The 111,842-nt window shown below is 61.6% G+C and carries 106 protein-coding genes, 2 tRNA genes and 5 pseudogenes (2 of these 113 cut by a window edge); 55 read left to right on the forward strand and 58 right to left on the reverse strand.

Annotated elements, in window-relative coordinates; translation table 11 throughout:
- Positions 1-302: the 5' portion of a phasin family protein gene (locus AC3Z8Y_RS22965; RefSeq protein ID WP_490087698.1), read on the reverse strand. The gene continues 133 nt to the left of window position 1, outside the view; 302 of the gene's 435 nt are visible here — the first part of the coding sequence; it begins with the start codon at positions 300-302; its stop codon lies beyond the left edge, outside the window.
- Positions 303-436: 134 nt separating this feature from the next.
- The gene (locus AC3Z8Y_RS22970) at positions 437-712 is read right to left on the reverse strand and encodes a polyhydroxyalkanoic acid system family protein (RefSeq protein WP_181110909.1); all 276 of its coding nucleotides are present in this window, start codon (positions 710-712) and stop codon (positions 437-439) included.
- 123 nt (positions 713-835) lie between these two features.
- Between AC3Z8Y_RS22970 and ubiE the strand changes: the two genes are divergently transcribed.
- From ubiE to AC3Z8Y_RS23015, 9 genes are read left to right on the forward strand one after another with little or no spacing between them, the layout of a single operon-like run.
- Entirely contained in the window at positions 836-1,606 is a 771-nt protein-coding gene (ubiE, locus tag AC3Z8Y_RS22975) for a bifunctional demethylmenaquinone methyltransferase/2-methoxy-6-polyprenyl-1,4-benzoquinol methylase UbiE (protein ID WP_490087699.1), read from the forward strand.
- Complete coding sequence (locus AC3Z8Y_RS22980) at positions 1,606-2,229, forward strand: ubiquinone biosynthesis accessory factor UbiJ (RefSeq protein ID WP_490087700.1); 624 nt, start codon at positions 1,606-1,608, stop codon at positions 2,227-2,229. The genes ubiE and AC3Z8Y_RS22980 overlap by 1 nt, the downstream gene beginning before the upstream one ends.
- Positions 2,226-3,836 carry a ubiquinone biosynthesis regulatory protein kinase UbiB gene (ubiB, locus tag AC3Z8Y_RS22985; RefSeq protein ID WP_490087701.1) on the forward strand — a complete coding sequence of 537 codons (1,611 nt, stop codon included), beginning with the start codon at positions 2,226-2,228 and terminating at the stop codon, positions 3,834-3,836. Before AC3Z8Y_RS22980 ends, ubiB begins: the two co-directional genes overlap by 4 nt.
- A gap of 51 nt (positions 3,837-3,887) precedes the next feature.
- Positions 3,888-4,286 carry a phosphoribosyl-AMP cyclohydrolase gene (gene hisI / locus AC3Z8Y_RS22990; RefSeq protein ID WP_490087702.1) on the forward strand — a complete coding sequence of 133 codons (399 nt, stop codon included), beginning with the start codon at positions 3,888-3,890 and terminating at the stop codon, positions 4,284-4,286.
- Positions 4,279-4,614, forward strand: coding sequence for a phosphoribosyl-ATP diphosphatase (locus AC3Z8Y_RS22995; RefSeq protein WP_121782595.1), 336 nt, complete (start codon positions 4,279-4,281; stop codon positions 4,612-4,614). The genes hisI and AC3Z8Y_RS22995 overlap by 8 nt, the downstream gene beginning before the upstream one ends.
- A 25-nt stretch (positions 4,615-4,639) precedes the next feature.
- Positions 4,640-4,909: a twin-arginine translocase TatA/TatE family subunit gene (locus tag AC3Z8Y_RS23000; protein ID WP_181110914.1), complete on the forward strand. Its 270-nt coding sequence runs from the start codon at positions 4,640-4,642 to the stop codon at positions 4,907-4,909.
- Between the two features lie 3 nt (positions 4,910-4,912).
- The gene (gene tatB / locus AC3Z8Y_RS23005) at positions 4,913-5,362 is read left to right on the forward strand and encodes a Sec-independent protein translocase protein TatB (protein ID WP_490087703.1); all 450 of its coding nucleotides are present in this window, start codon (positions 4,913-4,915) and stop codon (positions 5,360-5,362) included.
- On the forward strand, positions 5,359-6,147 hold the full coding sequence (gene tatC / locus AC3Z8Y_RS23010; protein WP_181110916.1) for a twin-arginine translocase subunit TatC: 789 nt from the start codon (positions 5,359-5,361) through the stop codon (positions 6,145-6,147). Before tatB ends, tatC begins: the two co-directional genes overlap by 4 nt.
- A complete protein-coding gene (locus AC3Z8Y_RS23015) occupies positions 6,144-6,851 on the forward strand; it encodes a 16S rRNA (uracil(1498)-N(3))-methyltransferase (protein ID WP_490087704.1) in 708 nt (235 codons plus the stop codon). The genes tatC and AC3Z8Y_RS23015 overlap by 4 nt, the downstream gene beginning before the upstream one ends.
- 186 nt (positions 6,852-7,037) lie before the next feature.
- On the opposite strand, the gene mdoH is transcribed toward AC3Z8Y_RS23015, so the two are convergent.
- From mdoH to hutC, 12 genes are all read right to left on the reverse strand, one after another.
- Complete coding sequence (gene mdoH, locus AC3Z8Y_RS23020) at positions 7,038-9,605, reverse strand: glucans biosynthesis glucosyltransferase MdoH (RefSeq protein WP_490087705.1); 2,568 nt, start codon at positions 9,603-9,605, stop codon at positions 7,038-7,040.
- Positions 9,598-11,337: a glucan biosynthesis protein G gene (locus AC3Z8Y_RS23025; RefSeq protein WP_490087706.1), complete on the reverse strand. Its 1,740-nt coding sequence runs from the start codon at positions 11,335-11,337 to the stop codon at positions 9,598-9,600. The genes mdoH and AC3Z8Y_RS23025 overlap by 8 nt, the downstream gene beginning before the upstream one ends.
- Positions 11,338-11,612: 275 nt before the next feature.
- On the reverse strand, positions 11,613-12,050 hold the full coding sequence (gene dtd / locus AC3Z8Y_RS23030; RefSeq protein WP_490087707.1) for a D-aminoacyl-tRNA deacylase: 438 nt from the start codon (positions 12,048-12,050) through the stop codon (positions 11,613-11,615).
- On the reverse strand, positions 12,047-13,018 hold the full coding sequence (pip, locus tag AC3Z8Y_RS23035; protein ID WP_490087708.1) for a prolyl aminopeptidase: 972 nt from the start codon (positions 13,016-13,018) through the stop codon (positions 12,047-12,049). The genes dtd and pip overlap by 4 nt, the downstream gene beginning before the upstream one ends.
- 107 nt (positions 13,019-13,125) lie before the next feature.
- Positions 13,126-13,944 carry an N-formylglutamate deformylase gene (gene hutG / locus AC3Z8Y_RS23040; RefSeq protein WP_490087709.1) on the reverse strand — a complete coding sequence of 273 codons (819 nt, stop codon included), beginning with the start codon at positions 13,942-13,944 and terminating at the stop codon, positions 13,126-13,128.
- The gene (hutI, locus tag AC3Z8Y_RS23045; RefSeq protein ID WP_490087710.1) at positions 13,941-15,161 is read right to left on the reverse strand and encodes an imidazolonepropionase; all 1,221 of its coding nucleotides are present in this window, start codon (positions 15,159-15,161) and stop codon (positions 13,941-13,943) included. Before hutI ends, hutG begins: the two co-directional genes overlap by 4 nt.
- A gap of 1 nt (position 15,162) precedes the next feature.
- Positions 15,163-15,984: a quaternary amine ABC transporter ATP-binding protein gene (locus AC3Z8Y_RS23050; protein ID WP_490087711.1), complete on the reverse strand. Its 822-nt coding sequence runs from the start codon at positions 15,982-15,984 to the stop codon at positions 15,163-15,165.
- Entirely contained in the window at positions 15,981-16,832 is an 852-nt protein-coding gene (locus AC3Z8Y_RS23055; RefSeq protein WP_490087712.1) for an ABC transporter permease, read from the reverse strand. The genes AC3Z8Y_RS23050 and AC3Z8Y_RS23055 overlap by 4 nt, the downstream gene beginning before the upstream one ends.
- Before the next feature lie 58 nt (positions 16,833-16,890).
- On the reverse strand, positions 16,891-18,351 hold the full coding sequence (locus tag AC3Z8Y_RS23060) for a purine-cytosine permease family protein (protein WP_490087713.1): 1,461 nt from the start codon (positions 18,349-18,351) through the stop codon (positions 16,891-16,893).
- Between the two features lie 39 nt (positions 18,352-18,390).
- Entirely contained in the window at positions 18,391-20,058 is a 1,668-nt protein-coding gene (hutU, locus tag AC3Z8Y_RS23065; protein ID WP_490087714.1) for a urocanate hydratase, read from the reverse strand.
- A gap of 200 nt (positions 20,059-20,258) precedes the next feature.
- On the reverse strand, positions 20,259-20,816 hold the full coding sequence (locus AC3Z8Y_RS23070; RefSeq protein WP_490087715.1) for a HutD/Ves family protein: 558 nt from the start codon (positions 20,814-20,816) through the stop codon (positions 20,259-20,261).
- Positions 20,813-21,556, reverse strand: a complete 744-nt coding sequence (gene hutC / locus AC3Z8Y_RS23075) for a histidine utilization transcriptional repressor HutC (RefSeq protein WP_490090074.1) — start codon at positions 21,554-21,556, stop codon at positions 20,813-20,815. The genes AC3Z8Y_RS23070 and hutC overlap by 4 nt, the downstream gene beginning before the upstream one ends.
- A gap of 108 nt (positions 21,557-21,664) precedes the next feature.
- On the opposite strand from hutC, the gene AC3Z8Y_RS23080 reads away from it, so the two are divergent.
- A complete protein-coding gene (locus AC3Z8Y_RS23080; protein ID WP_490087716.1) occupies positions 21,665-23,029 on the forward strand; it encodes a formimidoylglutamate deiminase in 1,365 nt (454 codons plus the stop codon).
- Positions 23,030-23,032: 3 nt separating this feature from the next.
- Here the strand turns inward: AC3Z8Y_RS23080 and AC3Z8Y_RS23085 are convergent, their stop codons facing one another.
- Complete coding sequence (locus tag AC3Z8Y_RS23085; protein ID WP_490087717.1) at positions 23,033-23,614, reverse strand: lipocalin family protein; 582 nt, start codon at positions 23,612-23,614, stop codon at positions 23,033-23,035.
- A gap of 26 nt (positions 23,615-23,640) precedes the next feature.
- Positions 23,641-23,859, reverse strand: a complete 219-nt coding sequence (locus AC3Z8Y_RS23090; protein ID WP_490087718.1) for a hypothetical protein — start codon at positions 23,857-23,859, stop codon at positions 23,641-23,643.
- 233 nt (positions 23,860-24,092) lie between these two features.
- Between AC3Z8Y_RS23090 and AC3Z8Y_RS23095 the strand changes: the two are divergent.
- Together AC3Z8Y_RS23095 and AC3Z8Y_RS23100 are read left to right on the forward strand one after the other, a co-directional pair.
- Positions 24,093-25,118: pseudogene (locus AC3Z8Y_RS23095) on the forward strand (HAMP domain-containing protein); the annotation flags it as partial.
- Positions 25,119-25,208: 90 nt separating this feature from the next.
- Positions 25,209-25,973: a methyl-accepting chemotaxis protein gene (locus tag AC3Z8Y_RS23100; protein ID WP_490090075.1), complete on the forward strand. Its 765-nt coding sequence runs from the start codon at positions 25,209-25,211 to the stop codon at positions 25,971-25,973.
- A 42-nt stretch (positions 25,974-26,015) separates the two neighbouring features.
- On the opposite strand, the gene AC3Z8Y_RS23105 is transcribed toward AC3Z8Y_RS23100, so the two are convergent.
- On the reverse strand, positions 26,016-27,023 hold the full coding sequence (locus AC3Z8Y_RS23105) for a class 1 fructose-bisphosphatase (RefSeq protein ID WP_181110932.1): 1,008 nt from the start codon (positions 27,021-27,023) through the stop codon (positions 26,016-26,018).
- A gap of 292 nt (positions 27,024-27,315) precedes the next feature.
- Between AC3Z8Y_RS23105 and AC3Z8Y_RS23110 the strand changes: the two genes are divergently transcribed.
- Positions 27,316-28,703 (forward strand): IS3 family transposase gene (locus AC3Z8Y_RS23110; protein ID WP_490086846.1). Its coding sequence is split into 2 segments (ribosomal slippage): positions 27,316-27,832 and positions 27,832-28,703, totalling 1,389 coding nucleotides; the frame shifts between segments, so codons are not numbered across the junction.
- Between the two features lie 132 nt (positions 28,704-28,835).
- Here AC3Z8Y_RS23110 and AC3Z8Y_RS23115 read toward each other — a convergent pair.
- The gene (locus tag AC3Z8Y_RS23115; protein WP_490087719.1) at positions 28,836-31,289 is read right to left on the reverse strand and encodes a glycogen/starch/alpha-glucan phosphorylase; all 2,454 of its coding nucleotides are present in this window, start codon (positions 31,287-31,289) and stop codon (positions 28,836-28,838) included.
- A 172-nt stretch (positions 31,290-31,461) separates the two neighbouring features.
- Here AC3Z8Y_RS23115 and AC3Z8Y_RS23120 point away from each other — a divergent pair, with 172 nt between their 5' ends.
- The 3 genes from AC3Z8Y_RS23120 to AC3Z8Y_RS23130 all read left to right on the forward strand — a co-directional run bounded on the left by AC3Z8Y_RS23120 (position 31,462) and on the right by AC3Z8Y_RS23130 (position 33,293).
- On the forward strand, positions 31,462-31,866 hold the full coding sequence (locus AC3Z8Y_RS23120) for a YkgJ family cysteine cluster protein (protein ID WP_225775958.1): 405 nt from the start codon (positions 31,462-31,464) through the stop codon (positions 31,864-31,866).
- Positions 31,867-31,957: 91 nt separating this feature from the next.
- Positions 31,958-32,407 carry an NfeD family protein gene (locus AC3Z8Y_RS23125; RefSeq protein WP_490087720.1) on the forward strand — a complete coding sequence of 150 codons (450 nt, stop codon included), beginning with the start codon at positions 31,958-31,960 and terminating at the stop codon, positions 32,405-32,407.
- 28 nt (positions 32,408-32,435) lie between these two features.
- Positions 32,436-33,293, forward strand: a complete 858-nt coding sequence (locus tag AC3Z8Y_RS23130) for an SPFH domain-containing protein (RefSeq protein ID WP_181110936.1) — start codon at positions 32,436-32,438, stop codon at positions 33,291-33,293.
- A gap of 131 nt (positions 33,294-33,424) precedes the next feature.
- Here the strand turns inward: AC3Z8Y_RS23130 and typA are convergent, their stop codons facing one another.
- The gene (gene typA / locus AC3Z8Y_RS23135; RefSeq protein ID WP_181110937.1) at positions 33,425-35,233 is read right to left on the reverse strand and encodes a translational GTPase TypA; all 1,809 of its coding nucleotides are present in this window, start codon (positions 35,231-35,233) and stop codon (positions 33,425-33,427) included.
- Positions 35,234-35,350: 117 nt separating this feature from the next.
- On the reverse strand, positions 35,351-36,805 hold the full coding sequence (gene thiI, locus AC3Z8Y_RS23140) for a tRNA uracil 4-sulfurtransferase ThiI (RefSeq protein ID WP_490087721.1): 1,455 nt from the start codon (positions 36,803-36,805) through the stop codon (positions 35,351-35,353).
- A 320-nt stretch (positions 36,806-37,125) separates the two neighbouring features.
- Here thiI and glnA point away from each other — a divergent pair, with 320 nt between their 5' ends.
- From glnA to ntrC, 6 genes are all read left to right on the forward strand, one after another.
- Complete coding sequence (glnA, locus tag AC3Z8Y_RS23145; RefSeq protein ID WP_490087722.1) at positions 37,126-38,532, forward strand: glutamate--ammonia ligase; 1,407 nt, start codon at positions 37,126-37,128, stop codon at positions 38,530-38,532.
- A 158-nt stretch (positions 38,533-38,690) separates the two neighbouring features.
- Positions 38,691-39,248: a chorismate mutase gene (locus AC3Z8Y_RS23150; RefSeq protein WP_490087723.1), complete on the forward strand. Its 558-nt coding sequence runs from the start codon at positions 38,691-38,693 to the stop codon at positions 39,246-39,248.
- A 66-nt stretch (positions 39,249-39,314) separates the two neighbouring features.
- Positions 39,315-39,830, forward strand: coding sequence for a DUF4124 domain-containing protein (locus tag AC3Z8Y_RS23155; protein WP_490087724.1), 516 nt, complete (start codon positions 39,315-39,317; stop codon positions 39,828-39,830).
- Positions 39,827-40,456, forward strand: coding sequence for a DUF4124 domain-containing protein (locus AC3Z8Y_RS23160; protein ID WP_490087725.1), 630 nt, complete (start codon positions 39,827-39,829; stop codon positions 40,454-40,456). Before AC3Z8Y_RS23155 ends, AC3Z8Y_RS23160 begins: the two co-directional genes overlap by 4 nt.
- A gap of 263 nt (positions 40,457-40,719) precedes the next feature.
- Positions 40,720-41,805, forward strand: a complete 1,086-nt coding sequence (gene glnL / locus AC3Z8Y_RS23165; RefSeq protein ID WP_490087726.1) for a nitrogen regulation protein NR(II) — start codon at positions 40,720-40,722, stop codon at positions 41,803-41,805.
- Positions 41,802-43,238 carry a nitrogen regulation protein NR(I) gene (gene ntrC / locus AC3Z8Y_RS23170; RefSeq protein WP_181110944.1) on the forward strand — a complete coding sequence of 479 codons (1,437 nt, stop codon included), beginning with the start codon at positions 41,802-41,804 and terminating at the stop codon, positions 43,236-43,238. Before glnL ends, ntrC begins: the two co-directional genes overlap by 4 nt.
- A 450-nt stretch (positions 43,239-43,688) precedes the next feature.
- Here the strand turns inward: ntrC and AC3Z8Y_RS23175 are convergent, their stop codons facing one another.
- Positions 43,689-44,135 carry a hypothetical protein gene (locus AC3Z8Y_RS23175; RefSeq protein WP_490087727.1) on the reverse strand — a complete coding sequence of 149 codons (447 nt, stop codon included), beginning with the start codon at positions 44,133-44,135 and terminating at the stop codon, positions 43,689-43,691.
- On the opposite strand from AC3Z8Y_RS23175, the gene AC3Z8Y_RS23180 reads away from it, so the two are divergent.
- A complete protein-coding gene (locus AC3Z8Y_RS23180; protein WP_490087728.1) occupies positions 44,134-44,595 on the forward strand; it encodes a tRNA (cytidine(34)-2'-O)-methyltransferase in 462 nt (153 codons plus the stop codon). The genes AC3Z8Y_RS23175 and AC3Z8Y_RS23180 overlap by 2 nt on opposite strands.
- Positions 44,596-44,758: 163 nt before the next feature.
- Here the strand turns inward: AC3Z8Y_RS23180 and secB are convergent, their stop codons facing one another.
- The 3 genes from secB to AC3Z8Y_RS23195 are packed head-to-tail and all read right to left on the reverse strand — an operon-like array spanning position 44,759 to position 45,947.
- Positions 44,759-45,244: a protein-export chaperone SecB gene (gene secB / locus AC3Z8Y_RS23185; RefSeq protein WP_181110947.1), complete on the reverse strand. Its 486-nt coding sequence runs from the start codon at positions 45,242-45,244 to the stop codon at positions 44,759-44,761.
- A gap of 36 nt (positions 45,245-45,280) precedes the next feature.
- Positions 45,281-45,532 carry a glutaredoxin 3 gene (grxC, locus tag AC3Z8Y_RS23190; RefSeq protein WP_181121664.1) on the reverse strand — a complete coding sequence of 84 codons (252 nt, stop codon included), beginning with the start codon at positions 45,530-45,532 and terminating at the stop codon, positions 45,281-45,283.
- Between the two features lies 1 nt (position 45,533).
- Complete coding sequence (locus AC3Z8Y_RS23195; protein WP_181110949.1) at positions 45,534-45,947, reverse strand: rhodanese-like domain-containing protein; 414 nt, start codon at positions 45,945-45,947, stop codon at positions 45,534-45,536.
- A gap of 192 nt (positions 45,948-46,139) precedes the next feature.
- Here AC3Z8Y_RS23195 and gpmI point away from each other — a divergent pair, with 192 nt between their 5' ends.
- The 4 genes from gpmI (at position 46,140) to AC3Z8Y_RS23215 (ending at position 51,142) form a co-directional block, all read left to right on the forward strand.
- Positions 46,140-47,675: a 2,3-bisphosphoglycerate-independent phosphoglycerate mutase gene (gene gpmI, locus AC3Z8Y_RS23200; RefSeq protein ID WP_490087729.1), complete on the forward strand. Its 1,536-nt coding sequence runs from the start codon at positions 46,140-46,142 to the stop codon at positions 47,673-47,675.
- 93 nt (positions 47,676-47,768) lie between these two features.
- The gene (locus AC3Z8Y_RS23205) at positions 47,769-49,037 is read left to right on the forward strand and encodes a murein hydrolase activator EnvC family protein (RefSeq protein WP_490087730.1); all 1,269 of its coding nucleotides are present in this window, start codon (positions 47,769-47,771) and stop codon (positions 49,035-49,037) included.
- A 37-nt stretch (positions 49,038-49,074) separates the two neighbouring features.
- Positions 49,075-50,397, forward strand: a complete 1,323-nt coding sequence (locus AC3Z8Y_RS23210; protein ID WP_490087731.1) for a S41 family peptidase — start codon at positions 49,075-49,077, stop codon at positions 50,395-50,397.
- A 4-nt stretch (positions 50,398-50,401) separates the two neighbouring features.
- Entirely contained in the window at positions 50,402-51,142 is a 741-nt protein-coding gene (locus AC3Z8Y_RS23215) for a divergent polysaccharide deacetylase family protein (protein WP_490087732.1), read from the forward strand.
- Between the two features lie 207 nt (positions 51,143-51,349).
- On the opposite strand, the pseudogene AC3Z8Y_RS23220 reads toward AC3Z8Y_RS23215, so the two are convergent.
- Positions 51,350-51,604 (reverse strand): annotated as a pseudogene (locus tag AC3Z8Y_RS23220) (HisA/HisF-related TIM barrel protein); the annotation flags it as partial.
- 105 nt (positions 51,605-51,709) lie between these two features.
- On the opposite strand from AC3Z8Y_RS23220, the gene AC3Z8Y_RS23225 reads away from it, so the two are divergent.
- A protein-coding gene (locus AC3Z8Y_RS23225) for an IS3 family transposase (protein ID WP_490086846.1) occupies positions 51,710-53,097 on the forward strand; the annotation gives its coding sequence in 2 pieces (ribosomal slippage) (positions 51,710-52,226 and positions 52,226-53,097; 1,389 coding nt in all).
- Positions 53,098-53,208: 111 nt separating this feature from the next.
- Here AC3Z8Y_RS23225 and AC3Z8Y_RS23230 read toward each other — a convergent pair.
- The 7 genes and pseudogenes from AC3Z8Y_RS23230 to AC3Z8Y_RS23260 form a co-directional block, all read right to left on the reverse strand.
- Positions 53,209-53,463, reverse strand: a pseudogene (locus AC3Z8Y_RS23230) (HisA/HisF-related TIM barrel protein); the annotation flags it as partial.
- 132 nt (positions 53,464-53,595) lie between these two features.
- Positions 53,596-53,850 (reverse strand): annotated as a pseudogene (locus AC3Z8Y_RS23235) (HisA/HisF-related TIM barrel protein); the annotation flags it as partial.
- Positions 53,851-53,982: 132 nt separating this feature from the next.
- Positions 53,983-54,753 (reverse strand): imidazole glycerol phosphate synthase subunit HisF, encoded by a 771-nt coding sequence (gene hisF, locus AC3Z8Y_RS23240; protein ID WP_490087733.1) that lies wholly within the window; start codon positions 54,751-54,753, stop codon positions 53,983-53,985.
- 105 nt (positions 54,754-54,858) lie between these two features.
- Positions 54,859-55,605: a 1-(5-phosphoribosyl)-5-[(5-phosphoribosylamino)methylideneamino]imidazole-4-carboxamide isomerase gene (gene hisA / locus AC3Z8Y_RS23245; protein WP_490087734.1), complete on the reverse strand. Its 747-nt coding sequence runs from the start codon at positions 55,603-55,605 to the stop codon at positions 54,859-54,861.
- Positions 55,606-55,728: 123 nt separating this feature from the next.
- Complete coding sequence (hisH, locus tag AC3Z8Y_RS23250; protein ID WP_181110956.1) at positions 55,729-56,367, reverse strand: imidazole glycerol phosphate synthase subunit HisH; 639 nt, start codon at positions 56,365-56,367, stop codon at positions 55,729-55,731.
- Complete coding sequence (gene hisB / locus AC3Z8Y_RS23255; protein WP_490087735.1) at positions 56,367-56,960, reverse strand: imidazoleglycerol-phosphate dehydratase HisB; 594 nt, start codon at positions 56,958-56,960, stop codon at positions 56,367-56,369. The genes hisH and hisB overlap by 1 nt, the downstream gene beginning before the upstream one ends.
- 147 nt (positions 56,961-57,107) lie before the next feature.
- Positions 57,108-58,766 (reverse strand): OFA family MFS transporter, encoded by a 1,659-nt coding sequence (locus AC3Z8Y_RS23260; RefSeq protein WP_490087736.1) that lies wholly within the window; start codon positions 58,764-58,766, stop codon positions 57,108-57,110.
- 358 nt (positions 58,767-59,124) lie between these two features.
- Here AC3Z8Y_RS23260 and AC3Z8Y_RS23265 point away from each other — a divergent pair, with 358 nt between their 5' ends.
- From AC3Z8Y_RS23265 to AC3Z8Y_RS23290, 6 genes are all read left to right on the forward strand, one after another.
- Positions 59,125-61,341, forward strand: a complete 2,217-nt coding sequence (locus tag AC3Z8Y_RS23265; RefSeq protein WP_490087737.1) for an AsmA family protein — start codon at positions 59,125-59,127, stop codon at positions 61,339-61,341.
- Positions 61,338-62,405, forward strand: coding sequence for an A/G-specific adenine glycosylase (mutY, locus tag AC3Z8Y_RS23270; RefSeq protein ID WP_490087738.1), 1,068 nt, complete (start codon positions 61,338-61,340; stop codon positions 62,403-62,405). The genes AC3Z8Y_RS23265 and mutY overlap by 4 nt, the downstream gene beginning before the upstream one ends.
- Positions 62,402-62,674, forward strand: a complete 273-nt coding sequence (locus tag AC3Z8Y_RS23275) for an oxidative damage protection protein (RefSeq protein ID WP_490087739.1) — start codon at positions 62,402-62,404, stop codon at positions 62,672-62,674. Before mutY ends, AC3Z8Y_RS23275 begins: the two co-directional genes overlap by 4 nt.
- Before the next feature lie 90 nt (positions 62,675-62,764).
- A tRNA-Phe gene (locus AC3Z8Y_RS23280) sits at positions 62,765-62,840 on the forward strand.
- A gap of 161 nt (positions 62,841-63,001) precedes the next feature.
- Entirely contained in the window at positions 63,002-63,451 is a 450-nt protein-coding gene (locus tag AC3Z8Y_RS23285) for a hypothetical protein (RefSeq protein WP_490087740.1), read from the forward strand.
- A 192-nt stretch (positions 63,452-63,643) separates the two neighbouring features.
- On the forward strand, positions 63,644-63,973 hold the full coding sequence (locus tag AC3Z8Y_RS23290; protein WP_490087741.1) for a hypothetical protein: 330 nt from the start codon (positions 63,644-63,646) through the stop codon (positions 63,971-63,973).
- 71 nt (positions 63,974-64,044) lie between these two features.
- Here AC3Z8Y_RS23290 and gabP read toward each other — a convergent pair whose 3' ends face one another.
- Entirely contained in the window at positions 64,045-65,439 is a 1,395-nt protein-coding gene (gene gabP / locus AC3Z8Y_RS23295) for a GABA permease (RefSeq protein WP_490087742.1), read from the reverse strand.
- Between the two features lie 455 nt (positions 65,440-65,894).
- On the opposite strand from gabP, the gene AC3Z8Y_RS23300 reads away from it, so the two are divergent.
- Together AC3Z8Y_RS23300 and AC3Z8Y_RS23305 are read left to right on the forward strand one after the other, a co-directional pair.
- Positions 65,895-66,647 carry a transporter substrate-binding domain-containing protein gene (locus tag AC3Z8Y_RS23300; protein ID WP_490087743.1) on the forward strand — a complete coding sequence of 251 codons (753 nt, stop codon included), beginning with the start codon at positions 65,895-65,897 and terminating at the stop codon, positions 66,645-66,647.
- Between the two features lies 1 nt (position 66,648).
- Positions 66,649-67,854: a methyltransferase gene (locus AC3Z8Y_RS23305; RefSeq protein ID WP_490087744.1), complete on the forward strand. Its 1,206-nt coding sequence runs from the start codon at positions 66,649-66,651 to the stop codon at positions 67,852-67,854.
- Positions 67,855-67,882: 28 nt separating this feature from the next.
- Here the strand turns inward: AC3Z8Y_RS23305 and AC3Z8Y_RS23310 are convergent, their stop codons facing one another.
- The 7 genes from AC3Z8Y_RS23310 to AC3Z8Y_RS23340 all read right to left on the reverse strand — a co-directional run bounded on the left by AC3Z8Y_RS23310 (position 67,883) and on the right by AC3Z8Y_RS23340 (position 75,689).
- A complete protein-coding gene (locus AC3Z8Y_RS23310) occupies positions 67,883-68,509 on the reverse strand; it encodes a response regulator (RefSeq protein WP_490087745.1) in 627 nt (208 codons plus the stop codon).
- A gap of 40 nt (positions 68,510-68,549) precedes the next feature.
- The gene (locus tag AC3Z8Y_RS23315; protein WP_490087746.1) at positions 68,550-69,314 is read right to left on the reverse strand and encodes a fimbrial biogenesis chaperone; all 765 of its coding nucleotides are present in this window, start codon (positions 69,312-69,314) and stop codon (positions 68,550-68,552) included.
- 11 nt (positions 69,315-69,325) lie between these two features.
- Positions 69,326-70,504, reverse strand: a complete 1,179-nt coding sequence (locus AC3Z8Y_RS23320) for a hypothetical protein (RefSeq protein WP_490087747.1) — start codon at positions 70,502-70,504, stop codon at positions 69,326-69,328.
- 125 nt (positions 70,505-70,629) lie between these two features.
- Entirely contained in the window at positions 70,630-71,859 is a 1,230-nt protein-coding gene (locus AC3Z8Y_RS23325) for a hypothetical protein (protein WP_490087748.1), read from the reverse strand.
- Positions 71,852-74,209 carry a TcfC E-set like domain-containing protein gene (locus AC3Z8Y_RS23330; protein WP_490087749.1) on the reverse strand — a complete coding sequence of 786 codons (2,358 nt, stop codon included), beginning with the start codon at positions 74,207-74,209 and terminating at the stop codon, positions 71,852-71,854. Before AC3Z8Y_RS23330 ends, AC3Z8Y_RS23325 begins: the two co-directional genes overlap by 8 nt.
- 231 nt (positions 74,210-74,440) lie before the next feature.
- On the reverse strand, positions 74,441-74,908 hold the full coding sequence (locus tag AC3Z8Y_RS23335; RefSeq protein ID WP_490087750.1) for a CS1 type fimbrial major subunit: 468 nt from the start codon (positions 74,906-74,908) through the stop codon (positions 74,441-74,443).
- A gap of 43 nt (positions 74,909-74,951) precedes the next feature.
- On the reverse strand, positions 74,952-75,689 hold the full coding sequence (locus AC3Z8Y_RS23340) for a fimbrial biogenesis chaperone (protein WP_490087751.1): 738 nt from the start codon (positions 75,687-75,689) through the stop codon (positions 74,952-74,954).
- A gap of 226 nt (positions 75,690-75,915) precedes the next feature.
- On the opposite strand from AC3Z8Y_RS23340, the gene AC3Z8Y_RS23345 reads away from it, so the two are divergent.
- The 4 genes from AC3Z8Y_RS23345 (at position 75,916) to AC3Z8Y_RS23360 (ending at position 79,623) form a co-directional block, all read left to right on the forward strand.
- Positions 75,916-75,991 (forward strand) — tRNA-Thr (locus AC3Z8Y_RS23345).
- Positions 75,992-76,626: 635 nt separating this feature from the next.
- Positions 76,627-76,926, forward strand: coding sequence for a DUF1484 family protein (locus AC3Z8Y_RS23350; protein WP_490087752.1), 300 nt, complete (start codon positions 76,627-76,629; stop codon positions 76,924-76,926).
- A 1,321-nt stretch (positions 76,927-78,247) separates the two neighbouring features.
- Positions 78,248-78,748 (forward strand): TIR domain-containing protein, encoded by a 501-nt coding sequence (locus AC3Z8Y_RS23355; RefSeq protein WP_490087753.1) that lies wholly within the window; start codon positions 78,248-78,250, stop codon positions 78,746-78,748.
- Positions 78,745-79,623, forward strand: a complete 879-nt coding sequence (locus tag AC3Z8Y_RS23360; protein ID WP_490087754.1) for a macro domain-containing protein — start codon at positions 78,745-78,747, stop codon at positions 79,621-79,623. The genes AC3Z8Y_RS23355 and AC3Z8Y_RS23360 overlap by 4 nt, the downstream gene beginning before the upstream one ends.
- A 163-nt stretch (positions 79,624-79,786) precedes the next feature.
- On the opposite strand, the pseudogene AC3Z8Y_RS23365 reads toward AC3Z8Y_RS23360, so the two are convergent.
- The 11 genes and pseudogenes from AC3Z8Y_RS23365 to AC3Z8Y_RS23415 all read right to left on the reverse strand — a co-directional run.
- Positions 79,787-80,071, reverse strand: a pseudogene (locus AC3Z8Y_RS23365) (type II toxin-antitoxin system RelE family toxin); the annotation flags it as partial.
- Positions 80,061-80,300 carry a type II toxin-antitoxin system RelB/DinJ family antitoxin gene (locus AC3Z8Y_RS23370; RefSeq protein ID WP_225775878.1) on the reverse strand — a complete coding sequence of 80 codons (240 nt, stop codon included), beginning with the start codon at positions 80,298-80,300 and terminating at the stop codon, positions 80,061-80,063. The pseudogene AC3Z8Y_RS23365 and the gene AC3Z8Y_RS23370, both read right to left, overlap by 11 nt.
- Positions 80,301-80,488: 188 nt before the next feature.
- The gene (locus AC3Z8Y_RS23375) at positions 80,489-80,752 is read right to left on the reverse strand and encodes a DUF2442 domain-containing protein (RefSeq protein ID WP_490087755.1); all 264 of its coding nucleotides are present in this window, start codon (positions 80,750-80,752) and stop codon (positions 80,489-80,491) included.
- Positions 80,753-80,985: 233 nt separating this feature from the next.
- Complete coding sequence (locus AC3Z8Y_RS23380; protein WP_490087756.1) at positions 80,986-81,360, reverse strand: avidin-fold protein; 375 nt, start codon at positions 81,358-81,360, stop codon at positions 80,986-80,988.
- Positions 81,344-81,574, reverse strand: a complete 231-nt coding sequence (locus tag AC3Z8Y_RS23385; RefSeq protein ID WP_490087757.1) for a hypothetical protein — start codon at positions 81,572-81,574, stop codon at positions 81,344-81,346. Before AC3Z8Y_RS23385 ends, AC3Z8Y_RS23380 begins: the two co-directional genes overlap by 17 nt.
- Positions 81,575-81,653: 79 nt before the next feature.
- Positions 81,654-82,073, reverse strand: a complete 420-nt coding sequence (locus AC3Z8Y_RS23390; protein WP_490087758.1) for a hypothetical protein — start codon at positions 82,071-82,073, stop codon at positions 81,654-81,656.
- Between the two features lie 26 nt (positions 82,074-82,099).
- Positions 82,100-82,726 (reverse strand): glutathione S-transferase family protein, encoded by a 627-nt coding sequence (locus AC3Z8Y_RS23395; protein WP_490087759.1) that lies wholly within the window; start codon positions 82,724-82,726, stop codon positions 82,100-82,102.
- Positions 82,727-82,794: 68 nt separating this feature from the next.
- Positions 82,795-84,072 carry an OprD family porin gene (locus AC3Z8Y_RS23400; protein WP_490087760.1) on the reverse strand — a complete coding sequence of 426 codons (1,278 nt, stop codon included), beginning with the start codon at positions 84,070-84,072 and terminating at the stop codon, positions 82,795-82,797.
- 569 nt (positions 84,073-84,641) lie between these two features.
- Positions 84,642-85,748, reverse strand: a complete 1,107-nt coding sequence (gene aguA / locus AC3Z8Y_RS23405; protein WP_490087761.1) for an agmatine deiminase — start codon at positions 85,746-85,748, stop codon at positions 84,642-84,644.
- Between the two features lie 5 nt (positions 85,749-85,753).
- Positions 85,754-86,632 (reverse strand): N-carbamoylputrescine amidase, encoded by an 879-nt coding sequence (gene aguB / locus AC3Z8Y_RS23410; RefSeq protein ID WP_490087762.1) that lies wholly within the window; start codon positions 86,630-86,632, stop codon positions 85,754-85,756.
- 156 nt (positions 86,633-86,788) lie between these two features.
- Positions 86,789-89,695, reverse strand: coding sequence for an aminotransferase (locus AC3Z8Y_RS23415; protein ID WP_490090076.1), 2,907 nt, complete (start codon positions 89,693-89,695; stop codon positions 86,789-86,791).
- 203 nt (positions 89,696-89,898) lie between these two features.
- Between AC3Z8Y_RS23415 and rfbB the strand changes: the two genes are divergently transcribed.
- The 6 genes from rfbB to AC3Z8Y_RS23445 are packed head-to-tail and all read left to right on the forward strand — an operon-like array spanning position 89,899 to position 96,493.
- Positions 89,899-90,981: a dTDP-glucose 4,6-dehydratase gene (gene rfbB / locus AC3Z8Y_RS23420; protein WP_490087763.1), complete on the forward strand. Its 1,083-nt coding sequence runs from the start codon at positions 89,899-89,901 to the stop codon at positions 90,979-90,981.
- Positions 90,978-91,850 carry a glucose-1-phosphate thymidylyltransferase RfbA gene (gene rfbA, locus AC3Z8Y_RS23425; RefSeq protein ID WP_181110984.1) on the forward strand — a complete coding sequence of 291 codons (873 nt, stop codon included), beginning with the start codon at positions 90,978-90,980 and terminating at the stop codon, positions 91,848-91,850. Before rfbB ends, rfbA begins: the two co-directional genes overlap by 4 nt.
- The gene (rfbC, locus tag AC3Z8Y_RS23430) at positions 91,847-92,395 is read left to right on the forward strand and encodes a dTDP-4-dehydrorhamnose 3,5-epimerase (protein WP_490087764.1); all 549 of its coding nucleotides are present in this window, start codon (positions 91,847-91,849) and stop codon (positions 92,393-92,395) included. Before rfbA ends, rfbC begins: the two co-directional genes overlap by 4 nt.
- Positions 92,392-93,270, forward strand: coding sequence for a dTDP-4-dehydrorhamnose reductase (rfbD, locus tag AC3Z8Y_RS23435; protein WP_490087765.1), 879 nt, complete (start codon positions 92,392-92,394; stop codon positions 93,268-93,270). Before rfbC ends, rfbD begins: the two co-directional genes overlap by 4 nt.
- 35 nt (positions 93,271-93,305) lie before the next feature.
- On the forward strand, positions 93,306-95,111 hold the full coding sequence (locus tag AC3Z8Y_RS23440) for an ATP-binding protein (protein WP_490090077.1): 1,806 nt from the start codon (positions 93,306-93,308) through the stop codon (positions 95,109-95,111).
- Positions 95,108-96,493: a sigma-54-dependent transcriptional regulator gene (locus AC3Z8Y_RS23445; protein WP_490087766.1), complete on the forward strand. Its 1,386-nt coding sequence runs from the start codon at positions 95,108-95,110 to the stop codon at positions 96,491-96,493. Before AC3Z8Y_RS23440 ends, AC3Z8Y_RS23445 begins: the two co-directional genes overlap by 4 nt.
- Positions 96,494-96,569: 76 nt before the next feature.
- Here AC3Z8Y_RS23445 and cysQ read toward each other — a convergent pair whose 3' ends face one another.
- Both cysQ and nudE read right to left on the reverse strand, forming a co-directional pair.
- Positions 96,570-97,397 (reverse strand): 3'(2'),5'-bisphosphate nucleotidase CysQ, encoded by an 828-nt coding sequence (cysQ, locus tag AC3Z8Y_RS23450; protein WP_490087767.1) that lies wholly within the window; start codon positions 97,395-97,397, stop codon positions 96,570-96,572.
- Complete coding sequence (gene nudE / locus AC3Z8Y_RS23455; protein ID WP_181110990.1) at positions 97,394-97,960, reverse strand: ADP compounds hydrolase NudE; 567 nt, start codon at positions 97,958-97,960, stop codon at positions 97,394-97,396. Before nudE ends, cysQ begins: the two co-directional genes overlap by 4 nt.
- Positions 97,961-98,046: 86 nt before the next feature.
- On the opposite strand from nudE, the gene yrfG reads away from it, so the two are divergent.
- The 6 genes from yrfG to AC3Z8Y_RS23485 all read left to right on the forward strand — a co-directional run bounded on the left by yrfG (position 98,047) and on the right by AC3Z8Y_RS23485 (position 104,447).
- Entirely contained in the window at positions 98,047-98,736 is a 690-nt protein-coding gene (gene yrfG / locus AC3Z8Y_RS23460) for a GMP/IMP nucleotidase (RefSeq protein ID WP_490087768.1), read from the forward strand.
- A complete protein-coding gene (locus AC3Z8Y_RS23465) occupies positions 98,737-99,624 on the forward strand; it encodes a LysR family transcriptional regulator (RefSeq protein WP_490087769.1) in 888 nt (295 codons plus the stop codon).
- 92 nt (positions 99,625-99,716) lie between these two features.
- Positions 99,717-100,550 carry a formate dehydrogenase accessory sulfurtransferase FdhD gene (gene fdhD / locus AC3Z8Y_RS23470; protein WP_490087770.1) on the forward strand — a complete coding sequence of 278 codons (834 nt, stop codon included), beginning with the start codon at positions 99,717-99,719 and terminating at the stop codon, positions 100,548-100,550.
- Positions 100,547-102,889, forward strand: a complete 2,343-nt coding sequence (locus AC3Z8Y_RS23475) for an FdhF/YdeP family oxidoreductase (protein WP_490087771.1) — start codon at positions 100,547-100,549, stop codon at positions 102,887-102,889. Before fdhD ends, AC3Z8Y_RS23475 begins: the two co-directional genes overlap by 4 nt.
- 176 nt (positions 102,890-103,065) lie before the next feature.
- On the forward strand, positions 103,066-103,530 hold the full coding sequence (locus AC3Z8Y_RS23480; RefSeq protein ID WP_490087772.1) for a glycine zipper domain-containing protein: 465 nt from the start codon (positions 103,066-103,068) through the stop codon (positions 103,528-103,530).
- A 179-nt stretch (positions 103,531-103,709) separates the two neighbouring features.
- Positions 103,710-104,447, forward strand: coding sequence for a hypothetical protein (locus tag AC3Z8Y_RS23485; protein WP_490087773.1), 738 nt, complete (start codon positions 103,710-103,712; stop codon positions 104,445-104,447).
- An 88-nt stretch (positions 104,448-104,535) separates the two neighbouring features.
- Here the strand turns inward: AC3Z8Y_RS23485 and AC3Z8Y_RS23490 are convergent, their stop codons facing one another.
- Both AC3Z8Y_RS23490 and hslO read right to left on the reverse strand, forming a co-directional pair.
- Complete coding sequence (locus AC3Z8Y_RS23490; RefSeq protein ID WP_490087774.1) at positions 104,536-106,080, reverse strand: phosphoenolpyruvate carboxykinase; 1,545 nt, start codon at positions 106,078-106,080, stop codon at positions 104,536-104,538.
- A 176-nt stretch (positions 106,081-106,256) separates the two neighbouring features.
- A complete protein-coding gene (gene hslO / locus AC3Z8Y_RS23495; protein WP_490087775.1) occupies positions 106,257-107,159 on the reverse strand; it encodes an Hsp33 family molecular chaperone HslO in 903 nt (300 codons plus the stop codon).
- A 109-nt stretch (positions 107,160-107,268) separates the two neighbouring features.
- Between hslO and AC3Z8Y_RS23500 the strand changes: the two genes are divergently transcribed.
- The gene (locus AC3Z8Y_RS23500; RefSeq protein WP_490087776.1) at positions 107,269-108,066 is read left to right on the forward strand and encodes a phosphatase PAP2 family protein; all 798 of its coding nucleotides are present in this window, start codon (positions 107,269-107,271) and stop codon (positions 108,064-108,066) included.
- On the opposite strand, the gene AC3Z8Y_RS23505 is transcribed toward AC3Z8Y_RS23500, so the two are convergent.
- The gene (locus AC3Z8Y_RS23505; protein WP_490087777.1) at positions 108,063-108,461 is read right to left on the reverse strand and encodes an RNA-binding S4 domain-containing protein; all 399 of its coding nucleotides are present in this window, start codon (positions 108,459-108,461) and stop codon (positions 108,063-108,065) included. The genes AC3Z8Y_RS23500 and AC3Z8Y_RS23505 overlap by 4 nt on opposite strands.
- A gap of 203 nt (positions 108,462-108,664) precedes the next feature.
- On the opposite strand from AC3Z8Y_RS23505, the gene rimB reads away from it, so the two are divergent.
- Together rimB and rimK are read left to right on the forward strand one after the other, a co-directional pair.
- Positions 108,665-109,147, forward strand: coding sequence for a retropepsin-like aspartic endopeptidase RimB (gene rimB / locus AC3Z8Y_RS23510; protein ID WP_490087778.1), 483 nt, complete (start codon positions 108,665-108,667; stop codon positions 109,145-109,147).
- Positions 109,144-110,049: a 30S ribosomal protein S6--L-glutamate ligase gene (rimK, locus tag AC3Z8Y_RS23515; RefSeq protein WP_181111001.1), complete on the forward strand. Its 906-nt coding sequence runs from the start codon at positions 109,144-109,146 to the stop codon at positions 110,047-110,049. Before rimB ends, rimK begins: the two co-directional genes overlap by 4 nt.
- A gap of 25 nt (positions 110,050-110,074) precedes the next feature.
- On the opposite strand, the gene AC3Z8Y_RS23520 is transcribed toward rimK, so the two are convergent.
- Both AC3Z8Y_RS23520 and ompR read right to left on the reverse strand, forming a co-directional pair.
- Positions 110,075-111,385 (reverse strand): ATP-binding protein, encoded by a 1,311-nt coding sequence (locus AC3Z8Y_RS23520; RefSeq protein ID WP_490087779.1) that lies wholly within the window; start codon positions 111,383-111,385, stop codon positions 110,075-110,077.
- Positions 111,386-111,484: 99 nt separating this feature from the next.
- A protein-coding gene (gene ompR, locus AC3Z8Y_RS23525) for an osmolarity response regulator transcription factor OmpR (protein WP_490087780.1) crosses the window boundary here: on the reverse strand, positions 111,485-111,842 show its final stretch. The gene runs 383 nt beyond the window's last position; only the last 358 of its 741 coding nucleotides appear in the window; its start codon lies beyond the right edge, outside the window — the gene reads right to left on this strand; its stop codon occupies positions 111,485-111,487.

Below are 111,842 nucleotides of genomic sequence, written 5' to 3' on the forward strand. Positions count from 1 at the left end.
TCCAGACGGCTTGCCTGATGTTCCAGCCGATTGCCGGCTTCGAACAATTCGTCGGTCACTTCGTCGATCTGGGTATTGGCGGTGCGCAACTTGCGGTCGAACAGCTGCTTGCCTTCGGCTTCAACGTCCTCGCCAGCACGGATCAGCTCGCGCAGATAATCCAGGCCCTCACGGCCGAGGCGGCTATAAGCGCCCAGGCCTGCCAACCACACCTTGCGCATGTAGGACCGTGCCTCTTTGCCGGCATGCTCGAGAGGCTCGGTAGGAATGTGCACTTTCTTTCTCAGCGTCAGGGTAGCCATCAGTTGCCCTCGTTTTCCGAAGATGGAGAAACGCGCACCGCACAGCCGCGCGACACACGCCGCCAGGAAGGCGGCATGTCACGTCCGAGGGTAGAAGCAAAAATTAGAAAGGTCTTCCTAGAAGCGAAACGGGGTCAGGCGAGGGCCTTGTCCAGCGCCCGGTCGATCTCGGATTCGATCATCCCGCTCATCATTGACAACATCATGCCCAGCTTCAGGTCCACCACCACGTTATCGTCGCCTACCGCTACCTGGCCTGTGATGCCACTGCGCTTGAGCTCCACCACATCGCCATTCCATTCGGCGCTCATGTCGTATTTGGAAACCAGCTTCTCCACAAGGCGCTCGGCTTTTTCCTTCGCCACCTCTTTGCCCAGCTGATGCTTGCGTTCTACCCGAATATGGCTCATGAAAGACCTCGATCGCAGAAAAATGGCCGATATATTAACGCGGTTGTCGACATGTTCCATACGCCAAGACAAATGCCGCCCCGGCCTATTAGAATGGCCGGTAATTTTTCCGGTGACAGCGATATGAACGATCAGCGCAAAGGCAGCGATGCCGAACCCACCACTCACTTCGGCTATCAGAACGTTCCCGAGAGCCAGAAGGCGAAAAAGGTCGCGGAAGTGTTCCACTCGGTGGCGGCCAAATACGATGTGATGAACGACCTGCTTTCCGGTGGCATGCACCGCCTGTGGAAGCGCTTTACCATCGAGTTGTCCGGCGTGCGCATGGGCAACCGGGTACTGGACATTGCCGGTGGTACGGGCGACCTCACTCGCAGGTTTTCCCAGCTGGTGGGCCCTACCGGCGAAGTGGTGTTGGCCGACATCAACGCCTCGATGCTCAAGGTCGGGCGTGACCGCCTGCTGGACCTGGGCGTGGCGGGCAATGTGCAGTTCGTGCAGGCCGACGCTGAAAAGCTGCCCTTCCCCGACAATCACTTCGATTGCGTGACCATCGCCTTCGGCCTGCGCAACGTGACCCACAAGGAAGACGCCCTGCGCTCGATGCTGCGCGTGCTCAAGCCGGGCGGGCGGCTGCTGGTGCTGGAGTTCTCCAAGCCCACCAGCAAGGTGATGTCCAAGGCCTACGATGCCTATTCGTTTGCCTTCATGCCGCTGATGGGCAAGCTGATCGCCAACGACGCCGAGAGCTATCGCTACCTGGCAGAGTCGATCCGCATGCACCCCGACCAGGAAACCCTCAAGGCCATGATGGTAGATGCCGGCTTCGACCGCGTGACCTATCACAACATGACTTCCGGTATCGTTGCCTTGCACCGGGGCATCAAACCCTGATGTTGACCGATGGCCTGCTGGCTGCGATCGAGGCCGGGCTCAATGCCACCTTGCGGCTGGACAGCACTGCGCTGCCACGGCTGGGGCGCCTGGCCGGCCAGGTCATCCTGGTGGACTGCGCCCAGCCGCGGCAGCGCCTCTATCTGATACCTGGCCCTGCGGGGCTTACCCTTGCCCGCCACTGGGAAGCGCCCGCGAGCTGCACACTTCGAGCCCCGCTGGGCACGCTGATGCAGCTGGCCCTGCGCAAGGACAAAACCCGTGTGTTGCACGCGCCCGAGGTTTCGCTCAGCGGTGACAGCGCCGCGCTGACCGAACTGGCGGCCATACTGCAAGGCCTGGAACTGGACTGGGAATACGAAATTTCCCGCTGGCTGGGCCCCGTACCGGCGGCCTTGCTGGGCGGGCATGTGCGTTTGCGCGCCCAATGGGCCCAACGGGGCAGTGCGCGGATGTTGGCCACGCTCTCCGATTACTTGAACGAAGAAACCCGAACCCTGGTCGGAAAGCGAGAAGCCGAGGCGCGCCTGCGCGAGCTCGATCAGCTCAAGCTCGACACCGACCGCCTGCAAGCGCGTTTCGACCGCCTGCTCCGAACCCTTGAAGCCAGCGATAACGCATGAAGCTGCTCGCCGCCGTACTTCGTTTGTTCCGCATCCTGCGCGTTGCCATCCGTTTCCGCCTCGATGACCTTCTGCTCGCACTGCCGTTGCCCTGGTGGCTGCGCATCCTGCGTTTTGGCATGCCGTGGCGCTGGTTCCCGCGCAGCAACCGCCAGCTCAGCCGCGGTGCCTGCCTGCGCCTGGCGCTGCAGGACCTGGGCCCGATCTTCATCAAGTTCGGGCAAATCCTTTCCACCCGCCGTGACCTGCTGCCCGAAGACATCGCCGACGAGCTGATGATGCTTCAGGACCGGGTGCCGCCCTTCGACCCGCAGCAGTCCATGCAATTGATCGAAGCCCAGCTGGGCATGAAGATCACCAGCGTGTTCAGCCGCTTCGACGTCGAGCCCATGGCCTCGGCCTCTGTAGCGCAGGTGCACGCGGCACGGCTGAAAACCGGCGAGGAAGTGGTGGTCAAGGTGGTGCGGCCAGGCTTGCGCCCGATCATCAGCCAGGACATCGCCTGGCTGTTCATTCTGGCGCGCCTGGCCGAGCGCGTGTCCGCCGATGCCCGCCTGCTGCACCCGATCGACGTGGTGGCCGACTACGAGAAAACCATCTACGACGAGCTGGACCTGTTGCGCGAGGCCGCCAACGCCAGCCAACTGCGGCGCAACTTCGAAGACTCCGACCTGTTGTACGTGCCCCAGATCTACTGGGACTGGTGCCGGCCGAAAGTGTTGGTGATGGAGCGCATCTACGGCATTCAGGTCAACGACCTGGCGACCTTGGCCGACCAGCGTACGGATATGAAACTGCTGGCGGAACGAGGCGTCGAGATTTTCTTCACCCAAGTGTTCCGGGACAGCTTTTTCCATGCGGACATGCATCCGGGCAATATCTTCGTCAGCACGGTGGCCCCGTGGGACCCGCGCTACATCGCTATCGACTGTGGCATCGTAGGCAGCCTCACGCCAGAGGACCAGGATTACCTGGCCCGTAACCTGTTTGCCTTCTTCAAGCGCGATTATCGCCGTGTCGCGCAGTTGCACATCGATTCGGGCTGGGTGCCGGCGGAAACCAAGCTCAACGAGTTCGAGGCCGCGATCCGCACCGTGTGTGAGCCTATCTTCGAAAAACCCCTGAAGGACATTTCCTTCGGGCAGGTATTGATGCGGCTGTTCCAAACCGCGCGCCGCTTCAACATGGAAGTGCAGCCGCAGCTGGTGCTGCTGCAGAAAACCCTCCTCAACATCGAGGGCCTGGGCCGTCAGCTGTATCCGGACCTGGACCTGTGGGCAACCGCGCAGCCGTTCCTGGAGCGGTGGATGCGTGAGCGGATGAGCCCGCGCACGGTGCTCGGCAACGTGCAGGCCCAGATCGAGCAACTGCCGCACCTGGCCAACATGACCCGTGACCTGCTGGAGCGCATGTCCCAGCCGCACCGCAAGGACCCTCCCCCACCCTGGCGCCGCCGCCGCGAAGAGATGGCGCTTCGGGTAGTGGGTGGCGTACTGCTAGCGGCTGGTGCGGTAATGGCTTCCACCGCCGGCACCTTGAACAGCCTCGAAGGCTGGCCGGCCTGGGTAATGCTGGCCTGTGGGGTGTATCTGATAGCGCGTGGATAGCCAGTGGCAGGCTAGGCTGGCACACTAGCGAAACACGTGGTGGAGCAAACGATGAAAGACTGGCTGGACGAGATCAACTGGAACAACGACGGCCTGGTACCGGCCATCGCCCAGGATCACCGAACCGGGCGCGTGTTGATGATGGCCTGGATGAACCGCGAGGCCCTGGCCCTTACCGCGCAGGAAAACCGCGCCATTTACTGGTCGCGCTCGCGCAACCGGCTGTGGCGCAAGGGTGAGGAGTCCGGCCATGTGCAAAAGGTGCATGAGCTTCGTCTGGACTGCGACGCCGACGTCATCGTGATGGCCGTCGAGCAGCTGGGCGGTATCGCCTGCCATACCGGCCGCGAAAGTTGCTTCTATCGGGTGTTCGAGAATGGCGCATGGAATACCGTCGAACCGGTTCTCAAAGACCCCGCCGCCATCTATCAAGGGCACAACCATGAATGACACCCTCGCTCGCGTGGCTGAGGTGCTGGAGTCCCGCAAGGGCGCTTCGGCAGACAGCTCCTACGTTGCCAGCCTCTACCACAAGGGCTTGAACAAAATTCTGGAGAAGGTGGGTGAAGAGTCCGTGGAAACGATCCTCGCCGCCAAGGACGCCGAGCGCAGCGGCGACTGCAGCGATGTCATCTATGAGACCGCAGATCTATGGTTCCATAGCCTGGTAATGCTCGCGGCGCTGGGTCAGCACCCCCAGGCCGTGCTGGATGAACTCGAACGCCGCTTCGGCCTCTCTGGCCACGCGGAAAAAGCAGCCCGCACGCCGTCGGCCTGAACCTCATTCTTTTACGGAGTTGCCCATGGGTATCTTTGACTGGAAACACTGGATCGTCATTCTGATCGTGGTTGTACTGGTATTCGGCACCAAAAAGCTGAAAAACCTGGGTACGGATGTGGGCGAGTCTATCAAGGGCTTTCGCAAGGCCATGAACGATGAAGAAAAGCCCAGCGAGCCGCAGCAGCCCGTGCACCCGCAGGCCACTTCCCCGATCACGCCGCCGCCAACCACGCTCGATGGCCAGCACACGCGTGTGGACGAACCCGTGCGGAAAGACGCGACCAGGGACTGAGCCATGTTCGGGATCAGTTTCAGCGAGCTGTTGCTGGTAGGGCTTGTAGCCCTGCTGGTGCTTGGGCCCGAGCGCCTGCCCGGCGCCGCGCGTACTGCAGGGCTGTGGATTGGCCGGCTAAAGCGCAGCTTCAATTCCATCAAGACCGAGATCGAGCGGGAGTTGGGCGCGGACGAAATTCGCCGCCAATTGCACAACGAGCACATCCTCTCGCTGGAGCAGGAAGCCCGCAAACTGATCGACCCGCAAGGGGCCAATCAGGCCTCGCCTTCGATCCACCCGCCCGCGCAAGCCGAGCCTCCGGCCCCGGCCCCGGCCCCGGCCAGCGTAGAACGCACCGGCATCAGTAGCGGGCTTGCTACCAGCGAAGTTGCTCCCACGCCCGCCGAGCCGCTGAAAACCGAGCCACAGCCGGCTCCGCGCCCTCCACAGGATTCAACCCCAGCACCATGAGCGAAATACCCGAAGACGACCAGCCCATGCCGCTGGTGTCCCACCTGACCGAGTTGCGCAGCCGCTTGCTTCGTTGCGTTGCCGTTGTGTTCGTGGTGTTTGCCGGGCTGTTTTCTTTTGCCCAGCAGATCTACACCCTGGTATCGGCGCCACTGCGGGCGTATCTCCCACCGGGGGCGACCATGATTGCCACGGATGTGGCCTCGCCGTTCCTTACGCCGTTCAAGCTCACCATGACTGTGTCGCTGTTTCTGGCGATACCGTTGATTCTCCACCAGGTATGGGGGTTCGTGGCGCCGGGGCTTTACCGCCACGAGAAACGCATCGCCATCCCGCTGTTGGTGTCGAGCATTCTGCTGTTCTATGCGGGCATGGCATTCGCGTACTTCGTGGTCTTCCCGCTGATGTTCAAGTTCTTCGCCGCGGCCACGCCAGACGGCGTTGCCATGATGACGGACATCACCAGCTACCTCGACTTCGTGATGACGCTATTCTTCGCGTTCGGGGTAGCCTTCGAAATTCCCGTCGCGGTGATACTGCTGGTGTGGATCGGCGTAGTGGACGTGAAAGCGCTGAAAAAGGCGCGCCCCTACGTGATCATTGCCTGCTTCGTGGTGGGCATGGTGCTTACACCGCCTGATATTTTCTCCCAGACGCTGCTGGCAGTACCCATGTGGCTGCTGTTTGAAGTGGGCGTACTGTTTGGTGCCTTGATCCGTAAACGTAGCGAAGAGGCCGCCGAGGCCCAGGATCGCAACGATCAGCCGCCCGCTACCCGCTCATGAATTTGCTGCTTCTGGAACCGTCGGACTTCATCGACGAAGGCCGCGTACGGCTGACTGGCCGCCGGCTTACGCATATGCGTGAAGTACATCGCGCCGAGGTAGGCGACACGTTGAGGGTCGGTCGCCTGGGCGGCCTCATGGGCGAGGGCCATATCGACGTACTGGACGCGAACTGCGCAGAACTGCGCGTGGCGTTCGACCACCCGCCGCCCGCCAAGCTGCCCCTTACGCTGGTATTGGCGCTGCCACGGCCCAAGATGCTACGCCGTGTATTCCAGACGATTGCTACGCTGGGCGTACCTCGGGTGATCCTGGTGAACAGTTACCGGGTAGAGAAAAGCTTCTGGCAAACGCCCTTCCTGCAACCTGAGGCCATTCGCGAGCAATTGCTGCTCGGCCTGGAGCAAGGTCGGGATACGGTGCTGCCGGAAGTGATCATCGAGAAGCGCTTCAAACCCTTTGTGGAGGACCGGCTTGGCGCGATCGTCAGCGGCACCCAAGGGTTGATCGCTCACCCCGGGGATTTCCCACCCTGCCCCCGCGCAATCGAAGGCCCCGTCACCCTGGCCATCGGCCCGGAAGGCGGCTGGATTCCCTACGAAGTGGAGTTGCTCAAGCTGGCAGGGCTGAAGCCCGTGCAGATGGGTGAGCGCATACTACGAGTAGAAACGGCGGTAACGGCGCTGCTGGCAAGGTTGTTCTAGGCGAGCATCCTTGTTCGCGAGCTTACGCCGGGTGGCCGGCCCCGCCGCTTCCTACAGGCCAACTGCGCGGGTGTAGGAGCCGGGCGGAGCCGCAGGCGTAGCTCGCGAATAAGGCATAAGAAACCGCTCAAGACAGTTGCCCCCCACAGGCCTCACAGCGTGCTGTGAGGCCTGCCTTTCGTGGGATCAGGCGCTGGCCAACGTACCGCTCAAAACCGGCTGAAGCGGTAGCGCGGGTGCGTGAGGGTCTGCCGCGACAGAAGCGCGCCAAGCGGCCAGCCACGCCTCGTTACGGGTTTCCCATACCTGCTGGTGCAGCCGGCTCAACGCAACCGGATCGCTCAGCAGGTACAACCGGGCATTGCCGTCCAGTGAATCGGGGCCGCCCTGAAGCGCCTTGCCGACCATGGTTTCACGCATGGCCTCAACCGGCCTGGCGTGCCCATGGCGCGCCGTGGCCAGTGCGCAAGCGAGCGCATTCTGACGCGGATCGACCACTGCCCGCACAAAGCCCTGCTGCAGCGCATGCCAGCGGTTTTCATGGGTATAGGCGTCGGTAGAAACGAGTTCCTGCGGCGGGTTGTACTCCTCCGGAATCAGGAACATCTTCTCGTCCTTGGCACGCAAGCCGAGGTTGGTGCGGCTGGAAATCACCGACACCGGAATCGACAGCATCAGCGACACCACGATCGGCGCCAGCCACCACAGGAAGCTCGGGTTCAGCGCCGCGACCAGCAACGCCCACACCAGGCCCAACAGGGTTTGCGGGCCATGACGGCGCACCGCCTCGCCCCATGGCGTGGAGTCGTCATCGCGCTGCGGCGAGTTCCAGGTTGCCGCCCAGCCGAGGAACGCGGCCAAGACGAAACGGGTGTGGAAGATCATCCGTACTGGCGCCAACAGCATGGAGAACAGCATTTCCAGCAGCATGGACAAGGTAACCTTGATCCGCCCGCCGTACTCTTTCGCGCCTTTGGCCCAGATCAGGATGATGCTGAGCAGCTTGGGCAGGAACAACAGCACGATGGTGGTCGAGAACAGGGCAATTGCCTTGTCCGGGTGCCACTGCGGCCACAGCGGGTACAGCTGCCGTGGCTCCAGGAAGTACGTCGGCTCCATCAGGGTGTTCACCGCCAGCAGCGCTGTGGACAGCACCAGGAAGAAGAACCACAGCGGCGCAGACAGGTACGACATTACCCCGGTGAGGAATACCGCCCGGTGTACCGGGTGCATGCCCTTGACGAAGAACAGCCGGAAGTTCATCAGGTTGCCGTGGCACCACCGTCGGTCCCGCTTGAGCTCGTCTAGCAGGTTGGGCGGGAGTTCTTCGTAGCTGCCTGGCAGGTCGTACGCAATCCAGACGCCCCAGCCAGCGCGACGCATCAACGCGGCTTCCACGAAGTCGTGAGACAGGATGGAGCCCGAGAACGCGCCTTTGCCGGGCAGCGGCGCCAATGCGCAGTGCTCGATGAAAGGCTTCATTCGAATGATCGCGTTGTGGCCCCAATAGTGGGACTCACCCAGCTGCCAGAAGTGAAGGCCGGCAGTGAACAACGGGCCGTACACGCGGGTAGCGAACTGTTGCAGCCGCGCATAGAGGGTATCCATGCCCGATGCCTTGGGCGCGGTCTGGATGATGCCGGCGTCTGGTGTAGCTTCCATCAGCCGTACCAGGGAGGTCAGGCATTCGCCGCTCATCACGCTGTCGGCGTCCAAGACCACCATATAGCGGTAGTCGCTGCCCCACCGGCGGCAGAAGTCATCCAGGTTACCGCTTTTGCGTTTGACGCGACGGCGCCGGCGGCGATAGAAGATCTTGCCGAACCCCTTGGTTTCGCGGCACACATCCAGCCAGGCTTGCTGCTCGGCCACCGCGATGTCACCACTGTAGGTGTCGCTGAGGATGAAGAAATCGAAGCGGTCCAGGTCGCCGGTAGCGGCCACCGACTCGAAGGTAGCGCGCAGGCCGGCGAACACCCGGGGCACGTCTTCGTTGCAGATAGGCATCACCAGCGCGGTGCGTGCGCCCGGCTCGATGGGCTCGTTACCCGCACTGGCACCGGAGATGCGGTACTTGTCCCGACCGGTCAGCAGCTCAAGGAAGCCCATGAGCGCGGTCCAGAACCCAGCCGACACCCAGCAGAACAGGATGCCGAACAGGATCAGGATGGTCGTTTGCAGTACATACGGCAGTACCTGCTGCGCGGTTTGCAGCAGCGGCTGATGGGCCACTTCGTCGAGATCGACCAAGGCCCAGCCCTGATACGGCAGGATGCCCTTCATGTAATAGCCGGCGACAAGGGTTTGCCCCAGCATCAACACCAGCAGGATGTAGCGGCGGATCGAACCCACCATGCGCCAACGCGCCTTGGGCAATTCGCGGCGGTCATCGGTAGGCTGGGGCGGGGTGCCCTTGCCCAGCAGCCGACGCCAGCCACGGGCGACGATGTTGGTTTTCCAGGGCTCGGGCACCATGCGAGTGCGGTGGATCGGTGGGGTAGCCTTCAACCGAACCCGGCCGGCGGCGTCCACGTCCAGCATCTCATGCTGTTCAAGGTCTGCGGCAGAGCCGATCGTGAGGCGAGGCCCCACGGAGGCATGCGCGCCCATCTCGGCCCCATCGGGCCGGGAAAGACGCTGGTGCAGTTCGGCGAAGGAGCCGCTCTGCGCCAGCTCACTGCGCTGCTCCTCGCTCAATGGCAGGTGCGCCAGGTACTCGGGGAGCGTTTCGGGTCGTTCTGTTGGCTTACTCATCGGCAGGCAACTGGTAGCTCCAGGTTTCAGTCAACACTTCTTCAGTCTTGACCGGTTCAGCAGGTTGCGGCGCGGGCTCCGCTGCGGCCGTGGTCTCGGCAGGCGCGGCAGCCTTGTCGTGCTTGCCACCTTTCTTGTGCCCATGGGAAGGCTCTTCGGCCTTCACTTCGGCAACCGGTTTCGGTGGATCGACCGGCACCATGTCCTGCACCAGTGCCGCGCGCATTTCCACCGGCTTGCTGCCGTCTTTCACCTTGATCCGCAAGGTCAGGCGCCAGCCCTGGGTTTCCGGGTTGTAGCGCACGCTGTTTTCCACGAGGTCGGCGTTGTCGCTTACGCTCACCTGGCTGCGCACGCCAGCGTCGTCCAGCAACGATTTGAGCTTCGGCCCTTCGAAGTCGATCAGGAAGGCCAGGCTGCCGTCGGGTTGGCGAACCAGGTTGGACTGTTTCACGTCACCGGTGGAGCGCAGGGTCTGCTTGACCCAGGCGATATCGTTGGAATGCAGCTCGGACTCGTCGGTGGTCCAGTGGATGCGGTAGTTATGTTCGAGCGGCTGACCTGGCTCCGGCATCTTTTCCGGGCTCCAGAACGCAACGATGTTGTCGTTGGTTTCGTCGGCAGTAGGGATTTCTACCAGTTCCACGGTGCCCTTGCCCCAATCGCCACGGGGTTCGATCCACGCGCTTGGGCGACGGTCATAGCGGTCGTCCAGATCTTCGTAGCGGCTGAATTCACGCCCGCGCTGCAGCAAACCGAAACCTTGCGGGTTTTCCACGGTGAAGCTGCTGATTCCCAGGTGCTTGGGGTTGTTCAGCGGGCGCCAGATCCACTCGCCGTTACCGGCATGGATCGACAGGCCATTGGAGTCGTGAAGTTCGCGACGATAGTTGAGCACGCGGGAGGGCTGGTTGGAGCCGAACAGGTACATGCTGGTCAGCGGGGCCACGCCCAGGCGGCTTACGTGGTCACGCAGGTACACGCGCGACTGCACGTCTACCACGCTGTCGCTACCAGGGCGCAGCACCAGCCGATAGGCGCCGGTGGAGCGCGGCGAGTCGAGCAGCGCATAAATGATCAGCTGCTTGTCTTCGGGGTTGGGTTTCTCGACCCAGAACTCGGTGAAGCGCGGGAATTCCTCACCCGACGGCAAGGCGGTGTCGATCGCCAGGCCACGGGCGGAGAGGCCGTAATTCTGGCCCTTGCCGATCACGCGGAAGTAGCTGGCACCCAGGAGGGTCATCACCTCGTCCTGTTTGTCCGACTTGTTCAGCGGGTACAGAACCCGGAAGCCGGCCCAGCCCAGATTTTCGGTGCTTTTGGGGTCGAACTGAAGGTCGCCAAAGTCGAAACGCTGCGGGTCGTACTTTATTTCATCGACGGTGGTGGCGGTCACTTCGTTGATTTTCACCGGTGTGTCGAAATGCATGCCCTGGTGATAGAACGACAGCTTGAACGGCGACTTCTCGTCAGCCCATTGCACCTTGTCGGTGCGGAACTGGATTTTCTGGTAGTCCGCGAACTTCATGTCGCGGAACAGCGGAGGCAGGTTGCTTTTGGGGGCTTCGTATTTCTGTCCGGCAAGGTCCTTCGCCCTGGCGGCAACGTCGTCGAGGCTGAACGCCCACAGCTGCCCAGCGCCAAACAGGCAGAACAGCGCGGAACCTGCCATCAAGGCCTGGCGCAAGCGTTTGCCGGTTGTTCTTGGTTTGTTACACGGACTTGCAATCACGAGCTACCCTCGCCGAAAAACAGATATTGAACCAACGACCAGCTGCGGTTGCCGGGTTGGCGAGCATTGTTCCGACTCCAAAAGGGCTTAATGATTCCCTAAACGGCGGCGGCCCAGCACTCAACTTAGAACAAAACCGGGGATGCAACCTCTGCCCCCCCGGCGCGCGATTATCTAGCACGCCGCGTAACAACGCATCAGGGGCATGGAAGAAATTCTGCTACAAAATTGGATTTTTCACGCGTCGGCCGGGAATTTCATGCGGCGGAGATGTTTCAAGCCTGCAGCATGAAGGTCACCGGGCCGTCATTTACCAGATGAACCTGCATGTCGGCGCCAAAACGGCCACTTTGCGTTGCCGGGTGAGCGTGCCGAGCCTGCTCCAGCAGGTAGTCGAACAGCTCCCGCGCCAGCGCTGGAGGGGCTGCGGTGGAGAAGCTCGGGCGCAGGCCGCTGCGGGTGTCCGCCGCGAGAGTGAATTGGGAGACGAGCAACAGGCCGCCGGTTACGTCAGTGAGCGAGCGGTTCATCCGGCCCTCGGCATCACAGAACACCCGGTAGTTGAGCAGCCGGTGCAGGAGTTTATCCGCCTGCGCGGGCGTGTCCCCGGGCTCCACGGCGATCAGCACCAGCAGCCCCTGATCGATTGCACCGACAACTTCGCCCGCCACTTCGACCCGCGCGTTGGCCACGCGCTGAAGCAGCCCCTTCATGCTTCTTCGAGGGGCAGGTCCAGCAGGCGCCTGGCCATCTGGTCGGCCGCGCGCACGAGGGCATCGATGATGCCGGGCTCGGAGCCCGCATGGCCGGCGTCCCGAATGACCTTCAGCTCGCTGTTGGGCCAGGCCTGATGCAGCTCCCAGGCGTTATCCAACGGGCAGATCACGTCGTAGCGGCCGTGAATGATCACAGCCGGGAGGTGAGCGATCTTGTGCACGTCGCGGATGAGCTGGTCCGGCTCCAGGAAGGCGTTGTTGATGAAATAGTGGGTTTCGATACTTGCGATCGACAGCGCGCGCTGCGGCTCGGAAAAACGGTCGACCACCAGCGGATTGGGCCGCAGGGTAGCCGTGCGCCCTTCCCAGATGGACCAGGCCTTGGCGGCATGCATCTGGGCGATCTGGTCGCTGCCGGTGAGGCGCTTGTGGAAGGCCTTGAGCAAGTCGCCGCGCTCTTCGTGCGGGATAGGCGCAAGGTAATCCTGCCAGTAATCCGGGAACATGCGGTTGGCGCCGTTCTGGTAGAACCACTGAAACTCCTGAGGGCGGCACAGGAAAATACCGCGCAGGATCAGCCCGTGCACACGCTCCGGATGGGCCTGGGCGTAGGCCAGCGCCAGGGTGGACCCCCAGGAGCCTCCGAACAGCACCCACTTGTCGATGCCCAAGTGCTCACGAATGCGCTCGATGTCACGCACCAAGTCCCAGGTTGTGTTGTTCTCGAGGCTGGCATGCGGCGTGGAGCGGCCACACCCACGCTGGTCGAAGGTGACGATACGGTACAGGTTGGGATCGAAATAGCAGCGGCTTGCCGCATCGCAGCCGGCACCCGGGCCACCATGGATGAACAGTACCGGCAGACCCTCGGGGGAACCGCTCTCATCAACGTACAGCACATGCGGTTCATCCACGGCAAGATCGTGCCGTGCATAGGGTTTGATCTGCGGATACAGGGTCAGCATCTGGCGCTCCGTAAGGGTTTGATCAGCCGTGGGCCATCATAAACCTGAAACGGCTGTATGTGCTCGTCTAAACGCTTCGGTGGTTGTTCTGGCCCTTGGTTCGCCGGCTATGCCGGCTCCCACGTGCGCGGGTAGGTTTCCCGCCCCCAGGCCAGCGCGGTTTCCAGCAGCCGGCGCAGCACAGCGCGGGTGGGCTCGGCCAGGTCAGGGCGGTAATCGAATGGCGGCTGCTCATTCATATAGGTCGCCTGGCCCAGTTCCAGCTGAACAGCGTGGATATTGTTCGCCGGCGCGCCATAGTGGCGGGTGATGTGACCGCCCTTGAAACGGCCATTGAGCACATGCGTATAGCCCGCTGCTTGAGCGCATACCTGCGCCAGCCGTTCGGCCAGCTCCGGGGCGCAGCTGGCATTGTTGAAGGTGCCAAGGTTGAAATCCGGCAGCTTGCCGTCGAACAGCCGGGGCACATGGGAGCAGATGGAATGGGCATCCCACAACAACGCATAGCCATGAACCTCCCGCAAGCGCGCCAGCTCCTGGGCGATCCGCTGGTGGTAAGGGCGCCACACCTCCTCCAGATAACGTGCGAGCTCTTCGGCAGAGGGCGCCCGGCCCGACTGGAACAACGGCGTGCCATCGAACAAGGTGTCGGGGTAAAGCCCAGTAGTAGCACCGGCATAGAGCGGCTTGTCGTCGTCCGGGCGGTTCAGGTCGATCACAAACCTGGAGTACTCGGCTACCAGCAGGCTGGCCCCTAGCTCACCGGCAAAATCGTACAGCCGCGGAATATGCCAGTCGGTATCGGGCAAGCTGCGTGCGGGCTCGACCAGGCCCTGCTCCACTGCTGGCGCAAGGCGCAGGCCGGCATGGGGCGCGCTGATCAGCAGCGGCACGCTGCCCTGTGTAAAGGTGTAGGTGTCGTTCATCTGCGTTCCTGCGTGAAGGTCAGTTCCGCGCCATGGCGGATGATGCGTTTATCCAGGTCCCCGCCCAGCCAATAGGCCAGGTCTGCCGGGCGCTCGATGTCCCAGGCCACGAAATCGGCAACCTTGCCAGGTTCCAGTGAGCCATGGCTGCCACCCAGGCCCAGCGCCCGCGCGGCGTGCAGGGTCACGCCGGCCAGCGCCTGCTCGGGCGTAAGGCGGAACAACGTGCAGGCCATGTTCATCATCAGGCGCAACGAAAGCGTGGGCGAGGTGCCGGGATTGCTGTCGGTGGAAATGGCGATAGCCACTCCGTGATCGTGCAATGCCTGCATCGGTGGCAATTGAGTTTCCCGAAGGAAGTAGAAAGCGCCGGGCAACAATACGGCCACTGTGCCTGCCGCAGCCATGGCCGCGGCATCCGTCTCGGTCATGAACTCCAGGTGGTCCGCTGACAGGGCCTGGTACCGCGCCGCCAGGCTCGAGCCTCCCAACGAGGACAGCTGTTCGGCATGCAGTTTCACCGGCAAGCCCAGCCGCGCGGCCGTCTGGAACACCTGCTCGACCTGCGCTGGGGAAAACGCCAGGTACTCGCAGAACGCATCCACGGCGTCCACCAGCCCCTCGCTGGCCAGCGCAGGCAGCAACTCATTACACACGTAGCCGATGTAGCCTTCGGCGTTGTCTTTGTATTCATCGGGCACCGCATGGGCGGCAAGGCAAGTGGCGCGTGTGGTGACGGGCAACTCAGCGCCCAGGCGGCGAATCACCCGCAGCATCTTGCGCTCGCTGGCCAGATCCAGGCCGTAGCCGGACTTGATCTCCACCGTGGTCACGCCTTCCCGTTGAAGGCAGGCCAGACGGCGGCGGGCACTGTCGAACAACGCTTCTTCGCTGGCCGCCCGGGTAGCCCGCACGGTGTTGGCGATCCCGCCACCGCTGGCCGCAATCTCGGCGTAGCTCACGCCCTGCAAGCGCTGCTCGAACTCACCGCTGCGATTGCCGCCGTAAACGAGGTGAGTATGGCAATCCACAAGGCCCGGCGTTACCCAGCGCCCTTGCAGGTCTACCAGCTGCGCCGCAGCCTCGCGCGGCGCATCGGCGTGGGGCCCGACCCACTGGATCAGCCCGCCATCGGTGAGGATGGCGGCATCTTCGATAATCGAGTAGCGGCCCTCGGCGAGGGTCGCTGCATGGCAGTTGTGCCAAAGGGTTGGCATATCAATCTCCAATCTCGCGCACGCGGCGCTGAACAAATCGGCTGACGTACTCGTCGGCGGGGTGCTGCAGAATGTGTTGCGGCGCGCCGACTTGAACCAACCGGCCATCGCGCAGGATGGCAATCCGGTCGCCCAGGCGCAGCGCTTCGTCCAGGTCATGGGTGATGAACACGATGGTTTTGCGCAGGCGCGCCTGCAGGTCCCGCAGTTGCTCCTGCAGGTCGCTGCGAATCAGCGGGTCCAGTGCGCTGAAGGCCTCGTCCAGCAGCAGGATGGGCGTATCGGTGGCTAGCGCCCTGGCCAGGCCTACGCGCTGGCGCATGCCGCCAGACAACTGCTCGGGCCAGTGTTCGGCGTAGCCGTCCAGCCCAACCTGGCCGATCCAGTGCCGCGCACGTTCACGGCTTTCGCCTGGCGAGTCGCCCCGTAAACGAAGCCCGTAGGCCACGTTGTCCAGCACGTTCTTGTGAGGCAGCAGGCCGAAGCTCTGGAACACCATGCTCACGTCGCGACGGCGGAATTCACGCAGGCGGCCGGGCCCATAGCCGAGCACGTTTTCCCCCTTGACGATCACCTCGCCACGGGAGGGATCGATCAATCGGTTCAGGTGCCGCACCAGCGTGGACTTGCCCGAGCCGGACAGGCCCATGATCACGAACACTTCGCCGGCCTCAATGCTCAGAGAGACGTCCGCCACACCTACCACGCAGCCGGTTTCGCTGAGAATTCGGCTTTTTTCCGCGCCTTGATCCAGCAATGTGAGGGCGCGCTCGGGATGTCGCCCGAACACCTTGGTCACGTGACGCAGCTCGATCGCGCTCATTTGCCAGCCCTCCGCCGGGGCTGCCCATACGCCTGGGTGATGCGGTCGATCACGATCGCCAGCGCGACGATGGCAAGGCCGGCTTCCAGGCCCTTGCCTACGTTCAGCGTCTGGATGCCTGCCAGCACATCTTCGCCAAGCCCGCGCGCCCCGATCATGGAAGCAATGACCACCATGGACAGCGCCATCATGGTGGTCTGGTTGATACCCGCCATGATGCTGGGCAACGCCAGCGGCAACTGTACCCCGATCAACTGCTGCCAAGGGCTGGCACCGAAAGCGTTGGCCGCTTCCATGATCTCCCGATCCACCTGCCGTATGCCCAGGTCGGTAAGGCGGATCACCGGCGCAATGGCGTACACCACCGTGGCGAAGATTGCCGGCACCTTGCCCAGGCCGAACAGCATCAGCACCGGGATCAGGTACACAAAGCTTGGCAGCGTTTGCATCACGTCGAGCAAGGGCAGCAATACCGCGCGCAAACGGCGTGAACGAGCGGCGAACATGCCCAGCGGCACCCCCATTAGAACAGCCAGAACAGTGGCAACCAGCACCAAGGCAAGGGTTTGCAGCAATTTGTCCCACAGCCCTACTGCGCCCACCAGAAACAGCAGCCCTGCCATCAGGGCGGCCACATACCAGCGGCGGCTCGCATGCCAGGCCAAGGCACCCACGATGATCAGCAGCACCCACCAGGGTGTGGCACGTAGCAGGCTTTCGAGCCCTACCAGCACGGCCAGCAAGGAATCGGATACCTGCCGAAGGGTGTCGCCATAACGGCCGACCAACTGGTCGACCCAGGCGTTCACCCCATCGGCGATGGAAAACGTAAGGCTGTCGGGGAACATAGGCAGTGCTCGTCATGGTGTTATCACCAGCCTAGGACACCCCACGTAGCGCAGCGGCTCAAACCGTATGGGCCTGGCTGAAACCTTGCCCCGTGCCAGGTTCGCTATCGGCCGGCAGCACCAGTTGCGCCGGCACCGGCCGCGGCCAGCGACGGGCCGCCCAGTAGTACACCAACGCCGGCAGTACCAGGCCGATGATCCAGGAAATATCGGTATCTCCCAGTGGCTCCACCAAAGGCCCGGTATAGAAGTGTGTGGAAATGAAAGGCATCTGGACCGCCACGCCAAGTACGTACACAGCGATGCCAACAATGTTCCACGCGCCATAGCGCCCAGCCGGATCGTTCAGCGCGGGCAGGTCATAACGTTCTTTGCTGATGCAGTAGTAGTCCACAAGGTTGATCGCGCTCCAGGGAGTAAAGAACGCCAGCAGGAAGAGAATGAAAGCCGAGAAGTCCTTGAGGAAGGAGTCCTTGCCCAGCAGCGCCAGGCTGGTGGAAATCACCACCATCGCCACGATGCATACGAGTCGGGTGGTTGCGCCGATTCGCCGCTGGCCGGACACGCCGGTGAAAATGGTCGCCATCGACATGAAGCTGCCGTAGGCATTGAGGATGGTGATGGTGAGCTTGCCAAACGCGATGCTGAAGTACAGCGCCGCAGCCACCGCACCGGTACCGCCCAGGCCCACGATGAAGGCAACCTCATGATGCGCGAAACCCTTGCCCGCCAACGCGGCGGCAAACACCCCGAACACCATGGCGGCTTGAGCGCCGATCACCGAACCCAGGCCCACCGCCCAGAACGTTCCGGCCATGGAAGTGGACCGCGGCAAGTAGCGTGAATAGTCCGCTACATAGGGGCCGAACGCGATCTGCCAGGAGGCCGACAACGACACCGCCAGCAAAAAGCTGCTCAGGGAAAAGTGTTTGTTGGCCAGCAGCGCCGAAATATCGTTGCCTGCCAGCAAGGCGTAGAACAGGTAAGCGAACGCCAGCACACCCAACACACTCGCCACCCGGCCCACCAGGTGAATCACCCGGTAGCCGAATACCGTGAACAACACGATGATCGCGGCGAACACGCAGATGCCTTGCCAGTCCGCCAAGCCCGCCAGTTGCGCCACGGCTTGCCCGGCCAGCACCGAACCGCTGGCCGAGAAGCCGATGTACATCAGGCACACCAGCACCAGCGGGATCACTGCCCCGTATACCCCGAACTGCACGCGGCTGGAGATCATCTGCGGCAACCCGAGGCGCGGGCCTTGGGCGGCATGCAACGCCATCACCGCGCCGCCGAGCAGTTGCCCCAGCAGCAAACCCACCAGCGACCAGAACACGTCACCCCCCAGCACCACCGCCAGCGCACCGGTCACGATCGCGGTGATCTGCAAGTTGGCACTCAGCCACAGGCTGAACTGGCTGCCCAGCCGGCCATGGCGCTCGGCGTCTGGTATGTAGTCGATGGAGCGCCGTTCGATCAACGGGGTGTGTGCAAGGTCTCGCGTATCTACCGGCATACCAGGTCTCCAAGCGTTGGGGGATGTTCCAGGGGTTGGTCAGTTGTGGTCGATCATCGGCAGGTTCAGGCCCTGTTCACGGGCGCATTCGATGGCAATCGGGTAGCCGGCGTCGGCATGGCGCATTACCCCGGTGGCCGGGTCGTTATGCAGCACGCGGGCGATGCGCTCGGCGGCTTCGTCGGTGCCGTCGCACACGATCACCATCCCCGAATGCTGCGAGAAGCCCATGCCTACGCCGCCGCCGTGGTGCAGCGATACCCAGGTGGCGCCGCTCGCGGTATTCAACAGGGCGTTGAGCAATGGCCAGTCGGAAACGGCGTCGGAGCCATCGCGCATGGCCTCGGTTTCCCGGTTGGGGCTGGCCACGGAGCCGGAGTCCAGGTGATCCCGGCCGATCACCACTGGGGCGGACAGCTCACCGCTGCGCACCATTTCGTTGAAGGCCAGGCCCAGCTTCGCTCGCTGCCCAAGGCCTACCCAGCAAATGCGCGCCGGCAAGCCTTGGAAGCTGATGCGCTCGCGGGCCATGTCCAGCCAGTTGTGCAGGTGGGCATCGTCCGGGATCAGCTCCTTCACCTTGGCGTCGGTCTTGTAGATGTCTTGCGGGTCGCCCGAGAGCGCAACCCAACGGAAGGGGCCTACGCCGCGGCAGAACAGCGGGCGGATATACGCCGGCACGAAGCCCGGGAAGTCGAAGGCATTTTCCACGCCCTCTTCCTTGGCCATCTGGCGAATGTTGTTGCCATAGTCGAACGTCGGAACGCCCATCTGCTGGAACGCCAGCATGGCGCGTACGTGCTCGGCCATGGACTGGCGCGCGGCTTTCACCACCACGGCAGGCTCTTGCTGGGCGCGGCTACGGTAGGTTTCCCATGTCCAGCCTTTAGGCAGGTAGCCGTTGAGCGGGTCGTGAGCGCTGGTCTGATCGGTGACCATGTCGGGGCGCACACCACGACGCACCAGCTCTGGCAGGATGTCCGCGGCATTGCCGCACAGCGCGATGGACACGGCACGGCCTTCGCTGGTGTAACGCTGGATGCGGGCCAGCGCGTCGTCCAGGTCGTGGGCCTGCTCGTCCACGTAGCGGGTTTTGAGGCGGAAGTCGATCCGGCTCTGCTGGCACTCGATGTTCAGGGAGCAGGCACCGGCCAGAGTAGCCGCCAGCGGTTGCGCGCCGCCCATGCCGCCAAGGCCGGCAGTGAGCACCCATTTACCGGTGAGGTTGCCGCCGTAGTGCTGGCGCCCAGCTTCCACGAAGGTTTCGTAGGTGCCCTGTACGATGCCTTGGCTGCCGATGTAGATCCAGCTGCCAGCGGTCATCTGGCCATACATGGCCAGGCCCTTGGCATCCAGTTCGTTGAAGTGCTCCCAATTCGCCCAGTGCGGCACCAGGTTGGAGTTTGCAATCAATACGCGCGGGGCGTTGGCGTGGGTCTTGAACACCCCGACCGGCTTGCCCGATTGCACCAGCAGCGTTTCGTCGGCTTCGAGGTTGGTCAGGCTTTCCACGATGCGGTCGTAGCACTCCCAGTTACGCGCGGCACGGCCAATGCCACCGTACACCACCAGTTCCTTGGGGTTCTCAGCCACTTCGGGGTCGAGGTTGTTCATCAGCATGCGCAGCGGGGCTTCGGTCAGCCAGCTCTTGGCGGTGAGTTGGGTGCCACGGGGCGCGCGGATGTTTACGTCACGGAAGGTGGTCATCGGGTGGTCCTCTGAATGAGTACGGTTGTTTCGTCCGCACACATATTTACTTGTATGTACAAGCATATGCAATCAGAAGGCCAAAGTTATTAAACGCCCGGTAGTAAAGGGTTTGATAATTTTCAGCAGAACGAAGACGCGCCGAAAGGGCGCAGCGCCAACGCTGCGCGCACCGCGAACGCACATAGACGCAGCGGTGATCAGCGAGCCGAGAGGGCGATCACGCAGCAGTGGCCCGTTACTTGGGCAGTAGGGGAAGGAGGCAGCACAAGCGTGTCGTGGCGCTGGAGAACAGTGGTGTTACCCGCCACCTCAACCTGGGCGCGTGGCCCGGCGGCGAAGACGATAAAGGTTTTATCCGATTCATTCAGCTGCAACGGTGCGTCGCTGCCCAACCATTGCAACCGGGCAGTGAAACGCGCAGGTGAATAGATCAGGTTGAAATCCCGGATAGGCCCATCGATGAGCTCGCAGCTCACCGCGCTGTCACCGGAAAACGCGAACGGCTCGTAAACGTGCAGCGGGCCGGAGCTTACGCCATCCACTTGCAGCCGCATGCCCTCGCCTTCCAGCACCGTGATGATCCGTTCGTAGCCGGCGAAGGTCGAGAACGGGCCGCCCTGCTCGATATCGGCGATGGACAGGCGCCAGCCGAAGCCGTCCAGGCCCTCGCCATGATTGCGGCAGATTTCCCGCGTGCTGCCGCCACCGTTCTTCCACCGCGTACGAACGTAGTCGCCAGCGCGCAGCAGCCTCATTTGGTGAAGCGCCCTTCGAGGCGATGGCGGGAGCCGGGATGGATCAAGCGTGCCGCAGTGACAGCCTCGCGCCCCGACCAGGTACGCCGGCGGATCAGCAGGCAGGGCTCGCTCGGGTCAATCTGCAGCAGCTGGCAGGCTTGCTCGTCGGCGAGGATAGCCTCCACCACGTGCTCGCCTTCGGTCAGCGGTGCTACGCGGTTGAGGTAGGCGTAGGGCGTTTCGCGGGTGAAGTCTTGCTGAAGGTAGTCCGGCGCCACCTGTGCATTCACGTAACGGTCTTCGATCTGCACCGGTACGTCGTTCTCGTAATGCACAATGATGGAATGAAATACCCGCTGCCCTTCGCGTACATCCAGCGACACGGCCCGGGTGGCGCCTGCAATCTCTTCCACCAGCTTTACCATTAGGCAGCGGTGGCGATGGCCGCGAGCGGCGATTTCGTCGGCAATATTATGCACTTCGAACAGTGCCGACTGGGTTTTGGGCTCTGCCACAAAGGTACCCACGCCCTGCATGCGCACCAGCAAGCCTTCGGCGGTGAGTTCACGCAACGCCCGGTTGATGGTCATGCGGCTGAAGCCGAGTTGGCTCACCAGTTCGCTTTCGGAAGGCACGCGATAATGGGGCGGCCAGGTGCCGTTCTGGATCTGTTGGGCGATCATCTGCTTGACCCGCGCGTAGAGGGGCGCGGGGCTTTCGCCCAGCTGGTCAGCCAAGGAAGAAACAACGGGCGGCATGGGCACGAGGGGCACCTGTAAAGGGTAAACGGGCATAGCTTGCCGGAGTTTACCCGGCACGCAAACAGCTGTATATGTATATACAACCAAAGCCCGGAGAGATTCCCCATGCCTGCCTATTTCGCCGATCGCGCCCTGCTCCCCGACGGTTGGGCACAGGCGGTACGCCTGGAAGTGAACGCCCTGGGCACGATCACGGCGGTGCAGGCCAATGCCTCGGCCGACGGCGCAGAGCGCCTCGCGGGTGCCCTGCTGCCGGGGATGCCGAACCTCCATTCTCATGCCTTCCAGCGGGCGATGGCCGGGCTGGCCGAGGTGGCCGGCAACCCGAACGACAGCTTCTGGACGTGGCGGGAATTGATGTACCGGCTGGTGGGAAAAATCAGCCCCGACGACCTGGAAACCATCGCTACGCAGCTGTACATCGAAATGCTCAAGGCCGGCTACACCTCGGTGGCCGAGTTCCATTACCTGCACCATAACCCTGATGGCACGGCTTACAGCGACCCGGCGGAGATGGCTCTGCGCATCAGCCGTGCCGCTGCCACTGCGGGTATCGGCCTTACCCTGCTGCCTGTGCTGTACAGCCACAGCGGCTTCGGTGGCCAGGCACCCGGCGCAGGCCAGCGCCGGTTTATCCACAGCACCGAAGCCTACCTTGCCTTGCAGCAACGGCTTGCCGTCGCATTGGCAGAGCAACCCGAGCAGCGGTTGGGTACCTGTTTCCACTCGTTGAGAGCCGTTACGCCGGAGCAGATCGAGCAGGTGCTTGCAACTGCCCCGGCTGCCGCGCCGGTGCACATTCACATCGCGGAACAGCAAAAGGAAGTGGACGATTGCCTGGCGTGGAGTGGTAGCCGGCCACTGCAATGGCTGTTCAACCATGTGGCTGTGGACTCGCGTTGGTGCCTGGTGCACGCCACCCATGCCAACCCCGATGAGGTTCAGCGCATGGCAGCGAGCGGCGCGGTCGCGGGGTTGTGCCTCACCACCGAAGCAAACCTGGGGGATGGCCTGTTCCCTGCGGTTGAATATTTTGCCGCAGGTGGCCGCTGGGGAATCGGCTCGGACAGCCACGTATCACTGAGTGTGGTGGAAGAGCTTCGTTGGCTGGAATATGGCCAGCGCCTGCGCGACCAACGCCGTAACCGCCTGCACGGCCCACGCTCGCCGCAAGTCGGCCAGGCGCTGTATCAGGGTGCGCTCGCTGGCGGCGCCCAGGCGTTGGGGCAGCCGGTTGGCAGGCTGGAGCCCGGCGCGCGCGCGGATTGGCTGCTGCTGGACCCGCAAGACCCTTACCTCGCTACTGCCACCGACGACGCCCTGCTCGGCCGCTGGCTGTTTGCCGGTGGCGACCGCCAGGTGCGTGACGTGATGGTGGGAGGAAAATGGCGAGTGCGCGCTGGCCAGCACTCGGGCGAGGCGCAAAGCCTGCCCGCGTTTACCCGAACGCTACGGGCAGTGCTGGCCTGAGGATCAGTCCGCCGCCCGCCAGATAAGCCTGGAGGTGTCGTAGCCCTGCTGGCGCGCGCGGGTCAGCAATTGCTGCTTCACCTCTTCGCTTACCGTTGGCGTGCGAGACAGCAGCCAAAGGAATTTACGGTCCGGCGTTCCCACGATCACGTGGGTATACGCATTATCGAGATCAACGATCCAGTAATCGCCCTTGGCCAGCCCTGGCGCCAGCTTCGAGAACCAGTTGTCGAACACTACCCATAGCTTGTCGGTCTCGCCCGGCACCTGTGGCGTAGCGGTGCCATGGGCCTCTTGCCAGCTGCCATCGGCGATCTTGCAGCGGTTGAGCACATCCACATTGCCGTCAGGCTTGAGGGCATAGTGCGCTTCGGATTGCACGCACTTGCGCTGGAAGAACATGGGCAGGCGGGCCAGCTCATACCAGGTACCCTGATAACGCTTGAGGTCGACCTTGCCAACGGTTTTTGGCGCAACGTCGCCAGTGCCCGCGTTACTGCAAGCGGCTAGCAGGCCGATGCCCACGCACAACGCTAATAGCCCGGCCGCGCGGGGCCAGAAAGTGCTTCGCCGAGGGGTAGCCATATTCAGTGCTCCTGATCTATAGAGGCTTAGTCTGCCAGCTCTGACGGTTCCAGCGCTTGTACCCTGCGCTCCAGCGCCAGGCGCAGCGGCGGGTCGATCACCCCGGCATCCGACAGCGCCGCCATATACCCCAGCGCCATGCCAGTCATCAGCACGGTCTCTGGCCCCTTGGCCGCGCGGGTAATGGCCGCGATACGCCGGTCAATGGCGCGCCCGATCTTCTCGGGCAAGTCCTGTTCAGTCATTACCGTGGGGTTCCTGATTACTCGATCGGGGTTGGACGGTTCGGCCATGGAGAGGTTCCGGGCACCAGGCGCATGTACACGTGTTGCAGGGCGCAGCGGCCAGCCATCGGGGCCCATCCGCCAAGTGGCTTATTTCCGCTGTGCGGGGCTGAGTTTGCACCCACTTACACCGTACAATCCGCGCCCGACCCCCCTCGCACCTGCTTCGAGCACTCTTCGCAATGAGCAATAACATGAAATTCAGCCACAAGATCCTGCTGGTTGCAGGGCTGATCGTGGCGCTGGCGTTTGCCTGCTTCACCCTGTTCAACGATTACCGTCAGCGGCAGACGTTGCGAGCGCAAACCGAAACATCCTTGGCACAGCTGGGGGCGCTTACCGCCAGCAACGTGCAAACGTGGCTCACCAGCCGCATGCAGCTGGTCGAATCCATGGCGCAACAAGTCTCGGTGGCTGACGGTAACCCGCAAAGCCTGCCAGCGATCGTTGGCCTGCCGGTATACCCGGCCAACTTCCAGCTCAGCTACTTCGGTGGGCGTGACGGCTTGATGTTCTCGGTGCCTGCCGGCAACCGTGCGGCTGATTACGACCCCCGCGCGCGAGGCTGGTACAAGGCTGCCGACAACGCCGGGCAAACCATCGTCACCGAGCCCTACATCGCGGCCTCCTCGGGCAAGCTGGTGGTAACGGTCGCCTCCCCTGTCCAGCGTGGCAGCGAGCGCCTCGGCGTGGCCGGTGCCGATATCGACCTGGGCCAGGTGAGCGACATCATCAACTCGCTGAATTTTGGTGGCCATGGCTTGGCATTCATCGTGAGCGGGCAAGGCAAGATATTGATTCACCCCAATGCCAGCCTTGCGCTCAAAACCTTGGCCGACGCTTATCCACAAGGCGCGCCTGCTATCAGCGGTGGCTTGAAAGAAGTGCAGGCGGACGGCGAAGAGCAATACATCACGTTCACCCGGCTCAAGGGCGTGCCTTCAGCGGACTGGTACATCGCAACGGTGCTGGACAAGTCCGCAGCGCTTGCCATGTTGGGTGAGTTCCGCGCCTCGGCCTTGGTAGCCATGGTTATCGCTGTGGTGGCCATCATTGCGTTGCTGGGCCTGCTGATCCGTGTGCTGATGGCCCCGCTGCATGTGATGAACCGTGCGCTGCAAGACATTGCGGCTGGCGAAGGCGACCTTACCCGCCGCCTGACCATCCATGGCCGGGATGAATTCGGCACCCTGGGCGAGTCGTTCAACCGCTTTGTCGAGCGTATCCATGAGTCCATCCGCGAAGTGGCATCGGCCACCGCACAGGTGAACCAGGTGGCACTGCGGGTGGTGGAAACTTCCAACGCTTCGATGCTCAACTCCGACCAGCAAGCCGGGCGCACCGGTAGCGTGGCTGCCGCCATCAACGAACTGGGCGCTGCCGCTCAGGAAATTGCCCACAACGCCGCCCTCGCCTCGCAGCATTCCAGCGAAGCCCGTGGCCTGGCGGATCAGGGCCAGCAGGTGGTGCACAAAACCATCGGCGCGCTTGGGCAGTTGTCGGCAAACATCAGCAATTCCTGCGGGAACATCGAAACCCTTAATGCCAATACCGTCAACATCGGGCAAATCCTCGAGGTGATCAGCGGCATTTCACAGCAAACCAACCTGCTGGCCTTGAACGCAGCCATCGAAGCCGCACGCGCCGGGGAAGCGGGCCGAGGCTTTGCGGTGGTGGCCGATGAAGTACGCAACCTGGCACATCGCACTCAGGAGTCCGCGCAGCAAGTGCAGGCCATCATCGAGGAACTGCAGCAAGGCGCACGGCAGGCTGTAGAGATCATGACCGAGAGCCAGCGGCAGAGCGAAGCGAGCGTAGAGGTGGCCAACCAGGCCGGGGATCGGCTGAACAGCGTTACCCAGCGCATCGGCGAGATCGACGGCATGAACCAGTCAGTCGCTACCGCTACCGAAGAGCAGACCGCGGTAGTGGAGGCCATCAACCGGGACATCACCGAGATCAACCTGTTGAACCAGGAAGGGGTAGAGAACCTGCAATCCACCCTGAACGCCTGCGGTGACCTTGAAAGCCAGGTCAGCCGCTTGAAGCAGCTGGTAGGCAGCTTCAGGATCTGACCTGCGATAGAACGCCCGCCCCGACCGGAGCGGGCGTATTGGTTACTGGTGGTAACCGGTCACGCGCTCGACTTCTTCCTTCGAGCCGAGGAACACCGCCACGCGCTGGTGCAAGCCTTCTGGCTGAATATCGAGAATGCGCTGGCGGCCATCGGTGGAGGCGCCACCCGCCTGCTCAATCAGGAAGGACATGGGGTTGGCTTCGTACATCAGGCGCAGCTTGCCTGGCTTGGAAGGCTCGCGATCATCGCGCGGGTACATGAACACGCCCCCACGGGTAAGGATACGGTGCACGTCCGCCACCATGGAGGCGATCCAGCGCATGTTGTAGTTCTTGCCCAGCGGGCCGTCCTGGCCGGTCAGCAACTCGTCCACGTAGCGTTTCACGGGCGCTTCCCAGTGGCGCTGGTTGGACATGTTGATGGCGAATTCGGCGGTGGTTTGCGGCACCTGGATGTCTTCATGGGTAAGCACGAAGCTGCCCAGTTCGCGATCCAGCGTAAAGCCGATCACGCCGTTGCCCAAGGTGAGCACCAGCATGGTTTGCGGGCCATAGATCGCGTAGCCAGCGGCGACCTGCTGGGTGCCTGGCTGCAGGAAGGCCTGTTCGTTCAGCGCGTCGTTCTGGCTCAGGTACTGATCCGGGCAACGCAGAACGGAGAAGATGGTGCCAACCGAGACGTTCACATCGATGTTTGAGGAGCCGTCGAGCGGGTCGAAGACCAGCAGGTAGGCGCCTTTAGGGTATTTGCCGGGGATCTGGTAGGCATTGTCCATTTCTTCGGACGCCATGCCGGCCAGGTGGCCACCCCATTCGTTGGCTTCAAGCAGGATTTCGTTGGACAGCACGTCCAGTTTCTTCTGAACTTCGCCCTGTACGTTTTCAGTACCCATGCTACCCAGCACCCCGCCAAGGGCGCCTTTCTGTACCTGATGGGCAATGGCCTTGCACGCGCGGGCGACGACCTCGATGAGGAAGCGCAGATCGGCAGGGGTGTTGTTGCTTCGCGTCTGCTCGATCAGGTAGCGACTCAGGGTAACGGGCGACATGGAAAAGCTCCGGTTCCGGGGAGGGGGATAAAACCCGCGCAGTTTACAGGGCGAAAGCAAACCAGGGCTATGTACGGAATATAACAACGTCCCGTGCATAGCCTGATACGCCACCGGCGCGACTGCCCTCAGACCCCGACCAACCGGCTGAGTTCATCGGACAGTAAGCCAGCCCTTGCCATCCGGCACTCTGAGGAAGCAACTGTCTTGAGCGGTTTCCTTAAGCCCTCATTCGCGAGCTTTGAGGCGCGCCCTAGAAGTTGGACATCCATCCAACCTCTGGGGTGTATTCATGAGCAAGTACAGTACGCAGTTCAAGCTTTCAGCGATCGGCGCCTTCCTCTCTGGGGCCTACGGTTTTCGCCGCGTTGGCGCCGACTTCGGCGTTGATCCCACGCTGCTGCGCCGCTGGATTGCGGCCTATAGGCAACATGGCGAACAGGGTGTCACGCCGCGTGCGCGCCAGTCGTACACCACCGAATTCAAGCTGATGGTACTGCAAACGAAGTGGCGCGATCACCTATCGCTTCGAGAGGTCGCGGCCCTGTTCAACCTCGGCTGTTCCAGCCAGGTGGGCAGATGGGAGCGTGAGTACTACAGTAGCGCCATCGAAGCCCCGCGCCCGGGGCCCCAGGAATTGCCTGTTGTCATGTCCAAGCCGAAATTTCCAAAACCCCAGACGCCCCTTCCATCCGAGTCGATCAAGGATGAAGACCTGACCCATGACCAGTTGCTGGCCAGGCTGTACCAGGCTCGGGTGGAGAACGCTTACCTAAAAAAGTTGAAGGCGTTAAGGGAGGAAAAGGAAAGGCAGGCGGCAGCCGGGAAGAAAAAGCCCGGATAGTCACCGCGCTGCGGTCGGACTTTGACCTTGATGCGCTGCTCAAGGCGGCCGGGCTGGCGCGCAGCACCTACTACTACCAACTCAAGGCGATTGCTGCCGGGGACATGAGCGCCCCGCTGAAAGCTGCGATCCAGAGCATTCAGGATCAGCACAAGGGCCGATACGGCTACCGCCGCGTGACCGCGACCCTGCGTCACGACGGGCAGCTGGTCAACAGCAAGAAAGTGCGTCGGCTGATGGGCGAGATGGGGCTTCAATGCAAGGTACGACCCAAGCGGTACAAGTCGTACAACGGCCTGATAGGGGTAGCCGCGCCCAACCTGCTGGCCCGGAATTTCAAGGCCGAGGCGCCGAATCAGAAGTGGGTGACCGACGTGACCGAGTTCAAGGTGGGCAGTGAAAAGCTGTACCTGTCGCCCGTGCTGGACTTGTACAACGGCGAGATCGTGGCCTATCAGCTCGCCGAACGCCCACAGTATGCGCTGGTGGGGCAAATGTTGGAGCAGGCTCTGAAGCGCTTGCCGGACGGTGCCACGCCGCTGCTGCACTCGGATCAGGGCTGGCACTACCGCTATCAGGAGTACCGCGACCGGCTACAGGCAGCGGGTCTGGAACAGAGCATGTCGCGCAAAGGTAACTGCTTGGACAACGCGGCCATGGAAAGTTTTTTCGGCACGCTCAAGACGGAGTTCTTCTACCGGGAGCGCTTTACCAGCATCGATCAGCTATGGACGGCGATTGAGGAATACATTCACTATTACAATCATTACCGCATCAAGATGAAGCTCGACGGCCTGAGCCCTGTGGCGTACAGGACCCAGGCCGCAGCAGCCTGATTTACTCGTCCAACTTTATGGGCGCATGCCAAAGCTCGCGAATATTTTTTGCCCCTTCGCGAGCTTTCGCCGGATGGCCGACCCCGCCGGCTCCCACGGAGGTACGCTTCAAGACCGGGCAGAACCCGGGAATTACAACGCTTTCCAGATCTCCTTGGCGTACTCGCGGATCGTACGGTCCGAGGAGAACCAACCCATCCGCGCGGTGTTGAGGATTGCCGAGCGCCACCACTGTTTCGGGTGCCGCCACAACTCTTCCACTTTCATTTGCGCCGCCCAATAGGATTCGAAGTCCGCGCATACCAGGAAGTTGTCGTAGCTGAGCAGGCTGTCCACCAGGCCCACATAGCGTGACGGATCATCCGGGGAGAACACGCCGCCGCGGATCGCCTGCAGTACGTCGTTGAGCCGGTGCGAATTGGCCACTTCCTGGTGAGCGCTGTGGTCGCCGCTGTGCTTGCGGGCTTCCACTTCGTCCGCCTTCAGACCAAAGATGAACATGTGCTCTGCGCCTACGTGGTCGCACATCTCCACGTTCGCCCCGTCCAGGGTGCCGATGGTCAGTGCCCCGTTGAGCCCGAACTTCATGTTGCTGGTACCGGAAGCTTCATACCCCGCGGTAGAAATCTGCTCGGAGAGGTCCGCCGCCGGGATGATGCTTTCGGCCAGGCTCACGTTGTAGTTGGGCAGGAACGCTACCTTCAACAGGCCACGTACCGTGGGGTCGTTGTTGATGGTACGGGCAATGTCGTTGGCGAGCTTGATGATCAACTTGGCCTGGTGATAACTGGCTGCGGCCTTGCCGGCAAAGATCTTCACGCGTGGCACCCAGGGTTTTTCCGGGGTTGCGCGAATGGCTTGGTACAGCGCAACGGTATGCAGCAGGTTGAGCAACTGCCGCTTGTACTCGTGGATACGCTTGACCTGCACGTCGAACAGCGCTTTGGGGTCTACCGCCACGCCCAGGCGGTCCTGGATGATCCGCGCCAGCGCCTCCTTGCTGTGCAGCCGCTGTTCGGCGAAGCGGCGCTGGAACAGCGCATCGTCAGCGAAGGGCTCCAGCCCCTTGAGGTTGCCCTCGGGGTCATCCAGTACGGCTTCGGTCAGCTTGTCCACCAGCATCGACGTCAGCTTGGGGTTGCTCTGGTACAACCAGCGGCGGAAGGTAATGCCGTTGGTCTTGTTGTTGATGCGCTCCGGGTACAGCTTGTTGAGATCGGAAAACACTGTGCTGCGCATCAGGTCGGTATGCAGCGCCGACACGCCATTCACGCTATGCGAACCCAGGAATGCCAGGTTGCCCATGCGCACGCGGCGGCCGTGTTCTTCCTCGATGAGCGATACCGTGCGCAGCAGGTTCACATCGTCGGTGCCCTTGGCGCGCAGGCCGTCGATGTGCTGGGCATTGATCAGGTAAATGATCTGCATGTGCCGTGGCAGCATCCGCTCCATCAGGCCCACAGGCCAGGTTTCGAGCGCTTCTGGCAGCAAGGTGTGGTTGGTATAGGACAGGGTATCGACCGTGACTTTCCAGGCTTCGTCCCAGCTCAGCTGATGGATGTCCACCAGCAACCGCATCAGTTCGGCCACCGCGATCGACGGGTGAGTGTCGTTCATCTGGATGGAGGCATGCTCGCCCAGCGAATTCACCGTGCCGTGCATGTTCACATGGCGGCGCATCAGGTCCTGCAGCGAGGCAGACACGAAGAAGTATTCCTGACGCAGCCGAAGCTCTTGCCCCGCCTCGGTACTATCAGCGGGGTACAGCACGCGGGAAATACTCTCGGCGCGGGCTACGTCCGCAACGGCACCGAGGTGGTCGCCGGCGTTGAAACGCTCCAGGTGGAGTTCTTCCATGGCGCGCGCGCGCCACAGCCGCAAGGTGTTCACGCTCGCACCTTTCCAGCCCACCACCGGGGTGTCGTAAGCCACCGCCCGTACGGTTTCGCCCGGGCGCCATACCTGCCGCGCGCTACCGTCGCTTTCTATCGTTGCCTCTACATGGCCGCCAAAGCTGATCGGGTAAATCACTTCGGGCCGCTCGAACTCCCAGGGGTTGCCGAAATCCAGCCAGTTCTCGGTCTGCTCCTGTTGCCAGCCGTCGATGATTGCCTGGCGGAACAGCCCGTGCTCGTAGCGAATGCCATAGCCGTGCGCGGCCACGCCCAGGGTAGACATACTCTCCATGAAGCAGGCTGCCAGGCGCCCGAGGCCGCCGTTGCCCAAGGCAGCGTCAGGCTCGAGCAAGCGGATCTTGTCGAGGTCCACACCCAAGCCGTCCAATGCCTCACGCGCCACGTCCAGGATGCCCATGTTGCTCAAGCTGTCGACCAGCAAACGGCCGATCAAAAACTCGAGTGAGAGGTAATACACGCGCTTCTGCTGGCTGCGATAAATCTGACGGGTGTGGTCCATCCAGTGATCGACCATATGGTCCCGGGCGGCAAGCGCAATAGCCTCGAACCAGTCGTGATCGAATGCATGTTCCGGGTCCTTGCCAACCGCGTAGGTCAGTTTGGCGAGTACAGCGGCACGAAATTCGTCCACATCGACTTTGACTTTTCGGGTAAGCGGTTCCTGAGACATTTGAAGCCCTCAATGCGTAAAAAAACCTTCGCTGGTGCAATCAGCCTAGACCGTTCGACAGGGGGTGGTAGGCCGGGTTCGAGAAAACTCTTGGCAGAAATGGCATGAACAGCGATTGAACCTATGGCCAGTGCAGGTATCATCGCGCGCCCGATCCTGCAGATACGCCACCATGAAACCCGCCCTGATTGCCGCCGCCGAGCTCGACCGCCTCGAAACCTGGCAGAAGTACGCCAGCCACATGTGTGGCGGCTGCATGTCGACCTGCTGCACCCTCCCAGTGGAAGTACGTATCAAGGACCTGATCCGTATTGGCGTGGTGGATGAGTTCGAGAAAGACGAGCCCCCGAAGAACGTCGCCAAGCGGCTGCAAAAGGAAGGCATCGTTGACCGCTTCAATCAGAAAAGCGGCATCTTCACCCTGGCGCGAATGAGCAACGACGATTGCCTGTACCTGGATCGCAAAAGCCGCCTGTGCACCATCTACGAAAAGCGCCCCGATACCTGCCGCAACCACCCGAAGATCGGTCCCCGCCCGGGCTATTGCGCCTACAAACCCAAGCCGCTCGCACGCTGAGAAACATCCCGAATAAATCCACCCAACGCAGCGCTTCCTAAACGGTGGTGCAGGCGTCACCATTTCGCCCTGTTCACACAGGCAGAATGTTATGGATATCCAATGGTGGTATTGGGCGGTTGCCGGCGTGGCCCTGGTGTTGCTGGAGCTGGTGGTCACGTCGTTCTTCGTTGTCTGGTTCGGTCTGGGCGCGCTGCTGGTTGCGTTCGTACTCTGGCTGGCCCCGGCCACCGGCGTCGGGGTGCAGATACTGGTGTGGAGCGCCGCCTCGGTGGGGCTGGCGCTGCTCTGGTTCAAGGTATTTCGGGCCGGGGTTCAGCGGGGGCCGCAATGGTCCGCCGAAGACGCGCTGGGTGAAGTAGGCCTGGTCACCCTTTCCGTCACTCCCTTTCAACGCGGCAAGGTCCGCTTTCAAAAGCCGTTGATGGGTGCCGAGGAATGGCCATGTGTCGCCGACACCGAGATCCTCGCCGGGGAACGTGTGCGCGTACTCGCCGTGGAAGGCAACCTCGTGCGCGTGGGCCCGAACAACGCTGGTTGAACGTTTTTATTTCGAGCAAGGAGGTTCCATGAACGCCGCATTCATCATTCCCTTCATTCTTCTCGTGTTCATTGTGGTCACCATCGCCAAGGGTGTGCGCCTGGTGCCTCAGGGGCAGGAGTGGATCGTCGAGCGCCTGGGCCGCTACCGCGTTACCCTCAAGCCCGGCCTGAACTTCCTTATCCCGTATATGGATACGGTCAGCTACAAGATGAGCACGAAGGACCTGATCCTCGACATCCAGCAGCAAGAGGTCATCACCCGGGACAATGCCGTGCTGCTCGCCAATGCACTGTGCTTTGCCAAAATCACCGACCCTACCAAGGCCGCTTATGGCATCGAGGACTACGACCAGGCCGTACGCAGCCTTACCATGACCAGCCTGCGCTCAATCATCGGTGGGATGGACCTGGATGAAGCCCTGTCGTCCAGGGACAAGATCAAGGCATTGCTGCGCGAAGCCATGTCCGAGCAAACCATCGACTGGGGTATCACTATTCGCTCGGTGGAAATCCAGGACATCAAGCCGTCCGAGTCGATGCAGCGCGCGATGGAGCTGCAAGCCGCGGCCGAACGGGAGCGCAAGGCGACCGTCACCCGCGCTGAGGGCGCGAAGACAGCAGCAATTCTGGAAGCGGAGGCCCGCCTGGAATCGGCCAAGCGCGACGGTGACGCCCAAGTCACCCTGGCCAACGCCTCGGCCCAGGCCATCGAACGGGTGAAAGCCGCCATCGGCAGCGATACCGGCCCGATGATTTACCTGCTGGGCGAGAAGTACATCAGTGCCATGGAAAAACTGGCGACCAGCAACAATGCCAAAACGATTGTGCTGCCGGCCGATATTCAGGACACCATCGGTGGGTTGATGGGGCGGGTGAAGCGCTAGCGAACAGGATCGTCCCGAATACGCGGTGCCTGCTTCGCGAGCTCCGCCTTCGGCACGCCGCGCTCCCACAATGGTCAGGCGCAGCCCATAAAAAAGCCCGGCATTCGCCGGGCTTTTTCATTGCAAGGAACTTACTTCGAGGCGCGCTTGCGCTCGTTCTCGTTCAGTACTTTCTTGCGCAGGCGGATCGACTTCGGCGTTACTTCAACCAGCTCATCGTCAGCGATGAATTCCAGAGCCTGTTCAAGGGTGAACTTGATTGGCGGAACCAGGGCGATGGTCTCGTCCTTGCCCGAAGCGCGCATGTTGTCGAGCTTCTTGCCCTTGGTGGGGTTGATCACCAGGTCGTTGTCACGGCTGTTGATGCCCGCCAGTTGGCCTTCGTAGATTTCCTGGCCAGGCTCGAGGAACAGCTTGCCGCGGTCCTGCAGGGTTTCCAGCGAGTAGGTCAGCGCCTTGCCGGTAGCCATGGAAACCAGTACGCCGTTCTGGCGGTTGGTAACATCGCCGGCCTTGATCGGGCCGTAGTGGCTGAAGGTACCGGTGAGGATACCGCTGCCGGAGGTCATGGTCAGGAAGCTGTTGCGGAAGCCGATCAGGCCACGCGCCGGGATGGTGTATTCCAGGCGGATGCGCCCTTTACCGTCCGGCACCATGTTGCTCAGGTCGCCCTTGCGCAGGCCCATCTGTTCCATCACAGCACCCTGGTGCTGTTCTTCGATGTCGATGGTCACGCTTTCGTAGGGTTCCTGCTTCTCGCCATCCACTTCCTTGATAACCACTTCAGGGCGGGAGATAGCCAGTTCGAAGCCTTCGCGGCGCATGGTTTCGATCAGTACCGAGAGGTGCAGCTCACCACGGCCGGAGACCTTGAACTTGTCGGCGCTGTCGGTTTCTTCAACACGCAGGGCAACGTTGTGCAGCAGTTCTTTTTCCAGACGCTCCTTGATGTTGCGGCTGGTGACGAACTTGCCTTCCTTGCCGCAGAACGGCGAGTCGTTGACCTGGAAGGTCATGCTCACGGTCGGCTCGTCCACGCTCAAAGGCTTCATGGCCTCGACGTTCTGTGGATCGCACAGGGTGTCGGAGATGAACAGCTGGTCCATGCCGCTGATGCACACGATGTCGCCCGCTTCAGCGGTATCCACGTCAACGCGATGCAGGCCATGGTGGCCCATCAGCTTGAGGATACGGCCGTTGCGCTTCTTGCCTTCGGCGTCGATGGCGACTACCGGGCTGTTGGCCTTGACGCGGCCGCGAGCGATGCGGCCGATGCCGATCACACCCAGGAAGCTGTTGTAGTCCAGTGCAGAGATCTGCATCTGGAACGGGCCTTCGAGGTCGACCTTAGGGGCCGGCACGTGTTTCACGATGGCCTCGAACAGCGGGTCCATGTTGTCGGACATGTCGTTGTAGTCCAGACCAGCGATACCGTTCAGGGCACTGGCGTAGACGATCGGGAAGTCCAGTTGCTCTTCGGTGGCACCCAGGTTGTCGAACAGGTCGAACATCAGGCTGGCGACTTTGTCCGGATCTGCACCCGGGCGGTCGACCTTGTTGATGACCACGATCGGACGCAGGCCAGCGGCGAACGCCTTCTGGGTCACGAAACGGGTTTGTGGCATCGGGCCGTCCTGGGCATCGACCAGCAGCAGCACCGAGTCCACCATGGACATCACGCGCTCGACCTCACCGCCGAAGTCGGCGTGGCCGGGGGTGTCCACGATGTTGATGTCGTAGTCGTTCCACTTGACGGCAGTGTTCTTGGCCAGAATGGTAATGCCGCGCTCTTTTTCCTGGTCGTTGCTGTCCATCACGCGCTCGTCGTTCAGCTCCTTGCGGTCCAGGGTGCCGGACAGCTTCAAGAGCTTGTCGACCAGGGTGGTTTTACCATGGTCAACGTGGGCGATGATGGCGATGTTACGAAGCTTATCTCTCACAGGGTATATCTCGATGATGAATACGGTGGGGCCGGCTCAAGGCAGCGGCCGATCAAAACGCGCAATCACTGCGCGCGGTCGGGTGGGCGGTGGCGGCTCCAGCCGCCGAGGCCCCTCCTAGGCCGGGCGATAAACGCGCACATTGGCGTGCCCCTCGCTGAGCAGGTGATGAGCATGCAGCCTGCTCATGACACCTTTGTCGCAATACAACAGGTATTGCCGGGCGGGATCGAGATCCTTGAACCGGCTGTTCAACGCATAGAAAGGCAACGTACGAACTTCGACCCCTTCCAGGGCCAATGGGTCGTCTTCCTGGGCATCGGGGTGACGAATGTCGAGCACGACGTGACTGGCCAGGGCTTCGGCGACTTCTTCGATCTCCACCTGCTTGCCCAGCTCGTCGATCACGTTGTCGATCGAGACAAGGCGCGCACGCTCGAGGGCGCTTTCCAGCACGGCCATGTCGAAGCGTTGCTCTTCGCGCTCGATGCGATAACCGCGCGCGCTGGTAGTCGGGTTCACCGAGATCACGCCGCAATATTCAGGCATGTGCTTGGCGAAATCGGCGGTGCCGATCTCGACCGCGGTGTCGATGATGTCCTGCTTGTGAGTAGCAAGCAACGGCCGCAGGACAAGCGTAGGAGTAACCGAGTCGATCACTGCCAGGTTGGTCAGTGTTTGGCTGGACACCTGGGAAATCGCCTCGCCGGTGACCAGCGCGTCGATTTCGAGGCGCTCGGCCATGCGGCTGGCAGCGCGGAGCATCATCCGCTTGAGGATAACGCCCATCTGGCTGTCGTCCACCTTGGCGAGGATTTCGCCAACCACCTCTTCGAAGGGCACGCTGATGAACAGCACCCGATGAGAGCTGCCGTACTTCTTCCACAGGTAATGCGCGACTTCCATCACGCCCAGCTCGTGGGCACGGCCGCCGAGGTTGAAGAAGCAGAAGTGGGTCATCAGCCCGCGGCGCATCATTTGATAGGCCGCCACGGTGGAATCGAACCCGCCGGACATCAACACGAGGGTTTGCTCCAGCGCGCCCAATGGATAGCCGCCGATGCCCTTGTGCTGGTTGTGAATCACGAACAGGCGCTTGTCGCGGATTTCCATCCGCACCACAACCTCGGGGTGCTTGAGGTCGATACCGGCCGCGCCGCATTGCTGGCGCAGCTGGCTGCCAACGTAGCGGTCGACGTCCATAGAAGTGAAATCGTGCCGCCCCCCGCGCTTGCAGCGCACGGAGAAACGCTTGCCGGGCAGCAGGTGGCCGAAGTGGGCCTTGCACTTGGCCACGATGTCGTCAAAGTCACCCAGGGGGTATTCATCCACTTGCAGGAAGTGGGTAATGCCCGGTGTGCAGCTCAGGCGCTCGATCAGCTCCTTAAGCACCTTGGCGTCGGTGACTTTCGTTTGAACCTCGAGGTTATCCCACACGCCCGTTACCGCAATACCGGGGTCCAGGTCACGCACCACCGCGCGGATATTCTTCGCCAGCTGGCGGATGAACTGCTTTCGCACCGGCCGGCTTTTGATGGTGATCTCGGGGAAGACTTTAACGATCAATTTCATGAACAGCGCGCGCAATGGCCCAGCTGAAAAAAGGGGCAGCATTATATCGGAAATTGTTCAAGGTTTGACCAACTATCTGTCGAAAGCTCGGAAAGCACCATTTTGGGACGCTACAAACGAGCGCCGCCCCGTTAAGGTGCGGGCCTTTTTCGTACGCCGTCTGTAAGTCCCGCAAAAGCGGGCTTTTTTCGAGCCATGCCCATCTCGGGGCACTGGCATGCAAATTGCTCCCTTGTGAGGCAGGTTGCCTTGGCCGAGTATGCGGCGGCAGCACTGAATCCAGGGGCGCACAGTCCGTCCCCATCCACCCGGAGGACAACATGTCGAAGTCGGTTCAACTCATCAAAGATCATGACGTTAAATGGATTGATCTGCGCTTCACTGATACCAAAGGCAAGCAGCAGCACGTCACCATGCCGGCTCGCGACGCTCTGGATGATGACTTCTTTGAAGTCGGCAAGATGTTCGACGGCTCCTCCATCGCCGGCTGGAAAGGCATCGAAGCGTCCGACATGATCCTGCTGCCAGACGACGAAACCGCCGTGCTGGACCCGTTCACCGAAGAGCCGACGCTGATCCTGGTGTGCGACATCATCGAACCTTCCACCATGCAAGGTTACGATCGCGACCCGCGCGCCATCGCCCACCGCGCCGAGGAATACCTCAAGTCCACCGGCATCGGTGACACCGTATTCGTAGGCCCGGAGCCAGAATTCTTCATCTTCGACGAAGTGAAGTTCAAGTCCGACATCTCCGGCTCGATGTTCAAGATCTTCTCCGAACAAGCTTCCTGGATGACCGATCAGGACGTGGACGGCGGCAACAAGGGCCACCGCCCAGGCGTGAAAGGCGGCTACTTCCCGGTTCCACCGGTCGATCACGACCACGAAATCCGCACCGCGATGTGCAATGCCCTGGAAGAAATGGGCCTGACCGTTGAAGTTCACCACCATGAAGTGGCGACTGCCGGCCAGAACGAAATCGGCGTCAAGTTCAACACCCTGGTGAAGAAAGCCGACGAAACCCAAACCCTGAAGTACGTTGTTCACAACGTTGCCGATGCCTACGGCCGCACCGCGACCTTCATGCCCAAGCCCCTGTATGGCGATAACGGCTCGGGTATGCACGTGCACATGTCCATCTCCAAGGATGGCAAGAACACCTTCGCTGGCGAAGGCTATGCCGGCCTGTCCGATACCGCCCTGTACTTCATCGGCGGCATCATCAAGCATGGCAAGGCACTGAACGGCTTCACCAACCCATCGACCAACTCGTACAAGCGCCTGGTCCCTGGTTTCGAAGCTCCGGTGATGCTGGCCTACTCGGCTCGCAACCGCTCCGCGTCCATCCGCATTCCTTACGTGAACAGCCCGAAAGGCCGCCGTATCGAAGCACGCTTCCCGGATCCGGCTGCCAACCCGTACCTGGCCTTCGCCGCGCTGCTGATGGCCGGCCTGGACGGTATCCAGAACAAGACCCACCCTGGCGATGCCGCGGACAAGAACCTGTACGACCTGCCGCCTGAAGAGGCCAAGGAAATCCCACAGGTTTGTGGCAGCTTGAAAGAAGCCCTGGAAGAGCTGGACAAGGGCCGCGCCTTCCTGACCAAGGGCGGCGTGTTCTCCGACGACTTCATCGATGCCTACATCGAGCTGAAGTCCGAAGAAGAAATCAAGGTTCGCACCTTCGTGCACCCACTGGAATACGACCTGTACTACAGCGTCTGATCCCGCCTGGCTGCATGAAAAGGCCTCCTTCGGGAGGCCTTTTTCATGGGCGGCAATAACAGGAAGCAAAACCGGGCAGCAGGCCATGGATCGCAGCTGGCGGACCCTTGGATTTACTGGCATAACGGAGCGCCAAACCAATAACAACGGAACCTCGCATGCCTAAGCTTTCTGCCTTTTGCCTGGCCCTGGTCGGCAGTGCCTTTGCCAGCCTCGCAGCCGCCGCCACGCCCGCCCCCGCCGAATTGCCCTCACTGCTGAGCAGCATCGAGCAGCGCCTGAACATTGCTGACCAAGTGGCCCTGAGCAAATGGGATAGCAAAAAGCCTGTGGAAGATCGCGCCCGCGAGCGCGAGGTGATCGCAGGCGCGGTAGTACTGGCGCCCGAGTACAAGCTTGAGCCAGCGTTCGTGGAGCAGTTCTTCGCGGCCCAGATCGAAGCCAACAAACTGGTGCAGTATGGCCTGCTGGTGGACTGGCGCCTGAAAGGCGAGGCCCCGAACAGCGCGCGCCCGGACCTGCTGGGGCAGATTCGCCCGCAACTCGATGGCCTGCAGAAAGCCCTCCTGTTACAGCTGGCAGCCTTTACGCCCTACCGCAGCAGCCCGGACTGCCCGCACTGGGTCGCCGGCGCCATCGACCGTGGCAACAGGGATGCCCTGCACCGCCTGGCGCTCACCCGCGCTACCGGCGAGCTATGCTCCGCCGCGCATTAACCCGTGATTGGCGAGGGGGTCTGATCTATGCTGGTCAGGCCGCCGACGCCTTGCCGAGTAGTCCCTATGCGCCATGCCCTTTTGCTGCTGACCTCCCTCCTGTGCGCTCCGGCCTTCGGCGAGATCTACAAGTCCACCGATGCCAACGGCAACACGGTGTATTCGGAGCACGCCCCCGCCGGCCGGCCTTCACAGAAGATGAACCTTCCGCCGCTCAATAGTGTGCAGATCCCGAAAGGCAAACCGACCGACGCCCCCGCACCCGCCGCTCCGCCACCCGCCCCCGCAGCCGCCTATACCTTGCTTGAGCTGACGGGCATCCCGGCGGACGGCGCAATACGCGCCAACGACGGCACCTTTGATGTGGGGGTCAGCATTCAGCCTCGGCTGGCCAACGGGCAGTTACTGCAGCTGGTGCTCGATGGCGTTGCCTACGGTACTCCCAGCAACGTTCCACGGCTGCAACTTGTGAACGTCGACCGTGGCCAGCACCGGCTAGCGGTTCAGGTATTGGACGGTGCGAACGTGGTGCAAGCCAGCCAACCGGTCACCATCTCGGTTCTGCGGGTCAACGCGCGATGAAAGCGTTGATGTTTTGTACGCTGTTCGCCATGGCCGGGATGTGCCAGGCGCAGGTATATACGTACGTCGACGCGCAGGGTAATCGGGTGTATACGGACCAGCCGCGCAAAGGCGCCACAGCGGTGCGGGTACCCAAGGGCAACCGCATGAACCAGTCTTCCACCGCGCCGGCGAGCGCCAATCGCCCCCAGCAGCAGGCGCGACCCAAGGCAGTGCCGGTAATGCGGGTAACCCACTATGAAATGTTTCGCATCCTTGTGCCCCTTCCCGATGCAGCCGTGACCCACGCCAGCGGAGAAATGATCGTGACCCTCACCAGCGAACCGGCGCTGGAAAACGGCGACCGCTATCAACTGCTGCTGGACGGCAAGCCTGCGGGCGAACCTGGTGCGAGCCCCGTCATCGCCTTGCAGAATGTAGACCGGGGCGCCCATCAGCTGGTGGGCGAAATCCTCGACAGCAAGGGCAACGTGCTGGAACGCACCCCCTCGCAACCCGTGCATATGCTGCGCACGTCCCTTGCGCAAAAACGCCGGGTGCGCCCGTGCAAGGAAGCCGACTACGGCGTGCGCCCGGAATGCCCCCTCAGCGACAAACCCGCCGATGATGATGACGATGAAAGCTAGCGGTTATCGCGCCAAAGCCCGCGCACGCTTATAGTGCATCCAATGCACGTTGCACGGTGACGTGAGCCGAAATAGCGCAAAAGCCAGCTAGCCTTATCCCGATTCCCATCGCAAACCCTGACTTCCCGGGCATGTGCGCTTCTTTTCGGAGCTTGGTTTGGATTTTGCATTTTGCATGCATCAGTGGGGCGCAGGCGTGGCCTGGCCCCGCACCGAGACCGCGCCCTTGGGTCGCGACGTGCCAAGAGAGGTCAAGGATACGCATGACCATCAGCGATGCGCTGCACCGACTGTTACTGGACAACCTCACCACCGCCACCATTCTTCTCAATGCCGAACTACGGCTCGAGTACATGAACCCCGCAGCGGAGATGTTGCTGGCTATCAGCGGCCAACGTAGCCATGGCCAGTTCATCAGCGAGTTGTTCACTGAATCGGCCGAAGCCTTGAATTCGCTTCGCCAGGCCGTGGAGCAGGCCCATCCGTTTACCAAACGGGAAGCCATGCTTACCGCGATGACCGGCCAGACACTCACCGTGGACTACGCCGTTACGCCGATCCTGAGCAAAGGCGAAACCTTGTTGTTGCTTGAGGTGCACCCTCGGGACCGCCTGTTGCGCATTACTAAGGAAGAGGCACAGCTATCGAAGCAGGAAACCACCAAGATGCTGGTGCGGGGCCTTGCACACGAGATAAAGAACCCCCTTGGTGGTATCCGCGGGGCGGCGCAGTTGCTGGCCCGGGAGCTTCCCGAGGAGGGCTTGCGCGACTATACCAATGTGATCATCGAGGAGGCCGATCGGCTGCGCAACCTGGTGGACCGCATGTTGGGCTCCAACAAGTTGCCCTCTTTGGCGATGACCAATATTCACGAAGTGCTGGAGCGGGTATGCAGCCTGGTGGATGCCGAGAGCCAGGGCGGCATTTCCTTGCTGCGGGATTACGACCCGAGCATTCCCGATGTGCTGATCGATCGCGAGCAGATGATCCAGGCTGTGCTGAACATTGTGCGCAACGCCATGCAGGCCATCAGCGAGGAGAAGGAGCTGCGCCTTGGCCGCATAACCCTGCGTACCCGCACCATGCGCCAATTCACCATTGGCCACACCCGTCACAGGCTGGTGGCCAAGATCGAGATCATCGACAACGGGCCGGGCATACCCCACGAACTGCAGGAAACGATCTTTTATCCAATGGTCAGCGGGCGCCCCGACGGCACCGGCCTTGGGCTGGCCATTACTCAGAACATCATCAGCCAGCATCAGGGGCTGATCGAATGTGACAGCCACCCTGGCCACACCACTTTTTCGATCTTCCTGCCGCTGGAACAAGGAGCTGCTTCGTCATGAGCCGTAGTGAAACCGTCTGGATCGTCGATGACGACCGTTCCATCCGCTGGGTTTTGGAAAAAGCGCTGCAACAGGAAGGCATGACGACCCAGAGCTTCGACAGTGCCGATGGCGTGATGAGCCGCCTCGCTCGCCAGCAGCCCGACGTGATCATTTCCGATATCCGCATGCCGGGTGCCAGCGGCCTGGACCTGCTCGCGCGCATTCGCGAGCAGCACCCTCGCCTGCCGGTGATCATCATGACCGCCCATTCCGACCTGGACAGCGCGGTGGCGTCTTATCAGGGCGGTGCATTCGAATACCTGCCCAAGCCCTTCGATGTGGATGAAGCGGTATCGCTGGTGAAGCGTGCCAACCAGCATGCGCAAGAACAGCAAGGGATGGACACGCCGCCTGCGCTTACCCGCACACCGGAGATTATCGGTGAAGCCCCGGCCATGCAGGAGGTGTTCCGGGCCATCGGGCGTTTGAGCCACTCCAATATCACCGTGCTGATCAACGGCGAGTCCGGGACCGGCAAGGAGTTGGTAGCTCATGCCCTGCATCGGCACAGCCCCCGCGCAGCAGCCCCCTTCATTGCCCTGAACATGGCGGCGATTCCGAAAGACCTGATGGAATCCGAGCTGTTTGGCCACGAGAAAGGCGCGTTCACCGGTGCTGCCAACCTGCGCCGCGGCCGTTTCGAACAGGCAGATGGCGGCACGCTGTTCCTCGACGAAATCGGCGACATGCCTGCCGATACCCAAACCCGTCTGTTGCGCGTGTTGGCCGACGGTGAATTCTACCGGGTGGGTGGCCATACGCCGGTCAAGGTCGACGTGCGCATCATTGCCGCGACGCACCAGAACCTGGAAAACCTGGTGCACGCGGGTAAATTCCGGGAAGACCTGTTCCACCGCTTGAACGTCATCCGCATTCACATCCCGCGCATGTCGGACCGCCGCGAGGACATCCCTACCCTCGCCCGGCACTTCCTCAGCCGTGCCGCGCAGGAGCTGGCGGTGGAGCCCAAGCTGCTCAAGCCAGAAACCGAGGAGTACCTCAAAAACCTGCCATGGCCAGGCAACGTGCGCCAGCTGGAGAACACCTGTCGCTGGATCACAGTGATGGCTTCCGGGCGAGAGGTGCACATTTCTGACCTGCCGCCCGAACTGCTCAGCCTGCCTCAGGACGCAGCGCCGGTGACCAACTGGGAGCAAGCCCTGCGGCAATGGGCAGACCAGGCCCTGGCGCGCGGCCAATCGAACCTGCTGGACAGCGCAGTGCCGAGCTTTGAACGGATCATGATCGAAACGGCGCTCAAGCACACCGCCGGCCGACGTCGCGATGCCGCGGTTCTGCTGGGCTGGGGCCGTAATACCCTCACCCGCAAAATCAAGGAACTGGGCATGAAGGTAGATGGTGGCGAAGAGGACGATAACGACGACGCCTGATGCCCGCTGACCAAGAGCCCCGCTTCGGCGGGGCTTTTTTTGGGCCTACATTTGTGCACCGCGGTGCCGCTTGCACCGGACGAAGGCGCGGTTGTGGATTGTTGCAAACCTGTTCACGAGGGCGGCTCGCCCGAATCTATAAGCACCGCCGAGAAAAATACTCATTTATTTCAGATGGTTACAGATGGCGCAGCCCCGCAATCCACGGAGTTACACACTCTGGCACGCGCCCTGCAATAACACTGATATGAACGGTTTCGGGGATTTTGGTACAGGCAGGCCAGGGTTCCCCTCTTTACACCTCGGGGCTTTGCATAGCGCGGCCCCGCCCCTTTCAGGGGCTTCGGTACAGGCAGGCCGAAGTTCCTTCTTTACACCCGAGCAAGGCCATCACGCCAGCGCTCACCCCTTTTGGGGACCTTGGTACAGGCAGGCCGGGGCTTCCCTCTTTTATTCGTCACGGAGGCTGATATGCAGCCTCCAGCGACCGGACACTTCCTCACCTTCCCATTGAGCCCGCAGTTGCCGGGCCGCAATGATATTGAGCAGTAGGCCCTTGTCGGTATGGCGCAGCGTCCACTTCGCCTGGCGACCTTCCAGTTCCAGCTGGCCTTGCAACTGTGGCCCGCTGGCGTCGAACAGGATGGCCACCGTGCCGTCGACCAGCTCCCCGTGCACCTGCGGGGCGTGATCGAACCATACGTTCATCTCACCCTCGGGCAACAACTCCACCTTGTCGAAAGCAGGCCGCCCTGGGTCCATCAATTTGCCGATCATCAAGCCTACCAGCAGCCCGATCAGTGCCAGCGAGCACAGGAAGCGAGGCCACAGGGAGGATCGTGGCGGCAGCACTTCGGCGTTAGAATGCTGCCCGTCGTTCGTATCGGAGCCGCGCATGTTTCACGTCATCCTGTTTCAACCGGAAATACCACCCAATACGGGCAACGTTATCAGGCTTTGCGCCAACAGCGGCTGCCACCTTCACCTGATTGAACCCTTGGGTTTCGAGCTGGATGACAAGCGCTTGCGGCGGGCGGGCCTGGATTACCACGAGTATGCGCCACTCAAGCGCTATCCGGACCTGCCCACCTGCCTTGAAAGCCTGGGCAACCCGCGCCTGTTCGCCTTCACCACCAAGGGTTCACGGCCGTTTCACGACGTGCAGTTCGAACCCGGGGACGCCTTCCTGTTCGGCCCGGAAAGCCGAGGCCTGCCGCCCGAGGTGCTCGACACTTTCCCCGCAGACCGCCGCCTGCGCCTGCCCATGCGCCCCAACAGCCGAAGCCTGAACCTTTCCAATACCGTGGCCATTGCCGTGTACGAGGCGTGGCGGCAGCATGGGTTCTGCGAGGGGTAACCACTGAGTTACGCGGTGCCTGCTTCGCGAGCTCCGCCTGCGGCTGCGCCCGGCTCCTACAAGATCCAGGCCTGCACTCGCAACTGTAGGAGTGGGCGAAGCCCGCGAACAAGATTGAAAAAAAACGCCCCGAAGGGCGTTTTTTGCGTAGCAAGCCGGGCGATCAGGCCTGAGGCGCTTCGCCGGCTTCCTGCATGCGCTGCAGCTCTTGCGCGTACAGGGCGTCGAAGTTGACCGGGGCCAGCATCAGCGCAGGGAACGAGCCGCGGGTGACCAGGCTGTCCAGAGTTTCGCGAGCGTACGGGAAGAGGATGTTCGGGCAGAAGGCGCCGAGGGTATGGCTCATGGCGCCTGCATCCAGACCTTTGATCATGAAGATACCGGCCTGCTGAACTTCGGCGATGAAGGCGACTTCTTCACCGTTTTTCACGGTTACCGAAAGGGTGAGCACAACCTCGTGGAAATCGCCGTCCAGCTGCTTCTGACGGGTGTTGAGGTCCAGCGCAACGCTCGGCTCCCACTGCTGGCGGAAGATCGCCGGGCTTTTCGGGGCCTCGAAGGAGAGGTCGCGAACGTAAATGCGCTGCAGCGAGAATTGCGGGCCTTCAGCTTCTTCGTTGGCGGCGCCGTTGGTAGCTTGATCAGTCATGACAGATCCTTCTTGTAACGTTCGGTAGGGTTGTTTTCAGCGCAACAGCGGGTCCAGCTTGCCCGCTCGCTCCAAGGCGTACAGGTCATCGCAACCGCCCACGTGATAGTCGCCAATCCAGATTTGCGGCACGGACGTACGCCCTGCCTTCTTGGTCATCTCGGCGCGCAGCTGAGGTTGGCCGTCCACGCGGATTTCTTCGAACGCCACGCCCTTCTTTGCAAGCAAGGCCTTGGCCCGAGTGCAGTACGGGCACCAATCGCTGGAATAAACGACTATCTGAGCCATATCACTTCACCAGTGGCAGGTTGTCGGCGCGCCAGCTTGAAATGCCGCCCGACAGCTTCGCGGCGGTATGGCCGCTTTTCAGAAGATCCCGGCATACCGTGCCAGCGTGCTGGCCCATGGCATCCACGATGATCAGGGTTTTGCCCTTGTGCTTGTCCAGCTCGGCGGCACGCGCTACGAGCTTGTCCTGAGGAATGTTCAGCGCGTCGACGATATGGCCGGCGGCAAAATCCTTCTTGGCGCGGATATCGATCACCACGCCCTTGTCGGCGTTTACCAGGGCGGTCAACTCGCGTGGGCTGAGGCTACGGCCGCCACGGCTGGTTTCAAGTACCAGCAGCAACGCGAGAAGAATCAGGAAAAGACCGACGAGCAGGTAGTGATTGGTGGCGAATTCCAGCAAGTGAGCGACCATCGACAGCTTCCAGAGCATGAAAAATGGCGGCCAGTATACACAGCGGCCGGGCACGGCCAAAGCCCACCGGGCGCCTGTTTCATGGAACCGGAGCGGGGCTCGGGGGTCTGTGGATCACGCTCTGGTACGCAAGCCGGGGTGAATTGCCCTAAGATAGCTTTCCTTATCCTCTGACAGCCGCGAGTGGGAACCATGACAGCCACGCCGAAACCTCTGGTCTTGATCATCCTGGACGGATTCGGGCATAGCGATACCCATGAATACAACGCCGTCTGGTCCGCTAAAAAGCCGAATCTCGACAAGTTGTTGCAAAACCATGCCCATGGCCTGATTTCCGGCTCTGGCATGGACGTGGGCCTGCCCGACGGCCAGATGGGCAACTCCGAAGTGGGCCACATGAACCTCGGCGCCGGCCGCGTGGTGTATCAGGACTTTACTCGGGTGACCAAGGCCATCCGCGATGGTGAGTTCTTCGAAAACCCCACCATTTGCGCGGCCGTCGACAAGGCGGTAAGCGCGGGCAAGGCCGTGCATGTGATGGGCCTGCTGTCCGATGGCGGCGTACACAGCCACCAGGACCACATCATGGCCATGGTTGAACTGGCCGCCCGCCGTGGCGCCGAGCGCATCTACCTGCATGCCTTCCTCGATGGCCGCGACACACCACCCAAAAGCGCGCAAAGCTCGCTCGAACTGATGGAAAGCACCTTCGCCCGCCTGGGCAAAGGCCGCTTTGCCAGCCTGATCGGCCGCTACTTCGCCATGGACCGCGACAACCGCTGGGACCGCGTAAGCGCCGCCTACAACCTGATCGTGGACGCCACTGCCGAATATCACGCCGCTACCGCCTCCGAAGGGCTGGACGCCGCCTATGCCCGTGGCGAGAGCGATGAGTTCGTGAAGGCCACCACCGTGGGCGAACCGGTGAAGGTCGAAGACGGCGACGCGGTTGTGTTCATGAACTTCCGCGCAGACCGCGCCCGCGAACTGTCACGGGTATTCGTTGAAGACAACTTCGCCGACTTCGAACGCAAGCGCCAGCCCAAGCTGGCCGGCTATGTAGGCCTGACCCAATATTCGGCGAAGATCCCCGCACCAGCGGCCTTCGGCGCCAGCAGCCTGAAGAACGTGCTGGGCGAATACCTGGCCAACAATGGCAAAACCCAGCTGCGCATCGCTGAAACCGAGAAGTACGCCCACGTGACCTTCTTCTTCTCCGGTGGCCGCGAAGAGCCGTTCCCAGGCGAAGAGCGCATCCTGATCCCGTCGCCCAAGGTCGCCACCTACGACCTGCAGCCGGAAATGAGCGCACCGGAAGTGACTGACAAGATCGTCGACGCCATCGAGAACCAGCGCTTCGACGTGATTGTGGTGAACTACGCCAACGGCGACATGGTGGGCCACAGCGGCATCTTCGACGCGGCCGTGAAAGCGGTCGAGTGCCTGGATACCTGTGTGGGCCGCATCGCCGCCGCGCTGGAGAAAGTGGGTGGCGAAGCGCTGATCACGGCTGACCACGGTAACGTGGAGCAGATGGAAGACGAATCCACCGGCCAGGCCCACACCGCCCACACTACCGAGCCGGTGCCGTTCATCTACGTGGGCAAGCGCCCATTGAAAGTGCGCGAAGGCGGGGTGCTTGCCGATGTGGCGCCCACCATGCTGCAACTGCTGGGCCTGGAAAAGCCCGAAGAAATGACTGGCCACTCCATTCTGGTCGACGCCTGATCATCAAGGACAGGGCGTGCATGGCGCGCCCTTTTGATTGCCGATGCCGCCGGGCATACTAGGCCCACTTTCTATTCCGGTAACGACCACTCGATGCTTCGCGCCCTCGCCTTCCTCGCCCTCGCGGCCATGACGCTTCCGGTTTTCGCCGATGATCGCGCACAAACCCAGCAGCAGATTGAAGCCACCCGGCAAGATATCAATGAGCTGAAGAAGGTGCTTGGCCAGTTGCAGCAAGAGAAGGCTGACGTACAGAAGGACCTGCGGGGTACCGAAACGCAGATGGGCACGCTGCAAAAGCAGGTCGATGCCTTGCAGGAACAGTTGAAAAAAACCGAAACCGAGCTGCAGCGGCTCGAGACAGAGAAAAAAAAACTTCAAAGTTCGCGCATTGAACAGCAAAAGCTGATCGGCATTCAGGCGCGGGCAGCGTACCAAAGCGGCCGACAGGAATACCTCAAGCTGTTGCTCAATCAGCAGAACCCCGAACAGTTTGCCCGTACCCTCACCTATTACGACTACCTGAGCAAGGCGCGGCTGGACCAGCTCAAGGCGTTCAACGACACCCTGCGCCAGCTTGCGGATGTTGAAAAGAATATCCAGATGCAACAAGCGCAGTTGTTGGTGCAGCAGGGGACGCTGGATGAACAGCGCACCCAGCTGGAACAGGCGCGCAAGGAGCGTCAGGTGGCCCTGGCCAAACTGAACGACGATTACCAGGCGCGGGACCAGAAGCTGCAACGGCGGCAGCAGGATCAGGCTGACCTGCAGAAGGTACTGGCAACCATCGAGGAAACCCTGGCGCGCCAGGCGCGGGAAGCCGAAGAGGCCCGGCGCAAGGCGCTGCTGGCACAGCAGGAAGAAGAACGCCGGCAACGCGAAGCGGCGGCCGCGAGCAACACGCCGCCCCCGCCGCGAAAGGCAGCCCCCGAAGTGCGGGTAAGTACCGGCGAAACCTTCGGAGGCGCTTTCGGCGCAGCCCGGGGAAAACTTCCTTGGCCGGTCGATGGTCGACTATTGGCGCGTTTTGGTGACACGCGTGGGGATGAGCGCACGCGCTGGGACGGTGTAATGATCGGCGCAGCCGCCGGTACCGCCGTACGCGCGGTGCATGGCGGCCGGGTGGTATTCGCCGACTGGTTGCGCGGCGCGGGGCTTCTGGTCATTCTGGACCACGGGGACGGTTATCTCAGCCTGTACGGCCATAACCAGACGCTACTTAAAAGTGCGGGAGATGTAGTCAAGGCTGGTGAGGCGATTTCAACGGTCGGCACCAGCGGTGGGCAGGACACACCAGCATTGTATTTCGCCATTCGACAGCAGGGCCGGGCAACCGACCCCGCACAGTGGTGCCGCGGCTGACGCGGTACCGGTCAAACAGGATCAGGAGTTGTTCGACATGCTGCATTCCTCCCGCCTTTCCATGCTGGCCCTCGCTCTGATGATGAGCGCGCCCCTGGCGAACGCCGCTGATCCCACGCCGGCGCCCGCGGCGTCTCCGGTTACCGCGCCCGCACCGGGCAAGGCGCCGCTGCCGCTGGACGAACTGCGCACCTTCGCTGAGGTGATGGACCGTATCAAGGCTGCGTATGTGGAGCCGGTGGACGACAAGACCCTGCTGGAAAACGCAATCAAGGGCATGTTGAGCAACCTGGACCCGCACTCGGCCTATCTGGGCCCCGAGGATTTCGCCGAGTTGCAGGAAAGCACCAGTGGTGAATTCGGTGGCCTGGGCATTGAAGTGGGCGTGGAAGACAACTTCATCAAGGTGGTGTCGCCCATCGACGACACCCCTGCCAGCCGTGCGGGCATCGAAGCGGGCGACCTGATCGTGAAGATCAACGGCCAGCCCACCCGCGGCCAGACCATGACCGAAGCCGTGGACAAGATGCGCGGCAAGGTGGGTGAGAAAATCACGCTTACCTTGGTACGTGACGGCGGCAACCCATTCGACGTAACCCTGGCCCGCGCCATCATCCAGGTGAAGAGCGTGAAGGCGCAGTTGCTGGAAGACGGTTACGGGTACATCCGTATTACCCAGTTCCAGGTAAAGACGGGCGAAGAGGTGGGCAAGGCGCTTGCCAAGCTGCGCAAGGACAACGGCAAGAAGCTCAATGGCCTGATCCTCGACCTGCGCAATAACCCCGGTGGCGTGTTGCAGGCAGCGGTGGAAGTGGCAGACCACTTCCTTACCCACGGCCTGATCGTGTACACCAAAGGCCGCATCGCCAACTCCGAACTGCGCTTCAATGCCGACCCTGCCGACGCCAGCGAAGGTGCTCCGCTGGTAGTGCTGATAAACGGCGGCAGCGCGTCGGCGTCCGAGATCGTGGCTGGCGCCTTGCAAGACCAGAAGCGCGGCGTGCTCATGGGCACGGACAGCTTCGGCAAAGGCTCGGTGCAAACCGTGCTGCCGCTGAACAATGACCGGGCACTGAAGCTGACCACCGCGCTGTACTTCACACCAAACGGGCGCTCCATTCAGGCCCAGGGGATTATCCCCGACGTGGAAGTGCGCCGGGCGAAGATTACCCGCGAGCAGGACCAGGAAACCTTCAAGGAAGCGGACCTGCAAGGCCACTTGGGTAATGGCAATGGTGGCGCCGACCGGCCTACGGGCAGCAGCGCGGCGGACAAGAAGGCGCGCCCGCAGGATGACGACTTCCAGCTCAGCCAGGCGCTGAACCTGCTCAAGGGCTTGAAGGTTACCCGCGGCAACTGAAGCCATGCGAACGTGGTTCCTGGCCTGCCTGCTCACTTTCGTATGGGCAGGCGTGGCCACGGCGAGTGAAGCGCCTGCCTACCTCAGCCTGATCATCGACGACCTTGGGCAAAACGTTACGCGGGATGCCCGGGCCCTGGCGCTTCCTGGCCCGATAACCCTGGCTGTGATGCCCGATACCCCGCACGCCGCAACGTTCGCACGCGAAGCCTACAAGGCAGGCAAGACGGTAATCGTACATATGCCCATGGACCCGGCCGGCGGCCCTTTCGCCTGGCAACCCGGCATGCCGGATAATCAGCTGCGCGAGCGCCTTGTCGCGGCTTTCAAGGCAGTACCGTTCGCCGCTGGCTTGAATAATCACGAAGGCAGCCGCATGACCGCGCAAACCGGGCCCATGGCGCTGCTGGCCAACGAGCTTCAGCAACGGCGTTTGTTTTTGGTAGACAGCCGCACCACCGCCGCGACCCAGGCAGCCGCGCAGGCACAGGCCATCGGGCTTGCGAGCGTATCCCGGGATGTATTTCTGGACGATGAGCGTGCGCCGCAAGCTATCGCGGCGCAGCTGGACAAGGCGGTAGCGCTGGCCCGTAAGCAGGGCTCAGCGGTGGTAATCGGCCATCCCTACCCTGAAACCCTCACCCTGCTGGAGCAAGCGCTACCGGGCTTGAAAGCACGGGGGGTAGAGATGATCAGCATCCGCCAGATGATTGCCCACAGGGGCAACCAGCCACGTCACCTGTAGGTGCTCTCGCAACTCCTGGGAAGCAACTGCCTTAGCGGTTTCCTTAAACCCTTATTCGCGAGCTTCGCCCTGCTCCCACAGAGTTCGCCCTGATTAGGGATTCAGTTCACTTTGTGGGAAGCGGGCGCAGCTCGCGAAAAGGGTAAAAACCCATTCGAAAGCTTCGCCGGAAGGTTGGCCCCGCCGCTTCCAACATGGCATAAAAGGTTAACGAACGCAGATGCCCTGCGCTGCCATGAACGCCTTGGCCTCGGGCACGGTGTATTCGCCGAAGTGGAAAATACTGGCCGCGAGCACGGCGCTGGCGTGGCCCTGGGTGATGCCATCTGCCAGGTGCTGCAGGTTACCCACGCCACCACTGGCAATCACCGGGATCCCCAGCGCATCGCTGATCGCCCGGGTAACCCCCAGGTCGAAGCCGTTTTTCATGCCGTCCTGGTCCATGCTGGTGAGCAGGATCTCCCACAGAGTTCGCCCTGATTAGGGATTCAGTTCACTTTGTGGGAAGCGGGCGCAGTGAAGCGCGCCCTAGAAGTTGGACATCCATCCAACCTCTGGGGTGTATTCATGAGCAAGTACAGTACGCAGTTCAAGCTTTCAGCGATCGGCGCCTTCCTCTCTGGGGCCTACGGTTTTCGCCGCGTTGGCGCCGACTTCGGCGTTGATCCCACGCTGCTGCGCCGCTGGATTGCGGCCTATAGGCAACATGGCGAACAGGGTGTCACGCCGCGTGCGCGCCAGTCGTACACCACCGAATTCAAGCTGATGGTACTGCAAACGAAGTGGCGCGATCACCTATCGCTTCGAGAGGTCGCGGCCCTGTTCAACCTCGGCTGTTCCAGCCAGGTGGGCAGATGGGAGCGTGAGTACTACAGTAGCGCCATCGAAGCCCCGCGCCCGGGGCCCCAGGAATTGCCTGTTGTCATGTCCAAGCCGAAATTTCCAAAACCCCAGACGCCCCTTCCATCCGAGTCGATCAAGGATGAAGACCTGACCCATGACCAGTTGCTGGCCAGGCTGTACCAGGCTCGGGTGGAGAACGCTTACCTAAAAAAGTTGAAGGCGTTAAGGGAGGAAAAGGAAAGGCAGGCGGCAGCCGGGAAGAAAAAGCCCGGATAGTCACCGCGCTGCGGTCGGACTTTGACCTTGATGCGCTGCTCAAGGCGGCCGGGCTGGCGCGCAGCACCTACTACTACCAACTCAAGGCGATTGCTGCCGGGGACATGAGCGCCCCGCTGAAAGCTGCGATCCAGAGCATTCAGGATCAGCACAAGGGCCGATACGGCTACCGCCGCGTGACCGCGACCCTGCGTCACGACGGGCAGCTGGTCAACAGCAAGAAAGTGCGTCGGCTGATGGGCGAGATGGGGCTTCAATGCAAGGTACGACCCAAGCGGTACAAGTCGTACAACGGCCTGATAGGGGTAGCCGCGCCCAACCTGCTGGCCCGGAATTTCAAGGCCGAGGCGCCGAATCAGAAGTGGGTGACCGACGTGACCGAGTTCAAGGTGGGCAGTGAAAAGCTGTACCTGTCGCCCGTGCTGGACTTGTACAACGGCGAGATCGTGGCCTATCAGCTCGCCGAACGCCCACAGTATGCGCTGGTGGGGCAAATGTTGGAGCAGGCTCTGAAGCGCTTGCCGGACGGTGCCACGCCGCTGCTGCACTCGGATCAGGGCTGGCACTACCGCTATCAGGAGTACCGCGACCGGCTACAGGCAGCGGGTCTGGAACAGAGCATGTCGCGCAAAGGTAACTGCTTGGACAACGCGGCCATGGAAAGTTTTTTCGGCACGCTCAAGACGGAGTTCTTCTACCGGGAGCGCTTTACCAGCATCGATCAGCTATGGACGGCGATTGAGGAATACATTCACTATTACAATCATTACCGCATCAAGATGAAGCTCGACGGCCTGAGCCCTGTGGCGTACAGGACCCAGGCCGCAGCAGCCTGATTTACTCGTCCAACTTTATGGGCGCATGCCACAGCTCGCGAAAAGGGTAAAAACCCATTCGAAAGCTTCGCCGGAAGGTTGGCCCCGCCGCTACCAACATGGCTTGAATGGTCAACGAACGCAGATGCCCTGCGCTGCCATGAACGCCTTGGCCTCGGGCACGGTGTATTCGCCGAAGTGGAAAATACTGGCCGCGAGCACGGCGCTGGCGTGGCCCTGGGTGATGCCATCTGCCAGGTGCTGCAGGTTACCCACGCCACCACTGGCAATCACCGGGATCCCCAGCGCATCGCTGATCGCCCGGGTAACCCCCAGGTCGAAGCCGTTTTTCATGCCGTCCTGGTCCATGCTGGTGAGCAGGATCTCCCACAGAGTTCGCCCTGATTAGGGATTCAGTTCACTTTGTGGGAAGCGGGCGCAGCTCGCGAAAAGGGTAAAAACCCATTCGAAAGCTTCGCCGGAAGGTTGGCCCCGCCGCTACCAACATGGCTTGAATGGTCAACGAACGCAGATGCCCTGCGCTGCCATGAACGCCTTGGCCTCGGGCACGGTGTATTCGCCGAAGTGGAAAATACTGGCCGCGAGCACGGCGCTGGCGTGGCCCTGGGTGATGCCATCTGCCAGGTGCTGCAGGTTACCCACGCCACCACTGGCAATCACCGGGATCCCCAGCGCATCGCTGATCGCCCGGGTAACCCCCAGGTCGAAGCCGTTTTTCATGCCGTCCTGGTCCATGCTGGTGAGCAGGATCTCCCACAGAGTTCGCCCTGATTAGGGATTCAGTTCACTTTGTGGGAAGCGGGCGCAGCTCGCGAAAAGGGTAAAAACCCATTCGAAAGCTTCGCCGGAAGGTTGGCCCCGCCGCTACCAACATGGCTTGAATGGTCAACGAACGCAGATGCCCTGCGCTGCCATGAACGCCTTGGCCTCGGGCACGGTGTATTCGCCGAAGTGGAAAATACTGGCCGCGAGCACGGCGCTGGCGTGGCCCTGGGTGATGCCATCTGCCAGGTGCTGCAGGTTACCCACGCCACCACTGGCAATCACCGGGATCCCCAGCGCATCGCTGATCGCCCGGGTAACCCCCAGGTCGAAGCCGTTTTTCATGCCGTCCTGGTCCATGCTGGTGAGCAGGATCTCGCCCGCGCCCAGCCCTTCCATCTTCCGCGCCCATTCAACCGCATCGAGCCCGGTGGGCTTGCGGCCGCCATGGGTGAAGATCTCCCAGCGAGGCTCTTCGCCAGGCCCGGAAACCTTCTTGGCGTCGATCGCCACCACAATGCACTGTGACCCGAACCGCGCGGCGGCTTCGCCCACGAACTCGGGATTGAACACCGCGGCGGTGTTGATGGAAACTTTGTCCGCCCCGGCATTGAGCAGGTTACGAATATCCTGCACCGTGCGAACGCCGCCGCCCACGGTCAGCGGGATGAACACCTGGCTCGCCATGCGCTCCACGGTGTGCAGCGTGGTATCGCGGCCGTCCACGCTGGCGGTGATGTCCAGGAAAGTGATTTCGTCCGCGCCTTGCTCATCGTAGCGGCGAGCGATCTCCACCGGGTCCCCGGCATCGCGGATGTTCTCGAATTTCACACCCTTGACCACGCGGCCGTTGTCCACGTCCAGGCAGGGGATGATGCGTTTTGCCAGGGCCATCAGGGCCTCCTTCGTCGGCAGCTTCACGCTTGGAGCTTCAAGCCTCAAGCTCCAAGCGGTAAGTAACAGCGGATCGCGTACTGCTTTTCTCTTGTAGCTTGCCGCTTACAGCTTGCCACTCACGAACTGGTCGCAGAAGGCTTGAGCTTCAGCCACATCCAGCGTGCCCTCATAGATGGCCCGGCCGGTGATTGCGCCAATGATCCCAGGGGCTTTGGCGTTGAGCAGGGCCTTGATGTCGCCCAGGTTATGAATGCCGCCCGAAGCGATTACCGGGATACGCGTGGCTTCGGCCAGCGCGGCGGTGAAGGGCACGTTGCAGCCCTGCATCATCCCGTCCTTGGCGATATCGGTGTACACAATGGCCGACACGCCGTCGGCTTCGAACCGCTTGGCCAGGTCGATCACCTGCACCGTGCTCACTTCAGCCCAACCGTCGGTAGCGACGAAACCGTCTTTTGCGTCCAGGCCCACGATCACCTTGCCCGGGAATGCCTTGCAGGCTTCAGCCACGAACTCGGGCTGCTTCACGGCCTTGGTGCCGATGATCACGTAGCTCACGCCGGCCTTCACGTAGTGCTCGATGGTTTCGAGCGAACGGATGCCGCCGCCGATCTGGATCGGCAGGTTCGGGTAGCGTTTGGCGATCGCGGTAACCACGTCGCCATTGACCGGCTGGCCTTCGAAGGCGCCGTTGAGGTCTACCAGGTGCAGCCGGCGGCAGCCGCCGTCCACCCATTTGGCAGCCATGCTCACCGGATCGTCGGAGAACACGGTGGAGTCTTCCATACGGCCCTGGCGCAGGCGCACGCAAGCGCCGTCCTTGAGGTCAATAGCGGGGATGATCAACATTTCGGAATCCTTCGGAATCAGCGGCAAGCTGCAAGCTATAAGCCACAAGTAAAGCAAAGCCGGGCGCGGTGGTTCCGCTTCGGCTTGCAACTTGCCGCTTATAGCTTGCAGCTACAAAAATTCTTACCAGCGCCCATCCCAGGCGGCGAAGTTCTGCAGCAACTGCAGGCCGTGGGTATGGCTTTTTTCAGGGTGGAACTGCACGGCGAAGCGTGAGCCTTCAGCCAGGGCAGCGGCGAAATCCTTGCCGTAGTGGCCGCGGCCAACCACTTGCGAAGGCTTGCCGGCCTCGATGTAGTAGCTGTGCACGAAGTAGAAACGCGCGCGGTCCGGGATGCTATGCCACAGCGGATGGTCCACCGGCATGCTGATCTCGTTCCAGCCCATGTGGGGCACCTTGAGGTGCTCGCCGTCTTCGTGCAGGTTTTTGCCGAAGAAACGCACCTGGCCTGGGAACACGCCAATGCAGTCCACGCCGTCGTTCTCTTCACTGCGTTCCATCAGGGCCTGCATGCCTACGCAGATACCGAGGAAGGGACGGTCCTTGCTCACTTCCTGTACCAGCGCATCGAAGCCCAGCCGGCGGATTTCAGCCATGCAATCGCGGATCGCGCCAACGCCGGGGAACACTACCCGGTCCGCCTCGCGAATCACCGCCGCATCGCTGGTTACCAGCACTTTGCCGGCGCCCACGTGCTCCAGGGCCTTTGCCACGGAGTGCAGGTTGCCCATGCCGTAGTCGATCACCGCTACCGTTTGCATCAGAGTACGCCCTTGGTGGAAGGCATTTGGCCGGCCATCCGATCGTCCACTTCCACGGCCATGCGCAGCGCGCGGCCGAACGCCTTGAACACGGTTTCGATCTGATGGTGCGTGTTCACGCCGCGCAGGTTATCGATGTGCAGGGTGACCTGGGCGTGGTTGACGAAGCCCTGGAAGAACTCCTGGAACAGGTCTACGTCGAACCGGCCGACCACCGCCCGGGTGTAGGGCACGTGCATCTGCAGGCCGGGGCGGCCGGAAAAATCGATCACCACCCGCGACAGGGCTTCGTCCAGTGGGACGTAGGCATGGCCATAGCGGCGGATGCCTTTTTTGTCACCTACCGCGCGCGCGAACGCCTGGCCAAGGGTAATGCCCACATCCTCGACGGTGTGATGGTCGTCGATAGCCAGGTCGCCCTTGCATTCGATGTCCAGGTCGATCAGCCCATGGCGGGCGATCTGGTCGAGCATATGCTCAAGGAAAGGCACACCGATATCGAACCGGGCCTTGCCGGTGCCATCCAGGTTGATCGAGGCTTTGATCTGGGTTTCCAGGGTGTTGCGCTCGACGAACGCCTTACGTTCGGTCATCACCAACTCCGCAAACAATCATTCAGCGAAAAAGGGGCACATTATAGGCGCAGATGGGCGGCAGCATGAAGCGATCAGCGACGAAGATACGAAAAACCCCGCCCGGCCAGTGCGGCGGGGCGGGGTTCGGGTGTTACCGAACCGCTGTCAGAACAGCACGGCGGTTTTCTGGATCGTGATTGCCACGCCCCACGCCAGCGGAATGCCAACGGCCAGCCAGGCGGCGATTACCAACGGGCGAGTACCCGGGGCGGCGCGCCATTCGAGCACGGTGGAACCGTTTGCGCTCTTGTCGTGGCTGATCGCGCGTTCCACGGCAAGCTCTTCGGGGGTCATGAAGTACTTGTCGGCCACCGGGCGGATCAGCGCGTTGCAAATGAAGCCAAGCACCAGCAGGCCCGCCAGGATGTACAGCGTGATGTCGTACACCGCGGCGCGTTCCACGCCGATGCTCAGCTGGTATTCACGCAGGTAGTTCACCAGCACCGGGCCCAGCACGCCGGCAGCGGCCCAGGCAGTGAGCAAGCGACCGTGGATGGCGCCAACCATCTGGGTACCGAACAGGTCTGCCAGATAGGCCGGTACCGTGGCGAAACCGCCGCCGTACATCGACAGGATGATGCAGAACGCGGTCACGAACAGCGCAACGTTACCCAGGTGGCCGAGGTTCGGTACCAACGCGTACAGCGCCACGCCCAAGGTAAAGAACACGAAGTAGGTGTACTTGCGGCCGATGTAGTCCGAGAACGACGCCCAGAAGAAGCGGCCGCCAATGTTGAACAGGCTCAGCAAGCCAGTGAAGCCGGCCGCGATAGCCGCGATCTGTGCCAACTGTGCCGGTGCGAGTTCACCGAAGGTCTGGTTGGTGCCCAACAGTTTGCCTGCGAACACTTCCTGCAGCAGTGGCGAAGCCATGCCCAGGATGCCGATGCCGGCGGATACGTTCAGGCACAGCACCAGCCATACCAGTGCGAACTGAGGGGTTTTCCAGGCCACGCTCACATGAACGTGACGGTCGGTGATCATGGCGTTGCTGGCCTTCTTGGCCGGCGCCGCCCAACCTTCAGGCTTCCAGCCGGTAGGGGGCACACGGTAGGTGAGCGCACCGCCGATCATGAATACGAAGTAAATCGCGGCCATCACCAGGAAGCTCTGCCATACGCCTACGCTGGTAGGCGTTGCGAAGTGAGACATCAGCGCGGTTGCCAGGGGCGCACCCACCATGGCGCCGCCGCCGAAGCCCATGATCGCCATGCCGGTGGCCATGCCGCGTTTGTCCGGGAACCATTTGATCAAGGTGGAAACGGGAGAGATATAGCCCAGGCCCAGGCCAATGCCGCCGATCACGCCGGAGCCGATCCACATCAGCCAGATCTGGTGGGTGTAGACACCCAGCGCCGAGATCACCAGGCCACCGCACCAGCAAACCGCGGATACCACGCCTGCCTTGCGTGGGCCGGCATGTTCCAGCCAGCCGCCCCAGGCCGCGGCCGAGCAACCCAGGAAAATGAAGAAGAGGGTGTAGATCCAGCCGAGCATGGAGATCGGCCAGTCGCAATCAGAAGAGAACACCTGGCCGATAAAGCCCATGTCCGCCGGGCAAGCGACGGCGGCAGTAACGCCCAGCGCCTTGGACAACGGCAGCCAGAAGACGGAGAAGCCATACGCCATGCCGATGCACAAGTGAATGGCAAGGGCGGCGGGCGGTACCAGCCAACGGTTGAACCCGGGCTTCGCGATTATGCGTTCCTTGGCGAGAAAACCCGGCTGATCAGCCGCGCTCGCCGCATGAGTGCTTTGAGTCATTTACTACCCCTAGTTGTGATTGGCTCGCGGCCTTTACGCCAGGCGACTGCCTGGTGCTAGAGCGGTGCCGCGATCTTCGTGCACATGGCAACTGATCGTCTTATCGGCAGCACTCTCGAAAACGCGACAAACTGCCGCACAAAGCCTTCGAACCGCGAAGATTAACATTTGTTCACGCCAATGAAAGCACACTGCTATCGCCTTTTTGGCGGCTTGTGGCGTGGCGCACAGTGCCTGCATCGGCCACCTTCGAGGGCTGGTAACCAAAACGCTACACAAGCGCAACGTTGGCCGCGTACCGGGCAAGCAAACCGTTATACTCCCGGCGAACCATGAACCGGATTACAAGGACCCGCCCATGAAAGCGTTCGGCAAAATCCTGGGGCTATTCATACTCGGGCTGTTGCTGATCATCGTGGCTCTGGGCTTTGCCCTGACCCATCTTTTCGATCCCAACGACTATAAAGACGAAATCCGCAAGCTCGCCCGCGACAAGGCCCATGTAGAGCTGACCCTCAACGGGGATATCGGCTGGAGCCTTTTCCCATGGCTTGGGCTTGAACTGCATGACGCCAGTGTGGCTACGCTTGCCCAACCCCAAAGCCCCTTCGCCAACCTTCAACTGCTGGGGCTGTCGGTACGGGTGTTGCCGCTGCTGCGCCGCGAAGTGCAAATGAGCGACGTGCGCATCGATGGGCTTGAGCTGAACCTGCAGCGTGACGCCCAGGGCCATGGCAACTGGGAAGACTTCGGCAAACCCTTGCCAGGCGACCTTGCGCAGCCAGCCCCGGCCCCGGCTGGCACCGAGCCCTCTGCCACCGCCGAGCGCGGCCGGCCTATGAAGCTGGACATCGACAGCCTCACGGTGAACAACGCCCGGGTGGGCTACCTGGATGAACAAAGCGGCCGCACCTTCAGTGCCGAAAGCATCCAGCTGAGCACCGGGGCCATTCACCCGGCAACCGACGTGCCGGTGACGCTTACCGCGTTTTTGGGCACCAACCAGCCCGAACTTCGCGCCCGCACCGAGCTGAAAGGCACGTTGCGCTTCGACCCCTCCGTGCAGCGCTACCAGTTCGAAGACATGCGCCTGGGTGGCGAATTGTCTGGCGCGCCCTTGCAAGGGAAAACGGTTACGTTCGCGGCTCAGGGCCAGTTGCTGGCCGACCTCGCGGCCAAGGTCGCGGATTGGAACAACCTGAAGCTTTCGGTGAACCAGGTGCGCGCGCTGGGTGAACTGCATGCGCGCGACATAGACACCGCGCCTCAGCTCAGCGGCGCGTTGTCGGTTGCCCAGCTGGACCTGCGCGCCTTCCTCGATGGCATTGGCCAGCCCGTGCCTGGCACCGCCGACCCGGCCGCGCTCACCCAGATCGAACTGGTGAGCACGCTGCAGGGCAACCGGAACGCGCTGGCGCTGGAAGACCTCACCATCAAGCTGGACGGCAGCACCCTGACGGGCCGCGTGGCAGTAGAAGACCTCGCAGCGCAGGCGGTACGCATCAAGCTGCAGGGTGACACGCTGGACCTGGACCGTTACCTGCCCGCCGACAGCGATGCGGCCAGGGGCACGTCGGCCGCTCGCCAGGCGGAGGTACAGGGCAGCGAAGCAGCAGCCATGGCCAGCGGCGGTGATTCTCCCCTGCCTGAAGCGCCCGGCCGCCAGGCCTGGAGCGACGATCGGCTATTCCCCATCGAGCGCCTGCGCGCTATCGACCTGCAAGCCGAGCTGAGCCTGGCCCGGCTTACCCTGCAGAAGTTGCCCATCGACAATGCTCGGCTGAACGCCACGGGCGCCCATGGGCTGCTCACCCTGCAGCAGCTGGGCGGGCAAATCGCCAATGGTGATTTCAACGCCACCGGCAGCCTCGATGTACGGCCGGAGGTGCCCGTGCTCGGCCTCAAGGCCAACCTGAACAAGGTGCCTGTGGAAGCCGTGCTTGCCAGCCACACCGCTACCCCGCCGGTCCGTGGCCTGCTTACCCTGGACGCCACGTTCACCGGTAGCGGCAACAGCCAGAAGGCACTGGTGGATACCCTTAACGGCAATGCCCGCTTCAGCGTAGACAACGGCGTGCTAGTCAATGCCAACCTCGAACAGCAGCTGTGCCAAGGCATTGCCCTGCTGAACCGCAAGGCCTTGGCCAGCGAGCCACGCGGCCGGGATACACCCTTCCAGCGCCTTGACGGCACGTTGACCGTGCGCGACGGGGTGGCCAACAACCCTGACTTCAAGGCGAACATTCCCGGGCTGCGGGTAAACGGCAATGGCGATATCGACCTGCGCGTGCTGGGCATGGATTACCGCGTGGGCGTGGTGGTGGAAGGCGAGAGCGGCAACATGGCCGACCCTGCCTGCCAGGTGAACGACCGCTTCGCGAACCTGGAGCTACCGGTTCGCTGCCGGGGCCCTCTGGAGCTGGGCGCGCGCGCCTGCCGCGTGGACCGCGACGGCCTTGGCCAGCTGGCAACCCAGGCGGTACGCAACCGGGTAGAAGAAAAGATCGAAGACAAGCTGGGCGACAAGGTCAGCCCGGAACTGAAGGATGCCCTCAAGGGCCTGTTCAAGCGATGACACCTGAGCAATTTTCCTGCGCCGTGCTGAGCTGGTTCGACCAGCACGGCCGGCACGACCTGCCCTGGCAGCAGCAGATCAATCCGTACCGCGTGTGGGTATCGGAAATCATGCTTCAGCAGACGCAGGTGAGCACCGTGCTCAACTATTTCGACCGCTTCATGGCGGCGCTGCCGACCGTCCGTGACCTGGCCGAAGCGCCGGAAGACGAAGTGCTGCACCTGTGGACGGGCCTTGGGTACTACACCCGCGCACGCAACCTGCAAAAGGCCGCGCGCATCGTGATGGCCGACTACAACGGTGAGTTTCCACAAGACCCCGCCTTGCTCGAAAGCTTGCCTGGCATCGGCCGCTCCACCGCAGGCGCCATCGCCAGTATCAGCATGGGCCTGCGCGCGCCTATTCTCGACGGGAACGTGAAGCGCGTGCTGGCCCGGTATACCGCGCAGAGCGGTTACCCGGGCGAGCCGAAGGTAGCCAAGGCCCTATGGGACGCCGCTGACCGCTTCACACCCCACGCACGGGTGAACGATTACACCCAGGCCATGATGGACCTGGGCGCCACGCTATGCACCCGCAGCCGGCCCGCCTGCCTGTTGTGCCCGCTGCGCGAAGGCTGCCGGGCGCACTTGCTGGGCGAGGAAACCCGCTTCCCCGCGCCCAAGCCGCGCAAGGCACTGCCTCAGCGGCAAACACTCATGCCACTGCTCAGTAATGGCCAGGGCGACATTCTGCTGTATCGCCGCCCTTCCACTGGGCTGTGGGGCGGGCTGTGGAGCCTGCCTGAGCTGGATGACTTCAACGACATCGAGCATTTGGTGGCTCAGCACGATCTTCGGCTGTTGGACACCCATGCTTTACCTGGCCTTGTGCACACCTTCAGCCACTTCCAACTGAGCATCCAGCCCTGGCTGGTTCAGGTCGATGCGCGCGCCGCCCGCGTGGCCGAGGCCGACTGGCTCTGGTATAACCTCGCCACCCCGCCGCGCCTGGGCCTGGCTGCCCCCGTGAAAACATTGCTGGAGCGCGCGGCCGTTGCCTTGCATGCAGGAGAAACCCCATGACCCGCACCGTGATGTGCCGCAAGTACAAAGAAGAACTCCTTGGCCTGGAACGCCCGCCCTACCCTGGCGCCAAGGGTGAAGACATTTACCTGCACGTGTCGCAGAAGGCCTGGGCCGACTGGCAGAAGCACCAGACCCTGCTCATCAATGAACGGCGGCTGAACATGATGAATGCCGAAGACCGCAAGTTCCTGCAGGCCGAGATGGACAAGTACCTGTCCGGCGAGGATTACGCCCAGGCCGAAGGTTACGTTCCGCCCTCGGAATGACCCGTTGCCGCGTAAGCGACGGTAATAATTAAAATTTTTTTGCACCGACGCTTGACGCCATCCTGAAAAACCCGTTTAATGCGCCCCGTTGCCCAGGTAGCTCAGTTGGTAGAGCAGGGGATTGAAAATCCCCGTGTCGGCGGTTCGATTCCGTCCCTGGGCACCATTCTTCCAAAACCCCTGAATCGAAAGGTTCAGGGGTTTTTTGTTGATGCGCGACATGAAAGCCCGCTTTCGCTCGTGCACCCCGCGTAATCCGTCCCTTGCGCTTCAGTTGTTGCGCTACGCTCATAACGCTTCGTTTCGTGCCGGCAAAGGAGCCGCCCCATGTCCTCTCCCCGCAAGCAGCAGAAGAAACACAAGCGCGCCTCGGCCAAGGCCCGGCAGAACCGCATCCTGCGCAACAACGTGGCCGACACGCCGCCAGAGAACAACCCTGACGCCCTGTCTCCAGCGTTCGTCAGCATGGAAGAATTCTTCGACGGCGGCATGGAGATGGGCGCCTTCGACGATATGTTCGACGCAATGGCGGCCGCCGAGCCCGAGGGCCAGCAGGCCGTTGCGCACGTGTTCCTGACCGAATCCCCACTGCCGCTGGTGATGGAGAATTACTCGGAAGACGACGTCTCGGACCTGATCATTTCGCTGTGGATCGCTTACTACGAGAAGCACCACAACTTGAGCGAAGACGACGCCATGGCGCGCATCGAAAGCCCCGAGTTCTCCGAAGCCTACGTAGCGGCTGCCGCGGTTATCGCTGAAGCGCCTGATGCCTAGCACCGTTTAACTTCATTCGCAGGCTGGCGCCTACCCCCACAAGGGCCTGCGCCGACTGTGGGACCGGGGGAACCCCGGGAAGAGACCAACCCGCCCCTTACCAAACCTTTACTGTTTCCATACCGCGCTTTACACGCCCCCGGTGTTTCATACGTCCATGGCGCCACCATGATCGGCGCTTGAGGAGACACCATGTTTGCGAAGTTGACCAAAGCCCTGCTTCTTTCCACTTGCCTGGTGGCCGCTGGGGTCGCCGGTACTGCGTCAGCGGACGAGCGTAACCTCATCGTGCCGGTGGTCGCTGGCGCTGCGGTAGGCGCGCTTATCGCAAGTAACTGGGACAACGGTGGGCATCACCACCACGACGGGCCGCGTTACGCACCACCGCCACGCCAGGTGGTGTACGTGCCGGCGCCACAGCCGGTGTATTACCGCCCCGCCCCGCAGGTGGTGTATTACCGCCCCGCCCCGCCGCCCCCTCGGCATTGGGAGCACCAGCGCTTCGATGGCCCACGCTGGTAAGCACCGAGGAACAAAAAGGCCGCTACCCTCTCAGGTAGCGGCCTTTTGTAGTTTCAGCAACTCGGCAGGTATCAGCTGCCCAGGACCGCCCGGGCCGCGCCCGTGGATTTGCGACGACGGTCAACGATCAACCCAGCGGCCACCACAGCGATGGTAAGCAGGCCGGTGGCGATGATTTCGATACGGTGGTCGGCACGGAAGAACATCACGGCCAGCACAGCAATGATGAACGCGATCACCAGGTAAGTAAGCCCCGGGAAGGCCCACATCTTGAACGCCATCTGCTCACCCCGTGCTTCGGCCTGGCGGCGCATGCGCAGTTGCGAGAAGGCAATTACCAGGTACACCAGCAGCGCGATGGCGCCCGAGCTTGCCAGCAGGAAGTCGAACACCGCCGCAGGGGCCACATAGTTGGCGAAGGTGGCCAGGAATGCAGCTGCGGTAGACAGAATGACCGCGGCGTAAGGCGTGCCGGCGCGCGAGGTACGTTGGGCTACCTTCGGGGCATCGCCGCGCTTGCTCAGGGAGAACAGCATGCGCGAAGAGGTGTAGAGCGCCGAGTTGAGGCAGCTGGTAACGGCAACCAGTACCACGATGTCCACGATAAGCTTGGCGTTAGGCACGCCAACGAGGTTGAGCACGGTCTGGTAAGAGCCCAGCTGCGGCAGCGCAGGGTCGTTCCACGGCACCAGTGCAACCACCAGGAAGATCGATACCAGGTAGAACAGGCAAATCCGCCAGATTACCGAGTTGGTAGCCTTGGAAATCTGCCGGCCCGGGTCGCGGGATTCGGAGGCCGCAATGGTCACGATCTCGGTACCCATGAACGAGAACATGGTCGTGAGCATCGCAGCTACCACAGCGCCCAAACCGTTAGGCATGAAGCCTTGGGTGTCGGTCACGTGGCTGAAACCGCTGACCTGGCTGCCCGGCACGAAGCCAAACGCCGCGCCCAGGCCCACTACGATGAAGGCAACGATGGCGATCACCTTCAGCAGCGCGAACCAGAACTCGAATTCGCCGTAGTTTTTCACGCTGAACAGGTTGGTAACGGTAAGCACCGCGGTGATGATCAGGGCAAATACCCATACCTGGACGTCTGGTATCCAGGCGTGAAGGATGCCAGCGGCAGCGTTGGCTTCCAGTGGAATCACCAATACCCAGAACCACCAGTACAGCCAGCCGATGGTAAAGCCGGCCCAGTGGCCAATGGCACGGTCGGCATAGGTGGAAAACGAACCGGTATCTGGGGAAGCGACCGCCATCTCGCCCAGCATGCGCATCACCAGCACCACGAGGGTACCAGCGGCAGCATAGGCCAGCAGCACGGCGGGGCCGGCTTCGGCAATGGCGTGGCCGGACCCCACGAACAGGCCCGCACCAATCACACCGGCGATAGACAGCATGGTGACGTGGCGGGCCTTCAAGCCTTGGGCGAGCCCGCCGGCGTTTTGAACACTACTCATACGTGTACCCTTCCGAGAAAGCGATTTGACCGACGATTGTGCTCAACCCTTACCACTGTTTGAGACACGCTACGCGCCGTTGGATTTATTTTACGCAAGAAGCGCGCCAAATTGATGCAAAATAGTTCAAACCGCTTGACCATCGGTATTGCGAGATCTACGGCATAAACGTTTAAGCAATATGGCTTTTTGTCGCAGGCGGCAGAGTATTACCGGATTACACATTTTCCTACAGAAAAATGCCCCTTTTTCGGGCGAGTGGTAACACCCTGGCTCGTCATTGGTGCAACCCGTTCCAGCCTTTTCAATCAACGCCAGGTACAACCGGGATAGAACCCTTGCGCGCCTGGCAGGTGATAAAAATGTCACCGGGGCCATATCGCCCGGGTGATGTTTTTGCGATAACCGTTGTCGAAGCGAGGACACCTCGCCGCTGCCCTTTGGAGTTTTGCTACATGGCTCGATTTTTCAGTTCGCTCGTGGGTTGCGTTCTGGCCCTCTCCTGCCTTTCTTCGGCGTATGCGGTAGAAAAACTGCGTATGGGCATGGAAGGCGGGCATCCGCCTTTCAATGACACAGACGCCAGTGGGCAAGTGGTGGGGTTCGATGCCGATATCGGCGCCGCGCTGTGCGCCAAGATGAAAGTGGAATGCGAGATCGTGACCACGAGTTTCGAAGACCTGATTCCGGCGCTGAACAACAACCAGTACGACTTCCTCATCTCTTCCTTGTCAGTCACTGAAGAACGCAAGCAGCTGGTGGATTTCACCGACCCCTACTACATCAACAAGCTGCAATTTGTCGCGGCCGAGCCCAGCGACCTCACTGGCGCCGCAGGCACGCTGATGGGCAAGACCCTGGGCGCCCAGGAGGGCACGCTGGCCGCGAAGTGGTTGCAAGACAACGCAGCCAATGTGGCTATCGTGCAAACCTTCCAGACCCAGGATGAAGTGTATGTAGCACTCTCCACCGGCCAGATCGACGGCGCGCTGGCGGACAAGTACTCCACGTATGAGTGGCTGCGCACTGATGCGGGTAAAGGCTTCGAGCTCAAGGGTGAGCCGGTGGAAGACGGCGACCAGATTGCCATCGCCACTCGCCTGAACGACCCGCTGCGCACGCGCTTGAACGTTGCGCTGAAGGACATCATTCAGGACGGCACCTACAAGAAGATCAACGACAAGTACTTCCCGTTCAGCATCCGTTGACATGCTGCACAACCACGCCCTCGAAACCCGCTTCGCGGCGCTGCATGAGTTTCTCGCAGCGCACGAAGCGCTGTGGAAGCCGCGCCCGTTTACCTGCCTGAGGCTGCCCTGGGAAACGGACTATCCGGAACTGTCCCATTGGCTGCGCCAGCGCTCATTGGATGAAGCCGAGCAGGCCGCCCTCACACCTCTTGAAACCCAAGGGCCCTCCCCTTTGCCGGAGCTGGCGGCGCAAGCGGCCGCGCTGGGGGATCCGGGCAGGCTGCCGTCTTTTGAGCTGCCTGCTGCGCCCTCTCGGCTGGAGCGGGATGTACCGGGCCGTAAATGGCAGCAGATCGAAGCTTTCGCGCAAGCCCTGGCGTTTACCTCTCCTGTGACACATTGGGTGGACTGGTGCGCGGGCAAGGCGCACCTGGGCCGTCGCTTGCTAAGGCCTGGCCAAGAGATGACCTGCCTGGAACACGACCCCGCGCTGGTCGCCGCCGGGCGCCTGCTGAGCGAGCATCATAGGCTGCCCGCTACCCACCAGCACTGCGATGTCATGACTGGCGACATTGCGCTTGGCCCCGGCGACACCCCAGTGGCCCTTCACGCCTGTGGGGACCTCCATGTGATGCTGCTGCGGGTGGCCAGTGAGCACGGTTGCACCCACTTGGCGATCGCCCCGTGCTGCTACAACCGCACCCAAGCCGACGGCTATATGGCGTTATCCGCCGCCGGGCAGGCTCGGCCCCTTCACCTTGACCGCGACGACCTGGGGCTGCCGGCCAGTGAAGCGGTAACGGCCGGTGCCCGGGAAAGGCGCCAGCGGGACCTTTCGATGGCGCGCCGCCTCGGCTTTGATCTGCTCCAGCGCCAGGTACGAGGCGTATCCGAATACTTGCCCACCCCTTCGCTGCCGGTAAGCTGGCTGGGCAAAAGCTTTGCAGATTACTGCCGGCATCTGGCCGCACTGAAGGGTATCGAGCTTGAGCCCGGCGAGGATTGGGCCTATTGGGAACAACAAGGGCAGCGGCGGCTGGCTGAGGTTCGCAATCTGGAGAGGGTGCGCAACCTGTTCCGGCGGCCGCTGGAGTTGTGGCTGGTGCTGGACCGGGCGCTTTTTCTCAAGGAACAGGGTTATGAGGTTCGCACAGGCACCTTCTGCGAACGCACGCTGACCCCGCGTAACCTGCTTGTTCTCGCAGAGCGAACAACATGTGGATAAGTCTGTGAACAACTTATAGGCAAGTTGCTCATACCACCCCGTGCCGATGCGCAAGTTCAGCCAGGCAAATCACTGACCTCACTTTAAGTTTCTTCACCAGCCGCGTTTTGTAAGAACTGATCGTCTTGTTGCTCAACAGCAGTGCCTGGCCGATCTGCAAATTGCTGAAACCCATGGCCAGATATCGCAGCACTGCCAGCTCGCGCGCCGAAAGCCCGGCAATGCGTACACGTTCATCGGGATCGGAATGGCTAGGTAACTCGCTTCCAGCACGTACATTGGGGAAACAGATAAAACCTGCTCGCACAGCTTGAATGGCCTTGCGAAATACCTCCGTATCCGTACTTTTGGAAACGTAGGCCGTAACCCCGGCGCGCATGCACCGGTCCATCGAAAACTCCGCAGGGCAGGCGGTAACCACGACAATTTGAATCGCGGGTGTCTGGCGACGAATACGGTGGATGACGTCCATGCCATCAAGGCCGGGAAGTACCAGCTCCATCACCAGGATGTCCGGCTTCAGTTCGCGGGCCCGGGCCATGCCCTCTACACCGTCACTGCATTCGGCAAGTACGGTTACCCCCTCCTCGACCAGAATCCGTTTGAGGATCACTCGAATGTAAGGCTGGTCGTCGATAATCACTGCCGTCGCCATGGGATGCTCTCTTGCGCGGTCAACGCCCAGATGCCGGGCATTAATCGACCTGTGGATAAACGTGAGAGGTACGCCGGGCGCCCTCGCGTAATTCATAGCGGTATATTTCCCCGGCGAACCGTGGCAGCTCTCCCTGCTGGCCTGGCCGAATATGCAAGTTGGTGCCGAACGCGCAGGCCTGGGAATCAAGCTTGCATCGCTGCACGTTTTCCACCCGCACCGTGGCATTACCGTCGTTGACGATGCGCAGCCTCTGTTGGTCGGGCTGCAGGCGGGTGGCGTAGCGAGGCTGCGCCGGGCTCACGATCACGATCGTGCCAATGGCTTTGAGAATGCCCACCCCGGCTTGAAGGGTATCGGCATAGGCCTGGGCTTCTTCGGGTTGCAGGGCAAACGCATCCTTGGGCTTGGGGGCAACCGGTACATAGCGAACACGGAAGTACCGCTCAGCCGCGCGCGGGCCACGGTAAATGATCCGTGCCTGCTGAGCGCCGCTGGCCGGGATGATCAACCGGGGTGGCGTCGCCAGCAGGGCCCGGGTTGTGCCGTCTTCATCGGCCAATAGCCGTTCGTAAGGCTCGCCTTTCTCATCAAAGGTGAGCTCTGCGAGCTGTATTTGAACGAACGCAGTCGCATCGCCGAGGTTTCTTATCTCGGCCACCAGCGTGCTGCGGTTGGCGGGCACGTAGTGATAGAAAGAGCCGGGGTCCAGGTCGGGCCCGGCGCTGGCACTTGTCGAACATACAAGCGCCGCTATCCCCAACCAGCGGGTGCCCTGTTCGCGCCAATGCCTTATAAAAAACATGCTGCCCCCATTCATAAGAGCTGCGCATCGAAGTACAGCGTGACCTGGCCCGAGTACGTGTCACCGCCGCGCTTGATCATTTGCTGCACTTCCCCGTTGATCGTGTGGAACTCCACCTCGCCACGCTCGGCGGCAATCGCCCGGCTTGCCTCAAGTGCGTAATGCACATGCTCGGTAAGGTGCATGCGTTGTATGGGATTGCCTTGGTATACGAGGCCCTGAGGAAGCGTGATCAGTGTTGCCACGGCCGCAAGCTCCCCCGTATGGGTGTTGCCAATGGCACAATCGCCTGCCTGTTTCATGTGCTCGCATCCCATGTAAACGGTGAATGGGCCGGTTGTTGTCACGCGCATGGGCAGCCGGCCAGCGAGCTGGGCGGTAGGGGATATATTCCCCATCATCCATTCGATCCAGCTGCCATTGCGTGGCTCTAGTACAACCTGGGCAGCGTTGTCATCGAACGTTATGCCCAACTCGTGCTGCACATCGACCTCGAAGTTGAATGTCACACTGCTGCCGCTTAGTCCCGAAACCTGGCTACCAAGCGAGAAGTCGGCCGTTTCGCCTACCGACCAGGTCAGGCTGCCCATGTAGCGGCCCATGGGTACGGTGTGGGGGGCTGGAAATACCAGCCGGTAACCGACGGAGAAGGATTTCACCTCCGGCTCGATCTCGCGTTCGCCTTCGGACACGCCCCCGGAGGTGGGGTAGCACAGCCCGGGCGACGCCGGGTTGGCGACCTGCCATACGAAGCCCATGCTGGCGCCGGCATCGAACGCATGGGAGTTCACGAAGTTACAACCGCCTCCCGTGCTCCAATGGAAGCCAGGGTTCTCGTAAGGCGAAAAGCTGCTGCCGCTCAGGATCTGGGCCATGTGGGTTATCTGAAAATCCAGTGCAAGCGTTGCTCCGGTATCGGAAAACAGCACTACCCGGGCTTGCGGCGGTGCGTGCAGCGACCACCTGGACGGTAGCGGCGGCAACCCGGAAAAGACCCGGCGGCTGTACGTTACCGGCAGTGCCAGCGACCTTTGGCCGGGGGCGCAGCCGCCGAACTCCAAGCAGTAACCCGAGGAGGGCGTTGTGTTTTCAAATCCATCCCCAGTATTGCCCGGCCTGAATTGCGCCGTGATATCCACGGTAGCGGCCTCGGCCAAAGGGATTGCCAGGCTCAACATTAATACCGGCATTGCACTCGGCCTTCCGGGCTTCAATGGCCGCTTGTTCGCAGCGGTGACGGGGTTGCCTGCCTTGTTTACATAGAACACCGTTTACCTCCCTATAAAATGAAGCTCCCATGGCCCCGTACTCGCACTTAAAGCCTTGCATCGAATGTAAGTGTTACAAGCCCGGTCCATTTATCCCCTGGCCACATAGCGAGCTTTTCGGCACTTTCATAAATTGCGAAGAATTCAAACTTGCCAAGGGCGTTGCTCACCAATCCTCTGGTTAAATATCCGGACGGCTTGCCGGGGTAGAGCAGTTCGCGCCAAGGGGCTTCCTCCCCGGGGTACTCCGCCCGCTCAAGGCCACTGGGTGGATGGAAATGCACGCCGAAATAGGTGGTTTCATTGTTATGCTGATTACGCAGCAGGCATGCCGAACCGATGCCATTTTCCCCACAAGTCATGGTGATACTGAACGGCCCTGAAGTTGTAATTCGATAAGGCAGCGTTCCGCTAACGTACGTGGGCGGCACGCCGGTATCCAGCCACTTTTGCCAGCCTATGGTAGGCTCCAGAACAATCGTATCGGAGTTCGCCGGAAACTGTACTTGAAGTTCATGATGAACCGTAAGCGTGAAGTTGAACGTGACACTGTTGGTACTGAGATTGGTAACATTGCTGCCCAGGGCAAAGTCACCAGTCTCTCCTACGCTGAACGTAACGGAGCCGCGATAAGTGCCCATTGCCATGGTGTGGGGCTTGGGCAAGATCAACTTGTACCCCACCGAGAAACTGCGAGCCCACGGCGTGATGCTCTTTTGTGTCGTCGAATAGGCGGAGGTGGGATAACACAGCGAGGGTGAACGCGGATTATTGACCTGCCACACAAACGCGGATTCGCTCACATCGCCATCATGCGTCACCCCGGTTACCCAGTTGCAGCCACCCCCGGCACTGTAATGCCCTGCGGGGTTGTCGTATTTCTCGAGCGGGGTGGAGCCCTGGGTCAACACTTGGGCGACGTGTGTGATCTGCAACTGAAGCGCCGCAGCATCGCCTCTATCGGATACCACAGTGACCGTCGCTTCCCTCGGGGTTTGTACCGACCAGCGCTGCGGCACGGGTGACAAGCTTGATATCACCGTTCGCTCATAATTGATGGGTAACGCGATGGAGAATAAACCGTTCGCACATCCAAGCTCCGCGCAATAACCGGAGTTGGACGTGGTGTTACGAAATTCGCGCTGGTTTTCCGAGGGGCGGTAATCCGCTGTGATCTCTACGTCGCTGGCCTGAGCATTACACCCCAGCGACGCCATGATAGCCCCGGCGAACCCACACGCACGCCGACGTTTGCCGGCCCAAAAGCGCTTAAACATCGGTAGCCTCCTGTGCGCTGCTGCCGGCGACAGTGCGGGGAGAGCACACCAGGTCGCCCATCATTACGACGTCCTGGTCGCGCTCCCCGCGCGCGGTATCAATGTTCACCAGGCAGTGCCGGTTACCGTCTACACGCACTTCGAGGGTGGGCGTGGACTGGCTCATTTCGACGGCAAAGAAGCCGTCCGTTTCGGTCACGCTGCGGCTCGCATGGTTGATTACCATAGCGCCCGGCACGGGCTGGCCGGCGGGGTCGAGCAGGCGACCAATTACGGTCACGGTGCGCATCACTTGCAATCGCTGGTAGGCCACGCCGCCCATGTTGAGGTGGTAATCGGCCACATGTGGCGCAACCACTACCGGGGCTGCCTCGTCACCCTTGATATCGAACCGAACCCGGCCCTTCTTGTACGGGCTCAGCGGGATCACATTGCGCCCGCGGCGTAGCTGGCCCGACGTGCCATTGCCATCAAAACTGAGCAATTCCACGTCTTCCACATCACTGTCCACGTCTACCACCATGCCTGCCTGGTACACGCCAAGGTTGCCAGTGGAGGCCAGGTGGCCATCGCCGAGCGCCAAGGTGTTGCTGAGGTTCAAGCCACCGCCCAATTCGTCGTTATAGGAGGAAGTTTGCAGGTAGGCATCGCCCGCCAAAAGGCGGTTCTGGAAGCCCACCCGGCCACCCACGCCCAGGCCATAGCTGTCCTTGTTCAGCGTGCCGGTGACGTTGCGCACGAACGGGCCGTTTACCTGATGCTGGTAGTTCATGGAGGCGGTCTGCTCGCGCCCGCCATCACGACGGGTGCGGCTACCCAGGCTGCCATAGAGGCTGTCGCCGTTGCCGCCCAGGGCCAGGGTAAGGCTCACGTCCACGCCCCGATTGCGCTCGGCGCCACTGCTGGCCACTGCGGGGCGGTCGAATACCGAGAAGCGCCAGGTAGTGTCCGTGCCCAGCAGCACCGCCCGTTGTACCCAGGAAAGGTCCAGGCCGAACCCGTCTACCGCGCCGGTAGCATGGGACAGCCGCATTACGCCTGTTCCGCGTGGCGAAAACCGGTGCTGCCAGCTCACTGAGCTTTGGGACGTTTCGCGTACTTCCCAGCGATAGCGGGGGACGTAATACGCTGGCCAGCGGTCCTCCAGCTGGTATTGGTACAACCATGAGCGGGTATGGCTGGCCACCACGTTGCCCTTTGGGTAGGTGTAGATAGCTTGAACGTCCAGCCCATCGCCCCGCCCTTGGGTGCGGTAGAGGTTGACGTACGTGCGAAACGCCGCGCTCAGGTCCCAATCCAGGGACGTGCCGTACTGCATCGCCCCGTCAACGTGCTCCACGGACAGGCCCAGAATGGCCGTGGGATGGAGCAGATAGTTAGTGATCAGGCCAGCGTTCATGCCCTCTTCGCGATCTGTTTCCCAATTGCTGAACAGCTCTTTCCCACGGCCTACATAGGCGTTGTAACGCCAGCGTTGCTCGGGGTTGCTCCAGTTGGTGGGTTTGTAAACAAACTCTTCACTGGTGGAGGTAACCTGGCCGTCTTCCACCACGCGGATTTCCACAGGGTAGATACCACCCGGCAGCGGCCGGGTATCAATGGCCTGGAGCCCCGGCTGAACCGGCTGGCTGTTGACCAGCGACCCATTGCGATACACCTCGATCACCGCCGGGCGGTTGGGGGTCACGTAGATAGGCGTTGCGCTCGGCCGCCCATCTTCAATGGCCAGGCTATCGCTGCTGCCGAACATCAGGCCCAGCGTTCCCTCAGGAAGGCCGTTGAGCGTGCGAGGCTGGCGGCTTAGCCCCTGAAGGGATGGCGTGAAGTACCCCACCCGGTAGAAGGTGTTTTCCTTCAGGTAATCGGTGTACAGGCTACGTAACCGATGGCGATCGGTGGTGATGCCTTCCCCTCGGCTACGATCCAGCTGCGCCTCGGCAGCAGCGGTCCAGGGTCCAGTGCTGCCTAAGGCAGAGGCCACGTAAGTGCCATACATGTCTGAACGGCTGCCAGCAGCGTTCAGCTGATTACGCAGCAACAGCCCGCTGCCGTTGGCTGGCAGGCTGTAGTAGCGTGGGCCTGTGGCGGTACTTTCGGCAGCGTTTGTAAGGATCGAGAGCTGCGACCGCTCCAGGCTGTAGTGCAGCGCAAGCAGGCCCTGGGGGCAGCCCGCTTCGCAGCGACCGAGCTTGCGCGGTGTGCTCAAGGCCTGCAGCCATACCTGGCGATCGTCTTCGCTCAGCTCGGACTGGTCGGTTTCGGTGAATTTCACCAGCTCTACGGTTTCGTCCCGGCCAAGCATCAGCATGGCGTCGGCCAGGTACGCACCGTTGAGGTCAACGCGCACCACGAGGGGCGCGTTGAAAAAATGATCGCGGAATTCCGCGGGCAGTCCTTGCGCTTGTGTCAGCAGATCCAGTGCAGCGGGTGGCGGCGATGAAGCTGCCACGGCTGTACTGACACAGAAGCTCACCGCGCATGTGGCGGCGAGCCTGAAGTGATGGGTTGCGAACACCACGGCGAATTTCCAGGCATCGTAAGGGCAAGTGGCGGGCCTGGGTGGGCCCGCCGCAATAAGGCGTCAGGGCGCCAGGGCAGTTTCGAAGGTCACGTCCACGAAGCCCATGTAGTCGCCTGGCTGGTACGGCCCGGTTGCCGCGGCGATGTCCAGGTTCATGTAGTAAGGCGTGGCGGCATCACCGGCGGGGATGATTTCGGTGGTGCTGGTGGTGAGGTCCACACCGTTGGCGGTGATGGTCAGCGGAATGCGGTTGTTGCGGCTGGTCAGCACTGCGGCGTTTTCCAGGCGGGCAGAAATGGCACCGGTGGTGCTTTTGGCGATGACCCGGTTGGAAATCTTCTGCAGGTTGCCATTGAGGATGCCCATTGGCTGGGTCTGGTTCATCCAGCCGCCCTCGTCGATGATCGAGAATTCCGAGGTCGGAATGTAGGCGGTCACCTGGATCTGCTTGCTGATCACGTTATCGGCAGCCATTGCCTGGCCGGCAGCGAGTAGCGCCAGGGGCAGTGCGAGGAATTTCAGTTTCATGGGTTTACGCTCCTTGGTTGGTAAAGGCCGAGTTGAGGGTCGGCTAGCCCTTGATTTCATACGGCAGCGGCGCCAGCGCACCCCGCCGGTGGGTGAATACATAGATTTCGCCCGGCTTTTTCTCGAAAGCCCGTTCCCCACCGGGGGGAAGGTGATGGACGACGGCCGGGTCGCAATCCAGGCCATCACCGTTGCACCGGCGAAAGCGGTCCAGCACAGCCGTGGCATTGCCCACGTTGCGCACTACGAATCGACCGGGCTCTTCATCGATGGCCAATTGATGCGCAACTTCCCTGGGACGCACATAGAGCAGCGACCCGAACCCGGCGAGCATCTGCACACCGCCTGAAATTGAAACTTCATAGGCGTCGGCTTCCTTTTCGGTAAGTTCGAAGCCGTCCCCTGCGCTGGGCAGCACAGGATTGAAGCGCAGTCGGAAATATCGCTCCTTGTCGCGCTCGCCGCTGAACAGCAGCCGCACCGTCTGCATGCCCGCCGCAGGGATGATCAAGCGCGCCGGGGACACCACCAGCTCCCGTGTACCCCCCGCCGTTTCTACGTCCAGCGGGATTTCCTGCACCGTGCCATCCCCTTGGCGCACCAGCTCCCAAGCCCGCACCTTCACGAAAGCGGTGGCATCGCCGTGGTTGAACACACGCTTGACCACTACGTTTTTATCGGCACGAAGATAATCCGAAAGTGTGCCAATGCTTATTTTCGGACCCGCCATTGCACCGCCGGGAAAAACAATCAGGCATGCAAGAATAAATATGAACTTCATGAAACAATCCGCCCTCTGATAACTAACGCAACGGCATCCGAACAGGGCGCCATTGTTATGATTTATTTGTTTTAGGCATGCAGGCACTTTCCGAGTAACTTGCTCGAAAATTCCGTGCCCCGTGTAGGAAAGGTCCGCAAAGACGCGGAAAAGCGCAGCGGCGAAGGGCTGCGGCACGCAAGGCTTTACAGCGGCCCGCGAATCGCTATAATCAGCGCCCTTACCCGCCGGTATAGCTCAGCTGGTAGAGCAACTGACTTGTAATCAGTAGGTCCCGGGTTCGATTCCTGGTGCCGGCACCATACGCAGTACCGAAGAAGGCTCACCGAAAGGTGGGCCTTTTTTGTTTTGGGTGTTGGGGTGGGAAGCTGCGGGCCGACCCTCCGGCGTAGCCCAAGAATGTTCGCAGGCTTTTGCCCTCTGCGCGCTCGCCAAGGGATCAATACCTACCTGTGGGAAGCGGGCGGCAGCTCGCGAATGAGGCCTACCCCCCTCTACTGGGATTCAGCTCCAACCAGTTGCGAGGCTGGCGACAGGCCGAAGCATGTAGAAACAGCTGACAGGCTGCTCGCCTTGACTCGGCCCCGCACCCGCTCGTAGAGTCACGCCGTCGCTGTCAATCCAGCGACCGGGTTTGGCGACCCGATTTTCTAAGGTGCGATAGCGCCCTATACCGATTGCAGGCGCTTTTTTTGTGTCCGCAGCTCGGCTTTATGGCGGCTGTGCGTGGGAGACCTTCGGGTCTGCCGGGTTCCTTAGATACCGGTTCGCCAACCTGCGCACAGCTGCCACCATTCGTTTGGCGACGTTCGTGGCAGCTCCGTTATCTAAGGAGCTCCAACTTGATCACCCTCAATCCGCCCCGCTTTCGCGCCCTTGCCCGCCATCGCATGGCCATGGCCGCCCTTCGCACTCTGAAAAACGCGAGGGGTGCCGAATGAATGCCGTATCGCTGAAGCAGCTGCGCCAAGACTTTGCCCATATCGCAGCGGACGACCGCCTGCCTGGCCCAATCGCCGGGTTTGAGCATCGGTTGGAACAGTTACGCGAAACACATCAGCATCTAAGCCGCGTTACCGGCGAGCTACGGGACGTGTCTGGCGCCCTTCATTTGGTGCTCCAGTTACTGGACACCGCCGAGGCACAGCCTATCTATCCCGACTTACTGCACTGCCTTCTGGCTCCGTTGCACGAGAAGATGAAGCGGTCGCTAGGTGGGTTGGATGAGGTGGTGTAAGCGTTAGAGGGTGAATCGCTTCACAGAGGAGTAATGGCGTATTTGAACCCATTCCCCGACGGGGCAATGTACGGTTTTGCGGCTTTAGGGCAATTTTTCCCTTGGTAAATTCCCTGCGCCAAGCCTGTGCCCGTCCCTTTCTCCGGAACGGTCCTAGCTATCAGCACTGCGCAAAATCGGCTATCCAGCATTGACAGAACCATGGCAGCGCTTCCCGATAATCAGTATGTGGAGTTGCTAAGTTCGAGCAAGGCGCGGGATATGCGACGCACTGGCGTACGTCACACGGTGACGCAGAGCCAAGACCACGCGAGCAGGTTGAGCTGACCTTCGATGCGCTTTGCAGCCATCATCGGTTGCGCACTGCCGCGATCGTTCTGTTGGCATGCGCGACAGACATGCGCTTGCATGAGCCCATCTTGGCTAGCGTGCCACAGCTAAGCCTTGAGGCTGACGAATTCATAGGATCAACATCTAGGAAGGCGCCAAAGGAAGCCGCGCCGAGGCCTCACGCCACATGGGATAGCGGTGGGCGCCCGTGTTCCAGATGCACTTCGATTTGCACCCCAGGTATCACCTGCGGGTAGCCGTAACCTGATTGCACCATACGAAAGCTACCTAAATCTTAGGCAGGAAATCATCCACCCTGCACGAGACATACTCCGCGCGCCTTACATCAAAGGCCTCTATGAACTACGAGCGGCCTACGCATATGTACAATATGTGCAAATCACCCAGCATCGCTCGCCTATGAACAGCGGTAAATGCTGCCCGTTAGATCAGCGCATTGATCGCGAGGACGGAGGAAACTCAGCTATGAGCTAGGGCATGGTCGAATCGATTCGATCGCTGCCTACATCGGGGGACAAATATGAGCAAGCCATTCGATATGGAATTATTCCTCGCTGGCGTGCTGATCGGATCGTATGCGAAGCGCCAACGCCATTTGCGTCAGTCGAAGCTGATCCAAACGGAAACCGCAGACCGCTAGCAGTGACATACGCCTTGGGCTCGGCTGTGAAAGCATGTGGCTTGGTTCCTTGAAAATCACGTGAGTCGACGCAGTGGAGCAACGCGGCATTATTACGTGCTGACGGTGGGACCGCTCGCTCGTCGGCCAGATAAAGCATGAGCGTCCACCGTCTGAGCGAGGATCTGATTTAGATAGTCACGAGAGCGAAAGCAATCGACCCAGGCTTTGTCAAAACCAAAGCACAATTGGAAGAGCACGCCCGTGAATTCCTAAACACCCTTCTTTTTCTAGTAGCAGACTATTTCATAGGCCATAAAATTTAGTAGAATCAATCATGGAGGGAACCCAATGGCATACAGAAACAAGACCTACATCGCCTTTGACGGCGACAAAGACATGCACTACTACCGCCTCATGGCGGCTTGGAAAGCACATGACGGCTTTTCGCTCAATTTCCACAATGCGCACGACCTAAACACGGCGCAGGATTCGAGCCAGGAAGAAAGCATCAAGCGCCAGCTTCGGGAGCGCTTCGCAAGCTCCAAGCTCCTAATAGTGCTAATTGGAGAGAGTACAAAATATTTGACAAAGTTCGTGAAATGGGAACTTGAGGTAGCACTGCGGCTGAGTCTGCCCATCATCGGCGTGAACTTGAATGGGAGTCGGCACAAGGATGATCGTTGTCCGTCGACAATCCGAGATCAACTCGTGGTCTACACCTCGTTCAACCACAACATTATTGAACACGCGATGAACCACTGGCCTGACGAGTCCCGCCGGCTGCGCAATATCGGCACGACTGGCAGTCACAGTTATTCTGATAATGTGTATAAGCGGCTCGGACTATGAAGTACTTCTTCGAGTCGATTAGGACGCGAGCTTATTGGCGCTACGCCCTGTTCTCCGGCGAAGCAATTGGAAAATTCTTCGCTGTCATGGGTATTTTGTACCTTTGCGTCGACTTGGCTGATGCCTTCAATGTCTACAAAAAAGATCAGTACAGCTACTACGGTCTGGTTTTCTTGGTCGTGCTCGCATTGCTGTATGTGCTGTCTACTCGCAGGCCCCTTTCACGCGTCAGCTATAAGATTCCGCAGAAGGATCTTGCTGTCGAAGTTCTTATTGGCGACCTATTCAAGATCCCTGGCGAAGTGATCATCAGCACCAGCTCGACATTCGATACGGACATGTCGTCAGGGCTTATCGCTGTAAAGAGCTTGCAGGGTCAGTTAGCTACGAACTACTTCAATGGTCAAACGACAGAGATTGATCGTCAAATCGAGATGTCGCTTTCGAGGGAACAGTTCGCCGTTAACGAAAAACGGCCTGGAAAAAATAGGGAATATCCGATTGGCACCGTTGCGCGAGTGAGCGCGCACAGCAAAAATTTTTATCTTGTGGCTATGTCGCACATGGACGAGAACGGAAATGCGTCGTCAGACTTGAAGATGATTGACGATGCGCTCGAAAAGCTGTGGGTGAACCTGGCGTCTAAGGCTGACATCGGCGATATAGTGATGCCATTGATGGGCACGGGGCGTGGACGTGTCGCATATCCTCGGAAGAAGATGATCGAGCGCATCGCTCAGTCCTTCGCCGACGCATGCAACCAACGGGCGTTCTCTAACAAGCTGATTATTGTCGTCCGTCCAGAGGACGCGGCAAAATTCTCGCTAAATCTATTCCAAGTCCGGGACTATTTAGGACATAGCCTTCACGTTTAATGATGCTCCGGTCAACTTGCCGCGCTGCGGTGGTTGGCCGGAATCTCTCGCAAATGTACCGCTGTTGACCGAAAAGCGTCCGATGAATTAAGTATTGAACGCCTTTTCGGCCGGCTCCCGTGTTAAGCGTTCTGCTCAACCCATACCCATCAGCCGCTCTTGAGCCAACCCGCTCAGCCGCGCCCCGATAAACCTGCTCCCGCTCCCGTTTACCTATAGCCACCACAAAAATAACAACCTCCTGATCCAGAACTTGGTAAACCAACCGGTATCCGCTACTACGTAGCTTGATCTTGTAGCAGTCTGGTAGCTCACTCAGGCGGTTTGCTTCAACCCGAGGGTTCAGCAGTATCGACACTAGCTTCTTCCTGAACTGTTGCCGAACGGTATCCCCAAGCTTGCGCCACTCCTTCAATGCCCGCGCATCAAATTCAAGGCTATAGGTCATCCAGCGAAACCTTTACCCGCTGAGGATTGGCCAGGCGCTCCCGAACGGTAGCGAGTAGCGCTTCATCCTCGTCCGTGACCAGAACTGACTTGAAGGGAAGCTGGCCGCGCTCAGCCACGTATTGAAGTGCCTGACGCATTAGCTCAGACGGAGTGACGCCTAGTTTTTCGAGCTCCCGGTAGGCGCGCGCTTTGAGATCGTCATCGATACGGACGTTGATGGATGCCATGGCGATAGCCTCGTTGTAAAGACATTGGTCTTTACGTTGCCTGAGGTATGCCTCACAAGCAAGTGGTCCGAAACAAGTGGCTGTTAGAAACCGATGGCGGCCCGCGCATAAGCTCAGATCCGCAGTGCTCCTGTCGCCGGCAAGCCGTGCTGCTACGGGGTACGAACCTTGATAAAGGGGCTGGGTGCTCAGTCAGGCGCCGCTTGCGCCAGCACTTCAGAAAACAAGGTATCAGCCCCAATCTGAATATCTAGCTCAGGCCATTCAACCGTCCAGCCTGCATCGCCCAAGGTCGCCTTTTCAAAGGCTTCGGGCTCCGCGAGTGGTTCAAGCCCTGGGTACGTTTTCACGTCATGGCCCATATCCAGGGAAAAGTGCTGGCCGCTGGTGAAGGTCAGGTCGAGGATCGCGCCGGGATGGGCGTACACAGCCAGGAGACGAGGGTGTTTCATCAGGGTTTGTAGCCTGTGGCCAGTTGGCGGTATTGGTGAGTCATGTATAGGGGCAGTGGGGAATCGTCGTTCCGTGATAGCCGTACCGTGCATGCATGGCCTGCGTAACGCAACCCCGCGTGCCGTGGTGAAGCCTGGTCGCGGCCAAGGCCGGCTGCTACAAGCCTGGCATTCGCCTTAGCACTGTTTTCGCGAGCTTCGCCGGATGGCCGGCCCCGCCGCTTCCTACCGAGTCAACCTAACCCCTCAACCTCCACATACCTGGACTCCCCTCCCCCCGACGCGCCGGCAAGCCAGCCCCAGGTAAACGCGAGTTCGGCCTTGCCATCCTCGCGCAGGTCAACCGTGCCTTCGGACCAGCCGGCCAGTAACTGGCCTTCGTCGGTCACGCAGTGGTACAGCAGCTCAATCCGGTTATCTCCGGCGATCCGCCCTACCAGTTGGCCTTTCACAATGTGCCCGCCTGTATAGGTGCCGGTAATCACGTCGCCGTCCACGAGGTAGTGGAATAGTGTGCGGGCATCGGACAGACCGCTGTGGTTGGCGGTCGCGACAAAGGTCTTGCCGTGCAGCCGTTGAGCAATGAGTGAATCACCAGCGTTGTGCATACCGTTCCCGAACATGTTGGCTGATAAACGTGGTCAGGCCTTTGCCTTCCATGGCCAGGCGTTGCATCTCGAGCACGGTGGGCAGGCCGGCGCTTTCTACGTTGTAGAGGTAGTGGCAGGGCTCGTCGCTGGAGAATTGGACGGTGATGGAGTCGGTTCCCAGCTCGTAGGCGACCACACCTGCGTGGCCGCTGAGGTTTGCGTAGGGCTGCATAGCGTTCTCCTCTGTTGCCGGTAGACCGCCGTACCGCTTCGCGGTTGCGCTGCATCTGCCCAAAGGTCGAGGCTCGGGGTTATCCCGCAGGCTGATCACGCCCACCAAACCTGTGCGCCGCATCAACCATCAGCTCCGGAATCAACCGCCGAATGCGTGGCTCGCTGTGGTAGGCGCCGTCGTCGTTGTAGCGCAGGTAGGCGCGTTGGCAAAGGTTGCATTGCCACACCCCGCACTGGTTGGCGGGATAGAAGCGCGGGGCGATGGGGGCGTTGGGGGACCAGTAATAGGTACCTTCAGGATGGTACTCATCTAGCGTGGCGTCTTGCTCGTCGAATTCGGCGAGGGTGCCGATATGAACCAACTGAGTTTCCCGCAGGCCTATTGGCCAGCCTGCCCAGCCGGTTGGCAACGCCGCGGTGCAGTTGCACGGCTGGGTCACACGGGCGGTATGGGTAGCCAGCGCAAACAGCGCCGCATAAGTCAGTAAGGGTTGCATCGCTCACTCCTTCGAGCACCGGGCTATCAAGGCAGGCTTGGACCGCAGAACAGCTGGAAACCTTCGCGCTCGGCCAGCCGCGCGTGATACGCCGCCACGGCTGGCAACAGAGGGCGCTCGAAGGGCGTGCCGAACCATCGGTTTACCGACAGCCCGATCACGATATCCGCCAGGCTGAAGCGATCGCCGGTCACGAATGCCCCCGTTTGCGCCAGTTGCTGGTCGAGAATGGCCATGGCTGCGGCCCAGCGTTGTTCGCCCTGGCGAAGCGCAACCGGGTCTTGATAGTCGGGGTTTTTGCGTACCCGTGAGTGAAACACGTAGCCCCATGACGGATTGAGTTCGGCGGCTTGCCAATCCAGCCATTGGTCCACTCGTGCGCGTTCATGCGGTGACGATGGGTACAGCGCGTCACCAGCGTAAGCATTGGCGAGGTAGCGAAGGATGCTGTTGGATTCCCACAGCACGAAATCCCCGTCGATCAACACGGGTATCTGGGCGTTGGGGTTGAGGGCGCGAAACTCGGGCAAGCTTGGGGAGCGAAAGCCCAGCCCCCAGTCTTCCTCGCGCTCAACGGGCAGGCCGAGCTCGGCGCAGACCCATAACACCTTGCGTACATTGATGGACGATGTTCGTCCAAGAACCTTCAGCATGATCGAACCGTCCGTGTGGGTGCTGGCGAGCTATTACAGCACCCTTGGGACCGCTCCGAAAGCAGGCTTTAGAACACGTTGATCGGGTATTCCACGAACACGCGTACTTCGTTGCCGTCATCGTTGTATTCGGCTTCGCGCAGGTTGGTGGAGGTGCGCAGCATAGAGCCGCGCAGGCGCACTTTCAGGTCCTTGGCGGGGCCTTCCTGCACCACGTACTGCAGCTGGTTGAACCACTCGCGCTCGGTCCCTTCGCCGTTGTTGGTGCGGATGTTATCCCCGCGTACATAGGCGATTTTGTAGGTGAGCCCGGGCACACCGTAGGGGCCGAAGTCCAGGCCGTACGCCAGTTGCCAAGAGCGTTCGTCTTCAGCGTTGAAGTCCGACCAGTAGGAGTTGGCCAGGAAAATGGTAGAACCACCGTCACCCACGCCGCCGGCCTCTGCGTAGCTGCCGTAGTTGTAGCCGGTATCGCCGGTACTGCGCTGGTGTGCCAGGGTGAAGGAGTGGGCGCCGAATGCATAGGTGGCTGCCAGGCTCCAGATGGTGTTGTCCTGGCCGGTGCCAAGGCGGTCGGCATAGGATTGGTCCAGGCGCGAGCGGTAGCCGTTGAAGTCCAGGGTGAGGGACTGATCGGTGGCCATCGGCATTACGTAGGTCATGCCCAGGTATTGCTTCTTCAGGCGGTCCTGCACATCGGAGGCGTACAACGAGGCCGTGAAGTTGTCGCTGAATTTGTAGCTGCCGCCGAATACGTCGATCTGCTTCAGGCCACCGCTGTCACGGCCTTCGTCACTTTTGCGCGCCTCGGCGGTGAAGTGGCCGGCGTTCAGCTCCAGGCCCTGCACTTCACGGGAGGTGAGCATGTAACCGGTATAGGTCTCCGGCAGCAGCCGGGTATCGTCGTAGTTCAGTACAGGCAAAGCAGGCATCATTTCGCCGTACTTCAGCACGGTGTTGGACACCCGGAACTTGATGGCGGCGCCAGCGCGAGCCACGTCGTGCTCGGCGTTGCCATTGTTGTCCACCCTGAAGAAGTCGATGCCGCCCGCGCCACTGCGCCCGTTGCCACCATCCAGCCGCAGCGCGTACAGGCCAAACGCATCGACGCCCACGCCTACGGTGCCTTGGGTGAACCCGGAGCTGAAGGTGCCGATAAACCCTTGGCCCCACTCGGCGCGGTCTTCGGAGCCATGCTTGTAGTCGCGGTTCATGTAGGCATTGCGCAGCAGCACGTTGAGGTGGCTGTCCTCCACGAACCCCTGAGCCTGCGATTGGTCATTGGCCATTGCATTGGCAGCCGTGCAGATCCCTAGCGCCAATGCGCCGATGCGGTAGTTCAACATCTCGTTTTCCCTTGTACCGAAATAGACACGCCGGGCGGCGAAGCAAGCAGAGGCCATAGCCAGCCAACCGAAGCGGGCTCGGATCCTAGAGAGGGGTATAGAGGGTGTCAAACTACGAAATGGAGTAAAGCGAATCAGGAAGGGGGTCAGCTGGGCATCCTGCCCAAAGCGGGTGGCCAATGGCCGAGGGGGTTCAAGCTTTTACGATGCCGAGCAGGGCCTCCAGTTCGGCATCGCTGATCAAGCCCGCTGGGTAGCGGTCGGCAATCGCTCTACGTGGGTCGGCGCCGCGCCCTTCTCCACATCGCTGGGCCTTACGTCCAGGGCCAGCCATCTGGGGCGATACACTGTTGTTACCCTGAGGTACTGCGTCTCTTACTGCATTCATCACAACATCCCCGGTTCAACCACAGCACAGGCTAAGTCTTTTTTATGACAGGTCGGCAACTGCACACTGCCGTCATCTGCTGAATATAAAGATACAAAAGCTGTGCCAGCGCACTAAGCCGTAGCAAGGCTGATACACAAAAGCCCAGCGGTGGCGGCTGGGCTTTGTGGTAGTGCAGAGGTCAGGCGTGGTGAGGCGCAGGTTGCTGCTGGGTAAGGCAGTGGATATTGCCACCGCCAAGCAATAGCTCCCGGCCTGGCACGAACACGATTTCGTGCTCGGGGAATACGCGTTGCAGTACCTCCCGGGCCGCGTCGTCCGTGGCTTCGGAGAAGCTCGGCGCAATGATCCCGCCGTTCACGATAAGGAAATTGACGTACGAGCCCGCCAGGCGCACCGAGGGGTTACGGTGCTGGCTACCGGCGCACACATCAACGCCGTCGCACTCTTCTTCGGTGGCAAACAAGGGGCCGGGGATAGGCATCTTGTGCACCACAAAAGTGCGCCCCTTGGCGTCGGTCGTGTTCTCTAGTACCCGCAGCGCATCGTGGCAACGGCTGTAGTTCGGGTCCTGTGGGTCGTCTGTCCACGCCAGTAACACTTCGCCGGGGCGTACGTAACAACAGAAGTTATCCACGTGGCCGTCGGTTTCATCGTTGAACAGGCCTTCGGGCAACCACACCACCTTGCTCACGTTGAGGTAGTCGCCGAGCACGGCTTCAATCTCGCCTCGGCCCAGGTGCGGGTTACGGTTGCGGTTGAGCAGGCACTCTTCGGTGGTGATCACCGTGCCCTCGCCGTCGACGTGGATCGAGCCACCTTCGAGCACAAAGCCTTCGGTGCGATAGCGGGCGCAGCGCTCCATCTCCAGCACTTTGCTCGCCACCTGGTCGTCCCGGTTCCAGGGGCTGTACAGCCCGCCGTCGAAACCGCCCCAGGCATTGAAGCCCCAATCCACGCCGCGTACTTCGCCGCTGTCGTTGATCACGAAGGTAGGGCCGGTGTCGCGCATCCAGGCATCGTCGGTGCTCATTTCCACGATGCGGATGTTGGGAACGTCCAGGCGGGCACGGGCGTTTTCATATTGCGCTGCGGAAACGGCCACGGTAACCGGCTCGAAGCGCGCGATAGCCCGGGCCAGGGCAACATGGGCAGCCTGCGCGGGCTTGCCGCCGAGGCGCCAGTTGTCCGGGCGCTCCGGCCAGATCATCCACACCTGGCTTTGCGGTGCCCACTCGGCCGGCATATGGAAGCCGTCGGCCCGCGGTGTGCTGTGAAGGGTGGTCATGGTGGTCAAGACTCCAGTGAACCGTCGAGTGTTTTGATCGGGCCATACAGGTTGGGCCGGCGATCACGGAAGGTGCCCCAGGCGCTGCGAATGCGTTCGAGGGCGTCGAGGTCGAAACGTTGGACCAGTATGCCTTCCTCGGTTTCATTCAGCTCCTGAACTTTGGCCCCGAACTGATCGGCGATGAACGAAGAACCATAGAACGTGATGCTGTAACCGTCCTGCTCTTCCCGGCCGATGCGGTTGCTGGCAACCACTGGCATCAGGTTGGCGCCAGCGTGGCCCTGCTGCACCCGCTGCCAATGATCGCGGGAGGTGATGTTGGGGTCATGGGGCTCGCTGCCGATCGCCGTCGGGTAGAACAGCACCTCGGCCCCCAGCAGCGCCATGGCGCGTGCGCACTCGGGGAACCACTGATCCCAGCAAATCCCTACACCGATCTTCGCGTAGCGGGTTTGCCATACCTTGAAGCCGGTATCGCCCGGGTTGAAGTAGTACTTCTCGTGATAGCCAGGGCCGTCGGGGATGTGGCTTTTTCGATAAATGCCGAAGTTGCTGCCGTCGGCATCAATGATGGCGATGCTGTTGAAGCGGGCTCGCCCCGCCAGTTCGTAGAAGCTGATGGGCAGTACCACTTCGAGCTCACGGGCTACGTTCTGGAAATGAGCGATAGCGGCATTGGTGTCCGCCGGCGTGGCCAGCTGGAGGTAGTCCGGGTTGGGCTTCTGGCAGAAGTACGGCGTTTCAAACAGCTCCTGGATCAGAATGATCTGGGCCCCTTCGGCCGCCGCCTGGCGAACCAGGCGTTCGGCGTTGGCAAGGTTGGCCTGGCGATCCCAGGAACAGGCCATCTGAGTGGCGGCGACGGTAACGGTGCGGCTCATGGACAACTCCGTGCAGGTGAGTGAGCGCTTCGAGGGTGGCCCTTTATAACCGATAAAAATCGGTCAATAAAGGGCTCAGCCATTCAAAACCTTTCAACACCTCGGTGTTTTAGCCGATATAAATCGGCTAAATATCCAGCCGGCCGCTCTAATCCGCTACAAGTCCTCGGCCAGCACCTTGGCCACGCTGTCCACAAAGAAATCCACGCTCCGCCGGGTGGTGCACATTGGCGGCTTGATCTTAAGGATGTTGAGATAGTCCCCGGTGGGCTGCATGAAGATGCCCAGGTCTCGCAGCCGTTCGCACAGCAGGGCAGTTTCCTCGGTGGCGGGCTCCAGCGTGGCGCGGTCGCGCACCAGCTCCAGCCCCAGGTAGAACCCGGAACCATGGGCAGCACCTGCCAACGGGAACCGCTCTACCAACTCTTCCAACCGCTGTTTGAAATAGCCCCCGGTCACCTTGGCGTTTTCCCACAGCCCCTCCTCTTCCATCACATCAAGAACGGCCATGCCGATCTCGCAGCTCACCGGGCTACCCCCGGCAGACGAGAAGAAATACCCCTCGGCTTCCAGCGCCTCGGCGATTTCCCGACGAGTGATCACCACGCCGAGCGGCTGGCCGTTGCCCATGCCCTTGGCCATGGTGATGATGTCCGGCACCACGCCCTGTTCTTCGAAGCCCCAGAAGTGCGTGCCCAGGCGGCCATAACCCACTTGTACTTCGTCGGCGATACACACCCCACCGCGGGCGCGCACTTGGGCGTAAACCTGTTCTAGGTAGCCCGGCGGCAAGGCGATCCCCCCGGCGTTGCCATACACCGGCTCGCAGATGAACCCCGCCACCTGGCGCTGCTGGGCGTCAAGGCTGGCCAGCGTGTTGGTAACACTGCGCAGGTAATCCGCCGTACTGCCCGGCCCTCGGTATGTACCCCGATAGGTATTCGGCGCCATGACCGGGTGTACCCATTGCGGGCGTGTTTCCAGCGCTTTCGGGTTATCGGCGATGGAGGTGGAAATAGCGTCGGTAGCGACCGTCCAGCCGTGATAGGCCTCCAGCACACTTAATACATCACGCCCGCCGCTGTACGCCCAGGCCAGGCGGATGGCAAGGTCGTTGGCCTCGCTGCCGCTGTTCACCAAAAACACCCGGTCCATCGACGACGGCGCCAGCGCCAGAAGGCGCTCGGAAAATTCCGCCAGCACGGCGTAGTGGAAGCGGGAGTTGGTATTGAGCAGGGACCATTGCCGCGCGGCCACCTGCGCCATGCGGGGATGGCCATGGCCTAATACCGCTACGTTGTTGAGCATGTCCAGATAGGACCGGCCTTGCATGTCGATCAGGTGGTTGCGCCAGCCGCGCTCGATACGCGGTGGTGCCTGATAGTAATACTTTTGTGAACGCGCAAAGCTGGCATCGCGGCGCGCCAGCAGCGCGTGGGCGTCTTCCTGTGGCGGCGCATCGCACGCCCAGCCCAGCATTGCCGACGGCGAAGGGCACAACGTGGCCCAGGCGCTGGCGCGTGAAGGCGTAGTGAAGGCAGGCGCATCGACGCCGGCGCGCATCAATTGAATACGCACAGCGCCCGAGGCCTGGCCAAGCCCCTGCCACTTGTCCTTGGCACCAGGCGAGGTATCGCTCAGTTGGCCCTCAAGCCGTAGTGCCCACTGCTCACCTACAAGCACCCAGCGATCCTTGCCTTCCGCTGACCACTGGCCAGGGAAAGGCGCCTGCAGGGCTTGCTCCCTCGCCAACAGCAATTGCACGTGCAGCGCGAAGGTTTCGGGTTCGGCGGAAATGTCTGGCCGTGTTTGCGCCAGGCAGTATTCGCCATAACGGGACGCAGCCGCCTCAAAGCCAGCCAGTGCCCCTGCCAACTGCCGATCTACCGCGCCCTCCACTTCCCAATTACCGGCGTTCCAGAGCGGGCTGAGCACGCCCAGGTCCAGGCTGTTCACGCTCTCAGGCGACAGCCCTGGCAGCAGCCGACCCAGGCCCTGAGCGTTGGGCGCACCCCATGGCATTCCGGCGGCGGCCAGCACGGCGTGTTCCATCAGCGCCGGTGCTACCGACAGCGCAACGTCGAGCACTTCCCATTCATGGGCGGCATTGTCATGCAAGTAGGGGTTTTGCGGGTTGAGCTTGAGCTGCTGCGCGGTACTGAGCACCAGCACGGCAGCACGGTTGACGATCAATGGCCACAGGGCGCGCAGCTCGGCTTCGGTCAGTGGGTTGGCCTGTTGATAGGCCGTGACCGCCGGCAATATTCCGAAGGGGTCCCCCTCGCAGTGGTGCAGCAACGCCGCACAGGTCACGCTCAGGTCGGCGATCCGCCAGGTGCGGCAAAGGTCGCCAAAATCAATGATGCCCTTGAGCATCCAGCCGCGCTGGGGTGTGCGTTGCCACAGCGTGTTGTCATCGGTGAGGTCCAGGTGCACCGCCTGGCTTGGCAGTCGAGGTATCAGTGCTGCCAGGCGCGCTTGTGCGTGCTGGGTTGCATGGCGAACCTGTGCCAGCCGCTCGGGCTGGTCCGCCAGCACGGGAAGCAACTGCTCCACCAGCGCCGCTGCCTGGCGCGGGTCCCATTGCAGCGTTCGCTCCAGCCCGGGGTGCGAGAACCCGGCCAGCGCGCGGTCCGTCTCCGCGCACAGCCGGCCCATGGCCGCTCGAATATCGATGCCCAGGTGTGGCCGGCGGGTAAGCGGCTCGCCCTCCAGGTACTCGAAAAGCCGTAAGTGCAGCGCCTGCCCGCCCGCCGTCACGCTCAGCAGCTTTTCGCCGGAAACTGTGGGCATCACCCGAGGTACGGCAAGGCCTTCGGCGGCCAGGTGTTCGAGCGCGGCATGCTGGGCCTGCAGCTCCTCCAGCCCGTAACTGCCATGGCAGGCCTTGAGCACGAAACGGCCGGCAGCGCTCTGCACTCTGAAATTGAGGTCTTGCTGGCTGCCCAAGGGCTCCAGCTCGCCTTCTATTGCATAATGCTCAAGCAGCAAACGCTGGGCGTCTTCGGTGGAAAGGTCGGGGTTGGGCAGGCTGGAGCGCTGGATCAGCTCATGGAGCGACATCGGGTAGGCCTCGGTTTTTTGCACACATATCGCCATGCATTGGGCCGATTAGCAAGCCCGTGGGAAGCGTCTACAATGCTAGCGAAAAGCTACTCCTCAAGGCCTGCCGAAGTATTAAGGTATTCGGGCTTGCACCGGGCTGCGGATCCCCACAAAGTATGCCCATTTCATACTTGGCGACTTAAGGAAAAAGGCGCGTACACATGCGAATCCTCATCACTGGAGGGGCGGGCTTCATCGGCTCGGCCCTGGTTCGACACCTCATCGAAAACACCGGGCACGAAGTGCTCAACGTCGACAAGCTGACGTACGCGGGTAACCTGGAGTCCCTCGCCAGCATCGCTACCAACACACGCTATGAATTCGTTCAGGCGGATATCGCCGACCAGCCCGTGATCGGGGAAGTACTGGCGCGGTTCCAGCCGCAGGCGATCATGCACCTGGCGGCAGAGTCGCATGTGGATCGGTCCATCGACGGCCCGTCCGATTTCATTCAAACCAATATCGTGGGTACCTATGCCCTGCTCGAAGCCACCCGCGCGTATTGGGCGAAGCTGAGCGAGCCGGAGCGAAGCGCGTTCCGCTTCCACCACATCTCTACCGATGAAGTGTACGGCGACCTTCACGGAGTGGACGACCTGTTCACCGAAACCACACCGTACGCGCCCAGCTCCCCGTATTCAGCGAGCAAGGCGGCCTCCGACCACCTGGTGCGCGCCTGGCACCGCACCTATGGGTTGCCGGTGGTGGTCACCAACTGCTCTAACAACTACGGCCCTTATCACTTCCCCGAGAAGCTGATCCCGCTGGTGATCCTCAACGCGCTGGAAGGCAAGCCCTTGCCGGTATATGGCGATGGCCTGCAGGTGCGCGACTGGCTGTTCGTGGAAGACCACGCCCGGGCGTTGCTGGAGGTGGTAACTCGCGGTGAGGTGGGCGAAACCTACAACATCGGCGGCCACAACGAGCAAAAGAACATCGACGTGGTACGTGGCATTTGCGCCTTGCTCGAAGAGCTGGCCCCGGCTCGCCCGGATGGCGTGGCCAACTATGCCGACCTGATTACCTTCGTGAAGGACCGCCCCGGCCACGACCTGCGTTACGCCATCGACGCCAGCAAGATCGAGCGCGAGCTGGGCTGGGTACCCCAGGAAACCTTCCAGACCGGCCTGCGCAAAACCGTGCAGTGGTACCTGGATAACCTCGACTGGTGCCGGCGCGTTCAGGACGGCAGCTATCAACGCGAACGCCTGGGCTTCACCGAACCCAAGGACCTGATCGCATGAAGGGTATCGTCCTGGCCGGCGGCTCCGGTACGCGCTTGCACCCGATCACGCTGGGCGTTTCCAAACAGCTGCTGCCGATCTACGACAAGCCGATGATCTACTATCCGATCTCGGTGCTGATGCTGGCCGGCATCCGTGAAGTGTTGATCATTTCCACCCCGCTAGACCTGCCTCAGTACCGGCAGTTGCTGGGCGATGGCAGCCAGTTCGGCATCCATATCAGCTACGCCGAGCAGCCTTCGCCGGACGGCCTTGCCCAGGCGTTTCTGATTGGCGAGTCGTTCATCGGCAACGACCCGGTGTGCCTGATCCTGGGGGATAACATCTTCCACGGGCAGCACTTCTCCGACCAGCTGCAACGTGCCGTCAAGCGCGGCAGCGGTGCCACGGTGTTCGGCTACTGGGTGAAAGATCCGGAGCGCTTTGGCGTGATCGAATTCGACGAGGCTGGCCACGCCCTGTCCATCGAAGAAAAGCCCACCGCGCCCAAGTCCAGCTATGCGGTCACCGGCCTGTATTTCTATGACAATGACGTGGTGCAGATCGCCCGCGAGGTCAAGCCTTCGCCGCGTGGCGAGCTGGAAATCACCGACGTGAACAACGCCTACCTGGCACGCGGCGACCTCCATGTGGAACGCTTCGGCCGCGGCTTCGCCTGGCTGGATACCGGTACTCACGACAGCCTGCTGGAGGCTTCGCAGTACGTGCAAACGGTAGAGCATCGGCAAGGGTTGAAGGTCGCCTGCCTTGAAGAAATTGCCTACATGAACGGCTGGATCGACCAGCAACAACTGCTGGTACGTGCCAACGCTTTCGGCAAAACCGGCTACGGCCAATACCTGTTTGCCCTGGCGAGAGAAACCCGATGAACGTGGTAACAACCAACATCCCCGATGTACTGATTTTCGAACCCAGGGTTTTCGGTGACGACCGCGGGTTCTTCTTCGAAAGCTTCAACGAGCGTGCTTTCAACGAAGCCACCGGCCGCCAGCTGACGTTCGTTCAGGACAATCACTCTCGCTCGCAGCGCGGCGTGCTCCGCGGCCTGCATTACCAGATCCAGAACCCGCAGGGCAAACTGGTTCGGGTCGCTACCGGGGAAGTGCTGGACATCGCCGTGGACATCCGTCGCGGCTCCCCTACCTTCGGCCACTGCGTCACCGTGCTGCTGTCGGAAGAGAACAAGCGCCAGCTGTGGATCCCCGAAGGCTTCGCCCACGGCTTCGTGGTACTGAGCGAGACGGCGGACTTCCTCTACAAGACCACCGACTACTACAACCCGGCCGCCGAGCGGTGCATCGCCTGGAATGACCCTACCCTGGCCATCGACTGGCAACTGAACGGGCTGGAACCTCGGCTGTCGGCCAAGGACCAGCAAGGCAAGGCGTTGGCCGACGCGGACCTGTTCCCATGAGCGGCTGCCTGAGCGTATTGCTGGTAGGCGCCAATGGCCAGGTGAGCACCGAGCTGCAAAAGCGCCTGCAAGGCAAAGTGGACCTGCATGTACTAGGCAGCAGTATTCTGGACCTCACCCGGCCGGATGCAATCCGTGAACAGGTGCGGGCGCTGAGCCCGGGCCTGATCATCAACCCGGCAGCCCACACTGCGGTGGACAAGGCTGAATCCGAACGTGAGCTGGCCTTTGCCATCAACGCCATTGCCCCGGGTGTGCTGGCCGAAGAAGCCCACCGGCTGGGCGCGCCACTGATTCACTATTCCACCGATTATGTATTCGATGGCAGCAAGGCCGAGCCTTACGTGGAAGCCGACCCTACCGCCCCGCTCGGGGTGTACGGAGAAAGCAAGCTGGCGGGCGAGCAAGCCATACAGGCCGTAGGGGGCGCTCACCTGATTCTGCGTACCAGCTGGGTGTACGCCTCCCATGGGCGCAACTTCCTGCTGACCATGCAACGGCTGCTGCAAGAGAAACCCGAGCTCAAGGTGGTCGCCGATCAGATAGGCGCGCCTACCTGGGCCGGTACCATCGCGGACAGCACTGTGCAGCTCATTGAACGCTGGCAGGCTGGGCAGGCTGGCCCATGGGGCGTATATCACCTGACCGCCCGCGGGCAAACCTCGTGGTTCGGCTTTGCCGAAGCCATTGGCGAGCAGCTGCGCAAAGCCGGCAAGCCCTGCGCGGCGCTGCTGCCTATCCCCTCCAGTGACTACCCGACGCCTGCCCGCCGGCCGCTGAATTCGCGGCTGAACTGCGCCAAGTTGGACGCCGAGTGGGGCGTGCGCCAGGCGGATTGGCATGATGCACTGCTGGAGTGCCTGCGCCAGGCATAACCGTGGCGCGTGCGCTGCGGTAACATGGCGGGATGATCAAGCCCGCCCTTCCCCGCCGCCCGCGCTGGCGCAACCTCGCCCTTGTCGCCATCTGCCTGGCGCCGTTGTTGTTGCCGTTGCAACAGCTGGCCGAGCGTTACTACCGCAGCGAGCTGGTAAGCCAGAACCGCCAGACCCTCGACCTGTACGTAGCCAACCTGCTGGGCACGCTGCGCCGCTACGAAGCCCTGCCGCCGATCCTCAGTGACCTGCCCGCGTTGCGTCAGTTGCTGGCCCACCCCACCGACCCGCAACTGCAGGGCGCGGCCAATCGCCTGCTTAAAACTATCTGCGACCAGACCGGCGCCGAGGTGATGTACCTCATGGACCCGGCGGGCAATACCCTGGCGGCCTCCAACTGGGACCAGAAGGACAGTTTCGTGGGGCGTAATTTCGCCTTCCGGCCGTATTTCAATGACGCCATTGCCGGTCGGCTGGGGCGCTTCTTTGGTTTGGGAACCACCTCGGCGAAACGAGGCTACTTCTTTGCCGCCGGCGTGCGCGACGGTGACGAAACCATCGGGGCGCTGGTGGTAAAGGTGGACCTGGACCACACCGAGACCCTTTGGGGCCGCACGCCAGAGCAGCTCGCGGTTACCGACCAATACGGCGTAGTGATCCTTACCTCCCGTCCCGAATGGCGCTACCGCGCCACGCGCCCGCTGACGGAAGTAGAGCGCGCGGCCATTGCCGCCAATCAGCCGTATCCCACGGGGAACCCGGGCGTGCTAGAGCTCGATAATCGCACCTGGCTTACCCAAAGCCGGTTCATTGGCGAAACGGGCTGGACCGTCAACCTGCTCGCCCCGCGCAGCCTGATCGACCGCCCGGTACGTACCGTGGTGGCGGTGGGTGGCGCGGCGCTGCTGGCGCTCATGTTGATGTTGGGCCTGATGATGCAGAGGCGGCGCAATTACCTGGACCGCATCGCCTTCGAAGCGCTTGGCCGACAAGAACTGGAAGCCCGGGTGAGCGAACGCACCAGTGCCCTGCAAAAGCTCAACAGCCGCCTGCGCCAGGAAGTGCTTGAACGCGAGCAGGCGCAGCAGAAACTGGTACAGGCGCAGGATGAGTTGGTACAGGCGAGCAAGCTGTCGGCCTTGGGCACCATGAGCGCCAGCATCAGCCACGAGCTCAATCAACCGTTGGCGGCGATCCGCAGCTATGCCGACAACGCCGGCGTGCTGCTCGACCACCAGCGCACCGACGACGCCCGGAGCAATCTCAAGGCAATCAGCGAACTCACCGCACGCATGGCCTCGATCATCGCGCACTTGCGCGCCTTCGCCCGCCGCGACCGCCATGCGCCCGAGAGCGTGGCGCTGCAACCGGCACTCGAAGACGCTCTGGCGCTGTTGGCCAAGCGCCGCCGGGCCATGGACGTGGAATTGATTCGTGACCTGCCCGACGCCCCGCTGTGGGTGCAGGCGGGTGAAACCCGGTTGCGTCAGGTGCTGGGCAATGTACTGGCCAATGCGCTGGATGCGCTCACTGAAAAAGCCAACCCACGGCGTATCTGGCTCAGCGCCGAGAAGACCGCAGACGGTATCAGCCTCTTCATCCGGGACAACGGCCCTGGCTTCAGCAGCGAAGCGCTGGCCCACGCGCGCGAACCCTTCTTCACCACCAAAACCCGTACCCAGGGGCTGGGCCTTGGGTTGGCGATCTGCGATACGCTGATGCGCGCCCTGGGCGGTGAACTGCTCATGGCCAACCACCCGCAAGGCGGCGCGCTGCTTACGCTGAGGCTGCGCCCCGCCACCCCCGGGGTTAGCCCGCAACCACTCGAGGACCTGGCATGACCACGCCGGACGCATTGACCACCCGCACGGACGTGGTGCTGATTGACGACGATCCACACCTGCGCCAGGCGCTGGGGCAAACCCTCGATCTGGCCGGGCTGAAAGTGCTGGCGCTGGAAGATGCCACCGGCCTGCCGGCCCGCCTGGGCCGCGACTGGCCTGGCGTAGTGGTGTCGGACATTCGGATGCCGGGCGTTGACGGGCTGACGTTGCTGCGCCAGTTGCACGCTGCCGACCCCGAGCTACCGGTGTTGCTGATCACAGGCCACGGCGATGTGCCGCTGGCCGTCGAAGCCATGCGCGCGGGGGCTTATGATTTTCTTGAAAAGCCGTTTGCCAGTGAAGCGCTGCTCGATAGCGTGCGCCGGGCGTTGAGCCATCGAAGGCTGGTGCTGGAAAACCGCAGCCTGCGGTTGGCCCTGAGTGACCGCCAGGCCCTGGGTACGCGCCTGGTGGGTAACAGCCCTTCGATGGCGCGCCTGCGCGAACAGATCGGTGCCTTGGCGGGTACCCGTGCGGATGTATTGATATTGGGCGAAACCGGCGCGGGCAAGGAAGTGGTCGCTCGCGCATTGCATGACTTGTCTGGCCGGCGCAACGGCCCGTTCGTGGCCATCAATGCCGGCGCGCTGGCGGAATCGGTGGTGGAAAGCGAGCTGTTCGGTCACGAGCCCGGCGCCTTTACCGGCGCGCAGAAGCGCCGCATCGGCAAGTTCGAGTTCGCCAACGGCGGCACGCTGTTCCTGGACGAAATCGAAAGCATGAGCCTGGATGTGCAGGTAAAGCTGCTGCGCCTGCTGCAGGAGCGCGTGGTGGAGCGGCTGGGCGGCAATCAGCAGATCCCGTTGGATATCCGCGTGATCGCGGCCACCAAGGAAGACCTGCGCCAGGCAGCGGATCAGGGACGCTTCCGCGCCGACCTGTATTACCGGCTGAACGTGGCGCCGTTGCGCATTCCGCCTCTGCGCGAGCGGGGCGAGGATGTGGTCACGCTGTTCGAGCACTTCAACAGCGCCGCCGCCGAACGCCACGGCTTGCCCAGCCAGGCCCTGCAACCTGCCCAACGTGGCGCCCTGCTGCGCCATGGCTGGCCGGGTAACGTGCGTGAACTGCAAAACGCGGCAGAGCGTTTTGCCCTGGGGCTGGACCTTGCGCTGGATACCCCTGGCGACCTGCCGGCAGATCCACAAGAATCCGACATTCATGGGCCGCTGAACGCGCAGGTAGAGGCATTCGAACGGCAGGTTATCAGCGCCGAAATTGCCCGCGGCCATGCGTCGCTGCGCAGCCTGGCCGAGGCGCTGGGCATCCCTCGCAAAACGCTGCACGACAAATTGCGCAAGCACGGGCTGAGCGTGGGCAGTGGGGAAGAGGCGGATTAAGCCCTTATTCGCGAGCTCCGCCTTCGGCTTCGCTTGCTCCTACAATAATCCTGTGGGAAGCACGCAAAAGCCTGATTCAGGCCTCGCACAACTCCAACAACGCCGCACGCCAGGGCGCGTTGCCTGGCAGCGCAAGGAAATACTCATTGAGCAGGCTCTCCCGCGCCGGATAGCAGAACGGCTGGCCGTGCGTATCGACCACCTCACCGCCTGCGCCCTCGAGCACGCCCTGGGCGGCAGCGGTATCCCATTGGGAGGTGGGCGCCAGCCTTGGGTAGCAATGGGCGGCGCCTTCGGCCACCAGGCAGAATTTGAGCGAGCTGCCCACACTGGTGAGGCGCAAGGGGCCAACCACGGTTTCCAGGCCGGCCAGCAGCGCTTGCTGTTCAGGGCTGGAATGACGGCGGCTGGCTACCACGGTGAATGGCTCACCCTCTGCGGGCAAAGGCCGTGATTGAAGCGGCTGCGGCGCTTCGCCCGGATTACTGCACCACGCGCCGAGGCCCGCGCCGCCCCACCAGCAACGGCCGTTGACCGGCATGGCAACCACGCCAAATACCACGTCGCCGCCCTTGACCAAGGCAATGTTCACCGTGAATTCTTCACTGCCGGAAATGAATTCCTTGGTGCCGTCCAGCGGGTCCACCAACCACCACTGATCCCAGCCCGCGCGTTGCGCCAGGGGCACGTCGCAGTCTTCTTCCGACAGGATCGGAATATCCGGCGCCAGGCGGGTCAAGCCGGCCACGATCACGTCGTGCGCCGCCAGGTCTGCCGCGGTGACAGGCGAATCATCAGCCTTGGCGGTCACTTCCACGCCCGCCCGCCAGAACGGCAGGATCGCTTCGCCCGCATCACGGGCAATGGCCAGCACGCCTTCGAGCAATGGGTGGGGGAACGTCATAGGCTGAAGGCCCCGCGCTGGGCCAACAGATCGCGCACCAGGTACAGCGCCGCCAGCGCCCGGCCTTCAGTGAAGTCTGCATTGCGGGCGAGTTCCGACAATTCGCGCAGGTTCACGCGGTCTACGCGCAGCGGCTCCGGCTCGTCGCCTTCGAGGCGTTCTTCGTAGAGGTCGGTCGCCAGCACTACCTGGATCTTCTGGCTCATGTACCCAGGCGACAGGGACAGCTCGGTGAGGTGCTCCAACTGCCGGGCGCCGAACCCGGCTTCTTCCTTGAGCTCCCGGTTTGCAGCGGCCAGCACGTCCTCGCCCGGCTCGATCAAGCCCTTGGGCAAAGACAGCTCATAGGTTTCCGTGCCGCCGCAGTACTCCTCCACCAGCACGGCATGCTCATCGTCCAGCATCGCCACAATCATGACCGCGCCGTAACCATTGCCGCGCCCAACCAGCCGTTCATAGGTGCGTTCCACACCATTGGCGAAACGCAGCTGTACTTGCTCTACACGGAAGATACGGCTACTGGCGACGATCTCACGGCCCAGCACGGTGGGTTTATGGCGCATAGGGGCGGCTCCTTGGCTTGAACGGGTTACTATACCTTGGCTCGCGCGTGTGCCGAGCCTGTTTTCCGCCGCCCGGGAGCCTTCCGATGCCCGTTTTAGCCTGGCCCGACATCGATACCGTTCTGCTGGACATGGACGGTACCTTGCTCGACCTGCATTTCGATAACCACTTCTGGCTGCATCACCTGCCCCGGCGTTATGCCGAGGTGCATGGGGTAAGCCTGGCCATGGCTGAAATGGAGCTGCAGCCGCTGTTCGAGACACATGCCGGGCAGCTGACCTGGTATTGCCTGGACTTCTGGAGCCGCGAACTCAACCTGCCAATCCTGGAACTCAAGCACGAAATCGCCCACCTGATCGCCCTTCGCCCGCATGCCGATACGTTCCTGGCGGCGGTAAAGGCGGCAGGCAAGCGCCTGGTGCTGATCACCAACGCGCATCGGGATTCCCTGTCCCTCAAGCTCGAGCGTATCGCCTTGGCGCCCTGGTTCGATCGGCTCATCACGTCCCACGATTACGGCTACCCCAAGGAAGCCGCAGCGTTCTGGGACGCGCTGCAAGCCGACCTGGCGTTCGACCCGACACGGGCACTGTTCATTGACGATACGCTGCCGATCCTGCGCAGCGCCCGCGCCTACGGTATTGGCCATTTGCTCGCAGTAAGCGAACCGGACAGCCGCAAGGGCCGCAAGAACACCGAAGAATTCGACGCGGTAGAGGACTTTCGAGCGCTGCTGCCGGGCCTTGCCCATGCGGGCGTGGCACCGGGGGTGTGAATGGACATCAAGCAGCTGAAGTTCCTGGTAGCGCTGGACGAAACCCGCCACTTCGGCCAGGCCGCCGCACGCTGCCATATCACTCAGCCCACGCTTTCCATGCGCTTGCGCAGCCTGGAGGAAGAGCTTGATCTGCCCTTGGTGAATCGCGGCCAGCGCTTCGAGGGGTTCACCGCACCGGGCGAGCGCATACTGGCATGGGCTCGTACAGTACTGGCCGCCTACGATGGCTTGCAGGCCGAAGCCGCCGCCTGTCGTGGGCATCTGGTGGGTACGCTGCGGCTGGGGGTGGTGCCGCTGTCGAGCTTCGATCCCGTACCGCTCTTGCGGGGGCTGCACACGCTGCACCCTGAACTGAGCTTCGAACTGAGCTCGCTGAGCTCCGATCAGCTGGTGGAACAGTTGGCCAGTAACCAGCTGGACCTGGGCGTGTCGTACCTGGACCGGCTGGACCCGGCACAATTCGAAACCCTGCCCTTGAGCGAAACGCGCATGGGCTTGCTGCATGACCAGCGCCACTATCAATTTGACGATGCACCGCTCAGTTGGGAGGCGATCAACGAACTCCCCTTGGGCCTGTTGACCAGCGGCATGCATTTCCGCCAGTCCATCGACCATGCCTTCCACAGCCGGGGCCTGCGCCCACGCCCATTGTTGCAAACCGACGCGGTGCACCAATTGCTCCAGGCGGTGCACGGCGGTTTGTGCTGCGCGATCATGCCGCTGCATGGCGGGCTTGAGGCACTCACCGAACACTTACGCCTGCAACCGATCGAGCAGGCGCAAACGCTTACGCGCCTCGGGTTGATCATGCGCCGCAGCGCACCTCGCTCGCCCTTGGCCGAAGCGTGCTTCGCCTATTGCCAGAGTACGCTTGGCGGCAATTGATCGAGCCCATCTATCAGCGCATCGGAACAAGCGATTAGACGGTCAGTCACACCCGGCATAGGCTCCATCCACGAAACTGCCGGTACTGTCGAATGCCCGCCTTGCGTTCCGCCCCATTGGCGACCACAGACCCGTTGTCGTCCGCCAGCCAGGATTACCGCTACGCCACCCTGAACGATGGCGAGGCGGGGCAGGCTACGTTGGCAGACGAAGTGGCGCTGGCCATCGCCTTCAATGGCATCAGCCAAGCGGTAATGCTGGTAAGCCCCCGCGACCTAGAAGACTTTGTGGTGGGCTTCAGTATCGCCAGCGGGATCGTGCCGGCCATCGAAGACATTTACGACATCCAGGTACGTGGCCTTGGCGCGGCGCGCGAGGCGCAGGTGGACATTTCCAGCCGTGCGTTCTGGGCCCTGAAAGACCATCGCCGACAAATGGCCGGCACCAGCGGCTGCGGCCTGTGTGGCGTAGAGGCGGTGGACCAGGCATTGCCGGCGTTACCCATACTTAAGCCCATGCCGCTGCCCCCCGCAGCCTGGCTCGAAGGCCTGCGTCAGCGCCTCAGCGCGCTGCAGCCGCTGGGCCAGCACTCCGGCGCGGTGCATGCCGCGGCCTTCATGAACGCCCAGGGCGAACTCCTGCTTGCCCGGGAAGACATCGGCCGGCACAACGCGCTGGACAAGCTGATCGGCGCGTTGCTTCGCCAAGGCATCGATACCGCTGGCGGGCTGGTGGTGGTTACCAGCCGCTGCAGCCTCGAACTGATCCAGAAGATGCTGCGCGCCGGGATTCATACCCTCGTCAGCCTTTCTTCGCCGACGGGCCTGGCTTGCCAATGGGCCCGCAAACACCACTTGAACCTCATTCATCTGCCGCATCACAGCGCGCCGCGGGTGTACAGCCCCGCGATGGAGATCGAACCGTGAGCACCTCTACCAAAGCCGAGAAAGCCCCCGCCTCCGCCCCTCGCTACAAGCCCTATAGCGGCCCGGCCGCGGGCTGGGGCGCCTTGCAGAGCGTGACCCGGTTCTGGCTGGGCAGCGGCAATGCGCTGAAAAACATTCGCACCATGCTCAAGACCAATCAGAACGGCGGCTTCGACTGCCCCGGTTGCGCCTGGGGTGAATCCCCTGATGACGGCATGGTGAAATTTTGCGAGAACGGCGCCAAGGCCGTGAACTGGGAGGCCACCAAGCGGCGGGTGGATGCCTCTTTCTTCGCCCGGCACAGCGTTAGCGCGCTGCTGGAGCAGAGTGACTACTGGCTCGAATACCAGGGCCGGCTCACCGAGCCGATGGTGTATGACACCCAAAGCGACCGTTACAAGCCCATTGCCTGGGACGAAGCCTTCGCGCTCATTGCCCGCCACCTCAATGGGCTGGAAAGCCCGGACCAGGCCGAGTTCTATACATCCGGCCGTGCCAGCAACGAGGCCGCCTACCTTTACCAGCTGTTCGTACGCGCATTCGGGACCAACAACTTCCCCGATTGCTCGAATATGTGCCACGAAGCCAGCGGTGTTGCGCTTTCGCAAAGCATCGGCGTAGGCAAGGGCACGGTCACGTTCGAAGACTTCCATCACGCGGACGCGATTTTCGTGTGGGGCCAGAACCCCGGTACCAACCACCCACGCATGCTCGAACCGCTGCGCGAAGCGGTCGAGCGCGGCGCGCAGGTGGTGTGCATCAACCCGCTCAAGGAGCGCGGCCTGGAACGCTTCCAGCATCCGCAACACCCGCTGGAAATGCTCACCAACGGTGACCGCCCGACCAATACCGCGTATTTCCGCCCGGCCTTGGGCGGTGACATGGCGATTGCCCGCGGCATGGCCAAATTCCTGCTGCAATGGGAGCGCGACGCCAAGGCTGCCGGCAACCCACCGGTGTTCGATCATGACTTCATCAGCGAACATACTGCGGCCGTGCAGGAGTACCTCGCCGCCGTAGATGCCACCACCTGGGACCAGATCGTGGAACAGTCGGGCCTGCCGCTGGTGGAGATCGAGCGCGCGGCGCGCATGTACGCCAAGGGCACCAAGGTGATCATGTGCTGGGCCATGGGCATTACCCAGCATCGCCATTCGGTCCCTACGATTCAGGAGCTGTCCAACCTGATGCTTTTGCGCGGCAATATCGGCCGCCCCGGCGCCGGCCTGTGCCCGGTGCGTGGCCACAGCAACGTGCAAGGCGACCGCACCATGGGTATCAACGAGCGCCCGCCGGTATTTTTGCTTGATGCCATGGAAAAGCGGTTCGGCTTCAAGGTCCCGCGCCAGCAGGGCCACAACGTGGTGGAAGCCATTCACGCCATGCTCGAAGGCCGCGCCAAGGTGTTCATCGGGTTGGGCGGCAATTTCGCTCAAGCTACGCCGGACAGCCCGCGCACCAAGCAAGCCTTGCAAAACTGTGACCTCACGGTACACATCAGTACCAAGCTCAATCGCAGCCACCTGATTCATGGCAAGGAGGCGTTGATCCTGCCGTGCCTGGGCCGCACCGATATCGACCGCCAGGCTGAAGGCCCGCAAGCGGTAACCGTAGAGGACTCGTTCTCGATGGTTCACGCCTCATTCGGCCAACTACAGCCGCTGTCTTCGCTCCAACGCTCGGAGCCGGCCATCATCGCCGGGATCGCCCACGCTACGTTGGGGGCACGCCCGGTGGACTGGCAATGGTTGATCGGGGACTACCAGCGGATTCGAGAGCTGATCGCCGATACCATCCCAGGCTTTACAGACTTCAACGCCAAGCTGAACCATCCCGGTGGCTTCTATCTGGGCAATACCGCCGGCGCGCGCCGCTGGAATACCGCCAGCGGCCGCGCCAACTTCAAGGCCAATGCCCTGCCGGCCGACCTGCTGCATGAGCGGGTCCACGCCACCGGCCGGGTGCCCGACCTGATCCTGCAGACCCTGCGCTCGCATGACCAGTACAACACTACCATCTACAGCCTGGATGACCGTTACCGCGGCGTGCGCGGGCAGCGTGAGGTCGTGTTCGCGAACGAAGCGGACATCATCCGCCTGGGTTACCAGCCGGGCCAGAAGGTAGACATGATCTCGGTATGGGAAGACGGCCGTGAGCGTCGGGTAAGCGGCTTTACCTTGCTTGCGTTTGATATTCCCGCTGGACAGGCCGCTGCGTACTACCCGGAAACCAACCCACTGGTGCCGCTGGAAAGTACAGGCGACGGCAGCAGCACACCGACGTCCAAGTTCGTGGCCATCCGGTTCGAACGGGCGCAGGAAAGCGCGCGGATTATCTGAAATCCATCCAAGGCGAGCGGGTCGAAGATCATGTGACCCGCTTCGCTACTGCAAGTTTCCTAGCCATAACAATAAGTTAGCTATTTGTGACCAAGTCGTGTCATTCATCGCTTTTCGGTTGTAACGGCTTGTGCGCCCCATCAGGATCGCGGCGTCATAAGCCTGAGATTCCTTTCATGAAGCTTGCCTCGGTTATCGCGTTGTCCCTCAGCCTAGTCACTGGTGCCGCCTTTGCCGGTGGTACGACCGAAGCTGGCGTGGGTGGTGCTCTGGGTGGCGTGCTGGGTTCTGTAGTCGGCCAACAGCTGGGCGGAAGCACCGGCTCGGCGATCGGTGCCGGCCTGGGCGGCGCGGCTGGTAGCGCAGTAGGTGCGGACAAGCACAGCCGTGGCCAAGCGGCGATTGGCGGTGCCCTGGGCGCGGCCGGCGGCAACGTGATCGGCCGCAGCGTAGGCGGCACCACCGGCAGCCTGATCGGTGCGGCAGCTGGCGGCGGCGCAGGCGGCGCGCTGGGTAACTACATGGGGAGCGATGATGATCGCGACCGCGGCGGCAAAAAGTATCGCGGCCATGCCGATCGCCGTTGGGACCACGACCGTGGCCACCATTACGGCCACCGCAAGCACTGGCGTCACCGCTGACCCCTCACGGGGCGGCCTCTGCCGCCCCTGTTTGGTCGGATCCCTTCCGACCAAATGCCGACCCTCCCTCTGTTCATTTCCTGAATGCGCGTTTACTCTGCCGCGCAATGTAACAGCATTGCGACATCATCCTGCGACCGGCCCTCACGCAGCGGTGTCGGTACCTCAGGAACCCCGCCATGGCTGCACCCGACGACAACGGCGTTACCCATTTTCAACGCCTGGACCCTGCCCAGATCGACGTAGTGCTCGGGAGCGCCCGCCTCCCTCGCCAAGCGCCGCCTGCCCGCCAGGGTTCCAGTGGTATCTGGCTTGCTGCCTTGGCCGTCGTGGCTATCGCAGCCTGGGCCTGGCATGGCAGCGATAGCCCCGTAACTGCGCCGCCTGACGGCACGCCAAGCCAGCCGCCAGTGCAAACTGCTGTGCAAGAGCCCCGCCAGGTAGCAGTCGTGAATACCGCCGTGGCAACCCGCGTGGTGAACCAGGTGGTGATCATCAATGCACCCGCCAAGGCTGCGCCAGTGCACTCAAGCGCGGCGCCCGAACCCGTGTCAACTCAAGCGCCTCAAGGCCTGGTGAGCGCCCAGTATCTGGCCCAGTTCAAAGCCGGTGGCGGCCGTACCGAAGCATCCACCCAGCGGCCATACCAGATCGCTACCGTCACCATTCGCGAATGGGATGGGCCCAACCGGTATGTGGCCAAATGGCGCATCGAGGACAACCTGATCAATCAAGGGTCGGTGTGCTTCAACTTCCCGGCCGACAGCATCGAGCACCGTGAATGCCGCCGCGCGGCGCAGCAGTACTTCAAGGATCAGTGCAAGGATTGGACGCGCCGGGCAGAGAAAACCCGAGACAAGGAAACTCGCGAAGCGAAAGCGCAGTACTGCGCGGTGGCGGGAGAGTTTGCGCCGTAAGAGGCTGACGCAAACAGGCAGCGATCCATTCACGAGCTACGCCCGCTTCCTACGAGATAGGAGACAGGCGTAGCTTGCGAAAGGGCTTTTACAGCTGCGGGCCAGCGGCGCGGATGGCGTCGGAAACTTCGAATTTCTTGAAGTTCTCGATGAACAGCCCGGCCAGGCCTTTGGCGGCCTCGTCGTAGGCAGCACCATCTGCCCAGGTATTACGTGGCTTGAGCAAAGTGGTATCAACGCCCGGAACGGCTTTTGGCACATCCAGGTTGATGATGTCCAGGTGCTCGGTTTCCGCGCCTACCAGAGCGCCGCTCTGGATCGCCGCGATCACGCCACGGGTGGTCGGAATGTTGAAGCGTTTGCCCACACCGTAGCCACCGCCGGTCCAGCCGGTGTTGACCAGGTACACCTTGGAGCCGAAGGCGCGGATGCGCTTGATCAGCAATTCGGCGTAAACACCAGCTGGGCGCGGGAAGAACGGCGCGCCGAAGCAGGTGGAGAAGGTCGATTTGATGCCAGCGCCAGAGCCCATTTCGGTCGAACCCACCAGGGCGGTGTAGCCGGACAGGAAGTGGTACGCCGCTTGCTCTTCGCTGAGGATGGACACTGGCGGCAGTACACCGGTCAGGTCGCAGGTCAGGAAGATGACGGCGTTAGGCTCGCCGCCCAGGTTTTTCGGGGCGATCTTGTCGATCAGTTCACGCGGGTAGGCCGCACGGCTGTTCTGCGTCAGGCTGTCATCGGTGTAGTCGGGCAGGCGGGTTTCCGGGTTCAGCACCACGTTTTCCAGCACGGCGCCGAACTGGATGGCTTTCCAGATAACAGGCTCGTTCTTCTGGGTCAGGTCGATGCACTTGGCATAGCAACCGCCCTCGATGTTGAACACCACGCCTTCGCCCCAGCCGTGCTCGTCGTCACCGATCAGGTAGCGGCTTTCGTCAGCAGACAGGGTGGTCTTGCCGGTGCCCGACAAACCGAAGAACAGGGTAACGTCGCCCTCTTCGCCCATGTTGGCCGCGCAGTGCATCGGCAGTACATCGGCGTCCGGCAGCAGGAAGTTCTGCACCGAGAACATCGCTTTCTTCATTTCACCGGCGTAACGCATGCCAGCGATCAGCACTTTTTTGGCGGCGAAGTTGATGATCACGCAGCCATCGGAGTTGGTGCCGTCGCGCTCGGGTTCGCAGGTGAACCATGGCGCGTTCAATACTTGCCATTCCTGGCGCGAAGCTGGGTTGTATTGCTCCGGGTTGATGAACAGGCAGCGACCGAACAGGTTGTGCCAGGCAGTCTCGGTGGTCATTTTCACAGCCAGGTAGTGGCTGTCGTCAGACCCTACGTGAACATGCGAAATGAAGTGATCGCGCTCAGCCACGTAGCCGCTTACCCGCTCCCAAAGGGCATCGAAGCGGTCTGCGGGGAATTTGCGGTTGATAGGGCCCCAGGCGATGGAATCCTGGGTGGACGGCTCTTCCACGATAAAGCGGTCGACCGGAGAACGCCCGGTACGGTGCCCGGTTTTCACGACCAGCGAGCCATTGGCGGCAAGCTCACCTTCACCGCGACGGATGGCCTCTTCGACCAGTTGAGCGATGCTGATATCGGTATACACGGCGTTTTTGGCTTGCGTCATGAGAATCCCCGTCGGCGATTAGCCGAGTGCTCCAAACGTTTGTAGTAGAAAACCGCACCCTACTACAGCTAAAAAGTGGCCGGATTATGCCTACAACCAAGGGAAAAGAGTAGCTCCCTACGGTTAAAACGGCGCTATTCCGGCGCCTGCAGCCTTATTTACGTTGCTGAATCTGTTCAGTGACGACTATCTGACGGTGCATCGACCCCGCCGCCGCTAAATAGTTGCGCCAAGTCTGCCGCATCGAACAGGTAACGCTCGTTGCAGAACTGGCAATCGAGCTCTACCACGCCGCCGCCTTCTTCGAGCAGTGCCTTCGCATCCTCTTCACCGAGGGTGATGATCGCTCGGCCGGATCGCTCACGCGAGCAACTGCACTGGAACACGATCGCCTGGCGATCGAACAAACGCACCTCTTCTTCGTGGTAAAGCCGGTGCAGTACGGTTTCGTTGCTCAGGCCAAGCAACTCCTCCGCTTTCAAGGTATCCGCCAGCGCCAGCAGGTGCTGCCAGTTGGCCAGCCTGTCGTCCGGGTCCTTGCGTTTGTCTGTGGGCAGCTGCTGCAACAGCATGCCACGGGCACGCTGACCGTCAGCCTCCAGCCAGAAGCGGGTTCCCAGCTGCTCGGACATCGCAAAGTAATTCGAGAAACACGCCGCCAGGTTCTCGCCATCCAGGGCCACGATGCCCTGATAGCGCTGCCCTTCGGTGGGGTCGATGGTCATTGCCAGAGTGCCATCGGGCATCAATGCCTGCAAGCCGTTCGCCGTACCGATCAGCGCCTCGTCATAGCGGGCCAGGCCTCGAATTTCCAAGGCATTGGAACACTCCACCATCAGCAGCGGAACCGGCCCCTCGGACCTCGCCTGCAGTATCAGCAACCCGTCAAATTTGAGGGTTCCTGCGAGCAAGGCAGCGGCCGCGATGAACTCGCCCAAAAGCTTGGCCACGGGCTCAGGGTAGGTGTGCCTGGCGAGCACTTCGTTATAGCTGCTCTCCACGGACACCATTTCGCCTCGCACGTCGGCGTCGTCGAAGATGAAACGTTGGGTGAAATCGGTGCTTGGCAAATCGTGCATAGGTTCGGCTATCACAGAAAGATGACAAAATATGTATCGGCGCTTGTATAAAGCCCGACTCGAAGCACCGCCTGGGTGCGAGTGGATGTCGCCTGATTTAGAGGTCTATATGAACAAACCGGCACTGTTCCGGGCAAGCTGGAATCCGCGCGGGCTGGCCCTGTGCAATCTGATCGCGGTTGTGTTGCTGGGCGTGTGGCTGTGGCCAGCGGGCCATGCGGCCTTTACTTCGTTCGACGAAGCGCTGTTTAACCTGCTGAATCAGCCACTGGCGACCAGCACAGGCTGGCGTTATGTATGGACCTTGGGCAGCCTGCGCCCGTTCGACGCGCTGGTCGGGCTTATTCTACTGGCGCTGTTGATTCGCGGCGACTGGGTTTTCAAAGCGACAGAGGTTCGCCGGGCCTTCTGGGGGTTCGTCGCTACGCTGCTGCTGTTACTGGTGGTGCGCGCCTTGTTTTCCAAACTCTGCGATGGCATGGGCTGGCAACATGACAGCCCGACCATGGTGCTCCCGGGCGCGGTTCACCTGAGCGACTGGTACCCGCATCTGGAGCGCAAATGGGAATTGAAAGACCAGTCCAGCTCCAGCTTCCCTGGTGACCATGCGTCAGTATTGCTGATCTGGGCCTTTTATATGACCTTCTCCAGCCGTACCGCTGGCCAGCGCGTGGTGATCTGGGCCCTTGCGCTGCTGTTCATGATGCCCCGGCTGGTTGCTGGCGCCCATTGGGGGCAGGACGATTACATCGGTGGCATGATCATGGCGCTGCTCGCCCTGGGATGGTCTTGCCATACGCCGTTCCTGGCGCACACCAGCGCCTGGCTGACGAAGGTATCCGCGCCGCTCTTTACTCTTCTCGAGCGCCTGCCGGTAGTAAACAGGCTCAGCGTTATCCGCACCTAGCCTTCGGAGCGAAACTGAAACAGCTGCCGCCGCTGTTTCTTGGTGGGCTTGCCGTCGGTACTTACACCGAGGGCCCCCGCCTTGCGTAGCGCGGCGGCCTGCTCGCGGCGGGCGATGCTTTCTTCGGTTTCGGCATACAACCGCTGCGCCTCGGGCGCACCGCGGCGCACATCGGATAGCGCCAATACCATTACCGTTCGCTCGTCGAACCCGGTTCGCAGCTGGTACTCGTCGCCGACCTTCGGCTCCTTGCCTGGCTTGCAGCGCTCACCTCGGCAATGAACCTTTCCGCTCTCGATCGCTGCCTTCGCCAACGCCCGTGTTTTATGAAAACGCGCCGCCCATAGCCATTTGTCCAGGCGGACTTTCTCATCATGCTCAGCTTGCTGCGCCACTGCCTGACCTCAATTCGAAACATTCAATCACTCTACTATCCTCGCAGCGGGATGCAACGCAGCGTTGCTTTGTTTACAGTGCGGCAAATGCTGCAACGTGACGCAATCGGGGCCGGGCCGTGGTCTATGCAAATGCAAGTGACCACGCAGGCCCTGGCTTCGGGCCCGCCTTGTATGGGGCGTTTTACTTCAGGCGATTCTTGTTGAAGACTTTCGACCACCTCACTGTCATAGGCCTGCGGGAATGGATTGCCCTACCGGAACTGGGCGTGGCAGGCCTTCGCGCCAAGATCGATACCGGCGCAAGCACCTCCAGCCTGCATGCCACGGAGATCGAACCGTTCGAGCGTAACGGCGAGCGCTGGGTGCGGTTCAATGCTCACCTGGGCTCGGTCGTGCAATTGCGGCACCGGCGCTGCGAAGCGCCACTGGTGGCGAGGAAAACGATCAAAAGCTCCAACGGCCTGGCGCAAACCCGCTACGTGATCCGCACATTGCTGGCACTGGGCGACCGCGTCTGGCAGGTGGAATTTACATTGGCGTGCCGCAAGGCCATGCGGTACCGCTTGCTGCTGGGGTCCAAGGCGCTTATAGACGGCCAATTGGTCGTAAACCCTGGCGAAACGTATGTGCAGGACAAACCGGTATCTCCGGCCTCCCTTTCAATTGCTCCAGGTGTTCAATGAAGATCGCTGTGCTATCGCGCAACCCGCGCCTGTACTCCACCCGCCGCCTGGTTGAAGCCGGTACCGAGCGAGGCCATGAAATGGTGGTGGTGGATACGCTTCGAGCGTACATGAACATCGCCAGCCACAAGCCTCAGATCCACTACCGGGGTAAGCCGCTGGAAGGTTTCGATGCGGTCATTCCGCGCATTGGCGCTTCGGTGACCTTTTATGGCTGCGCGGTATTGCGCCAGTTCGAAATGATGGGAGTGTTCCCCCTCAACGAATCGGTCGCCATTGCGCGTTCACGGGACAAGCTGCGCTCGCTGCAGTTGCTGTCCCGCAAGGGTGTAGGCCTGCCGGTTACCGGCTTCGCTCACTCTCCGGATGACATCCCCGACCTCATCCGCATGGTCAATGGCGCACCTCTGGTCATCAAGGTATTGGAGGGCACCCAAGGGATTGGCGTGGTGCTTTGCGAAACCACCAAGGCTGCGGAATCGGTAATCGAGGCCTTCATGGGCCTGAAACAGAACATCATGGTTCAGGAATACATTCAGGAAGCCGGGGGCGCGGATATTCGCTGTTTCGTGGTAGGCGACAAGGTAATCGCTTCGATGAAGCGCCAGGCCAAACCGGGTGAGTTCCGCTCCAACCTTCACCGCGGCGGCAGCGCAAGCCTGATCAAAATCACCCCTGAAGAGCGCATGACTGCCATTCGCGCCGCCCGGGTAATGGGCTTGAGCGTGGCAGGCGTGGACATTCTACGGTCCAATCACGGCCCGCTTGTGATGGAAGTTAACTCGTCGCCGGGCCTTGAAGGGATCGAGTCCACCACAGGCAAGAACGTGGCGAGCATGATCATCGAGCATCTGGAAAAGAACAGCGGCCCCAACCTCACTCGCACCCGGGGCAAGGGCTAGCAGGCTTCGGCCCTGGGCGCTGCGCTTACACAGCGTCCCGGGGCAGCATCAGATTGAGTGGCAAGCGCACCCTTGCTTCCAGGCCACCCCCTGCCCGGTTGCGCAGCTCCACGTTGCCCCCATGCATCGACGCGATGCGCTTGACGATCGCAAGGCCAAGCCCTGTACCCTTGCTGCGGGCACGGTCACCTCGGGTGAACGGATTGAAGATGCCTTCGAACTCCTCGGGGTTTATGCCTTCCCCACGGTCCAGCACGCTAAGCACGACGTAGGGTGCGCTGGAATCTCCCGACACGAACGCCGCCACTTCCACGCCTTTACCTGCATGATATAGCGCGTTTCCGATCAGGTTATTCAGCAGCCGCTTTATGGAAACCCGCCGTAGCGGGAAGGGGGGAATAGGCTCCAGGCACAACCTCACCCGGTGATCAGGCTGGTTGAAGGGTGCAACAACCTCCTCGACCAGCGCGCAAAGGTCGGCCTCTTCCACGGTTTCGTCCCGGCCATCCCGGATGAATGCAAGGAATTGATCGAGGATCGCGTCCATATCCTCGATGTCCCGGACCATTTCTTCCGCGAACTCGTTATCGCTGCTCATCAACTCAAGGGACAGGCGCAGGCGCGTAAGCGGTGTGCGAAGGTCGTGGGACACTCCGGCTAGCATCAATTCCCGTTCGCGCCCGGCTTGCTCCACGTCTTCGGCCATCTGGTTGAAGGCGCTGTATACCTCGGTCATTTCGCTGGGCGTGTCACTGATCGGCAAGCGAACGCTGCGCCCCTGCCCCAATTGCCTTGCCGCGAACACCAGGTTTTTCAGCGGCTGATTGAGCTGCCGAACGAAAATCCAGGCAGACGCCGTCGACAATAACCCGATCGCCAGGAACCATCCGAGCACGCTCCAGATCTTCTGCCCGCGAAGCGGGTGTGGGTAAAGCGGTACTTTCAGCCAGTCTGGCCCGATGCTGGGCGCCCTCACCCATAAGGCAGGGGGCACATGGACACGCAGCCGCACTTCCGTGTCTTCGCCCAGCTCGGCCTGCATCTGCCGCTGGTAGATTTCGCTGTAGGGCCAGTGCTGTTCGCCTTCCGGAACGGCCTCTCCGGAAACGCGAAGCAGGCCCGCCGCTTCCGCAATTCGGCCTTGATTGGTTTCGTCGGCAGACCAATATGCACGCAGCGTGAGCGCGACGCCGTGGCTGTACTGTCGGTCGACCAGTACGTCCTCGTTCATCAGCAGGTAAACGAGTGTCAGCGCCTTGGAAAAGAGTACAACGGCCAGCACCAGCCACAATGTGCGAGCGAAGAAGCTTTGGGGGAACCAAACGGGGGTTTTCATGAATGCCAGCTTACCTCGGAGCCACACGCCGAGCGCCCCGGCAACAGCAGAAAGCAGGCGGCAGCCCTTGAAAGGCGCCGCCTGCCTGCGGAAAAAGAATCAACGGCCGCCGTTGCCGTCCGGCACGAACACGTAGCCGACACCCCAGACGGTCTGGATATAACGGGGTTTGGACGGGTCTGGCTCGATCATGCGGCGCAACCTGGAAATTTGCACGTCGATGGACCGTTCCAGGGCATCCCACTCGCGGCCGCGCGCCAAACTCATCAGCTTGTCGCGGGTAAGCGGCTCCCGGGCATGCGTGACCAAGGCCTTGAGCACGGCGAACTCTCCCGTGGTGAGCATGTGCACTTCCTCGCCGCGCTTGAGCTCCCGCGTGGCAAGGGACAGCTCATAGTCCCCGAACGTGACGGTTTCGTCACTGGCGCCGGGCGCGCCCGGAACCGGCGTGGACTGG

The organism is Pseudomonas sp. 3MAES_34.3B, assembly GCF_058145875.1.

Excerpts from the sequence above, each read along its gene's own strand:
- gpmI (WP_490087729.1), top strand. The coding sequence starts at position 46,140 with ATGACAGCCACGCCGAAACCTCTGGTCTTGATCATCCTGGACGGATTC.
- AC3Z8Y_RS23000 (WP_181110914.1), top strand. The coding sequence starts at position 4,640 with ATGGGTATCTTTGACTGGAAACACTGGATCGTCATTCTGATCGTGGTT.
- AC3Z8Y_RS23305 (WP_490087744.1), top strand. The coding sequence starts at position 66,649 with ATGCTGCACAACCACGCCCTCGAAACCCGCTTCGCGGCGCTGCATGAG.
- AC3Z8Y_RS23315 (WP_490087746.1), bottom strand. The coding sequence starts at position 69,314 with ATGTTTTTTATAAGGCATTGGCGCGAACAGGGCACCCGCTGGTTGGGG.
- secB (WP_181110947.1), bottom strand. The coding sequence starts at position 45,244 with ATGACTGATCAAGCTACCAACGGCGCCGCCAACGAAGAAGCTGAAGGC.
- AC3Z8Y_RS23275 (WP_490087739.1), top strand. The coding sequence starts at position 62,402 with ATGACCCGCACCGTGATGTGCCGCAAGTACAAAGAAGAACTCCTTGGC.
- AC3Z8Y_RS23480 (WP_490087772.1), top strand. The coding sequence starts at position 103,066 with ATGAAGCTTGCCTCGGTTATCGCGTTGTCCCTCAGCCTAGTCACTGGT.
- hisA (WP_490087734.1), bottom strand. The coding sequence starts at position 55,605 with ATGTTGATCATCCCCGCTATTGACCTCAAGGACGGCGCTTGCGTGCGC.
- AC3Z8Y_RS23390 (WP_490087758.1), bottom strand. The coding sequence starts at position 82,073 with ATGCAACCCTTACTGACTTATGCGGCGCTGTTTGCGCTGGCTACCCAT.
- AC3Z8Y_RS23380 (WP_490087756.1), bottom strand. The coding sequence starts at position 81,360 with ATGCACAACGCTGGTGATTCACTCATTGCTCAACGGCTGCACGGCAAG.
- ubiB (WP_490087701.1), top strand. The coding sequence starts at position 2,226 with ATGAAGCTGCTCGCCGCCGTACTTCGTTTGTTCCGCATCCTGCGCGTT.
- AC3Z8Y_RS23395 (WP_490087759.1), bottom strand. The coding sequence starts at position 82,726 with ATGCTGAAGGTTCTTGGACGAACATCGTCCATCAATGTACGCAAGGTG.
- AC3Z8Y_RS23355 (WP_490087753.1), top strand. The coding sequence starts at position 78,248 with ATGGCATACAGAAACAAGACCTACATCGCCTTTGACGGCGACAAAGAC.
- grxC (WP_181121664.1), bottom strand. The coding sequence starts at position 45,532 with ATGGCTCAGATAGTCGTTTATTCCAGCGATTGGTGCCCGTACTGCACT.
- AC3Z8Y_RS23415 (WP_490090076.1), bottom strand. The coding sequence starts at position 89,695 with ATGTCGCTCCATGAGCTGATCCAGCGCTCCAGCCTGCCCAACCCCGAC.
- AC3Z8Y_RS23260 (WP_490087736.1), bottom strand. The coding sequence starts at position 58,766 with ATGACTCAAAGCACTCATGCGGCGAGCGCGGCTGATCAGCCGGGTTTT.
- rfbC (WP_490087764.1), top strand. The coding sequence starts at position 91,847 with ATGAACGTGGTAACAACCAACATCCCCGATGTACTGATTTTCGAACCC.
- AC3Z8Y_RS22970 (WP_181110909.1), bottom strand. The coding sequence starts at position 712 with ATGAGCCATATTCGGGTAGAACGCAAGCATCAGCTGGGCAAAGAGGTG.
- glnA (WP_490087722.1), top strand. The coding sequence starts at position 37,126 with ATGTCGAAGTCGGTTCAACTCATCAAAGATCATGACGTTAAATGGATT.
- AC3Z8Y_RS23360 (WP_490087754.1), top strand. The coding sequence starts at position 78,745 with ATGAAGTACTTCTTCGAGTCGATTAGGACGCGAGCTTATTGGCGCTAC.
- rfbD (WP_490087765.1), top strand. The coding sequence starts at position 92,392 with ATGAGCGGCTGCCTGAGCGTATTGCTGGTAGGCGCCAATGGCCAGGTG.
- fdhD (WP_490087770.1), top strand. The coding sequence starts at position 99,717 with ATGCCCGCCTTGCGTTCCGCCCCATTGGCGACCACAGACCCGTTGTCG.
- ntrC (WP_181110944.1), top strand. The coding sequence starts at position 41,802 with ATGAGCCGTAGTGAAACCGTCTGGATCGTCGATGACGACCGTTCCATC.
- hutC (WP_490090074.1), bottom strand. The coding sequence starts at position 21,556 with ATGCCGCCCGTTGTTTCTTCCTTGGCTGACCAGCTGGGCGAAAGCCCC.
- AC3Z8Y_RS23385 (WP_490087757.1), bottom strand. The coding sequence starts at position 81,574 with ATGCAGCCCTACGCAAACCTCAGCGGCCACGCAGGTGTGGTCGCCTAC.
- AC3Z8Y_RS23445 (WP_490087766.1), top strand. The coding sequence starts at position 95,108 with ATGACCACGCCGGACGCATTGACCACCCGCACGGACGTGGTGCTGATT.
- AC3Z8Y_RS23265 (WP_490087737.1), top strand. The coding sequence starts at position 59,125 with ATGAAAGCGTTCGGCAAAATCCTGGGGCTATTCATACTCGGGCTGTTG.
- mdoH (WP_490087705.1), bottom strand. The coding sequence starts at position 9,605 with ATGAGTAAGCCAACAGAACGACCCGAAACGCTCCCCGAGTACCTGGCG.
- AC3Z8Y_RS23050 (WP_490087711.1), bottom strand. The coding sequence starts at position 15,984 with ATGAGCGCGATCGAGCTGCGTCACGTGACCAAGGTGTTCGGGCGACAT.
- glnL (WP_490087726.1), top strand. The coding sequence starts at position 40,720 with ATGACCATCAGCGATGCGCTGCACCGACTGTTACTGGACAACCTCACC.
- rfbA (WP_181110984.1), top strand. The coding sequence starts at position 90,978 with ATGAAGGGTATCGTCCTGGCCGGCGGCTCCGGTACGCGCTTGCACCCG.
- AC3Z8Y_RS23060 (WP_490087713.1), bottom strand. The coding sequence starts at position 18,351 with ATGCCGGTAGATACGCGAGACCTTGCACACACCCCGTTGATCGAACGG.
- mutY (WP_490087738.1), top strand. The coding sequence starts at position 61,338 with ATGACACCTGAGCAATTTTCCTGCGCCGTGCTGAGCTGGTTCGACCAG.
- AC3Z8Y_RS23215 (WP_490087732.1), top strand. The coding sequence starts at position 50,402 with ATGCGAACGTGGTTCCTGGCCTGCCTGCTCACTTTCGTATGGGCAGGC.
- aguA (WP_490087761.1), bottom strand. The coding sequence starts at position 85,748 with ATGACCACCCTTCACAGCACACCGCGGGCCGACGGCTTCCATATGCCG.
- AC3Z8Y_RS23485 (WP_490087773.1), top strand. The coding sequence starts at position 103,710 with ATGGCTGCACCCGACGACAACGGCGTTACCCATTTTCAACGCCTGGAC.
- AC3Z8Y_RS23465 (WP_490087769.1), top strand. The coding sequence starts at position 98,737 with ATGGACATCAAGCAGCTGAAGTTCCTGGTAGCGCTGGACGAAACCCGC.
- AC3Z8Y_RS23320 (WP_490087747.1), bottom strand. The coding sequence starts at position 70,504 with ATGCCGGTATTAATGTTGAGCCTGGCAATCCCTTTGGCCGAGGCCGCT.
- AC3Z8Y_RS23105 (WP_181110932.1), bottom strand. The coding sequence starts at position 27,023 with ATGTCGCCCGTTACCCTGAGTCGCTACCTGATCGAGCAGACGCGAAGC.
- rfbB (WP_490087763.1), top strand. The coding sequence starts at position 89,899 with ATGCGAATCCTCATCACTGGAGGGGCGGGCTTCATCGGCTCGGCCCTG.
- nudE (WP_181110990.1), bottom strand. The coding sequence starts at position 97,960 with ATGCGCCATAAACCCACCGTGCTGGGCCGTGAGATCGTCGCCAGTAGC.
- thiI (WP_490087721.1), bottom strand. The coding sequence starts at position 36,805 with ATGAAATTGATCGTTAAAGTCTTCCCCGAGATCACCATCAAAAGCCGG.
- AC3Z8Y_RS23325 (WP_490087748.1), bottom strand. The coding sequence starts at position 71,859 with ATGTTTAAGCGCTTTTGGGCCGGCAAACGTCGGCGTGCGTGTGGGTTC.
- AC3Z8Y_RS23115 (WP_490087719.1), bottom strand. The coding sequence starts at position 31,289 with ATGTCTCAGGAACCGCTTACCCGAAAAGTCAAAGTCGATGTGGACGAA.
- AC3Z8Y_RS23490 (WP_490087774.1), bottom strand. The coding sequence starts at position 106,080 with ATGACGCAAGCCAAAAACGCCGTGTATACCGATATCAGCATCGCTCAA.
- AC3Z8Y_RS23310 (WP_490087745.1), bottom strand. The coding sequence starts at position 68,509 with ATGGCGACGGCAGTGATTATCGACGACCAGCCTTACATTCGAGTGATC.
- AC3Z8Y_RS23150 (WP_490087723.1), top strand. The coding sequence starts at position 38,691 with ATGCCTAAGCTTTCTGCCTTTTGCCTGGCCCTGGTCGGCAGTGCCTTT.
- AC3Z8Y_RS23350 (WP_490087752.1), top strand. The coding sequence starts at position 76,627 with ATGAATGCCGTATCGCTGAAGCAGCTGCGCCAAGACTTTGCCCATATC.
- hutG (WP_490087709.1), bottom strand. The coding sequence starts at position 13,944 with ATGAACGACACCTACACCTTTACACAGGGCAGCGTGCCGCTGCTGATC.
- AC3Z8Y_RS23520 (WP_490087779.1), bottom strand. The coding sequence starts at position 111,385 with ATGAAAACCCCCGTTTGGTTCCCCCAAAGCTTCTTCGCTCGCACATTG.
- aguB (WP_490087762.1), bottom strand. The coding sequence starts at position 86,632 with ATGAGCCGCACCGTTACCGTCGCCGCCACTCAGATGGCCTGTTCCTGG.
- AC3Z8Y_RS23340 (WP_490087751.1), bottom strand. The coding sequence starts at position 75,689 with ATGAAGTTCATATTTATTCTTGCATGCCTGATTGTTTTTCCCGGCGGT.
- AC3Z8Y_RS23085 (WP_490087717.1), bottom strand. The coding sequence starts at position 23,614 with ATGGCTACCCCTCGGCGAAGCACTTTCTGGCCCCGCGCGGCCGGGCTA.
- AC3Z8Y_RS22980 (WP_490087700.1), top strand. The coding sequence starts at position 1,606 with ATGTTGACCGATGGCCTGCTGGCTGCGATCGAGGCCGGGCTCAATGCC.
- AC3Z8Y_RS23090 (WP_490087718.1), bottom strand. The coding sequence starts at position 23,859 with ATGACTGAACAGGACTTGCCCGAGAAGATCGGGCGCGCCATTGACCGG.
- dtd (WP_490087707.1), bottom strand. The coding sequence starts at position 12,050 with ATGAAGGGGCTGCTTCAGCGCGTGGCCAACGCGCGGGTCGAAGTGGCG.
- hisF (WP_490087733.1), bottom strand. The coding sequence starts at position 54,753 with ATGGCCCTGGCAAAACGCATCATCCCCTGCCTGGACGTGGACAACGGC.
- AC3Z8Y_RS23400 (WP_490087760.1), bottom strand. The coding sequence starts at position 84,072 with ATGTTGAACTACCGCATCGGCGCATTGGCGCTAGGGATCTGCACGGCT.
- AC3Z8Y_RS23155 (WP_490087724.1), top strand. The coding sequence starts at position 39,315 with ATGCGCCATGCCCTTTTGCTGCTGACCTCCCTCCTGTGCGCTCCGGCC.
- AC3Z8Y_RS23120 (WP_225775958.1), top strand. The coding sequence starts at position 31,462 with ATGAAACCCGCCCTGATTGCCGCCGCCGAGCTCGACCGCCTCGAAACC.
- AC3Z8Y_RS23375 (WP_490087755.1), bottom strand. The coding sequence starts at position 80,752 with ATGAAACACCCTCGTCTCCTGGCTGTGTACGCCCATCCCGGCGCGATC.
- hutU (WP_490087714.1), bottom strand. The coding sequence starts at position 20,058 with ATGACCACCTTCCGTGACGTAAACATCCGCGCGCCCCGTGGCACCCAA.
- AC3Z8Y_RS23285 (WP_490087740.1), top strand. The coding sequence starts at position 63,002 with ATGTCCTCTCCCCGCAAGCAGCAGAAGAAACACAAGCGCGCCTCGGCC.
- AC3Z8Y_RS23080 (WP_490087716.1), top strand. The coding sequence starts at position 21,665 with ATGCCTGCCTATTTCGCCGATCGCGCCCTGCTCCCCGACGGTTGGGCA.
- hutI (WP_490087710.1), bottom strand. The coding sequence starts at position 15,161 with ATGCCAACCCTTTGGCACAACTGCCATGCAGCGACCCTCGCCGAGGGC.
- AC3Z8Y_RS23055 (WP_490087712.1), bottom strand. The coding sequence starts at position 16,832 with ATGTTCCCCGACAGCCTTACGTTTTCCATCGCCGATGGGGTGAACGCC.
- AC3Z8Y_RS23500 (WP_490087776.1), top strand. The coding sequence starts at position 107,269 with ATGAACAAACCGGCACTGTTCCGGGCAAGCTGGAATCCGCGCGGGCTG.
- ubiE (WP_490087699.1), top strand. The coding sequence starts at position 836 with ATGAACGATCAGCGCAAAGGCAGCGATGCCGAACCCACCACTCACTTC.
- gabP (WP_490087742.1), bottom strand. The coding sequence starts at position 65,439 with ATGAGTAGTGTTCAAAACGCCGGCGGGCTCGCCCAAGGCTTGAAGGCC.
- tatC (WP_181110916.1), top strand. The coding sequence starts at position 5,359 with ATGAGCGAAATACCCGAAGACGACCAGCCCATGCCGCTGGTGTCCCAC.
- hslO (WP_490087775.1), bottom strand. The coding sequence starts at position 107,159 with ATGCACGATTTGCCAAGCACCGATTTCACCCAACGTTTCATCTTCGAC.
- AC3Z8Y_RS23335 (WP_490087750.1), bottom strand. The coding sequence starts at position 74,908 with ATGAAACTGAAATTCCTCGCACTGCCCCTGGCGCTACTCGCTGCCGGC.
- AC3Z8Y_RS23370 (WP_225775878.1), bottom strand. The coding sequence starts at position 80,300 with ATGGCATCCATCAACGTCCGTATCGATGACGATCTCAAAGCGCGCGCC.
- AC3Z8Y_RS23195 (WP_181110949.1), bottom strand. The coding sequence starts at position 45,947 with ATGGTCGCTCACTTGCTGGAATTCGCCACCAATCACTACCTGCTCGTC.
- hisI (WP_490087702.1), top strand. The coding sequence starts at position 3,888 with ATGAAAGACTGGCTGGACGAGATCAACTGGAACAACGACGGCCTGGTA.
- pip (WP_490087708.1), bottom strand. The coding sequence starts at position 13,018 with ATGCTGACCCTGTATCCGCAGATCAAACCCTATGCACGGCACGATCTT.
- AC3Z8Y_RS23300 (WP_490087743.1), top strand. The coding sequence starts at position 65,895 with ATGGCTCGATTTTTCAGTTCGCTCGTGGGTTGCGTTCTGGCCCTCTCC.
- AC3Z8Y_RS23100 (WP_490090075.1), top strand. The coding sequence starts at position 25,209 with ATGCTCAACTCCGACCAGCAAGCCGGGCGCACCGGTAGCGTGGCTGCC.
- AC3Z8Y_RS23125 (WP_490087720.1), top strand. The coding sequence starts at position 31,958 with ATGGATATCCAATGGTGGTATTGGGCGGTTGCCGGCGTGGCCCTGGTG.
- cysQ (WP_490087767.1), bottom strand. The coding sequence starts at position 97,397 with ATGACGTTCCCCCACCCATTGCTCGAAGGCGTGCTGGCCATTGCCCGT.
- rimK (WP_181111001.1), top strand. The coding sequence starts at position 109,144 with ATGAAGATCGCTGTGCTATCGCGCAACCCGCGCCTGTACTCCACCCGC.
- AC3Z8Y_RS23290 (WP_490087741.1), top strand. The coding sequence starts at position 63,644 with ATGTTTGCGAAGTTGACCAAAGCCCTGCTTCTTTCCACTTGCCTGGTG.
- AC3Z8Y_RS23015 (WP_490087704.1), top strand. The coding sequence starts at position 6,144 with ATGAATTTGCTGCTTCTGGAACCGTCGGACTTCATCGACGAAGGCCGC.
- hisH (WP_181110956.1), bottom strand. The coding sequence starts at position 56,367 with ATGCAAACGGTAGCGGTGATCGACTACGGCATGGGCAACCTGCACTCC.
- yrfG (WP_490087768.1), top strand. The coding sequence starts at position 98,047 with ATGCCCGTTTTAGCCTGGCCCGACATCGATACCGTTCTGCTGGACATG.
- AC3Z8Y_RS23210 (WP_490087731.1), top strand. The coding sequence starts at position 49,075 with ATGCTGCATTCCTCCCGCCTTTCCATGCTGGCCCTCGCTCTGATGATG.
- AC3Z8Y_RS23175 (WP_490087727.1), bottom strand. The coding sequence starts at position 44,135 with ATGCGCGGCTCCGATACGAACGACGGGCAGCATTCTAACGCCGAAGTG.
- AC3Z8Y_RS23205 (WP_490087730.1), top strand. The coding sequence starts at position 47,769 with ATGCTTCGCGCCCTCGCCTTCCTCGCCCTCGCGGCCATGACGCTTCCG.
- tatB (WP_490087703.1), top strand. The coding sequence starts at position 4,913 with ATGTTCGGGATCAGTTTCAGCGAGCTGTTGCTGGTAGGGCTTGTAGCC.
- AC3Z8Y_RS23070 (WP_490087715.1), bottom strand. The coding sequence starts at position 20,816 with ATGAGGCTGCTGCGCGCTGGCGACTACGTTCGTACGCGGTGGAAGAAC.
- AC3Z8Y_RS23180 (WP_490087728.1), top strand. The coding sequence starts at position 44,134 with ATGTTTCACGTCATCCTGTTTCAACCGGAAATACCACCCAATACGGGC.
- AC3Z8Y_RS23130 (WP_181110936.1), top strand. The coding sequence starts at position 32,436 with ATGAACGCCGCATTCATCATTCCCTTCATTCTTCTCGTGTTCATTGTG.
- AC3Z8Y_RS22995 (WP_121782595.1), top strand. The coding sequence starts at position 4,279 with ATGAATGACACCCTCGCTCGCGTGGCTGAGGTGCTGGAGTCCCGCAAG.
- hisB (WP_490087735.1), bottom strand. The coding sequence starts at position 56,960 with ATGACCGAACGTAAGGCGTTCGTCGAGCGCAACACCCTGGAAACCCAG.
- AC3Z8Y_RS23160 (WP_490087725.1), top strand. The coding sequence starts at position 39,827 with ATGAAAGCGTTGATGTTTTGTACGCTGTTCGCCATGGCCGGGATGTGC.